The organism is Arthrobacter sp. NicSoilB11 (assembly GCF_019977375.1).
Classification (GTDB): Bacteria; Actinomycetota; Actinomycetes; order Actinomycetales; family Micrococcaceae; genus Arthrobacter.
On the sequence record NZ_AP024657.1, the window covers coordinates 3,933,585 to 4,046,938 of the forward strand.

General features: G+C 67.1%; 104 protein-coding genes and 1 riboswitch (2 of these 105 cut by a window edge). Of the genes, 53 read left to right on the plus strand and 51 right to left on the minus strand.

The genetic code is table 11. The features are described from left to right. Positions 1–1,310, minus strand: partial view of an ABC transporter substrate-binding protein gene (locus LDO14_RS18365; RefSeq protein ID WP_018772145.1) — the 5' portion only. Its footprint begins 19 nt before the window's first position; the window shows 1,310 of its 1,329 coding nt (coding positions 1–1,310); its start codon is at positions 1,308–1,310; its stop codon lies beyond the left edge, outside the window. Positions 1,311–1,436: 126 nt separating this feature from the next. On the opposite strand from LDO14_RS18365, the gene LDO14_RS18370 reads away from it, so the two are divergent. The 7 genes from LDO14_RS18370 to LDO14_RS18400 all read left to right on the plus strand — a co-directional run bounded on the left by LDO14_RS18370 (position 1,437) and on the right by LDO14_RS18400 (position 6,204). After that, positions 1,437–2,618: an ROK family transcriptional regulator gene (locus tag LDO14_RS18370; RefSeq protein WP_223992836.1), complete on the plus strand. Its 1,182-nt coding sequence runs from the start codon at positions 1,437–1,439 to the stop codon at positions 2,616–2,618. 88 nt (positions 2,619–2,706) lie between these two features. Continuing rightward, a riboswitch (guanidine-III (ykkC-III) riboswitch) is annotated at positions 2,707–2,771 on the plus strand. Positions 2,772–2,781: 10 nt separating this feature from the next. After that, entirely contained in the window at positions 2,782–3,105 is a 324-nt protein-coding gene (locus LDO14_RS18375; RefSeq protein WP_056391785.1) for an SMR family transporter, read from the plus strand. Continuing rightward, positions 3,105–3,482 carry a multidrug efflux SMR transporter gene (locus tag LDO14_RS18380; RefSeq protein ID WP_142074152.1) on the plus strand — a complete coding sequence of 126 codons (378 nt, stop codon included), beginning with the start codon at positions 3,105–3,107 and terminating at the stop codon, positions 3,480–3,482. The genes LDO14_RS18375 and LDO14_RS18380 overlap by 1 nt, the downstream gene beginning before the upstream one ends. 22 nt (positions 3,483–3,504) lie before the next feature. Next, entirely contained in the window at positions 3,505–4,131 is a 627-nt protein-coding gene (locus tag LDO14_RS18385; RefSeq protein WP_223992837.1) for a nucleoside/nucleotide kinase family protein, read from the plus strand. Positions 4,132–4,170: 39 nt separating this feature from the next. Next, on the plus strand, positions 4,171–5,184 hold the full coding sequence (locus tag LDO14_RS18390) for an aldo/keto reductase (protein ID WP_018770082.1): 1,014 nt from the start codon (positions 4,171–4,173) through the stop codon (positions 5,182–5,184). A gap of 45 nt (positions 5,185–5,229) precedes the next feature. Next, positions 5,230–5,532 (plus strand): antibiotic biosynthesis monooxygenase, encoded by a 303-nt coding sequence (locus LDO14_RS18395; RefSeq protein ID WP_018770081.1) that lies wholly within the window; start codon positions 5,230–5,232, stop codon positions 5,530–5,532. Positions 5,533–5,553: 21 nt separating this feature from the next. Next, a complete protein-coding gene (locus tag LDO14_RS18400) occupies positions 5,554–6,204 on the plus strand; it encodes an MBL fold metallo-hydrolase (RefSeq protein ID WP_223992838.1) in 651 nt (216 codons plus the stop codon). Positions 6,205–6,276: 72 nt separating this feature from the next. Here the strand turns inward: LDO14_RS18400 and LDO14_RS18405 are convergent, their stop codons facing one another. Continuing rightward, entirely contained in the window at positions 6,277–8,169 is a 1,893-nt protein-coding gene (locus tag LDO14_RS18405; RefSeq protein ID WP_018770079.1) for a DEAD/DEAH box helicase, read from the minus strand. A gap of 316 nt (positions 8,170–8,485) precedes the next feature. On the opposite strand from LDO14_RS18405, the gene LDO14_RS18410 reads away from it, so the two are divergent. After that, positions 8,486–9,244 carry a class I SAM-dependent methyltransferase gene (locus LDO14_RS18410; protein ID WP_223992840.1) on the plus strand — a complete coding sequence of 253 codons (759 nt, stop codon included), beginning with the start codon at positions 8,486–8,488 and terminating at the stop codon, positions 9,242–9,244. On the opposite strand, the gene LDO14_RS18415 is transcribed toward LDO14_RS18410, so the two are convergent. Together LDO14_RS18415 and LDO14_RS18420 are read right to left on the minus strand one after the other, a co-directional pair. Continuing rightward, positions 9,241–10,647, minus strand: coding sequence for an MFS transporter (locus LDO14_RS18415; RefSeq protein ID WP_018770077.1), 1,407 nt, complete (start codon positions 10,645–10,647; stop codon positions 9,241–9,243). The genes LDO14_RS18410 and LDO14_RS18415 overlap by 4 nt on opposite strands. An 8-nt stretch (positions 10,648–10,655) precedes the next feature. Continuing rightward, positions 10,656–12,002 carry an MFS transporter gene (locus tag LDO14_RS18420; protein WP_208324273.1) on the minus strand — a complete coding sequence of 449 codons (1,347 nt, stop codon included), beginning with the start codon at positions 12,000–12,002 and terminating at the stop codon, positions 10,656–10,658. A 149-nt stretch (positions 12,003–12,151) separates the two neighbouring features. Between LDO14_RS18420 and LDO14_RS18425 the strand changes: the two genes are divergently transcribed. Both LDO14_RS18425 and trmB read left to right on the plus strand, forming a co-directional pair. After that, entirely contained in the window at positions 12,152–12,586 is a 435-nt protein-coding gene (locus tag LDO14_RS18425; protein ID WP_223992842.1) for a hypothetical protein, read from the plus strand. Between the two features lie 44 nt (positions 12,587–12,630). Continuing rightward, complete coding sequence (gene trmB / locus LDO14_RS18430) at positions 12,631–13,554, plus strand: tRNA (guanosine(46)-N7)-methyltransferase TrmB (protein ID WP_018770074.1); 924 nt, start codon at positions 12,631–12,633, stop codon at positions 13,552–13,554. 17 nt (positions 13,555–13,571) lie between these two features. On the opposite strand, the gene LDO14_RS18435 is transcribed toward trmB, so the two are convergent. Continuing rightward, the gene (locus LDO14_RS18435; RefSeq protein WP_018770073.1) at positions 13,572–14,018 is read right to left on the minus strand and encodes a hypothetical protein; all 447 of its coding nucleotides are present in this window, start codon (positions 14,016–14,018) and stop codon (positions 13,572–13,574) included. A gap of 5 nt (positions 14,019–14,023) precedes the next feature. Then, positions 14,024–15,598: a hypothetical protein gene (locus LDO14_RS18440; RefSeq protein WP_223992844.1), complete on the minus strand. Its 1,575-nt coding sequence runs from the start codon at positions 15,596–15,598 to the stop codon at positions 14,024–14,026. Positions 15,599–15,926: 328 nt separating this feature from the next. Here LDO14_RS18440 and LDO14_RS18445 point away from each other — a divergent pair, with 328 nt between their 5' ends. Together LDO14_RS18445 and LDO14_RS18450 are read left to right on the plus strand one after the other, a co-directional pair. Beyond that, positions 15,927–16,745 carry a DUF1206 domain-containing protein gene (locus tag LDO14_RS18445; protein WP_043425048.1) on the plus strand — a complete coding sequence of 273 codons (819 nt, stop codon included), beginning with the start codon at positions 15,927–15,929 and terminating at the stop codon, positions 16,743–16,745. A 29-nt stretch (positions 16,746–16,774) separates the two neighbouring features. Further along, positions 16,775–17,254 carry an SRPBCC family protein gene (locus LDO14_RS18450; RefSeq protein ID WP_018770070.1) on the plus strand — a complete coding sequence of 160 codons (480 nt, stop codon included), beginning with the start codon at positions 16,775–16,777 and terminating at the stop codon, positions 17,252–17,254. On the opposite strand, the gene LDO14_RS18455 is transcribed toward LDO14_RS18450, so the two are convergent. Both LDO14_RS18455 and LDO14_RS18460 read right to left on the minus strand, forming a co-directional pair. Further along, positions 17,251–17,904, minus strand: a complete 654-nt coding sequence (locus LDO14_RS18455) for a zf-HC2 domain-containing protein (protein ID WP_018770069.1) — start codon at positions 17,902–17,904, stop codon at positions 17,251–17,253. The genes LDO14_RS18450 and LDO14_RS18455 overlap by 4 nt on opposite strands. After that, positions 17,901–18,401, minus strand: coding sequence for a sigma-70 family RNA polymerase sigma factor (locus tag LDO14_RS18460; RefSeq protein WP_223992846.1), 501 nt, complete (start codon positions 18,399–18,401; stop codon positions 17,901–17,903). The genes LDO14_RS18455 and LDO14_RS18460 overlap by 4 nt, the downstream gene beginning before the upstream one ends. A 233-nt stretch (positions 18,402–18,634) precedes the next feature. Here LDO14_RS18460 and LDO14_RS18465 point away from each other — a divergent pair, with 233 nt between their 5' ends. Next, positions 18,635–19,192 carry a hypothetical protein gene (locus tag LDO14_RS18465; RefSeq protein ID WP_018770067.1) on the plus strand — a complete coding sequence of 186 codons (558 nt, stop codon included), beginning with the start codon at positions 18,635–18,637 and terminating at the stop codon, positions 19,190–19,192. Between the two features lie 23 nt (positions 19,193–19,215). Here the strand turns inward: LDO14_RS18465 and LDO14_RS18470 are convergent, their stop codons facing one another. The 4 genes from LDO14_RS18470 to LDO14_RS18485 all read right to left on the minus strand — a co-directional run bounded on the left by LDO14_RS18470 (position 19,216) and on the right by LDO14_RS18485 (position 22,086). After that, entirely contained in the window at positions 19,216–19,968 is a 753-nt protein-coding gene (locus LDO14_RS18470; protein ID WP_018770066.1) for a hypothetical protein, read from the minus strand. Further along, positions 19,961–20,539: a sigma-70 family RNA polymerase sigma factor gene (locus tag LDO14_RS18475; RefSeq protein WP_018770065.1), complete on the minus strand. Its 579-nt coding sequence runs from the start codon at positions 20,537–20,539 to the stop codon at positions 19,961–19,963. The genes LDO14_RS18470 and LDO14_RS18475 overlap by 8 nt, the downstream gene beginning before the upstream one ends. Before the next feature lie 182 nt (positions 20,540–20,721). Further along, on the minus strand, positions 20,722–21,417 hold the full coding sequence (locus tag LDO14_RS18480) for a hypothetical protein (RefSeq protein WP_018770064.1): 696 nt from the start codon (positions 21,415–21,417) through the stop codon (positions 20,722–20,724). Between the two features lie 87 nt (positions 21,418–21,504). After that, positions 21,505–22,086: a hypothetical protein gene (locus LDO14_RS18485; RefSeq protein ID WP_018770063.1), complete on the minus strand. Its 582-nt coding sequence runs from the start codon at positions 22,084–22,086 to the stop codon at positions 21,505–21,507. A gap of 213 nt (positions 22,087–22,299) precedes the next feature. On the opposite strand from LDO14_RS18485, the gene LDO14_RS18490 reads away from it, so the two are divergent. Both LDO14_RS18490 and LDO14_RS18495 read left to right on the plus strand, forming a co-directional pair. Beyond that, the gene (locus LDO14_RS18490) at positions 22,300–25,800 is read left to right on the plus strand and encodes a DEAD/DEAH box helicase (RefSeq protein WP_018770062.1); all 3,501 of its coding nucleotides are present in this window, start codon (positions 22,300–22,302) and stop codon (positions 25,798–25,800) included. A 124-nt stretch (positions 25,801–25,924) separates the two neighbouring features. Next, positions 25,925–26,971: a family 43 glycosylhydrolase gene (locus tag LDO14_RS18495; RefSeq protein WP_223992848.1), complete on the plus strand. Its 1,047-nt coding sequence runs from the start codon at positions 25,925–25,927 to the stop codon at positions 26,969–26,971. Positions 26,972–27,128: 157 nt separating this feature from the next. Here LDO14_RS18495 and LDO14_RS18500 read toward each other — a convergent pair whose 3' ends face one another. The 8 genes from LDO14_RS18500 to glnT form a co-directional block, all read right to left on the minus strand. Continuing rightward, positions 27,129–28,421, minus strand: a complete 1,293-nt coding sequence (locus LDO14_RS18500; protein WP_018770060.1) for an ammonium transporter — start codon at positions 28,419–28,421, stop codon at positions 27,129–27,131. 246 nt (positions 28,422–28,667) lie between these two features. Next, on the minus strand, positions 28,668–29,291 hold the full coding sequence (locus LDO14_RS18505) for an XRE family transcriptional regulator (protein WP_018770059.1): 624 nt from the start codon (positions 29,289–29,291) through the stop codon (positions 28,668–28,670). 38 nt (positions 29,292–29,329) lie between these two features. Further along, positions 29,330–30,616: an allantoate amidohydrolase gene (locus LDO14_RS18510; RefSeq protein WP_223992849.1), complete on the minus strand. Its 1,287-nt coding sequence runs from the start codon at positions 30,614–30,616 to the stop codon at positions 29,330–29,332. Positions 30,617–30,626: 10 nt separating this feature from the next. Beyond that, positions 30,627–31,787: an FAD-dependent oxidoreductase gene (locus LDO14_RS18515; protein WP_223992851.1), complete on the minus strand. Its 1,161-nt coding sequence runs from the start codon at positions 31,785–31,787 to the stop codon at positions 30,627–30,629. Beyond that, complete coding sequence (locus tag LDO14_RS18520; protein WP_223992853.1) at positions 31,787–33,139, minus strand: FMN-binding glutamate synthase family protein; 1,353 nt, start codon at positions 33,137–33,139, stop codon at positions 31,787–31,789. Before LDO14_RS18520 ends, LDO14_RS18515 begins: the two co-directional genes overlap by 1 nt. Positions 33,140–33,148: 9 nt before the next feature. Next, a complete protein-coding gene (locus tag LDO14_RS18525) occupies positions 33,149–33,880 on the minus strand; it encodes a protein glxC (RefSeq protein WP_223992854.1) in 732 nt (243 codons plus the stop codon). Continuing rightward, positions 33,868–34,776, minus strand: coding sequence for a glutamine amidotransferase (locus LDO14_RS18530; protein WP_223992856.1), 909 nt, complete (start codon positions 34,774–34,776; stop codon positions 33,868–33,870). The genes LDO14_RS18525 and LDO14_RS18530 overlap by 13 nt, the downstream gene beginning before the upstream one ends. A 30-nt stretch (positions 34,777–34,806) precedes the next feature. Further along, positions 34,807–36,207, minus strand: a complete 1,401-nt coding sequence (gene glnT / locus LDO14_RS18535) for a type III glutamate--ammonia ligase (protein ID WP_223992858.1) — start codon at positions 36,205–36,207, stop codon at positions 34,807–34,809. Positions 36,208–36,448: 241 nt separating this feature from the next. Here glnT and LDO14_RS18540 point away from each other — a divergent pair, with 241 nt between their 5' ends. The 3 genes from LDO14_RS18540 to LDO14_RS18550 all read left to right on the plus strand — a co-directional run bounded on the left by LDO14_RS18540 (position 36,449) and on the right by LDO14_RS18550 (position 39,456). Beyond that, positions 36,449–37,444 (plus strand): LacI family DNA-binding transcriptional regulator, encoded by a 996-nt coding sequence (locus LDO14_RS18540; RefSeq protein WP_223992860.1) that lies wholly within the window; start codon positions 36,449–36,451, stop codon positions 37,442–37,444. A gap of 96 nt (positions 37,445–37,540) precedes the next feature. Continuing rightward, on the plus strand, positions 37,541–38,710 hold the full coding sequence (locus LDO14_RS18545) for a Gfo/Idh/MocA family oxidoreductase (RefSeq protein WP_223992862.1): 1,170 nt from the start codon (positions 37,541–37,543) through the stop codon (positions 38,708–38,710). Then, positions 38,710–39,456: a ThuA domain-containing protein gene (locus LDO14_RS18550; protein ID WP_223992865.1), complete on the plus strand. Its 747-nt coding sequence runs from the start codon at positions 38,710–38,712 to the stop codon at positions 39,454–39,456. Before LDO14_RS18545 ends, LDO14_RS18550 begins: the two co-directional genes overlap by 1 nt. Positions 39,457–39,469: 13 nt before the next feature. Here LDO14_RS18550 and LDO14_RS18555 read toward each other — a convergent pair whose 3' ends face one another. The 4 genes from LDO14_RS18555 to LDO14_RS18570 are packed head-to-tail and all read right to left on the minus strand — an operon-like array spanning position 39,470 to position 45,211. Then, positions 39,470–41,383, minus strand: coding sequence for a DUF2264 domain-containing protein (locus LDO14_RS18555; protein WP_223992866.1), 1,914 nt, complete (start codon positions 41,381–41,383; stop codon positions 39,470–39,472). A 17-nt stretch (positions 41,384–41,400) separates the two neighbouring features. After that, positions 41,401–42,114 carry a ThuA domain-containing protein gene (locus LDO14_RS18560; RefSeq protein WP_223992868.1) on the minus strand — a complete coding sequence of 238 codons (714 nt, stop codon included), beginning with the start codon at positions 42,112–42,114 and terminating at the stop codon, positions 41,401–41,403. Next, complete coding sequence (locus tag LDO14_RS18565) at positions 42,111–43,259, minus strand: substrate-binding domain-containing protein (protein WP_056391843.1); 1,149 nt, start codon at positions 43,257–43,259, stop codon at positions 42,111–42,113. Before LDO14_RS18565 ends, LDO14_RS18560 begins: the two co-directional genes overlap by 4 nt. Continuing rightward, positions 43,256–45,211, minus strand: coding sequence for a heparinase II/III family protein (locus LDO14_RS18570; protein WP_223992870.1), 1,956 nt, complete (start codon positions 45,209–45,211; stop codon positions 43,256–43,258). The genes LDO14_RS18565 and LDO14_RS18570 overlap by 4 nt, the downstream gene beginning before the upstream one ends. 160 nt (positions 45,212–45,371) lie before the next feature. Here LDO14_RS18570 and LDO14_RS18575 point away from each other — a divergent pair, with 160 nt between their 5' ends. From LDO14_RS18575 to LDO14_RS18610, 8 genes are all read left to right on the plus strand, one after another. Further along, a complete protein-coding gene (locus LDO14_RS18575; protein WP_082581755.1) occupies positions 45,372–46,385 on the plus strand; it encodes a hydroxyacid dehydrogenase in 1,014 nt (337 codons plus the stop codon). Between the two features lie 54 nt (positions 46,386–46,439). Further along, entirely contained in the window at positions 46,440–47,720 is a 1,281-nt protein-coding gene (locus tag LDO14_RS18580) for a sugar ABC transporter substrate-binding protein (RefSeq protein WP_223992872.1), read from the plus strand. Positions 47,721–47,727: 7 nt separating this feature from the next. Beyond that, the gene (locus tag LDO14_RS18585) at positions 47,728–48,654 is read left to right on the plus strand and encodes a sugar ABC transporter permease (RefSeq protein WP_056391847.1); all 927 of its coding nucleotides are present in this window, start codon (positions 47,728–47,730) and stop codon (positions 48,652–48,654) included. Next, a complete protein-coding gene (locus LDO14_RS18590; RefSeq protein ID WP_082581756.1) occupies positions 48,654–49,580 on the plus strand; it encodes a carbohydrate ABC transporter permease in 927 nt (308 codons plus the stop codon). The genes LDO14_RS18585 and LDO14_RS18590 overlap by 1 nt, the downstream gene beginning before the upstream one ends. 5 nt (positions 49,581–49,585) lie before the next feature. Next, positions 49,586–50,305, plus strand: coding sequence for a hypothetical protein (locus LDO14_RS18595; RefSeq protein WP_223992873.1), 720 nt, complete (start codon positions 49,586–49,588; stop codon positions 50,303–50,305). Beyond that, the gene (locus tag LDO14_RS18600) at positions 50,302–52,053 is read left to right on the plus strand and encodes a beta-galactosidase family protein (protein ID WP_223992874.1); all 1,752 of its coding nucleotides are present in this window, start codon (positions 50,302–50,304) and stop codon (positions 52,051–52,053) included. Before LDO14_RS18595 ends, LDO14_RS18600 begins: the two co-directional genes overlap by 4 nt. Positions 52,054–52,224: 171 nt before the next feature. Next, positions 52,225–52,599: a cupin domain-containing protein gene (locus LDO14_RS18605; protein WP_018770049.1), complete on the plus strand. Its 375-nt coding sequence runs from the start codon at positions 52,225–52,227 to the stop codon at positions 52,597–52,599. Positions 52,600–52,703: 104 nt separating this feature from the next. Beyond that, on the plus strand, positions 52,704–53,690 hold the full coding sequence (locus LDO14_RS18610) for an NAD(P)-dependent oxidoreductase (protein ID WP_223992875.1): 987 nt from the start codon (positions 52,704–52,706) through the stop codon (positions 53,688–53,690). A gap of 20 nt (positions 53,691–53,710) precedes the next feature. On the opposite strand, the gene LDO14_RS18615 is transcribed toward LDO14_RS18610, so the two are convergent. Then, positions 53,711–54,175 carry a hypothetical protein gene (locus LDO14_RS18615; RefSeq protein ID WP_223992876.1) on the minus strand — a complete coding sequence of 155 codons (465 nt, stop codon included), beginning with the start codon at positions 54,173–54,175 and terminating at the stop codon, positions 53,711–53,713. Continuing rightward, positions 54,159–56,102, minus strand: a complete 1,944-nt coding sequence (locus tag LDO14_RS18620; RefSeq protein WP_223992877.1) for a primary-amine oxidase — start codon at positions 56,100–56,102, stop codon at positions 54,159–54,161. Before LDO14_RS18620 ends, LDO14_RS18615 begins: the two co-directional genes overlap by 17 nt. A gap of 124 nt (positions 56,103–56,226) precedes the next feature. Here LDO14_RS18620 and LDO14_RS18625 point away from each other — a divergent pair, with 124 nt between their 5' ends. Beyond that, positions 56,227–56,832 carry a TetR/AcrR family transcriptional regulator gene (locus LDO14_RS18625; RefSeq protein WP_056392088.1) on the plus strand — a complete coding sequence of 202 codons (606 nt, stop codon included), beginning with the start codon at positions 56,227–56,229 and terminating at the stop codon, positions 56,830–56,832. 85 nt (positions 56,833–56,917) lie between these two features. Next, entirely contained in the window at positions 56,918–57,094 is a 177-nt protein-coding gene (locus tag LDO14_RS18630; protein ID WP_018770044.1) for a CsbD family protein, read from the plus strand. Between the two features lie 54 nt (positions 57,095–57,148). Here the strand turns inward: LDO14_RS18630 and LDO14_RS18635 are convergent, their stop codons facing one another. Both LDO14_RS18635 and LDO14_RS18640 read right to left on the minus strand, forming a co-directional pair. After that, entirely contained in the window at positions 57,149–57,586 is a 438-nt protein-coding gene (locus LDO14_RS18635; RefSeq protein WP_018770043.1) for a DUF1003 domain-containing protein, read from the minus strand. 36 nt (positions 57,587–57,622) lie between these two features. Further along, a complete protein-coding gene (locus LDO14_RS18640) occupies positions 57,623–58,297 on the minus strand; it encodes a DUF1345 domain-containing protein (RefSeq protein WP_223992878.1) in 675 nt (224 codons plus the stop codon). A 185-nt stretch (positions 58,298–58,482) separates the two neighbouring features. Here LDO14_RS18640 and LDO14_RS18645 point away from each other — a divergent pair, with 185 nt between their 5' ends. Further along, entirely contained in the window at positions 58,483–59,454 is a 972-nt protein-coding gene (locus LDO14_RS18645) for a helix-turn-helix domain-containing protein (protein WP_056391868.1), read from the plus strand. 41 nt (positions 59,455–59,495) lie between these two features. Here LDO14_RS18645 and gdhA read toward each other — a convergent pair whose 3' ends face one another. Continuing rightward, the gene (gene gdhA, locus LDO14_RS18650; RefSeq protein WP_223992880.1) at positions 59,496–60,833 is read right to left on the minus strand and encodes an NADP-specific glutamate dehydrogenase; all 1,338 of its coding nucleotides are present in this window, start codon (positions 60,831–60,833) and stop codon (positions 59,496–59,498) included. A 203-nt stretch (positions 60,834–61,036) separates the two neighbouring features. Here gdhA and LDO14_RS18655 point away from each other — a divergent pair, with 203 nt between their 5' ends. After that, positions 61,037–61,666: an AmiS/UreI family transporter gene (locus tag LDO14_RS18655; RefSeq protein ID WP_018770039.1), complete on the plus strand. Its 630-nt coding sequence runs from the start codon at positions 61,037–61,039 to the stop codon at positions 61,664–61,666. Here LDO14_RS18655 and LDO14_RS18660 read toward each other — a convergent pair. The 3 genes from LDO14_RS18660 to LDO14_RS18670 all read right to left on the minus strand — a co-directional run bounded on the left by LDO14_RS18660 (position 61,659) and on the right by LDO14_RS18670 (position 64,925). Next, positions 61,659–63,134 (minus strand): APC family permease, encoded by a 1,476-nt coding sequence (locus LDO14_RS18660; protein ID WP_223992881.1) that lies wholly within the window; start codon positions 63,132–63,134, stop codon positions 61,659–61,661. The two genes, LDO14_RS18655 and LDO14_RS18660, sit on opposite strands and share 8 nt — an antisense overlap. A gap of 103 nt (positions 63,135–63,237) precedes the next feature. Next, positions 63,238–64,572 (minus strand): NAD(P)/FAD-dependent oxidoreductase, encoded by a 1,335-nt coding sequence (locus LDO14_RS18665; protein ID WP_223992882.1) that lies wholly within the window; start codon positions 64,570–64,572, stop codon positions 63,238–63,240. Between the two features lie 8 nt (positions 64,573–64,580). Then, positions 64,581–64,925, minus strand: coding sequence for a cupin domain-containing protein (locus LDO14_RS18670; RefSeq protein ID WP_223992883.1), 345 nt, complete (start codon positions 64,923–64,925; stop codon positions 64,581–64,583). Between the two features lie 168 nt (positions 64,926–65,093). Between LDO14_RS18670 and LDO14_RS18675 the strand changes: the two genes are divergently transcribed. Continuing rightward, positions 65,094–65,675: a TetR/AcrR family transcriptional regulator gene (locus LDO14_RS18675; RefSeq protein WP_051081385.1), complete on the plus strand. Its 582-nt coding sequence runs from the start codon at positions 65,094–65,096 to the stop codon at positions 65,673–65,675. 87 nt (positions 65,676–65,762) lie between these two features. Here the strand turns inward: LDO14_RS18675 and purU are convergent, their stop codons facing one another. From purU to glyA, 7 genes are read right to left on the minus strand one after another with little or no spacing between them, the layout of a single operon-like run. After that, positions 65,763–66,659: a formyltetrahydrofolate deformylase gene (gene purU / locus LDO14_RS18680; RefSeq protein WP_018770034.1), complete on the minus strand. Its 897-nt coding sequence runs from the start codon at positions 66,657–66,659 to the stop codon at positions 65,763–65,765. Positions 66,660–66,662: 3 nt separating this feature from the next. Continuing rightward, on the minus strand, positions 66,663–68,090 hold the full coding sequence (locus LDO14_RS18685) for an L-serine ammonia-lyase (RefSeq protein WP_134165037.1): 1,428 nt from the start codon (positions 68,088–68,090) through the stop codon (positions 66,663–66,665). Continuing rightward, positions 68,090–68,728, minus strand: a complete 639-nt coding sequence (gene soxG / locus LDO14_RS18690) for a sarcosine oxidase subunit gamma family protein (RefSeq protein ID WP_223992884.1) — start codon at positions 68,726–68,728, stop codon at positions 68,090–68,092. The genes LDO14_RS18685 and soxG overlap by 1 nt, the downstream gene beginning before the upstream one ends. After that, positions 68,721–71,663 (minus strand): sarcosine oxidase subunit alpha family protein, encoded by a 2,943-nt coding sequence (locus tag LDO14_RS18695; protein WP_223992885.1) that lies wholly within the window; start codon positions 71,661–71,663, stop codon positions 68,721–68,723. The genes soxG and LDO14_RS18695 overlap by 8 nt, the downstream gene beginning before the upstream one ends. Next, positions 71,660–72,031 carry a sarcosine oxidase subunit delta gene (locus tag LDO14_RS18700; protein ID WP_018770030.1) on the minus strand — a complete coding sequence of 124 codons (372 nt, stop codon included), beginning with the start codon at positions 72,029–72,031 and terminating at the stop codon, positions 71,660–71,662. Before LDO14_RS18700 ends, LDO14_RS18695 begins: the two co-directional genes overlap by 4 nt. A gap of 29 nt (positions 72,032–72,060) precedes the next feature. Beyond that, on the minus strand, positions 72,061–73,281 hold the full coding sequence (locus LDO14_RS18705) for a sarcosine oxidase subunit beta family protein (protein ID WP_018770029.1): 1,221 nt from the start codon (positions 73,279–73,281) through the stop codon (positions 72,061–72,063). Next, positions 73,278–74,618 (minus strand): serine hydroxymethyltransferase, encoded by a 1,341-nt coding sequence (gene glyA / locus LDO14_RS18710; RefSeq protein WP_018770028.1) that lies wholly within the window; start codon positions 74,616–74,618, stop codon positions 73,278–73,280. Before glyA ends, LDO14_RS18705 begins: the two co-directional genes overlap by 4 nt. 135 nt (positions 74,619–74,753) lie before the next feature. Here glyA and LDO14_RS18715 point away from each other — a divergent pair, with 135 nt between their 5' ends. Then, complete coding sequence (locus LDO14_RS18715) at positions 74,754–75,413, plus strand: GntR family transcriptional regulator (protein ID WP_082581758.1); 660 nt, start codon at positions 74,754–74,756, stop codon at positions 75,411–75,413. Between the two features lie 20 nt (positions 75,414–75,433). On the opposite strand, the gene LDO14_RS18720 is transcribed toward LDO14_RS18715, so the two are convergent. Beyond that, on the minus strand, positions 75,434–76,639 hold the full coding sequence (locus LDO14_RS18720; protein WP_223992889.1) for an ROK family protein: 1,206 nt from the start codon (positions 76,637–76,639) through the stop codon (positions 75,434–75,436). 89 nt (positions 76,640–76,728) lie between these two features. Here LDO14_RS18720 and LDO14_RS18725 point away from each other — a divergent pair, with 89 nt between their 5' ends. The 7 genes from LDO14_RS18725 to LDO14_RS18755 all read left to right on the plus strand — a co-directional run bounded on the left by LDO14_RS18725 (position 76,729) and on the right by LDO14_RS18755 (position 85,324). Next, positions 76,729–78,006 (plus strand): extracellular solute-binding protein, encoded by a 1,278-nt coding sequence (locus LDO14_RS18725; RefSeq protein ID WP_223992890.1) that lies wholly within the window; start codon positions 76,729–76,731, stop codon positions 78,004–78,006. A gap of 52 nt (positions 78,007–78,058) precedes the next feature. Further along, complete coding sequence (locus LDO14_RS18730) at positions 78,059–78,988, plus strand: sugar ABC transporter permease (protein WP_134165035.1); 930 nt, start codon at positions 78,059–78,061, stop codon at positions 78,986–78,988. Continuing rightward, the gene (locus LDO14_RS18735) at positions 78,985–79,875 is read left to right on the plus strand and encodes a carbohydrate ABC transporter permease (RefSeq protein WP_142070541.1); all 891 of its coding nucleotides are present in this window, start codon (positions 78,985–78,987) and stop codon (positions 79,873–79,875) included. Before LDO14_RS18730 ends, LDO14_RS18735 begins: the two co-directional genes overlap by 4 nt. Positions 79,876–79,921: 46 nt before the next feature. Then, positions 79,922–81,637 carry a glycoside hydrolase family 13 protein gene (locus LDO14_RS18740; RefSeq protein ID WP_223992894.1) on the plus strand — a complete coding sequence of 572 codons (1,716 nt, stop codon included), beginning with the start codon at positions 79,922–79,924 and terminating at the stop codon, positions 81,635–81,637. After that, complete coding sequence (locus LDO14_RS18745) at positions 81,625–82,440, plus strand: polyphosphate--glucose phosphotransferase (RefSeq protein WP_144600124.1); 816 nt, start codon at positions 81,625–81,627, stop codon at positions 82,438–82,440. Before LDO14_RS18740 ends, LDO14_RS18745 begins: the two co-directional genes overlap by 13 nt. Positions 82,441–82,502: 62 nt before the next feature. Next, the gene (locus LDO14_RS18750) at positions 82,503–84,416 is read left to right on the plus strand and encodes an amylosucrase (protein ID WP_223992896.1); all 1,914 of its coding nucleotides are present in this window, start codon (positions 82,503–82,505) and stop codon (positions 84,414–84,416) included. 53 nt (positions 84,417–84,469) lie between these two features. Then, positions 84,470–85,324 (plus strand): prephenate dehydratase, encoded by an 855-nt coding sequence (locus LDO14_RS18755; protein ID WP_056391895.1) that lies wholly within the window; start codon positions 84,470–84,472, stop codon positions 85,322–85,324. Here the strand turns inward: LDO14_RS18755 and LDO14_RS18760 are convergent. Further along, on the minus strand, positions 85,297–87,219 hold the full coding sequence (locus tag LDO14_RS18760) for an FAD-binding monooxygenase (protein ID WP_018770018.1): 1,923 nt from the start codon (positions 87,217–87,219) through the stop codon (positions 85,297–85,299). The two genes, LDO14_RS18755 and LDO14_RS18760, sit on opposite strands and share 28 nt — an antisense overlap. 231 nt (positions 87,220–87,450) lie before the next feature. Here LDO14_RS18760 and LDO14_RS18765 point away from each other — a divergent pair, with 231 nt between their 5' ends. From LDO14_RS18765 to LDO14_RS18795, 7 genes are all read left to right on the plus strand, one after another. Continuing rightward, positions 87,451–88,914 (plus strand): fumarylacetoacetate hydrolase family protein, encoded by a 1,464-nt coding sequence (locus LDO14_RS18765; protein ID WP_018770017.1) that lies wholly within the window; start codon positions 87,451–87,453, stop codon positions 88,912–88,914. Continuing rightward, a complete protein-coding gene (locus tag LDO14_RS18770; RefSeq protein WP_018770016.1) occupies positions 88,907–89,581 on the plus strand; it encodes a GntR family transcriptional regulator in 675 nt (224 codons plus the stop codon). Before LDO14_RS18765 ends, LDO14_RS18770 begins: the two co-directional genes overlap by 8 nt. A 64-nt stretch (positions 89,582–89,645) precedes the next feature. Then, positions 89,646–91,157 (plus strand): 5-carboxymethyl-2-hydroxymuconate semialdehyde dehydrogenase, encoded by a 1,512-nt coding sequence (hpaE, locus tag LDO14_RS18775; RefSeq protein ID WP_018770015.1) that lies wholly within the window; start codon positions 89,646–89,648, stop codon positions 91,155–91,157. A gap of 100 nt (positions 91,158–91,257) precedes the next feature. Continuing rightward, a complete protein-coding gene (gene hpaD, locus LDO14_RS18780) occupies positions 91,258–92,343 on the plus strand; it encodes a 3,4-dihydroxyphenylacetate 2,3-dioxygenase (RefSeq protein WP_018770014.1) in 1,086 nt (361 codons plus the stop codon). 2 nt (positions 92,344–92,345) lie between these two features. Beyond that, the gene (gene hpaH / locus LDO14_RS18785) at positions 92,346–93,131 is read left to right on the plus strand and encodes a 2-oxo-hept-4-ene-1,7-dioate hydratase (RefSeq protein WP_018770013.1); all 786 of its coding nucleotides are present in this window, start codon (positions 92,346–92,348) and stop codon (positions 93,129–93,131) included. Further along, positions 93,116–93,937 carry an HpcH/HpaI aldolase/citrate lyase family protein gene (locus LDO14_RS18790; protein WP_026265890.1) on the plus strand — a complete coding sequence of 274 codons (822 nt, stop codon included), beginning with the start codon at positions 93,116–93,118 and terminating at the stop codon, positions 93,935–93,937. Before hpaH ends, LDO14_RS18790 begins: the two co-directional genes overlap by 16 nt. 23 nt (positions 93,938–93,960) lie before the next feature. After that, positions 93,961–95,463 (plus strand): NAD-dependent succinate-semialdehyde dehydrogenase, encoded by a 1,503-nt coding sequence (locus LDO14_RS18795; protein WP_018770011.1) that lies wholly within the window; start codon positions 93,961–93,963, stop codon positions 95,461–95,463. Between the two features lie 61 nt (positions 95,464–95,524). Here the strand turns inward: LDO14_RS18795 and LDO14_RS18800 are convergent, their stop codons facing one another. After that, on the minus strand, positions 95,525–95,761 hold the full coding sequence (locus LDO14_RS18800) for a hypothetical protein (protein ID WP_018770010.1): 237 nt from the start codon (positions 95,759–95,761) through the stop codon (positions 95,525–95,527). Positions 95,762–96,105: 344 nt separating this feature from the next. Here LDO14_RS18800 and LDO14_RS18805 point away from each other — a divergent pair, with 344 nt between their 5' ends. Continuing rightward, the gene (locus LDO14_RS18805; RefSeq protein ID WP_018770009.1) at positions 96,106–97,515 is read left to right on the plus strand and encodes an aldehyde dehydrogenase family protein; all 1,410 of its coding nucleotides are present in this window, start codon (positions 96,106–96,108) and stop codon (positions 97,513–97,515) included. Positions 97,516–97,576: 61 nt separating this feature from the next. Here the strand turns inward: LDO14_RS18805 and LDO14_RS18810 are convergent, their stop codons facing one another. From LDO14_RS18810 to LDO14_RS18840, 7 genes are all read right to left on the minus strand, one after another. Further along, positions 97,577–97,975, minus strand: a complete 399-nt coding sequence (locus LDO14_RS18810; RefSeq protein WP_223992900.1) for a hypothetical protein — start codon at positions 97,973–97,975, stop codon at positions 97,577–97,579. Between the two features lie 187 nt (positions 97,976–98,162). Continuing rightward, positions 98,163–98,588, minus strand: a complete 426-nt coding sequence (locus tag LDO14_RS18815) for a helix-turn-helix transcriptional regulator (protein WP_018770007.1) — start codon at positions 98,586–98,588, stop codon at positions 98,163–98,165. A gap of 15 nt (positions 98,589–98,603) precedes the next feature. After that, positions 98,604–99,575, minus strand: coding sequence for a DnaJ C-terminal domain-containing protein (locus LDO14_RS18820; protein WP_026265889.1), 972 nt, complete (start codon positions 99,573–99,575; stop codon positions 98,604–98,606). 109 nt (positions 99,576–99,684) lie between these two features. After that, positions 99,685–100,383: a nucleotide exchange factor GrpE gene (locus tag LDO14_RS18825; protein WP_018770005.1), complete on the minus strand. Its 699-nt coding sequence runs from the start codon at positions 100,381–100,383 to the stop codon at positions 99,685–99,687. Between the two features lie 3 nt (positions 100,384–100,386). Further along, the gene (gene dnaK, locus LDO14_RS18830; RefSeq protein ID WP_018770004.1) at positions 100,387–102,264 is read right to left on the minus strand and encodes a molecular chaperone DnaK; all 1,878 of its coding nucleotides are present in this window, start codon (positions 102,262–102,264) and stop codon (positions 100,387–100,389) included. A gap of 233 nt (positions 102,265–102,497) precedes the next feature. Further along, a complete protein-coding gene (locus tag LDO14_RS18835) occupies positions 102,498–102,932 on the minus strand; it encodes a hypothetical protein (protein ID WP_026265888.1) in 435 nt (144 codons plus the stop codon). Between the two features lie 90 nt (positions 102,933–103,022). After that, a complete protein-coding gene (locus tag LDO14_RS18840) occupies positions 103,023–103,775 on the minus strand; it encodes a TetR/AcrR family transcriptional regulator (RefSeq protein WP_018770003.1) in 753 nt (250 codons plus the stop codon). A gap of 126 nt (positions 103,776–103,901) precedes the next feature. On the opposite strand from LDO14_RS18840, the gene LDO14_RS18845 reads away from it, so the two are divergent. After that, complete coding sequence (locus tag LDO14_RS18845; protein WP_018770002.1) at positions 103,902–104,831, plus strand: NAD-dependent epimerase/dehydratase family protein; 930 nt, start codon at positions 103,902–103,904, stop codon at positions 104,829–104,831. 30 nt (positions 104,832–104,861) lie between these two features. Here the strand turns inward: LDO14_RS18845 and LDO14_RS18850 are convergent, their stop codons facing one another. Beyond that, complete coding sequence (locus tag LDO14_RS18850; RefSeq protein WP_018770001.1) at positions 104,862–107,063, minus strand: MMPL family transporter; 2,202 nt, start codon at positions 107,061–107,063, stop codon at positions 104,862–104,864. Between the two features lie 185 nt (positions 107,064–107,248). Between LDO14_RS18850 and LDO14_RS18855 the strand changes: the two genes are divergently transcribed. After that, positions 107,249–107,761, plus strand: coding sequence for a MarR family transcriptional regulator (locus LDO14_RS18855; protein WP_051081386.1), 513 nt, complete (start codon positions 107,249–107,251; stop codon positions 107,759–107,761). Positions 107,762–107,851: 90 nt separating this feature from the next. On the opposite strand, the gene LDO14_RS18860 is transcribed toward LDO14_RS18855, so the two are convergent. Next, the gene (locus tag LDO14_RS18860; RefSeq protein WP_196804765.1) at positions 107,852–109,885 is read right to left on the minus strand and encodes a phytase; all 2,034 of its coding nucleotides are present in this window, start codon (positions 109,883–109,885) and stop codon (positions 107,852–107,854) included. Between the two features lie 228 nt (positions 109,886–110,113). Here LDO14_RS18860 and LDO14_RS18865 point away from each other — a divergent pair, with 228 nt between their 5' ends. The 4 genes from LDO14_RS18865 to pabB form a co-directional block, all read left to right on the plus strand. Beyond that, positions 110,114–110,932 (plus strand): methyltransferase domain-containing protein, encoded by an 819-nt coding sequence (locus LDO14_RS18865; RefSeq protein ID WP_018769998.1) that lies wholly within the window; start codon positions 110,114–110,116, stop codon positions 110,930–110,932. Between the two features lie 70 nt (positions 110,933–111,002). After that, positions 111,003–111,626: a LysE family transporter gene (locus LDO14_RS18870; protein ID WP_018769997.1), complete on the plus strand. Its 624-nt coding sequence runs from the start codon at positions 111,003–111,005 to the stop codon at positions 111,624–111,626. Positions 111,627–111,760: 134 nt separating this feature from the next. Further along, positions 111,761–112,294, plus strand: a complete 534-nt coding sequence (locus LDO14_RS18875) for a low molecular weight protein-tyrosine-phosphatase (RefSeq protein ID WP_134165020.1) — start codon at positions 111,761–111,763, stop codon at positions 112,292–112,294. 341 nt (positions 112,295–112,635) lie between these two features. After that, positions 112,636–113,354, plus strand: partial view of an aminodeoxychorismate synthase component I gene (gene pabB, locus LDO14_RS18880; RefSeq protein ID WP_018769995.1) — the start only. It continues 1,351 nt past the right edge of the window; 719 of the gene's 2,070 nt are visible here — the first part of the coding sequence; the start codon lies at positions 112,636–112,638; the stop codon falls past the right edge of the window.

Consider the following 113,354-nt stretch of genomic DNA (forward strand, 5'->3'; position numbering starts at 1 on the left):
GATGTCTTGGGATCCGGCGCCCAGCACGGGACGTTGAGGGTGTCCATGATCTTGGCCAGTTCCGCGCCCTGCTTGTCCAGCGTGGCCTTGACGTCCGAGTTGTTCAGGCAGATCTCCTGGAAGCAGTTCTTGAACAGCTGGGAGACCTGGGGGTCCTTGTCGCCCAGGCCCACGGGCGGCAGGGCGAGCAGGGCGTCGGAAGCCTCCTGCTGCGCCTTGACGGCCTTCGCTTCAAGGGCGATGCCGCCTGGCAGGTCGCCGCCGATGTCCGTCTTCACCACAGGGAAGAATGCGTTGGATTTCAGTGTCTCGATCTGCGCCTCGGGCTTGGACAGGGCCTTGATGAGCTCAAAGGCTTTGTCCTTCTCCGGGGAACCCTTCGGCACTGCCATGCCACCCACGATCAGGAGGTAGCCCCTGCCCTTGGGCCCGGACGGGGCCGGAACCATCTGCCAGTCGTCCGGCTTGTCCTTGACGGCCGTGATGAGGCGCGCCACGTGGTCCCAGGCCACCAGGACCTCGCCGTTGGCCAGCGGTTCCTGCATGAAGTCGTAGTTGGTGGACGCCGGATTCGTGTTGGCCCAAAGCTCGCGCATGTACGTCCAGGCGCTGACGGCGTCCTGGTTGCGGAAGGTGGTGATTTGGCCGCCCGTGAAGCTGGGCAGCAGGAAGCCCTGGTAGAAGCGGTGGTGGAGTCCCTTGGGGCCGGCGGGAAGGCCGAAGACGGGCCGGCCGTTGGCGTCCTTGGCGGCCTTGGCCCACGCAAGGTACTGGTCGTAGGTGAGCTTGTTGACGTCAGCTCCCGACGGCAGCCACTGCAGCGCCTTCTTGTTGATGGCCAGCACGTAGGTGGCCTGGATCCAGGGGATGTACCGGGGGACGTCGGTGCCCAGCTTGGCCAGCTCGGTCACGTCCTTGGAGTAGCCCGCCGAGGAGAGGTCGTTCATGAGCGAGCTGAGATCCTCAAGCTGCGAGGCGAAGGGGGCCAGGTCACCGTGCAGTCCGCCTGCGATTCCCACCTCGACTTTCCCCGCTGCCAGCTGGGATTTCAGCGTGGTGTTGAATACGCCCGTGTCAACGGGGTTGTAGGCCACGCTGATGTCCCCCGCGAATTTCTTGAGCGTGGCCTCGTACTTCTGGCGTTCCTCCACCGGGGAGAACTGCGTGGAGAGGAAGCTGACCGAACCCTTGCCTCCGCTCCCGCTGGTATTCACCCCGCAGGCTGCAAGGACCGGACCGGCCGCCAAAACCGTCAGGCCCCCCTTCAGCAATGCTCGCCGGCTGACGTCGTGGTGGGCGGAAACGGACATTAGAGCCTCCTGGGGTGAAGGGCTGCTAGGTATTTTGTCTGATGATCGATCATAATTGTGTGATACAGATCGCGTCAATGATGGACGGGCCATACCCGCGCCCGCAGTGGAAAGGAAGCCTGCCGCATGACGGAGCAGAGGTCGCTGGTGGGCGAGACCGCCCAGCCGTCGCCGGGGCCGGCCACCAGCGCCGGGCATCTTCTCCAGCTCCTGCGCTCCAACACCGCGGGGTACAGCCGGGCGGACCTGCTGGAGATCACCGGAATGGCGCGATCCACCCTCTACGAGCGGCTCGATGCACTTTTCGCGGCGGGCCTTGTCTACGAGTCCACTCCCCTGCGCGCCCAGCGGGGCCGGCCGCCCCGCTCCCTCCGGTTCGATGACCGCGACAAGCTGGTGGTGTGCCTGGAAATCGGCCATACGCACGCCGGAATCCATCTCCTGTCCCTGAGCAGGGAGGTGGTGGCTTCCGTCCGCATCCCTGTGGAGATCGGGAATGCGCAGGAGGTGGTGGTGGACCAGGTGGTGGGTGAGGCGCTGCGGCTGCTGGACGGCCGGCAACCCGTAGGGGCAGGAGTGGGACTGCCCGCCCCCGTTGACCCCCTCCACCGCCTGGGCCTGGAGCGGACCGTCCTTGCCCATTGGGACCTGCAGCTTTTGCAGGAGGCCATGGAATCCAGGCTCGACTGCCCGGTCCTGCTGGAAAACGACACCCGGTCAATGGCGGTGGGGGAGGTCCGCGGCCCGCTCGACTCCCTCGTCGCGGTGAAGGTCAGCACCGGGATCGGCTCCGGCATCATTGTCCGGGGCTCGTTGGTGCGCGGCGCCCACGGGGCCGCCGGTGACATCGGGCATGTGCGCATCCCGGAAGCCGCCGGCTGCCGGTGCCGGTGCGGCAGGGACGGCTGCCTTGCGGCGGTGGCCTCCGGGCGCGCGCTGCTTGCCGCCCCGCAATTTGCGCATTACGGGTCGCTGCGGCGGCTCGTTGACGCGGCCGACGACGATCCGGACGTCCGTGCCGCAGTCGCAGACGCCGGAAGGGTGCTCGGACGCGTCCTCGCCGCCATCGTGGGAACGCTGAACCCCGGCCGGGTGGCGGTGGGGGGGCTGGTGGGGGTCCTCCCTGGTTTCCTGCAGGCCTGCCGGCAGCAAATCCTGGCCGATGCCTTCGAACCCTCGCTGGTGGATCTGGAGATCGTCCCTGCTGACAGCCGGAAGGCCACCGCAGTGGGCCTGTGCCGGCTGGTGGAGGAGAGCCTCTACGCGCCGGAGCGGGTGGAACAGCTGCTGGCGCAACGCGCCGGCTGAGAGCGCCGGTTGATCCGGCCGGCCACCGCGGGTGGTGAGGTTGGGCACCAACGTGGCCGCCCGCCGTCGTGCGTTGCTACGCTGGGATCCAAGGCTCCACCCCGAGCCTCCGGACGACGGTTCAGTACCCGGCACGCGACAAGACTGGCCAAAGGATCTGGTCATGGCGTGGTTAATCCTTCTTCTTTCCGGCGCGCTGGAGGCCGTCTGGGCAGCCGCCCTGCACAACGCCTCCCGGGCTTCCGGCCGCCGGCGCGTGGCCCCTGCCGCCCTGTTCCTTGTGGCCGTTGCCGCCAGCACCGGCGGACTGGCCGTGGCCATGCAGTCCATTCCCACCGGCACTGCCTACGCGGTTTGGGTGGGGGTGGGCGTGGTCCTGACCTCCGCCTATGCGATGGCCAGCAAGGTTGAACGTCCGACGGCGGCGCGCCTGCTGCTGCTGTCCGGCATCGCCGCGTGCGTGGTTGGCCTGAAGGTGGTGGCGTAATGATGAAGCGCCCGCTTCCCTGGCTGGTGCTCCTGGCCTCCGCTGTCCTGGAAGCCGTGTGGGCCACGGCGCTGGGCTTGTCCGACGGTTTCAGCAGGCCGCTGCCCACGCTCGTCTTCGCCGTCACGGCCGCCCTGAGCATGCTGGGCCTGGGCATGTCCATCCGCAGCATTCCGCTCGGCACCGCCTACGCCATCTGGGTGGGCATTGGCGCCGCATTGACGGTGGGCTGGGCGATGGCCACCGGGGTGGAACCGTTCAGCGTGGTGAAACTGCTGTTCATCGCAGGCATCGTGGGCTGCGCGGCCGGCCTCAAGGCGCTGCCGGCCAGGGACCACGCCGCCGCTGACTATCCCGTGGAGTCGAGCCGCCGCTGATCCCGGCGGTTAGGCTTTTGCCATGGACTCCCCCGAGATCACTGACGCCTTGGACGCCCTGCGGCACCGGGTAGCGCCCGGAACGCGGACCATCCTGGGCATCGCCGGGGCGCCGGGCTCCGGGAAGTCCACCTTTGCCGCCTGGCTGCAGGAGCAGTTCGGCCCGGGAATGTCGGTTGTGGTTCCCATGGACGGTTTCCACCTGGGCAACGCCATCATCGAGGGGACCCCGCTGCGGCAGCGTAAAGGCGCCATTGATACGTTCGACGCCGGCGGGTACCTTTCGCTGCTGCAACGCCTGGTGCGCCGGGACGAGGCCGTCGTCTACGCACCGGAGTTCCGCCGCGCCCTGGACGAGCCGGTGGCGGCCTCCATTGCCGTGCCGGCGGACGTCCCGCTGGTCATCACGGAGGGCAACTACCTGCTGGCGGACCAGGAACCGTGGAAGGAGGTACGGGCGCAACTGGACCAGGTCTGGTTCCTCGAGACCCCGCCCGCGCTGCGGCTGCAGCGGCTGGTGGACCGGCACGTATCCTTCGGGATGGACCGGGAGGCTGCGGTGGCCTGGGCCGGCGGACCCGATGAAGCAAATGCCCGGCTGATCCAGGCCACCCGCCCGGCCGCGGACCGCATCATCCCCTGGCTTTAGACAACCAATTCCAAGAGCAGGAAACGAACAGGAGCACCCATGGCAAACGCACCCACCGACCGCCGCGGCACCGTCCAGCTTGGCGACGGCCTGGCCGTCAGCCCCCTTGGATTCGGGGGCATGGCCCTTACCCCCGTATACGGCGAGGTTGACCCCGCCGAGGCACTGCGGACACTGCATCACGCCGTTGACGCCGGCGTCAGCTTCATCGACACCGCGGACATCTACGGCGGCGGCAGCAACGAGGAACTGATTTCCCGGCTGCTCAAGGACCGGCGGGGCGAGGTCCAGCTGGCCACCAAGTTCGCGCTGGTGGGCACGCCGACTGACGGCTACACGGACATCCGTGGCGACGCCGGGTACGTGCACCAGGCGGTTGAGCGGAGCCTGCAGCGGCTGGGCACCGACGCCATCGACCTGTACTACATGCACCGCCGGGACGTCAGGGTGCCCATCGAGGAAACCGTGGGCGCCATGGCGGAACTGGTCCAGCAGGGCAAGGTCAAGCACCTGGGCCTGTCAGAAGTGACGGCGCAGGAGCTGCAGGACGCGGCAGCGGTCCACCCGATCGCCGCGGTCCAGAGCGAATGGTCCATCTGGAGCCGGGACGTGGAACGCAATGTTGTTCCCGCCGCAGCCGCCCTGGGAGTGGGATTCGTCCCCTACTCGCCGCTGGGCCGCGGATTCCTCACCGGAACCGTCGATACCGCAAGCCTGGGCGAGAAGGACTTCCGGCGGAACATCCCCCGCTTTGCGCCGGACGCCGCAAGCGCCAACCAGGCGGTGGTGGACGCCGTCCGGGCCGTGGCGGACCAGCTGGCCGCCACGCCGGCGCAGGTGGCCCTGGCCTGGCTGCTCGCCCAGGGCAAGCGGCTCGGCCTGCCGGTCGTCCCCATTCCCGGCACCCGCAAGGCCGCACGCATCGACGAAAACCTTGGCGCGCTTGCCCTGGACCTCACCCCGGCGCACCTGGAGGCCCTCGACGCAGCGTCGGACGCCGTCGTCGGCTCCCGTTCAGCGGACCCCGCCTGGGTGTCCGAAGGCCGGGAATAAAGCCGCTCTCCAAAAACCCGTCCCTCACCCAACCCAAGGAGCCCCATGCCTGCCATCGTCCACTTCGAAGTCCAGATCGACCCCGCCCACCGCGAGAACGCCGCGAAGTACCTGTCCGAAACGCTGGCCGCCACCCGGGCGTGGCCCGGCAACCAGGGCATCGAAGCGCTGGTGGATGACGCCGACCCCTGCCACATCCTGGTGGTGGAAACCTGGGCCACCACGCAGGACCATGACGACTACGCCGCCTGGCGGAGAACACCGGAAGGCAAGAGCGCGCTGCATGAGGTCCTGGCCGCGCCGCCATCCAAGCAGGTCTACTCGACCACCCTGCCGCTGGACCTGTAGCCCGTGGCTGGACCAAAGCCCATGGAATCACTTCGCTACGACCTGCCGGCCCTGACCATCCGCAGCATCTCCGTCAGTGCGATGGACAACAACGTGTACCTGCTGACCGCCAAGGAAAGCGGGGCACAGCTGCTGATTGACGCCGCTGACGATCTCCCTGCCATCCGGCAGCTGCTCGCGGACGGCGCTGCCGACACATCGGCCACTCCGCGCCTGGCGCTGGTCGCAACCACGCACCAGCACTGGGACCATGTCCGGGCGCTCAAGGGGCTGGTGGAGGCCACCGGCGCGCGGACAGCCGCCGGAGCGGACGACGCCGATGCGTTGCCGGTTCCCGTGGACGTGCGGCTTGGCCACGGGGACGTCGGCAATTTCGACGGCTTCGACGTGACCGCCGTGCACCTGCGCGGGCACACGCCCGGCTCGATCGCTTTTGTCTACCAGGATCCGGACGGCCCCGCCCACATCTTCTCCGGCGACTCGCTGTTCCCGGGCGGAGTGGGCAACACGCAGAAGGATCCCGGCCGGTTCACCCAGCTCCTGTCCGATGTCACGGAGCGGCTGTTCAACGCCTACCCGGACAGCGCCGTGGTGCACCCGGGGCACGGCAAGCCCACCACGCTGGGCGCCGAGCGGCCGCATCTGGAAGAGTGGCGCGCCCGCGGCTGGTAGGTACGTCAAATACAAAAAAGGCGGGCTCAACCGTGTGGTTGAGCCCGCCATTTTCATTGGCTAGTTCATTGGCTAGCGGCCGCGGCGTTCGTTCGACGCCGGGGCGGACGCGCGGCGCGGGCCGCTGCGGGCCGGACGGCCGGAGCCGCCGCCATTGCCTGCACTGTAGGAGCCGCCGGAGGTTCCACCGGTGTTGGAGGACCAGACAGCCTTGCTGCCGCCGGTTGCACCCGCACCTGAGCGCTGGCCGGATGCCCCCGCTGCTGCACGCTGGCCGGTTGCGGGGCGGCCGCTGCGCTGGCCGCCGCCGGCGGGGCGTCCGCCTGAAGCCGGACGGCCGGTGCCGCCGCGCGGTGCGTCGCTGCGGGTGATCCGGGAATCGCCCCGGCCCTCTGCTGCACGGCCGTCCGAACCGCGGCCGGCCGATGAGCGGCCACCTGCTGCGGGGACGTCGTTGCGGTGGGTCGAAGCGGTACCACGGCCACGGGCGTTGCGGCGGGCAGCGGCTGCTGCCACCGCGCGGTCCTCATTTTGCTCGGCATTGCGGTCGAATGCCGCGCGGGCTTCCGTGCGGCCCTCGAAGGCCACGGCCCGGCGCTCGGCGCGGGGAACATCGGTGCGGGCCGGTTCGGCCGAAACCTTGCCGCGTCCGCCCCGGCCGCCGCGCCCACCGGCAGACGGTGCAGCCTGGCGGCGTGCACGCTTGCGCTCAGCATTGGCACCGGTGGAGGTGCCGCCGCCCTGGCGGGGAGCCTTGGCGGCCATCAGAGCGGCGCGGGTGCGGGGGTCGACCTTGTCGGCGATCTCGCCCACCAGGTCGGCCACGAGCGGGGAGTTTGCCGTGACGCGCTCAAAGTTCACGTCGACGCCGGCAGCCTTCATGAGTTTCTTGACGTCGGACTGCTGCTCCGGGAGGGTCAGCGTGACCACGGTGCCGTCGGAGCCGGCACGCGCGGTGCGGCCGGAACGGTGCAGGTACGCCTTGTGCTCGGTGGGCGGGTCCACGTGGATGACCAGTTCGACGTCGTCGACGTGGACACCGCGGGCAGCGACGTCGGTGGCCACCAGGACGCGGACGTCCCCGTTGGAGAACTCGGCGAGGTTGCGGTCGCGGGCGTTCTGCGACAGGTTGCCGTGCAGGTCGACGGCGGGGATGCCGGCGTCGGTCAAGGTCTTGGCCAGCTTGCGGGCGTGGTGCTTGGTCCGCATGAACAGGACGCGGCGGCCGGCACCCGAAGCGAGCTCAACGATCAGCTGCTTCTTGACGGTCTGGTCGTTGACCACCAGCACGTGGTGCTCCATGGTGGTCACCGCGGCCTGCGGGTCGTCCACAGAGTGGGTGAGCGGGTTGGACAGGTAGCGCTGGACGATCTTGTCCACGCCGTTGTCCAGGGTGGCGGAGAAGAGCAGGCGCTGGCCCTGGCTGGGGGTCATGTCCATGAGCTTCTTGACCACGGGCAGGAAGCCGAGGTCGGCCATGTGGTCGGCCTCGTCCAGGACCGTGATCTCCACTGCCTCCAGGGTCAGGATGCGCTGGCGGATCAGGTCCTCCAGGCGGCCCGGGCAGGCGATGACGATGTCGACGCCGGCACGCAGCGCCTTTTCCTGGCGGGCCTGGGAGATGCCGCCGTAGATCACGGTGGTGTTCAGGCCGGCGGCCTTGGCCAGCGGCTCGATGGTGGCGTTGATCTGGGTTGCCAGTTCACGGGTGGGTGCCAGGACCAGGCCCATGGGGCGGCCGGGTTTGCGGAAGTGCTTGGCTTCCCGCTCAGCGAGTCTTGCTACAAGCGGGATGGCGAAAGCGATGGTCTTGCCGGATCCGGTCCGGCCGCGGCCCAGGACGTCACGACCGGACAGCGTGTCCGGAAGGGTCTTCACCTGGATGGGGAACGGTTCAACAATTCCCTGGGCGGAAAGGGTGTCTGCAAGGGCCTTGGGAGTACCGAGGGCAGCAAAAGTTGTCATGTAGTTTTTACGGTCTTTCAGGCGGTATCCATGCGGATATCGGCCCCCGATGCCGGTTGGACCAGGGGTTCGCCGAAGAAAAGTCAGGTGATCAACCGTGCCGCTGCAAATAAGGACAGCCGGCAGGGACCAAATGGAACGCGTTCATCGACGCAGGATGTGCCTCTCACATGAAGAAAGCCCACTCCCTGGAAAGGTTCTCCAGATCAGGAGCAGGCGGCATCACTGCACATCAAGTTCCTCCAGTCTAGCACCCCGCGGCCCTGTAACCGACCCCGGCGTTGCCTTCGGGGCTCCGGCGGGGCACTGTTGAGGCATGAGCGAACAGCCGGGCCGACGCCAGGAGACGCAGCACGAGGAGACCCACCGGCATCACGGGAACGACGGCGGCGGCGCGCCGGAAGGGGGCGGCGGCGGCATCGATCCCGCAGCGGCATGGGACGAGCGGTACCGCACCAAGGCGCGGCTTTGGAGCGGAAAGCCGAACCCGCAGCTGGTCCGGGAAGCCGGCGGACTGCGTCCGGGCAAGGCGCTGGAACTGGGATGCGGCGAAGGCGCCGACGCCATTTGGCTTGCCCAGCAGGGCTGGTCCGTGACCGCCGTCGACGTTTCCGCCGTCGCCCTGGAACGGGCGCATTCCCACGAACTGGCGGAGCTGGCGCGGGAAAGCGTACGCGCGTCCAATGGCGACATCGCCAGCCGGATCACCTGGCAACTGGCGGACCTGACGCAGTGGCAACCCGGCACTTCCTATGACCTGGTGACGTCCCAGTTCCTGCATTCCCAGGAACTGGACTGGCGGATCCCGCTGCGCACGGCTGCCTCCGCCGTCAAGCCCGGCGGAACCCTGCTGGTGGTGGGCCACCACCCGCACCGGCTGCCGCCCTGGGGCAACGACCACCACCAGCACCTGGACATGTTCTACACGGGTGATGACGTGGTCCGCGAACTGAAGCTCAACGGCCCCGGGTGGCAGATCGAGGTCCTCACCAGCAGGGAGCGGCCGGTGACCGGGCCGGAGGGGCAGGAGGCGACCATTGCCGACGTCGTCCTGCGCGCCACCCGCCTGCCCTAGTTCCCCGCGGGCTTCCCGGCGGTGACGCGGGGTGCCACCAGTGCCGCGGCGACGCCGATGGCCGCGGTGAAGGCGAAGACGCCCGCGAAGGACTGGGCCGCCGTCGTAAAGGCCGCGAAGACGAGCCCTGTGGTGGCGAGCGACAATGCCCCGCCGAGGGAATCGGAGATGGACATGGCGGAGCTGTTGAAGCCTTCGTTCTCCTTGGTGGACAGCGCCAGGGTCATCACGCTCAGGCGCGGGTAGAGCAGGCCCATGCCGCCGCCCGCCAGGACCCAGCCGGCGATGGCGACGGCGGCCGGCCAGTGCAGCGCGGTGGTGGCCAGGGCCAGGAGCACGGCCGCCAGGACCATGAGCGACCCCACCCGGACGGCGCGGAGATCCGGGAGCCGGGAGCCCAGCCGGCCCTGGACAGCGGCGGCACCGGCCCAGGCCAGCGCACCCCCGGTGAGGGTCAGGCCCGCCAGGGTGGGCGGGAATTCGTACCGGTCGATCAGCAGGTAGGGCAGATAGACCTCGGCGCCGAAGAACGACGCCGAGGCGAGGCCCCGCGCCAGGATCACGCTCGGCAGCCCGCGGCGGGCTGTGAGGGTACCGGCGGGCACCAGGGGCCGGACAGCCACCAAGGCAAGGACGACGGCGGCGGACGCCAGGAGTGCCGTGGCGGCGGGAAAAGCGGGGATGCTGACGTCGGCGGAAAGGTTCAGGCCCAGCACGGCGAGCGCGGCCAGCGCCGCCCACCCCAGGCGTCCGGGGGCCCAGGGCGGAGCAGTGTTATCCGGCGCTCCTGTCTTTTCGCGCTCTGCAAGCCCCCGCAGTACCGGGGCGATCATTGCCAGCGCCGGAATGACCAGGCCAACCACACCCAGAAACACCCAGTGCCAGCTGAAGACCTGGGCCACGACGCCGGCGGCGAAGGGCCCCACCAGCGAGGGAACCACCCAGGCGGCCGAGAATGCGGCGAAGATCCTGGGGTGCAGCGGCCCGGGAAAGAACCGCGCCACCAGCACGTAAAGCGCCACGGTGAGGGCGCCGCCGCCGAGCCCCTGGACCAGCCGGCCGGCAACCAGCACGGGCATGGAGCTTGAGGTGCCCGCGATCAGCAGGCCGGCCACGAACAGTGCCACGGAGGTGTAGAGCGGCATGGCCGGGCCGCGGCGGTCGGACCAGTTGCCCGCGCCCACCATGCCGATCACGCCGGTTGCCAGGGGTCCCGCAAAGGCCAGGGCGTAGAGGCTTCCGCCGTTCAGTTCCCGGCTGACCAGGGGCATGATGGTGGTCACGGCAAGGGATTCGAAGGCGGCCAGGAACACCAGGGCGCAGGTGCCGATGGTGACCCAGAAGTACGGGGGCCGGAAGATCCCGGTGGCGGGATGGGCGGCCGGGAGGGTGGAGTCGCGCACAGCGTTCCCTAGCCCACGTACCGGTCCCGGCCGGAGCGGTAGCCGAAGACCGCCGCGAGCAGGCCGACCACCATGAACAGGACTCCGGCGGGAATGAAGGACCCGGTGGCCTGGTGCAGCTGGCCCACCATGAGGGTTCCCGTGGAGCCCACCCCGTAGCCAACACCCTGCATCATGCCCGAAAGATGCGCGGCGGTATGCCCGTCGCGCGTGCGGAGCATGATCAGGGTCAGCGCGCAGGCGGTAAGGCTTCCCTGCCCCAGCCCCAGCAGCCCGGCCCACACCCAGACCAGGTCCAGCGGGCCCAGGATGCTCAGCACGAACCCGCTGCCGGTCATCAGCGCCACCACCGTGTTGATGGCGCGCTGGTCCCGGAACCTGGCGGCCAGTGCGGGGGCGAACAGGGAACCCAGCATCTGCAGCACGATGCACACGGCAACGATCAGCCCCGCGGTGGCCCCGTCAACACCCCTCTCGCGGAGGATGGGGGCCAGCCAGGCGAAGCCGCTGAAGGACATCATGGCCTGCAGCACCATGAAGATGGTCACCTGCCAGGCAACGGGTGAGCGCCACACGTTGACCCCGTCCCTGACCGCCTGGTGCCGGACGGTCCCCTGCCGAACGGCCACGGGAAGGAACAACAGAAGGACGACGGCGGCGGGCACCGCCCAGACCCACAGCGCCCTGGTCCACTCCCCCGTCGCGGTGTAGAACGGGTAGGTAAAGCCGGCACCGAGCGCGGCGGAGGCGCAAATCGCGGTGGTGTAGAGGCCGCCCATAAGTCCCAGCCGGTGCGGGAAGTCGCGCTTCACCAGGCCCGGAAGAAGCACGTTGCACAATGCGATGGCCGCGCCGCAGGCTGCCGTGCCCACCAGGAGGGCAGGCAGGTGGCCGGCGCCGCCCAGGGCAGCACCGGTGTCCACTGGCCGCAGCAGCAGCCCCGCGGTCAGCAGGGCCATGGCCCCCAGCAGCACCCGCTCCGCACCGAACCGGCGGGCCAGGACCGGCGCAAGCGGCGCGAACACACCCAGCAGGGTGACGGGAACGGTGGTCAGCACCACCACGGACCAACCCGGCAGCGCTGCCTGCGAGGTCACCTCCGGAAGGACCGCGGAAAGGCTGGAAAAGACGCTGCGCAGGTTCAGTCCGATCAGGACCAGGCACACCCCCAGATAGGCAAGGGCACGGCGGCTGCCCACCCGGGTGGGCTCCGCTGCCGGAAGCTCATCGATTTCTGCGTCCACGAGGGTGCTGGTGTCCACCACGCTGCTGCCTGTCCGGGCCCTTCCCCGGGCGTCGCCGGAGGCATCCCCCCGCCGCTGCTTCTTCGCTTCGGCATTCGTTGCGTCCGTCATGCGCCCATTCTTGCAGGGAAGCGCCGCCGGGAGTTTTCCACATACGACGCCGGGTACCTTCCCGCACCCCCTGCAGCTTCATAGGTTGTAAGCAGCCGCAGGCCGGCAAATGGCTGGACCAACAAGCCGCACCAACTTGAGGGAGCATCATGGAAACGACGCCATCACAGGACCCCCACCCTCCCCTGCCCCCGGGCATGCACGGCAATGGAGGGCCAGGCAACGGAGGAACAGGCAACGGAGGAACAGGAAATGCAGGGCCAGGCAACAAGGGAACGAACAGCCTGGTCCTGGCGATTCTTGCCCCAGCGAGCATGTTCCTCACCGGGCCGCTGTCCATGTTCGCCATGTTGATGACCTACCCGGACGAAGGGCCGTCCCCAAGGCCGTGGGTAACCCCCATGGTGCTGTTCAGCCTGCCTCTCCTCTTCGCCGTACTGGCGCTGCGGCTGGCACTGCCCGCCCTGAAGGGGTCCCCGCGGGGATCGGGCAACTGGTCTGCCGCGGCAGTTTCCCTCTGCATCTGCGGCCTGGTCTTCGCCCTGGCCTTGGGCCCGGCACTCGACGCTATTGGCCTGTTCTGACCGCCCTGATCTTCCGCTGCCCCCGCGGCGCTATTCTGGAAGGGATGAGCGAATCCCCTGAAAACCCCCAGCAGCCGCATGTCCCCAGGCCCGTTACGCCCGGGACCCAGGCCTCCTTTGGCACCTACGGCGGCCGGCCTGTCAGCTTCGTGCGCCGCGGCACCAGGCTGCAGGGCCGGCGGCAGGCTGCCTGGGCAGAGCACGCCGAGCGCTGGGCCGTCAACGTTCCACGTCACGTGGCCAACACCTCGGTCCACCCCGACTACACCTTCGACGCCGCCGCAGAGTTCGGCCGGGAGGCCCCGCTTATCGTCGAAATCGGCTCCGGCCTTGGCGACGCCATCTGCCATGCGGCCGAACAGAACCCGGACACCAACTTCCTGGCCGTCGAGGTCTACACCCCGGGCTTGGCCAACACGATCATCAAGATCAACAGCCGCGGCCTGGACAACGTCCGGGTGGTGGAGGCAAATGCCCCGGAGGTGCTGGCAACCATGCTGCCCGAAGGCTCGGTCAGCGAACTGTGGGTCTTTTTCCCCGATCCCTGGCATAAGTCGCGGCATCACAAACGCCGGCTCATCCAGCCGGAGTTCGCCAAGCTGGCGGCCCGGGCGCTGAAGCCCGGCGGCCTGTTCCGGATCGCCACCGACTGGTCCAACTATGCCGTCCACGTCCGGGACGTCATGGCAGGCTCAGCGGACTTCGAGAACCTGCACACCGGAGAGCGCCGCGGACCCGAAAGCCCGCTCACCCAGGTGTGGCAGTCCGGCGTCGAATCGGTGGTGGGCGGCGCCCCCGTCCGCGAGGGACGCGCACCGGTGAGCACGGAGCACACCGGTCCCAACGAAGGCGTGGATGAAACGGGCGGCTGGGCTCCCCGCTTCGAGGGCAGGATCCGGACCAGCTTCGAGTCGAAGGCCCACGAGGCAGGCCGCCTGATCTTCGATCTCTGCTACCGCCGCCGCTGAGGGGTGCCGGGCGGCAGTCAGGCCACGCTGATCGAGGCCACGATCTCCTTGAGCATATCCAGCCGGGGTTCGGCCTCCGGGTTCAGGTAGGGCCAGATGACCACCACGCCAATGAACCGCCCGCTTTCCCACACGCCCACGGTGGCCGCCACCTTGGCCGGCCCGCCGTCGTCGTCATATCCCACAACCACCGCATAGGCGGCCTTGCCGGGCAGGTTCAGCCCGCCCTCCGCCAGGAGGGTGCCGCCGCGTTCCTCAAGGTAGAACCCTGACATCAGGTGCGCCCAGCCGGTGGCCTGCGGTGCATCCTGCACCGAGGTATCGTCCTTGATCACCGTGACCAGGACGCCGCCCAGCAGGCCGTACTGCTCGCTGTTGGGCCCGGCCGTGGAATCATCCAGGACCTGGGTGTGCTCGGGAAAGTCTGCGGTGAAGCCCAGCGGGGATTCGATGTGCACTGACATTGCTTTCAGAGCCTCTCGAGCTTGGTGTCATTGGGGACTTTGTAGTATGTGGACACGTTGGTGGTGGACTGGTTCTCGGTCTTGACCTCCACCTCACCAACCTTGACGTCGAACCCTGCCTCGTTGGTGGCCGTCACCACGGAGTTCACCTGGATGGTGGCGGAGCCGGCCTCGTACAGCCGGGCGGCGTCGCCGGCGGCGCCTGCCTCATTCCCCAGGGCGACGTTGCGAAGGTAGCTGTCAATGACGGGCCGGTTCTCCGGTGAGTAGTCCACATCAATCTTCACCGTCCCCTGCGTTCCGGCGGTCACGGTGGAATCGAACTTGGCGGCCTCGGATTTCACGCCGGAGGTCACCCCCTGGGCCACGGTGCCGTCCATGGATACGGAGACTGACTCGATGTTGTTGCCCTTGTCCATGGTGACCTGCAGCCCGCCCTTGCCGGAGGCCTCGAAGACCCTGCCGTCCAGGTTGAGCTTGCCCTGCGCCGAGACCTCGCCGCTGGCTGTGGAGGTACCGTCCGTGAGGTTCCGCTCGTACGCAAGGTCAAGCTTTGCCCCGCCGGACGCGGTGCCGGCCTCACCCTCGGCAGCCAGCGAAAACGTGCCCTTGGCCTTGTCTGTCTGCCCTGTGGAGCCGTTGTCCTTGGCCGCATCATTGATGGTGTCCAGGATGTATCCGGGCGGGTTGCCCGCCACGTCCTTGATCTCGCCGATGCTGTCCGGCGGGAGGTCGCGGTACATCTGTTGGCGCGCCGCCATCGCTTCCTCAACGCTGGCGAACGTGTACTCGCGGGAGACCTCCCCGGTCAGTGTTGCCCCCGCCGTACCGGTGGTGTCGTTGACGCCCAGGCCCATGTTTCCGTAAACCTTCATCGTGGCGGAACCATCGGCGTTCTCCACCACTTCGGTCCCCACCTCGGCACCGCCATGGACCCAGGCCACCCGGGCCTCGATGGAGGCCTTCCCGGTCTCCGAGTAAACCGGAATGTCCGCCTTTGCCAGCTCCTGCAGGTGCTGCTTGGCCAGCTGCTGGGCGGCGGCGGGAATGCCGCCATCCATGCGCATCAGGTCCTCGGCGAAAGGGCCGTCGCTGCCTTCGCCCTCAATCAGGTATTTCCGGTCCGCGTCGGAGAGGGCGGCCCACCACTTCGCCTGCTCTTCCGGGCTGGCGTTAAGCATCCGGTCCAGCCCGGACTCGAGCTCCCGGCGGTGTTCTGCCGCCGCCCTGGCTGCCTCGGCCTTTTCCCTGAGCCATTCCCTGGCCTGCCCGGCCAGCGACGTCAGCCGGTCCCAAGCGCTGGTGCCGGACCCGCCGGCGGCCGACGCCTTTTCCTGCTCGTCGGCATGCTTCATCAGGATTTTCGAGTTCTCCCGCAGGCTGGCCACCACCTTGTCCAGGCTGGGCCGGTGGCTGGCACTCCACTCCTGGCGGAAGCGGTCCCCGTCCCGGCCCTTCCACGGCGCGGACTGGATCTGGCTGTGCAGTGACCCTGCCCGGCTGCTCAGCAGCGACGCTGCCTGGTCTGCCGCCTTGGCCAGCGCCCGCAACTGGCTGGTGTCTGCGCCGTAAAAAGTCATGGTTCCCCCGGGAAAGTGCGGTACGTGTCAATCGCTGGTCCTTATGGTTGCACAGGCTGCCGGGGCCCGGCGATGGGGATCCCTCCCCATCGCCCGCGGCTGCCGGGACAACCGGGCATCGGGTGGCCGGTCTCCTGTGGAGCCGTGCCGGGCGGACTGCTCGAGGCCAGCGGTTCCAGGCCGGCTGTTCCCGGCCCGGCTGCTCGAGGCCAGCGGTTCCAGGCCGGCTGTTCCGGGCCCGGCCGGCATGGCACGATTACCCGTGTAAGAAGGGCACGCACAGCGGCGCACAACGCGCCTGTCCAAAGGAACGACGATCAAAGAAGAACTGAAACAGGCCGTCGACACGGCAGAGGACGTCACCAATTCGCGCGTCCTCGAGATCCTGGCACGGTCCGGATTCGCAGCCAGCGGCATCCTGCACCTGCTGGTGGGTGCCATCGCCATCCGCCTGGCCATGGGCGGGACGGGCCACGCCGATTTCAGCGGCGCCGTTGCCGAACTTGCCACCATGCCCGTGGGGCCGTTCCTGCTGTGGGGAAGCTTCGCCGCCTGCGCCGCACTGTCCCTCTGGCAGACCGGCGACGCCATCTTCGACTTCAACCACCAGCCCACCAGGAAGAAGATCAAGAACAAGGCCAAGGCCGCCCTGCAGGCGATCGTTTACGCCGTCCTGGCCCTGACCCTGTGGCACTTCGCCATGGGCACGGGGACGGGCGATGACAACCGGAAGGCCGCCAGCGACTTCACCATTTCCATGATGCAGGCCCCTGGCGGGGTGGCGCTGCTCGTCCTGATCGGCGTGGCGGTGGCAGTCACGGGCGTGGCGTACGGCATCCGGGGACCAAAGAAATCGTTTGAGAAGCAGTTGCGGATGCCTTCCCCCGGCCCGGCCAGGACAGCGGTGACGGCCCTGGGGGTGGCGGGCTACCTGGCCAAGGGAACCGTGCTGCTGCTGGCCGGACTGCTTATCGCCATCGCCACGCTCAAGGAGCACCCTGAGGATTCCACCGGCCTGGACGGCGGGCTGCGGGCCCTCCGCGACCAGCCGCTGGGCCCCTACCTGCTGGCCGCGGTGGGAGCCGGACTGGTCTGCTACGGCGCATACATGATCATGCGCGCGCGGCTGGCCAAAATGACCAAGTAAGCCGTCAATCAGCATGGTTAGGTAGAGGCATGCCCCAGGTACGTGCCGAACGCTTGATCCGCATCGATCCGGAGACTGCCTTCGCCCTCTCCCAAACCACCGGGGACTTCCGGCTCAAGTGGGACCCTTTCATCTCCGCCCAGGGCTTCCTTGACGGCGCCCGGGCGCCAGGAAAAGGCGTCCGCACCCGCACCAGGTCCCGGCTTGGCCTGGCGATGGTGAGCCAGTATGTCTCCTATGCGCCGCCCCGCAACGTGGGCATGACCATGGTCTCCGGCCCCTGGTTCTTCACCAACTTCGGCGGCGGCTGGCGTTTCACGGCGGACGGCGGCGGCACCCGGGCGGTCTGGAAATACACCTTTTCGTGCCGGCCGGCTGCGCTCCGGCCCCTCATGGAACGGATCGGCAGCCGGCTGCTGGGCTACGAGATCGAACGGCGGATCGAGGCCTTCGCCCGCGCCTGCGAGGACGAGTCACTGGTCGCGGAGTTCAGGGGACTCACACCCTAGGGAACGGTAATGACCGCCACCGCGTGCTGGGCGCCGTCGCGCAGTTCCACGCTTGAGATGCTGCCCAGCTGGATGGGGGTTGCCCCGGTGACCTTGACCTTCCCGCTCGGGGTGGCCGTCCAGGCGCAGGCACGGTCCTCCCCGCCGGCGCGGTCGCGCACCCACAGTGAAAGGGTCCCTTCCGCCGGGAGGCTGCTGCCGCTCACCGCAAGCTCGGTTCCCCACGTCTTCCGGGCCATGTCGATGTTGACCTGCAGCCCTCCCCCGGATGCCACCGAGTAGGTGGCGTCCGGATGCGGCGGCCTGGCGAGCAGGGGACCCACCGCCAGTCCCACAGCCAGGCACGCGGCGGCAAGGGCACCTGCCAGCGCCGCCCACCGCCGTCGTAATGTCCGACGCCGGCTGGCCAGTTCGTCGAGCAGGCGGGCAGGGGTGGCGCCGGCACCCCCGCTGCCGCCGGGGACGGCGGTCAGCGCCACGGCGTCGGGGACCGGAACGGAGTCAAGGAGCATGGGCACCTTCTCCAGCACCGCCAGTTCCCTGCGGCAGGCGCCGCAGTCCTGGAGGTGCGCCTCGAAGAGTGCGAGGTCGTCGGGATCCAAGCCGCCCAGCACGTAGGCACCCAGCAGGTGGTGGAGGTCGGTGTTCACCGCTCCACCCCCATCTCGTCCAGGATGGTGCGCAGTGCCCGAAGCGCGTAGAAGGCGCGGGATTTGACCGTTCCGCTGGGGATGTTGAGCTGGACGGCAGCCTCGTTGACCGTGAACCTGCGGTAGTGCAGGGCCACCAGGACGTCCCGGTGTTCCTTGCTCAGCCGCAGCAGCGCTTCCTCCATCAGGACCCGGTTGAGCATCTCGTCAACGCGGCCCATCACTGCGGCGGGGTCGGTAAGGCTGCTCTCCAGCGCCTCGTTCGGCCGGCGCTGGCTCCGGCGGTAATTGTCGATCATGATGTTCCTGGCCGTGCGGTACAGATAACTGCGGAAGCTGCCGTTGATGTCCGGCGCATGCTGCCAGACGCGCAGCACGGTTTCCTGCACCACGTCCTCCGCGAGCTGCGGATCCCGGATGGCGCTGAGCACGAACCGGCGCAGGGCGCTGCCGTGATCACGGTAGATGGCTTCCACCACCTTGTCGTCAAGCGGCATCCCGCTTCCCCCGTCCCTGCCCGTTCACATCACTGCACAGCGTGGAACGCCACGGCATCCTGCGCTCCCGGCTGTTACCACGTTGGGCAGCAGGAAAAGGTTCAACCGGGCGGCTCCGGAGCGCGCCTGTGAACCATTCTTTACCTGGAAGCGTCGTAGGGGTTAGCGCCCGGCAATTCAGCTCCGGGCGCCTGCACCAGCATCAGCAGGAAACACCAGCCAAGGAGCACATCATGAAGCACCATGTCGGGCCAGGCCTTGCCATCCTGGCCCTGGCGGCAGCCCTCACCGGCTGCGGCAGCAGCACCGGGACCACTCCGTCGGCCACCAGCCCGGCCACGGGTGCCTCCAGCACCGCGTCCGCCACGGCTTCTTCGTCCGGCACCGCCTCAGCCTCCGCGTCATCGACCCAGGCGGGCGCCGCCGTCGACCTCAAAACGGCATCCTCATCCGCAGGCAGCATTGTGGTAGATGCGAAGGGAATGAGCCTCTACTTCTTCACCAAGGACACCAAGGACTCCGGCACCAGCGCCTGCACCGGCTCCTGCCTGGTCCAGTGGCCGCCGCTGACCACCACCTCGGGCTCCCCCGCGGGCGAAGGCGTGACCGGCAAGCTGGGCACCATCAGCACCCCTGACGGGAAGAAGCAGGTGACACTGAACGGCATGCCACTCTACTACTTCGCAAAGGACACCAAGCCGGGCGACATCCTGGGCCAGGGTGTGGGCGGCGTCTGGTACCTGTCGGACCCGTCGGGCGCGATGATCAAGGCAGCCGGCCAGGGCTACTAGGCCTGCAGGCCCACCGGTCCGGCCTACTTCAGGGGAACGTCCGGGACCTTGCCCGGGAGGGGGACTTCCGTGGGCACGGGAACGGGCAGCTTGGAGCTTGGTTCCAGGCCCTTCCTGACATCCTCCGTAACGGTGGCGGGCAGTGACGGCTCCGTAGCCGCGGGCTGCTGCGTGGCAGCCCCATGGCTCGGCGTGTTTCCGTGTGCCGGAACACCCGACGGCGCCGCACCGGCAGGTGCCGAAGCCGGGGACGGCGCCGCCGGGACGGCGTCCGGGCCGCTGGTTGCCTGCGGGGCGGGCGTCGCAGGCTGTGGCGCGGGCACCTGCGGCATGTCGTGGCCGGTGGGTGCCGCACTGGACCCTGTCACGAATGACGTGACGGCGTGGTTCAGCTGGGTGAAGGATTCCCGGAACCCCTGGTCCGAAGCAGCGGCAACGGCACCACCTGCCGCGAGCGAAGCGGCCACAGACAAGGTGGTGAGCGTGACCCGGCGCTTGGCCTTGCGGCGCGCGGCGAGTTCATCGGCCGGGCGGCCGGCCGGACGCGTGGACGGTGCCGCAGGTTCGGCGGCGGAGAGCACCGTGGTGGGGGCGGGGCCGGCAGCGGAAGTTCCCGCCATCAGGGCCGCGATTTCGGCGGAGGGCTCAGGGGCGCCTGCCGCGAGGGCGCGCAGGTTGACCAGGGCATCACGGAGCTGGCCGTCGTCGTCCACGCCGGCCTCCAGCAGGAGCTGGTCAACGGTCCCGTCGTTGCGGGATCCTGCGGTGTCACTCATGGTTCGCCTGGTTTCTCTTGAGCGTTTGGGCCTTGAGGTTCTGCAGGGCGCGGCGCTGGAGCTGTTTGATGGCTCCGGCGCTCTTGCCCATGATGTCGGCAACCTGGTCGATGGACAGGTCCGCCACGACGCGCAGGGCCAGCACTTCCTGGTGTTCCGCGCTGAGGCCTTCCAGCATCGCCGCGGCCCCGGCGGTCAGTTCCACGGCGTGGTCCTCCGCGGACGGCGAAGTGCGGCCGTCCTGCTGGGGATCGTACGGTGTCAGCTGCGGCCTGCGCTCCAGCCGGCGGTAGTGGTCCACCATGCGGGCATGCGCGATGGAAAAGAGCAGGGACTTGGCGCCCGCCAGACCGCCGGTGAGGCTGCCGATTTTGGGATAAAAGGCCAGGAAGACGTCCTGGGTGACGGCTTCGGGATCATCCAGGCCGCGGGCCTTGAGGTAGCCGTGCACCGGCCCCGCGAAGGTTCGATAGGCAGCCGCGAACAACACGGCCGGATCGGTTCCGGCCGCGTTGTCGAATATGTCGATCTCTTCCTGGACCAAAGTGTCTAGCACCAGCGGCTCCTCCATCCCGGGATCCGGCCCGCGCCCTGTCCCGGTTTCCGGTACGGACTGCCAGTCTCCGTGGCCTTCCAGCTGCCTCTTTGCAGGCCTGGCGGGGGTGCACTTCCAAAGGCGTGCGCGCCCGGCCGGCTGCCTGGACTGCGGCCGCAGCCGGAGCGGCGGCCGCAGTCCAGACTAGCCAAGGTGCCTTAGCGGGTGGAAACCGACGGAGCGTGCACGGTGTCGCCGCCCACGGAGGGAACGGCAGGAACGGCAGGAACAGCGGTTGCGCCGTCGGCACCCGGGACGGCAGGAACTGCCGGAACGGCGGGAGCGGACGGAAGCTCAGGCTTCTCAGCCTCGACGGCAGCGGAGCCCTTGGCCTCGGCCGCAGCCTTGGCAGCGGCATCGGCCTTGGCCACGACGTCGGTGCAGTAGCCCTCGATGTTCGCCTCACCCTGGGCTGCGATGGACAGCGAGGAGAACGCCTTGGAGGAAGCGTCCACGCCACCGTGGGTGTAGGCGGTGCACAGGCCCAGGGCCGCAGGACCGGCGGCGTCAACGGCGGTGTTGGCTGCCGCGGAAGCAGTCGCACCGGCGGTGACCTTGTCGTCGGAGGCCGCAGCCGAACCGGAAGCCGTGGCGGAAGCATCGGCGTCGGCGGTCTTCAGGGCACCGGTCACAGCTTCGGTCGCCGTGGGCGCCGGGGTGGCCTGGGCGTCAGCCGCTGCTTCGGCTGCAAGCTTGGGGGCCGGTGCGCCGAAGAGCTCGTGGGCGGTCTGCTGGGCCTGGGTGGGAAGGACGCCCGAGACGGCGGCCGCGCCGGTTCCTCCCACTGCCAGGGTTCCTGCAGCCAGGACTCCGGCGGCGACTTTGCTGGTGGCGAGAACGGTGAACACAGACATCTAACTTCTCCAAACCTAGACAACACATCGGATCGGGTCCGCCGGGCGGACCCATCACGGACTACATCGCCTCCGGTTGCGGAAAGGTTACGGGCGCCTCGAATTTTCTTTCTCCCTGGGAACCAGGGTTGCCGCGAGGCGCTGGATATACGGGCCCACTTCCTCATCGTCCAGCACCAGAAGGTCCGCCTGGCCGCGCAGCCAGCGGGCATTGAGGGCAGTGATGTTTTCGCGTTCCAGCAGCTCTTCAAACTCGCCGTCGAGCTCCTCCATCCGGAAGACGCCGTCGGGCACGGCACCGATGCCATCAATGCCGTCCAGGTAGGCGGCAGCTGTTTCGGCGGTCAGTGCGTCGTAGGCGTCCACGGCGCGGTTGAACAGGTCCAGGTGCGCGCCTGCGCCCATTCCGGCCATCCCCTCCCGGACCAGCGTGTCCATGGTGGACCGTGCGGCCGCCATGACGGCGTATTGCGCGAACCCGCCCTCCAGGGCCTGGCAAAGGTAGAAGTCCACAAAATAGCTGCGGACGGCCACGGGGGACATGTCCTCCGCGGCCAGCAGGGCGTTGTGCATTGCATCGATGATGGCCACGTTGGCCTCCACCACCTCCTCGTCCCTGCCTTCGATGCTGCTGCTGGTCAGGACGACGGGCTGCTGGCTGGTGGTCATGGCACTCCTTGCTGGGGTGGTGGTACGCCGGACGCCTTCACGCTACGGCGGCCAGGCCACGGCAGGATCGGCGGACAAATGAACGTCAAGCGAAGTTTTCGGGGCCGGCCGGGAAGGCGCCCGGCATGGGCGTGCCGCCGGGCGAACTAAGATGGATCAGATAACCACCCACCGGACCCGGCCCCGCCGTGACCTGCCGAAAGTAGCGCGTACATGCCATCCCAACCGGACGAAAGTGCGGAACTGGCAATACAGACACCCGCCATCAACGACCGCTCGCTGGCGGCCGGGCTGGCCTATGCCATGGCGAGCAGGGTCTCGGGAATATCGTTCGACGGCGGCACCGGCCTCATGCTGGGAAAGGTCCGGGGCGGTGCGGAGGTCCCTTATTCCACCACGGCCAAGCTGGTCCGGAAGGCGGGCGGCTGGAGCTGCACCGTGGGAGTGTGCAGCTGCCCGGTCCGCAAGGACTGCAAGCACGTGGCGGCCTTGCTGTTCGCGGCTGAGGACAACCCGTCCATCCGGGTGCAGCTGCTGGCGCCGTCCACCTCCACGCAGGTATCCCGCGCACCCTCGGCGGTCCTGTCCGACTGGGAACAGGCCCTCAGCCCGCTGATTTCCCAGCCCGGTTCAGCCCCTTCCACCAGCGGCGTTCCCCTGGCCCTGCAGTTCGAGATCGAGGAACCGCCGCCGCATTTCTCCTACACGGGGCGCCGGGACCCGGTGCGCGGGGTGCGGCAGCTCAAGGCGCGGCCCGTCATCATGGGGGCCAAGGGCAAGTGGATCCGCGGCGACGTTTCCTGGAACACCCTGAACTACCTGAACTTCCGGCGCGAATCCAACCAGGCGCACGTGGAATGGCTGCAGGAGTTCCTCGCCGGCCACTCCTCTACCGCCAGCCGGATGCACAACTCCGCGGGACTGTGGCTGAGCCTGAACTCCTACTCGGGGAAGAACCTGTGGAGCCTGCTGTCCGAGGCCGGGAAGATCGGGCTCGCCCTCGTCCACTCGCGCGGCACCGGGCCGGTCCGGCTGGCCGAGGCCCCTGCCGCCGTCGGGCTTTCCCTGAGCCGGTACGGCACTCCGGTGGCGGACGCCGCTGAGGCCGGCACCACCGCCGGGACCTCCGACGGCGGGCTGGAGCTGTCACCCACCATCACCGTGGAGGGCGCTGAGGTTGATCCGGCGTCGGTGGGCACCATCGGACGGCCGGCGCACGGGCTGTTCTTCACATCCGGCGAGGCCGCGCTGCCCGGCGTCCCCGACCCCGACGGAACCATCACCCTGGCGCCGCTGGAGAACGGGCTCAGCGAGGAACTGCTGGCGTTCGTCACGACCGCAAGCACCCTGCACATACCTGCCAGGGACGAGTCACGCTTCCTCACGGGCTTTTATCCAAAGCTCAAGCAGGCGGCCCGGGTGACGGCCCGCGACGAGTCGGTGGAACTGCCCGAACTGGCCGTCCCCACCCTGTCGCTGCTGGCCAATTACGGGGCGGACCACCGGGTGCGGCTGCACTGGGAGTGGCACTACAAGACCGGCAAGCTGGTCACCGCGCAACCTCTGTGGCGGCACCCCGGCGATGCGGGCTACCGCGATGACACGGCGGAGTCCCGCATCCTTGAGGGCATTGGCCGTCCGTGGGACGTGGTGCCCGCGCTGGGCGAGTCCGCCACGGGCGGCTGGGGCACTCCCCGGCTGGCCGCGTCGGCCGAACTGACGGGCCTGGACACGCTGGCCTTCACCGAGGAAGTGCTGCCGCGGCTGCGGGAGGCGCCGGACGTTGACGTGGAGACGGTGGGCGACATCGCCGACTACCGCGAGGCTGAAGAAGCCCCGGTGGTGTCCATCTCCACCAAGGCAACTGAGCAGCGCGACTGGTTCGACCTGGGCATCCAGATTTCCCTGGAAGGCCAGCCTGTTTCCTTCGCCGCCGTGTTCTCCGCCCTGGCCGCGGGACAGACCAAGATGCTGCTGCCCAGCGGCGCCTACTTCTCCCTTGACCTCCCGGAACTGCACCAGCTGCGGGCCCTGATCGAGGAAGCCAGGGCGCTGCAGGACAACAAGGATGCGCCGCTGCAGATCAGCCGGTTCCAGGCGGGGCTCTGGGATGAACTGGCACAGTTGGGAATCGTGGACGAACAGGCCGCGGCCTGGCGGTCCGCCGTGGGCGGTCTCTTGGAGGGCGGCACGGACGGGCTGCCGCTGCCCCCCACCTTGAACGCGGAGCTGCGGCCGTACCAGCTGGAGGGCTACAACTGGCTCAGCTTCCTGTACAAGCACGGGTTGGGCGGCATCCTGGCTGACGACATGGGCCTGGGCAAGACCGTGCAGGCCCTGGCCTTGATGTGCGCCGCCAAGGAGCTGGCCGCCGCGGCTGCTTCGTCCCTTGGGAATACCGACGGCGGGAACACCGACGACGGGAATACCAACGCCGGTGCTGCCGCTGCCGCTGAAAGCCGGCCCGCCGCCGTCGCGCCTTTCCTGGTGGTGGCGCCCACCAGCGTGGTGGGCAACTGGGCCCTCGAAGCGGCCCGGTTTGCGCCGGGGCTGACCGTTCGGACGGTCGGCGAGACCTTTGCCAAGAGCGGCCAGGAGGTGGCGGAGGCCCTTGACGGTGCCGACATCGTCATCACCTCCTATGCCTTGTTCCGCATCGATTACGAGGCCTACGCCTCCCGCACCTGGAACGGGCTGGTGCTGGATGAGGCGCAGTTCGTCAAGAACCACCAGTCCAAGGCGTACCAGTGTGCACGGAAGCTGCCGGCCGCGTTCAAGCTCGCCATCACGGGCACTCCGCTGGAGAACAACCTCATGGAGTTCTGGGCGCTGACCTCCATCGTGGCCCCCGGCCTGTTCTCCAGCCCCAAGCGCTTCGCGGAGTACTACCAGAAGCCGGTGGAAAAGAACGGCGACAAGGGGCAGCTGGAAAAACTCCGCCGCCGGGTCCGCCCGCTGATGATGCGCCGAACCAAGGACCAGGTGATCAAGGACCTGCCGCCCAAGCAGGAACAGATCCTTGAAGTGGTGCTGAACCCGCGGCACCAGAAGGTGTACCAGACGCACCTGCAGCGCGAGCGGCAGAAGATCCTGGGACTGATCGAGGACGTCAACAAGAACCGGTTCACCATCTTCCAGTCGCTGACCCTGCTGCGGCAGTTGAGCCTGGACGTGTCGCTGGTGGACCCGGCGTTGTCAGCGGTGCGGTCCAGCAAGCTGGATGTGTTGTTCGAACAGCTCGAGGACCTCGTGGCCGAGGGGCACCGCGCGCTGATCTTCAGCCAGTTCACCGGGTTCCTGGGCAAGGTCCGGGAGCGCCTGGACGAGGAGGACATCGAGTACTGCTACCTCGACGGCAGCACGCGGAACCGCGCCGACGTGGTCAGTGAGTTCAAGAACGGCAGCGCGCCGGTGTTCCTGATTTCGCTGAAGGCCGGCGGTTTTGGGCTCAACCTCACGGAGGCCGACTACGTGTTCCTGCTCGATCCGTGGTGGAACCCGGCGTCCGAGGCGCAGGCCGTGGACCGGACGCACCGGATTGGGCAGGCCCGGAACGTCATGGTGTACCGGCTGGTGGCCAAGGACACCATCGAGGAGAAGGTCATGGCGCTGAAGACCCGGAAGTCGCAGCTGTTTGCCGACGTCATGGAGGGCGATGCCCTGGCCGGCGGGGCCATCACGGCCGAGGACCTGGCGGGCCTGTTCAAGGAGTAGGGCCCGTCGTTATCGACGCGCATCCTGGTTTTCGACGCGCATCTTCACTGTCGCGGCCCACATCTTGGTAGCGCCAGGGAATCCGCGCAGCGCAAGTGCGTTTGCGCGTCGAAAATCGCAGCCTATGCTGGTGCCCAACGCAAACTACAACGTTGGAGAAATTGTGTCCCAGCACATGACTGCACCGCCTGCCCTCCCCCACCTGCGTCCTGACGCCTTTGCCACCCCGTACCGCGACCCGGTGTGGGACGGCCCCACAGATCCCGTCCTGGTGGCGGACCACCTGCGGGACGAATGGGTCCTCTTCTACACGCAGCGCCGCGCCACCGCTCCGGGGCTGACGGGGGTTGAATGGGTGCACGGCACCGGGATTGGCGTCGCACGGTCGTCCGACGGCGGCGCCACCTGGCGCTACGAAGGCACCGCCGGGGGACTTATCCCGCCCGGAACGGACCTTCCGGCAACCCTCTGGGCGCCCGACGTCGTACGCATCGGCGACCGGTGGATCATGTACCTCTCGGTCCTCGGCGGCAGGCGCACCGACTGGACCGGGACGGCCGGAATCGTCCAGCTCGCCAGCCGCGACTTGGAGCACTGGGAGTACCTGGGCGCCGTGGACCTGGCCTCACCGCGGGTCATCGACGCCGCCGTGGCACGGTGCGGGGACGGCCGGTACCGGCTCTGGTACAAGGACGAAACCCGAGGCTCAAATACTTACAGCGCCGTGACGGAGACCCCGGCGGATCCAGCATCCTGGGTCCGCGAGGGCGTCGCGATCCCTGGCCGGCCGCACGAAGGGCCCAAGGTCTTCCGGCTGGGCGGCTGGTACTGGATGGTCGTGGACGAATGGCGAGGCCAGGGCGTCTACCGCTCCCGCGACGCTACCGGAAACTGGACCCGGCAGGAGCACCTGGACGGGCTGATCCTCACGGCGCCGGAATCGGTGGACGGGCGGGCCGTCGTCGGACGCCACGCGGACGTGGTCTCGCTTGAGGGTGGGGACTCTGGCGACGGCGGCGCGGAGCGGGCACTGCTGGTCTACTTCACGCACCCGCACTGGAACGGCGAGGACATCGGCACCATGGCGCCGGACCCGCGCACCCGGCTGAGCCACGTACGGGCCGCGGTGCTTGAGGTGCGCGACGGCATCCTGGTCTGCACGGAACACTGAACCCAAAACACAGAAGGGCCAAACCCCGGAACTATAAGCCGGCGGCTGCCGGCACCGGTCCAAGGTTTGGCCCTGACTCGTGCGCTGGGGCGCGTGGGACACTCCGCGTGAACACTGCACCGGGCGCCGCCCCCAGCAGGCGGGCGCCCGGCAGCTTTTACGAGACGCGCTGCGGCGAGCCCAGTTCCACCGGGTCCTCGTCCGTCAGGTACGCCAGCTCGGAGTGGGCTGCGAGGTCGATGCCGCGCAGTTCGTCCTCGGGCTTGATGCGCAGGCCGATGGTCTTGTCCAGGATCTTCGCCAGGACCCAGGTGATGCCGAAGGAGTAGACCAGGACCGTGACGGTGGCAAGGGCCTGGACGCCCAGCAGTTCAACCCCGCCGCCGTAGAACAGGCCGCTGACGGCGTTGGGTGCTGCGTCGGTGGCGAAGAGGCCGATGAGCAGGGTGCCCAGGATGCCGCCCACCAGGTGGACGCCGACGACGTCGAGGGAATCGTCGAAGCCGAGCCGGAACTTCAGCTCGATGGCCAGGGAGCAGACAGCCCCGGCGATGGCGCCGATGGCCACGGCGCCCAACGGGCTGACGGCACCACAGGCGGGGGTGATGGCCACGAGAGCGGAGATCAGGCCGGAGGCGGCGCCCATGCTGGTGGCGGCACCGTGGCGGACGCGCTCCACCAGGGCCCAGGCGAGCAGGCCGGCGGATGCGGCCACAGCGGTGTTGAGGAAGACCACCGACGCCGACTGGCCGGCGGAGAGGGCGGAACCGGCGTTGAAGCCGAACCAGCCCACCCACAGCAGGCCTGCGCCCACCAGGACCAGCGGCCGGCTGTGCGGCTTGGCGTGTTCCACCTTGGGCCAGCCGGAGCTCTTGCCGAGGACCAGGGCCAGGGCCAGGGCGGCCGCACCGGCGTTCATGTGGACCGCGGTGCCGCCTGCGAAGTCGATGGCCTTGATGCCGTTGGCGATCCAGCCGCCAGCCGTGCTGCCGTCCGCCGAGTCGAATGCGAACACCCAGTGCGCGATGGGGAAGTAGACCACGGTGGCCCAGATGCCTGCGAACAGCATCCAGGCGCCGAACTTCATGCGCCCGGCCGCCGCGCCGGCAACCAGTGCCGTGGTGACGCAGGCGAAGAACAGCTGGAAGGCGGCGAACAGGATGACCGGGATGGACGCTGCGTCATCCTTTGCCAGCATCTGCCCCATGCCGGGGAACTCGGTGACGTCACCGATCAGCCCCAGCCCCCCAACCGAGTTGCCGAACGCCATCGAGTACCCGAACAATGCCCAGAGCACGGCCACCAGGCTGGCGCCGCCGAAGCACATCATCATCATGTTGAGGATGCGCCGCGACCCCACCATGCCCCCGTAAAACAGGGCCAGGGCGGGGATCATCATGCAAACCAGCGCCGAGCTGGCCAAAATCCAAGCGACATTTCCCGAATCCATGGGAAACCCCTTTCAAGATGCGAAGAGAGAACGGTAAGTTGCCGTCAGAGCCGCTCCGTGGAGGGACGCGGATGGAGAGACCACGTTCAGCGGAGGGGCGGCTGTTGCCGTCTGGTTCCAACTGTATGGCGGCTGTTTCTGGGTGGGTTTCCGGCGTGTTAAATGATCGTTTCGGTCATCCGCCACCGAGTTTCAGGCGTCCCGCCGCACGCAGGAGTTGCTGCAGAAACAGCCGGCAACAGGAAGCTATTTGGCGGAAATCGCCAGGAACTGGATGGGCAGGTCCAGCAGCTCCAGCGGTCCGTGGGGGCCTTCGCCGTCCAGCAGCAGCGAGTCGCCCGCTTCCATGGCGTATTCGTAGGAGCCGTGGCCGTACACCATCCTGCCGGAGAGCATGTAGATGAACTCGGTGCCCGGGTGCTGGAAGAGGGGAAACACGTCGGAGGCGTCGGTAAGCGTGACCAGCGTGGGTTCGATGGCGTCGGTGCGCCCTTTCAGCGTGCCCAGGACACGGTATTCGTGGCCATGCTGGGTTCCGCTGCGGACGGTGAGGCTTCCCTGGCCGCTCTTGGTGAAGGTGGCGTCCCGGTCCGTGTCCGCGCCGCGGAACAGCGCGGTCACGGGAACCTTCAGCCCGTCCGCCAGCCGCTGCAAAGTGGTGAGCGAGCAGGATGTGGTGGCTGTTTCCACCCGCGAGATCATGGCTTTGGACAGGCCGGTGCGGGCGGCAAGCTCAGCGGACGACAGGCCTGCGGCCGTGCGGTAGTGCCGCACCTGCGCCGCGATGACCTGTTCCAGGCGCCCGGCTACCTCTGCAGATCCGTCGCCGGCGTGCTGGTCTTCTGCGCGGTCCCGGGCCTGTTCGGTCATGTCAGCCATCTTAGGCGGGTGGACGGACGACGGCGGCGCTAGCCGATCGCCCGTGCCTCACCCAGCAGGCCGGAGAGTGAGTCCGCCAGGGCGAGCGCGCCGGCTTCGGCGTCCCAGTCCTCCACCAGTTCGTCCGGTGAATGCGAGACGCCCGTGGGATTCCGGACGAACAGCATGGCGGTGGGCAGGTGCGCGGCCAGCACGCCGGCGTCGTGGCCGGCGCCGGTGTCCAGCACCGGCGCGGAAGGCAGCAGTTCCCGCAGCCGGTCCCGCAGCCCGCCGTCGAAATGCACTGTGGGGCTCAGGGACTCCGTGCCCAGGCTCGCCGTGCAGTTTTCCTCGGCGGCAAGGACCTGGGCGTTGAGCCCGATGGCCTCCACCAGGGCCGCGGTGACCGAGTCCTCCGGGTGCCGGACGTCGATCCACAGGTCAACGCGGGAGGCGATGACGTTGGTGCCGCCGGGAACAGGCTGCAGCCGGCCCACGGTGGCACGGGCGTCACGGTATTTGCGGGCAGTGTCCCGGATGGAAACCATCACCTTGGCCGCGGCGATCATCGGGTCCCGGCGGTCCTTCATCAGCGTGGTGCCGGCGTGGTTCCCCTCCCCCGTGATGCTCAGCTTCCAGCGGCCGTGGCCCAGGATCGACGAGCCGATGGCCACCGGCTGGTTGAGGTCGATCAGCCCCCGCCCCTGCTCGACGTGCAGCTCCACGAACATCCCCAGCTGCTGCAGGGTCTTGTAGTCGGCTCCGATCAGCCGCGGGTCCTGGCCGTTTGCCGCGGCGACATCCGCATACGTGTTGCCGTCCGGGTCTTTGAGGTTGCGCGCCTTGTTGGCGTCCAGTTCCCCGGTGAGGAGCCGTGAGCCCAGGCAGGCCACGCCGAACCGTGACCCCTCCTCTTCCGGGAAGACGGCGATCGCCAGCGGCCGCCGGGGCCGCAAGTTCCGGGCCTTGAGGAGGTCGACGGCGACCAGCGCCGAGGCGACCCCCAGCGGGCCGTCGTACGCCCCGCCGCCGGGGACGGAATCGAGGTGGCTTCCGGTGGCGACGGCGTCTTTCCGCACTCCCGTTGCTGTGTCCCACCAGGCCCAGATAATCCCGTTGGCATCCGTGTGCACGTCCAGCCCGCGCCGGGCCGCCTGCTCAATGAACCAACTGCGGAGGTCCGTCTCGGCGGTGGAGAATACCGGGCGGGAGTAGCCGCCGCGGGAGGCATCCCTGCCGACGGTGGAGATGTCCTGCAGGAGGCCGGTAACAGTGGATGCGCTGGCTGCGGCGGAGGGCAGGGCCTCCGACGCCGGTGCTGTCTGGGAAATGCTCACGGTGTCCGTTCTAGGTGGTGAATGCTGTGGAAGAGGCGCTCCGGAACCGGTCCGGAACATTCCCGCTGCCGGTGGCCAGGTCCGCTGCCCACCGGCCGATCAGGGGTGCGAACTTTGCCCCGTGCCCGGAGCACGGCGAGACGACGGTGAGGTTGTCCACGCGGTCGATGAGGAAGTCCTCGTTTGGAGTGTTGGTGAACAGGCAGGTGGTTTCGGCGTACGGTTCCGGGTCCAGGCCGGGCAGGCAGCGGCGCACGTAGTCCACCACCTGTGCGCGGTTGGCCGGGTCCACCCGGCCCGTCTGGCCTGCCGCGGAAGGAATGAGCCTGCCGCCGTTGTATTCGGCGACTTTCTGGCCCGCGAACCCGGCGTCCCGGCCCCCGGGCAGACCGTAGGCCTGGATGTCCGCCGCCTTGTGGATGAACGTCGGCCAGGGGCCCGCACCCGGGGCTGCGCCGCCGTCGTGGTCCCTGTACCGGAAGTGGAACGCCTGCTCCTGCCGGACGGTGATCGCCGGGAGCGCGGCCAGGAAGCCCGCCGGAAGTGACAGGGAGCCCAGCAGCTCCGGCAGCCAGCCGCCCGCGCTGACCACCACGTGGCCCGCGTCGAACGTTTCCCCGGTGGAGGAGAAGAGGCGGTAGCCGGTGCCGTCCCGCTCAATGCTCTCCAGGTGCCAGCCCGTCAGTAGCCGCGCCCCCTTCCTGACGGCGAGGGACACCATGGCGTTGACCGCGGTTTCGGCGTCGATCACGCCGGCAGCGGGGTGCCAGAGGACCTCCGTGTCGAAGGCGATCTGCGGCCACCGCTTCCGGGCGTCCGCGGCGGAGAGGAGTTCGTGGTCAATTCCGACGTCGGCGAGCACCTTGGCGAGCAGGTCCGGTTGCCGCCTGGACCCGTGGTCCACCGCCCCGAAAGGTGTGATCAGCTCCGTGCCGGCATCCAGGGCGAGCCTGTCCCACAGGACTTTCGAGTCCAGCACCGCCTGCGTGTAGAACGGGTCCGGGTAGGCGTAGCGGAAGATCCGGGCGGATCCGTGGGAACTGCCGTCGTGCGCGGCGGGGATGTCGCGTTCCAGCAGGGTGACCTGGTGGCCGCGGGATGCCAGTTGCCAGGCGGTGGCGGCGCCGGCCAGGCCGGCACCCACAACCACATAGTCGGAAGCCTCGGTCATCAGAAGCCCCCTTGGCCTGCCCCCGGGATCCAGCTGGTCCCGGCCAGCGGCACCCGGGCCATGGCGGCCGCCTCGATGGTCAGTGCCACCAGGTCCTCCGGTTCCAGGTTGTGCAGGTGCGACTTTCCGCAGGCCCGGGCGATGGTCTGGGCCTCCATGGTCAGGACGCGCAGGTAGTTGGCCAGGCGCTTGCCGGCAACCACCGGGTCGAGCCGGGAGGACAATTCGGGGTCCTGGGTGGTGATGCCGGCGGGGTCGCGGCCGTCCTGGAAGTCGTCGTAGAAGCCGGCGGCGGAACCCAGCGCGGAGTATTCGGCAGCGTAGCGGGGATCGTTGTCGCCCAGCGCGATCAGCGCCGCGGTGCCGATGGCCACGGCGTCGGCACCCAGGGCCATGGCCTTGGCGACGTCGGCCCCCGTCCGGATTCCGCCGGAGACGATGAGCTGGACCTTGCGGTGGACGCCGAGTTCCTGGAGGGCCTGGACTGCCTGCGGGATGGCGGCCAGGGTGGGGATGCCCACGTTCTCGATGAACACCTGCTGCGTGGCGGCGGTCCCGCCCTGCATCCCGTCCACCACCACCACATCCGCGCCGGACTTCACTGCCAGGGCGGTGTCGTAGTACGGCCGGGAGGCGCCGATCTTGACGTAGATGGGGGTTTTCCAGTCGGTGATTTCACGCAGCTCGCCGATCTTGATTTCCAGGTCGTCCGGGCCGGTCCAGTCCGGGTGGCGGCTGGCGGAGCGCTGGTCGATGCCCACCGGCAGGGTGCGCATCCCGGCGACGCGTTCGGTGATTTTCTGGCCCAGGAGCATGCCCCCGCCGCCGGGCTTGGCGCCTTGGCCCAGCACGATCTCGATGGCGTCCGCCTTGCGGAGGTCGTCAGGGTTCATGCCGTACCGGGACGGCAGGTACTGGTACACCAGGTGCCTGGACTGGCCGCGCTCCTCGGGCGTCATGCCGCCGTCGCCCGTGGTTGTGGAGGTTCCCACCTCGGATGCGCCGCGCCCCAGCGCTTCCTTGGCGTTGGCGGAGAGGGCGCCAAAGCTCATGCCGGCGATGGTCACCGGGGTCTGCAGGTGCAGCGGGCGGCTGGCGTACCGGTCGCCGAGGACGACGTCGGTATCGCACTTTTCGCGGTAGCCCTCCAGCGGGTAGCGGGACATGGAGGCGCCGAGGAAGAGCAGGTCGTCGAAGTGCGGGACCTTGCGCTTGGCGCCCCAGCCGCGGATGTCGTACACGCCGGTGGCGGCCGCGCGCTGGATGTCGGCGATGGTGGCGCGGTCGAAGGTGGCGGACTCGCGCAGGCCAAGCTCAGCGATGTCAGGGGCGGGCATGGAGGTAATGGTCACGGGAGCCTCCTAGTAGGCAGTCGAATTGTCGACGTGGAAGTGGTAGAGGTTCCGGGCTGAGCCGTAGCGCTTGAAGTCGGCCGGGTTGTCGGTACGGCCGGCTGCGGCCAGCAGTTCCGCGAGCTCGGCCAGATGCTCATCTCGCAGCGGCTTTTCGACGCAGTCCGCGCCGAGGGAGGCCACCGTGCCTTTGACGTAGATCCGTGCCTCGTAGATGGAGTCGCCCAGGGCGTCACCGGCGTCGCCGCAGACCACCAGCCGGCCGGCCTGGGCCATGAAGGCGGACATGTGGCCGATGTTGCCGCCCACCACGATGTCCACGCCTTTCATGGAGATCCCGCAGCGGGCTCCGGCGTTGCCGTCGATGACCACCAGGCCGCCGTGCCCGGTGGCCGCGGCGGACTGGGACGCATCCCCCGTCACATGGACCTTCCCGGACATGATGTTTTCCGCCAGCCCGACGCCGGCATTGCCGTTGATGGCCACGCTCCCCTTTTGGTGCATCCCGGCTGCGTAGTAGCCGGCATGGCCGTCGATGGCCACCGCGATGTCCGCGTCGATGCCAACGGCCAGGCTGTGCTTCCCGCCGGGGTTGGTGACGGTCCAGGACTGGCCGTCTTCGGCGTCGTGGATGGCCTGGTTCAGTTCCCGGACAGAGCTGATGGCCAGGTCAACCACTGCCTGCCCGGCATCGGGGGCGGCCGTCGGGGCGAAAGTTTCGGGGGCCGTCAGAGTGACCATGTGTAGACCTTTCCGGGTTCCGGTTCAAAGATGCGGGCGTTGTCGATGCCGGGCAGCCCGGCCAGGGCACGGTATTCGGAGGCCATGGCCACGTAGTCGTCCGTTTCGGCGATGATGGCCGGCTTGCAGGCGATGGGGTCGCGGACCACGGCCATGCTGTCCGCCGTGGTGACCACCAGCGTGTAGAAGCCGTCCAGGACCTTACCCAGGTTCACCAGGGCTTCCTCGAGGGTGTCGCCCTGCTGCAGGCGGGAGGCTACGTATCGGGCGCCCACCTCGGTGTCATTCTCGGAATCGAACACCACGCCTTCGCGCTTGAGTTCCCGGCGGACGGTGGCGTGGTTGGAGAAGGAGCCGTTGTGCACCAGGCAGAGGTCGTCGGCCACGGAAAAGGGGTGCGAGCCCCCGGCGGTGACGGCTGACTCGGTGGCCATCCGGGTGTGGGACAGGCCCTGGCTGCCGGCCATCGCCTCAAGTCCGTGCTCGGCGGCGATCTCCATGGGATGGCCCACGCTCTTCATCACGGCCACGTGTTCGCCACGGCCAATGATGGTGGCGGCGGGCAGGGTTTCGCCGACGGCCTTCACCAGGAGGTCCGTCCCGACGCCGGCACTCACCAGGGTGGTGTCACCCACCACGCGGACGGCTGCTGCCGCGTCCAGCGGGAGGAGGCCGGCCACGCCGGCGGTGATGGCCGCCGGCGTCATTCCCTGGTCCTTGCCCAGGAGGCTGAGGGTGGAGGTTCCGGGGGAAACCAGGCCCGGGGTGTTGTAGACGGCCAGGCCGGCCGAGTCCGGTCCGCGGTCCACGATCTGGCAGAGCATGGAGGACAGCAGGGCGCCCATTTGGGGGTGCAGCGAGGGATTGCGCAGCTGCAGCGCGGCGATTCCGCACATGGAAAGTCCTTTTCTTGGATGTGTGGGTTGCTAAATCGAGGTCAGGTACATGCGGATTTCCCAGTCGCTGACCTGGTTGTGCCAGCTGAGGAATTCCTCTTCCTTGGCGTCCGCGTAGTAGCCGCCGACGGCAGGATCCCCGCTGAGGCTGGCCAGGATCACGGGGTCCTTCCGCAGTGCTTCCACGGCGTGGAGCAGCGTGGCCGGAAGGAGATGCGCGTCGGGTTTGGACTCTCCCGGCCCGGACGGCCGACCCGGATCCAGGGACTTCTCCACGCCGTCCAGCCCGGCGGCAAGGGCGGTGGCGATGGCCAGGTACGGGTTGGCGGAGCCGTCGCCGGAGCGGAGTTCGATCCGTTTGTTGTCCGGCACCCGGATCATGTGGGTGCGGTCGTTCCCGCCGAAGGATGCCTTCCGCGGCGACCAGGTGGCACCCGAGGAGCTGGTGGTGGCGCCGGTCCGCTTGTAGGAGTTCACGGTGGGGGCGAGGAAGGCCTGCAGCGCAGGAGCATGTTCCAGGATCCCGGCGATGAACGAACAAGCCAGGCCGGAAAGCCCGAGGCCGCGGCCGCCGTCGTCCGTTCCCTCACTGGGGAACAGCGGATCGGAACCTGCCCACAGCGAAAAGTGGAAGTGCAGGCCGGTGCCGGTGCGGTCGGTGAACGGCTTGGGCATGAAGGTGGCGGTCATGCCGCGCTGCCCGGCCAGGATATTCAGGATGTAGCGGAGGGACACCACGCGGTCCGCCGTGGTCAGCGCGTCCGTGAAGTTGAAGTTCTGCTCGAACTGGCCGGCGGCGTCCTCGTGATCGTTCGCATAGTTGCCCCAGCCCAGGGAGTTCATCGCCTCCGAAATGGAGGTGAGGTGGTCGTACATCCGGGTGACGCCGCGGGCGTCGTAGCAGGGGCGGAGCGAATCGTCCCTGTCGTCGGCGGTACTCAGCGTCCCGTCGTCGTTTTTCTTCACCAGGAAGTACTCCACCTCGGCGCCCACCTTGGCCTGCATGCCTTTCTCCGCCAGGCCGGCCAACGTGTTCTTCAGGATGACGCGCGGGGCGTAGGGCCAGGGCTTCCCGCCCACATGCGGGTCGCAGTGGATGATGGCCAGGCCTTCCTTGATGAAGGGGACCGGGGTGAAGGACGCCAGATCGGGAACAGCGATCAGGTCCGGGTCCTGCGGCTTCTGCCCCATCAGGCCCGCGGCATAGCCCGCGAACCCCATGGCGCCGTCCTCGAGTTCAGCCGCGGCCTCCACCGGGACCAGCTTGGCGCAGGGCTTCCCGGTCATGTCCACGAACGTGGCCAGCAGGAAGCGGACGTTGTGGGCACGCGCAATATCGGCCAGGGAGATGGTTGGTTCTTCGGCCGGCGCGGGCGCCTTCAGCCCGCCTTCTGGCATTGGGGTCACAGCAGGGGTTGCGACACTCGTCATCGAAACATTCCTGTCAGGGTTGGCGTTAGCTATCAGTAAACCTTGTTGCACCAGATTAGCCAAGGAGTGATTTCGTGCGTCGGACAGGAAGGTTAAATGCATGTTTCAGCCGACGGGAAGGGATGGGCATGATGGGGCCGCAGCAGCCGGCCCGCCGCACCCGCAACGGCGGCTAAGCTGAAAATCGCAACCACCGGGTGGAGGGCGGCTTCGGCCAGTGGCCGCGGAAGGACGAATCGGAATGGCTCGAGCAACTGTGCAGGACGTCGCCAAAACGGCGGGAGTGTCCGTCGGCACGGTATCGCGCGTGCTGAATGGAAGCCCGGCCGTGAGCGCGTCAAGCAGGGAAAAGGTGGCCGGTGCCATCCGGCAGCTCAACTACCGCCCGCTCGCCTCCGCACGCGACCTGCGCCGCGACCGCACCATGCGCATCCTGGCGCTCTCGAAAAACCTCGAGTCCCCCGTCATCAGCGAAGCGTTCCGTGGCTTCGGTGACGCCGCGGCCTTGTCCGGCTATGTCAGCCTGATCGCCCCGACGTCCGGCGACCTCGAGCGGGAACAGCAGCTCGTGGATATGCTGCGCAACGGGTCCGTGGACGGATTGATCCTGTTTTCCCCCACCATGCCGGACGGCGACGTTGAAGCGCTGGCTGAGCAGCTGAGCGTTGTCCAGGTCTGCGAGATCGTCGATTCCGAGGCAGCGTTCGGTGTATCCATTGACGACCGGCAGGCCGCTTACGACATTACGCGGCACCTCATCGGGACAGGCGCCCGGCGGCTTGCCATCATCGGCAACCGGGCTGCCCGCTCCGGCAGGCTGCGCGAACAGGGGTTCCGGGAGGCCCTGTCCGAGGCGGGCCTGGCCGCGGAACAGGGCCTGTTCGCCAACGGTGACTTCGATTTCCACGCCGGCCGCCGCCTCACCAGGGAACTGCTGGCCATGGACCGCCTGCCCGATGCCGTGTTCTGCGGCAGCGATACGGTGGCGGCAGGCTGCGTCCGGGAAATCATCGACGCCGGCCTGCGGGTGCCGGACGATGTGGCGGTTGCCGGCTTCGATGATTCCATCCAGGCGGAGATGTGCATCCCGGAGCTCACCACCATCCGGCAACCGGCCTACGACCTGGGCCGCGTGGCCTTCGAAGCACTCCTCGAACGGATGACCGGCCCGGCCCACCGCCGCGGCCGGACATTCCTCCCGCACGAGCTCGTCATCCGGGATTCCACAAAGAACTGACAGGGGTTGACTCCCCGGGGCAGTTCCTGAAAGGATTTTGGAATCGATTCCAATAGCTCTCCGGACCACCATTCCGACCATTTTGGAATCGATTCCATGACCCTCACCCCAGCGCCGCCCGGAAAAGGAAAGAACCTCGTGAACAACCAGCAAACCCCCGTCCAGCAGCCGTCTACGCCAGGAGAAAATCCGGAGCTACGGGTGGGTGTGGTGGGCATTGGCTGGGCCGGCCAGCAGCACCTCAAGGCCTATTCCGAGCTGGATGGTGTCCGCATCGTGTCGCTGGCCGGGATGGAGCAGGAGCTCCGTGACTCCCTGCAGGCCGAGTACGCCATTCCCAACGGTTTCGCCGGATGGGAAGAGATGCTGGACCACGGCGGCCTGGACGCCATCAGTGTGGCAGTGCCCACCTTCCTCCACGCACCCATCGCCATCGCCGCCCTGGAGCGGGGAATCCACGTGCTGAGCGAAAAGCCCATCGCGCGCAACGCCGTCGAGGGCCAGGCCATGGTGGACGCCGCCCGCAAGGCAGGCCGTGTCCTGGACGTCGCCTTCAACCACCGCCGGCGCGGCGACATCCAGGCGTTGAAGGAAGTGATCGACGACGGCGGGCTGGGCCGGCCCTACTACGCCAAGGCTTCCTGGCTGCGCCGCTCCGGCATCCCGACGCTGGGAAGCTGGTTCACCAACCCCGAGCTTGCCGGCGGCGGACCGCTGGCGGACATCGGCGTGCACGCGCTGGATTACGCCCTCCACCTCCTGGGCGAACCGAAGGTGCTGGCTGTCTCCGCCGCCACCCACTCGGAGCTTGGCCCGCAGGGCAGGGGTGGCGGCAGCCGGTATACGGCCCTGGCCACCAGCCACGCGTTCGAGGTGGAAGACTTCGCGTCAGCGTTCCTCCGGCTTGAGGGCGGCGGCACACTGCTGATCGAGGCGGGCTGGGCCACCTACCGGGAACAGGACGACCTGCTCGATTTCACGGTTTACGGCACCGACGGCGGCGCGGAGCTCAAGGTGCACGGCGCACCCTTCCCGCCGGTCGGCCAGCTCCGGGTGTTTACCGACAAGGACGGCGAATCCGCAGACTACGTGCCAGCTGTGCTCCCGGGCCGCGCGCATGACGCAGTGGTGGAAGACTTCGTTACGGCAGTGCGCGGCGGCGACGCCGTTTGGGCCGGGCATGACGGCTCCCTCGCGCTCTACCGTGCACAGATCATCGACGCGTGCTACCAGTCCGCACTTGAGCAGAGGGAGGTTCGTCTCTAATGAACGGCAAACTGAGGATCCGGGTGTGGAACGAGGGCGTCCACGAGGCCATCAACGAGCCGTCGCACATCGGGGAGATCTATCCTGACGGCATCCACGGTGCCATTGCGGCAGGACTTCGTTCCTACTTCCCGGACGCTGACATCACGACGGCGGTCCTGGCCACCGACGACCAGCACGGCCTTGACGAGGAGGTGCTTGCGGAGACGGACGTCCTGCTCTGGTGGGGCCATATGGCCCACGCCGAGGTGGGCGACGCCGTCGTCGAACGCGTCCACAGGCACGTGCTTGGCGGCATGGGACTGATTGTGCTCCATTCGGGGCACTTCGCGAAGATCTTCACCAAACTCCTGGGCACCAGCTGCTCCCTCGCCTGGCGCAACGACGGCGGGCGCGAACTGGTCTGGACCGTCAAGCCGTCCCATCCCATCGCCGAAGGCGTGGACAGTCCCATCGTCATCCCCGAACAGGAGATGTACGGCGAGCTGTTCGATATCCCGGAGCCGGACGACCTCATCTTCATCAGCTCCTTCGCGGGCGGCGAGGTGTTCCGTTCCGGCGTCACCTTCACCCGGGGCAAGGGCCGCATCTTCTACTTCAGCCCCGGCGACCAGGAGTACCCGGTGTACCACCACCCGCAGATCCAGCGGGTCCTGGCCAACGGCGTGAAGTGGGCCGCCCAGCCGGAGCTGGCCCGTTCAGCCCCGGCGGTGACCAACCCTGCCCGGGAGTGGTTCCAGGAGTAGTAGGCGCAAACGGCTACAGCCCGAGCCGGGCCCAGACGTCGATGGGATCCACTGTGCTGCCGTCGACGAAGGCAAAACGGCCGTCCGGCAGGACGTGCGAGCCGTCCAGTTCCACATGCAGGCCTTGCCCGCCCAGTCCGACGACGGCGGCATAGTCGCCGTCTGCAACCCCACCCGACGTGCCGATCCAGGGGATGGTCAGGTGTGATCCCATAGGGTACGGCGCCTGCCGTCCCCAGGTTCCGCCGTCGTCGAGCTCCCCTCCCCAGGGGACGGGCCTGACCTCGGAGGCAAGCGCGGAGCCTGCCTCGATGGGCCACCCGCCGATCCTCATCCTGGCGGCAAGGCTGGACCCGCCACGGACGCGGACCAGCCGCAGCTCTACGGCACCGCGCGTCAGGGACACCACTGTGGCCTCGGGGCCTGGAGTTGCGGTCCCGGCGGCGCCGCTGCCGTGGTCGGGACCGCAGTCGGGATCAATGGCGATCCAGCTGGTGGCGGTCCGGGAGGCTCCCACCTGAATACCGTCCAGCGTGAAGTGCCCCAAGAATTCGAATCCCGTGCGGTGCGTCAGCCGGCCGCCGGCATCTTCGAAGACCACCGCGTTATCGAGCGACTCCGGCTCCAAGTCCGGAAAGGTGGCCGTGGAATAGCCCAAGCGGGCATACAGCGGCGAATCGGCCACCTGGACGCCGGGGTTGGCGTGGTCGGTCCCATGGTTGAGGACCCGGACGATGCCGTCTGCCACAGTCCCGTCCACCTGCCAGCCCGGCGCAACAATGAAGCGCTGCGTGTCTCCAACCTCCACCGGCAACGGCTCCTCCACCGCGGTCCAAACGGGATGGTCTGCCGGCAGGGCCAGGCCCATCATCCCCTTGGCCGCCCAGTAGGGCGAGCCGGCCCCGGAGTAGGCCTGCTTCATGCCGGGAAACTCGCCGTGGAACCCGATAGTCAGCAAACCGTCGCGGTTCACTGCCCCGCGTTCCAGGAAATAGCCCAGGATCCCGGACGCGGCCCGCCGCGAGAGGCCAGGGCTGAGCCGGGTATGGCCCAAGAGCTGCCCTGACCAGAAGGGCGCAGCCGCCGCAAACCGGTAGATCAGGCTCCGGCCCTGGACCAGCGGGGCGCCGTCAGCCCCCACCAGATGCACGGCGTCATCAAGGAAATCGGCAAGCCGTTCCCCGTCAACAGCAGTTCTGGCCTGGACACGCGGGTCCTCCGGTACCATCAGCTGCAGCAGCTGCGGATAGACCTGGAATGCCCAGCCCACATAGTGGTCGTAAGCCCGCTCCGGGCCGTCGGCGAACCAGCCATGGCCCCGGTACAGCGAGTCGTGGATGGCCAGGCCGGCGTCGATGTCGGCGTTGGAGAACTGGCCTCCCACGCTGGCCAGGAACATCTCCACGACGATCTGGAACCACACCCAGTTGATGGGCGGGTACTGGCCGCCGATCACGGTCTCGAACCAGGCAATGAGCTGCTCCTGGACCCGCTGCGGCAGCTTGTCCCACAGCAGCTCCCGGGTAAGCGACAGGCCCACCGCGAGCGAGGCGGCTTCCACCTTCGCCTGGCCCAGCTCCCCCGGCGTGGGCCAGCGGTCAGGGTTGGCCGGGTCGGTTCCGGCGTCAAGCCCCTGCGCGTACCAATCCACAAGCCATCCGGTGTCCTCCGGGCTGCCGGCGATCCGGAAAGACGCCAGCAGGAATGTCCTGGCGAAGGCCTCCAGGGAGTCGCTGCGAGGGCCATAGTTGCTGGTGGCGCCGGGCAGGTACAAGTTGGCGTGATCACCGGTGGCGTAACGGTGAGCGGACCGCAGCAGGTGGTCGGCGCAGGCGCACCAGTGCTCACGGGTCAAGCCGGTGAACGGGGAGAGTTCGCGGTCCAGTGGCGGAAGGACCAGGGCAGCAGGGAGTGCAGAGGTGGTCATGGATTCCTTGGGTTGTCTCAGTTGCCACCGAGCCAGGCGATGGCCCGCAGCAGGATGGCACGGTGTTCAGGGGACGAATACGAGGCGGCGTCGTGGCCCAGGGCGTCATAGAAGGTCCGGCCCCGCCTGCCGCCCGTGCCGGTCCCCCGGTGCAGGGACCACATCAGCGGATGGTCACGTCCGTCGTGCCTGTGGGTGGCGTGAACGGTGATGTCCGGGCAGGTGCTGAGATAGCTGTAGCGCTCATCCGGCAGCACGAAATCCGGGATGCCGGCAACCACCGGCCCGGAGTCATGAAGGAGACGGACGGCAGCCGGCCCATAATCCGGGTGCATGGTCGTGCCCCTGACCCAGCGGCCGCCCAGCCCGTCCTCCCAGGCAGGCAGGTCAACAAAGCTGGTGGAGCTTGAATGGGTCACCAGCATTGGCCGGGCCGAGCCCAGCCACCGCACTAGCCCTGCCGAGGCATCCGGCGTTCCCGGCGACGGGCGGCCGTCACGGGGCAGGCCGACGTTCACGGCCAGTACCGAAGGAAGGCCAGCGGCGTCCGCATGTGCAAGGTCGGCCAGCGCTTCGTCAACATCGCCGGAAATGACGACGTCGAAGCCCGTGTCCTGCAACAGGCCTGCCAACGCATGCGAGGTGTCAGCGAACGGGTGCCACGGATCCGCATACCGTCCCTCGCCGGTGAGGAGCAGTGCGGTGGGCGCACCGCCCAGCGGGGCGGTCACCGGGAATCCTCGAGTACGCCCATGGCAGGCAGCCGCGGAGCGCCTATTGAGGAGTCCCGCAGGATCAGTTCGGGGTTGAGTTCCACACGGTGCACCGGGCGCATGCGCCCCTCGGCAAGCCGAGCTGCCATGAGCTGCACAGCCACCTTGCCCACGTAGTGCTTGGGCGGACGGACGGCAGAGATGGCCGGCTCTGCCAGGTAGGCTACCTCGTCGTCGTAGCCCACTACCGCGATGTCGCCCGGAACTGCCAGCCCCCGGTCCACGCAATGTTGCACGAACGCCACCGCCTGGGTGTCTGAATGCACCAGCATGGCCGTGGTGCCGGTTTTGCGGCAGAGCTCCAGGACATGATCGAAGTGGGCGCTGCGCCCGCCGTCCCCCTGCTTGACCGAATCCTCGTGGACGGTTTCCTGGAGTGGGATTTTCAGCGCCGCCAGGGCCTGCTGCCAACCGCGGACCACGTGCGGGCTGGTGGGGCTGGACGAGTCGGTCAGGCAGCCGATCCGCCGGTGCCCTTCCTGCCACAAGTGGCGCACGGCCATGCCAGCACCGAACGCGTGGTCCGTTGCCGCCCATTCCAGGCGGTGGGCGGGGACTTCTGCGGGTGCGCGCCGTTCGGCCAGCACCACGGGAATGGGAAGCGCGTTCAGCCACCGCAGCAGTTCCTGGCCGCGTTCCCCTCCCATGTCAGGTGCCACGATCAGCCCGTCAATGTTCTGGGTGTCCAGCAGGGCCTGTACCTGGCGGCGGTTGTCCGCGGCGTCATATGTGGAACCCCGGACCATGATCCGCAGGTTCTGCTCTTCCGCTTCGGCACGGGCGCCGCTGATGACCTGCGGCCAGTAGTAATCCAGGGACGGCACCACCATGCCGATTGAGTAGCTGTGGGTTACTGCGCGCCCGGCGGCGGTCCGGTCCAGCGGGCTGGGAAGCGTGGCCCCGCCGTGCACGCGGGACACCAGGCCCTCATCTGCCAGGAGATTAACGTCGCGGCGGATGGTGAGTTCACTGACGCCCAGCTTGCCGGCGATGTCCCGGACGGTGATGGCGCCGTGGGCGCGCAGCTCCTCCATGAGCCGCTCCCTGCGCTGAAGCGAGAAGAGGGATTTTCCTGCGGGCTCGGCGGGTTGGTCAGGACTCATGATGCTGCCTCCACGGTGAGGGTGAATGCGCCGTCGGCACCGGTTGTTGCGGGCATGCGGAAGCGAAGCCGGGTCAGGGACTGTCCCCAGATGTCCGCCAGCAGCGGATCATCCAGGTGCCATTCATCCACCAGCACGACGGCGGTGGCCGGCTCCCAGCGCAGCACGGCTCCGCGGCCCGATGGTTTTCCCGGGATTGCGGCGGTGGGGATTCCGGCGGGATGCACAGTGGCCGCCCCGTCCGGTCCACGGCGCAGGGTACCGGCCGTGAGGTAGGTGATGTCGACGTCGGGCGTCCCCGGTGCCGCGGACTCCGGAAGCTCCCAGCGGTCCCCGATGGTGACGCGGCCGGTGTTTCTGTCGAGATCGAAAGTGCGAACCCACTGCCCGGGATCGAGGCCATAGGCTGCGCCGAGGGCAAGTTCCAGGCGGGGCTGGTGGACCGTGGGCTGCCGAAGGACCTGGGCGGTGAATTCGCTGCCCGTGCCCTGCTCAAGCCCCCATGGCGCCGGGACGCTATGCCATGCGCTCTGCATGGCGCGGATGCCGTAGCGCTCCGGGCCGAAGGTTTTCGCCGTGTAGGTGGGCTGGCCGGCGTCCACCAGGAGGGGAACACCATCCACCGCCACCACCACAGAACCCACATCCTGGTGGTTATGGTGCTCGCCGTTGTGGCCGCCCTTCGCTGCCAGGAGCAGCCCCTCCGTAGACCCGGCCTTCTGGCGGGCCACCATGATCTCGACGGACGGGAGATAGCTGAAGGAAACCAGTGGCGGGGTCCCTGCGGGCCTCGGTGAGGTGGCGAGGAGCGAGTGCAGGACGCGGCCCAGCCCGGCAGCGGCATCCGGCTCCCGGGCGAGCATCGACGCGGCATGGTTCGCTGCATCCTGGTCCCCCAGCCGGTCCGCCCAGCCGTGCAGCATGTCCCAGGGGAGGGCGTCCGCCGCCCGCGCCGGCCCGTCTGCCACGTTCAGGAACCAGGAACCTCCGATGTGCATGCGGTGCGGGAAGGCCACCAGTTCACGGACGACTGGCAGTCCGGCGTCGACGGCTCCTCCGGTGGCCTCCTCCAGCAGCTTGAGCCCCTCCAGCGCCCGCCCCGCGCCGTTCCACCAGTAGGCGAATCCTTCATCGATGGCGCCGTCAACCGGGATTGAGGCCAGGAAGCGGTCCAGGCCCTCGATGCACCGTTCCATGATCCGTGCCTGGAGGTGGGGATCCTCCACCAGGAACAGTGCGGCGGCGCCCAGGTTCGAGTGGATCCACGGGTTCCAGTTGTGGACGTCCCCGTCCAGGCCCAGCCAGTGCCAGTCCAGCCGTTCAAGGAACGGCTGGAAGACGCGTGCAGCCGCCTCATCGCGCAGGCGCCGCCGCAGGCCAGGGGCTCGCGCGTCGAGTTCACTGCCCAGCACGTGGTCCAGCCAGCCCAGCTGGGCAGCCACCTCGCCGGCGCCCAGGTCCAGGAAGGGCCGGGCCAGGTCCGGGACAACTTCTCCAGAGCGGCTGTAGACATCATCGTGGGCCGCCCAGCTCCAGGAACTCTGTTCGCACAGGAGATAGGCGCCGTCGATAGATTCGTCGAGCCAGAGGTCGGTGGCCTCACGGTCCGCTGACGTCAGGGCCATGACCACCGCGCGGGTGAGCCTTTGCTGCCGTGCACGCACCAGGCTTTCGTACGCGGCACGGTTCCCGTCGCGGAAGAAGCGCGCGTAATGGGACACCAGGGGCTGCGGCCACGGAGTTCCCCGTTCCGTGCCGGCCTGCTCCCTGATCATGCGTAGGGCGTCAGCCGGAACTGCACTCCATGCGGACGCCTCAGCGGGCGGGACGGACAGTCGCTTAGTTGCGCCCTGAAGTGACGTGACCAACTCCGCAGCGGTGGCGGCCTGGCACCATGCGGAGATGAGCGGTGCCGGACGCGCCGCGTCGGAATGGCCTGTGGTGGTTGTCATGCAGAAACCGGTTCTCTTGTTCGAATACGATCGTTTTAGGACGACCATGACCATGTTGAATGTTCTGTCTTGTTCATGAGTATCTACTGATTGTTAGATGTGATGCAAGACATGGAACGCGGATTCCCGCATTTCACTTCACGGAGGAAAGGAGGCCCGAGTGGCGCGGAAACCCAAGGCCCTGCTGGTCATGAACCAGAAAACATTTGCCGACCAGTTCGATTCCACACGGCTTGACCGTTTGGCGCGCCTGGTAGATCTCGGCCCGGAACCCTGGACCGCGTCCCTTGACCGGCCTGCGCTTGCCGGGCGCCTGGCCGATGTTGAAATCCTGCTGACGAGCTGGGGCGTGCCGCGGCTCGACGGTGCCGCCCTCGCACGCATGCCAAAGCTTCGTGCAATATTCCATTGCGCAGGCACCGTGCGCAGCTTTGTCACTCCGGAACTGTGGGAGCGGGGCATCCTGGTGACCAACGGGGCAGACGCCAATGCCATCCCGGTAGCGGAGTTCACCTTTGCGTCCATCGTGCTGGCTGGAAAGAAGGCACACGTGCTGGCCAATGATGCCCGGGTCTTCCGGGACGACTGGAACTACACCACGAAACGGGGTGAGCTGGGCAACATTGGACGGGTCATTGGCGTCATCGGGTTCTCCCGCATTGGACGCCGGGTAGTGCACCTGGTCCAGCAACTGCAGGATGTCCGTTGCCTAGTCAGCGATCCCTACGCGGATCCCGCCGCCGTGGCCGCGGAGGGAGGGCAGCTGGTGTCCCTCCCGGAGTTGATGGCCGCATCGGACGTGGTGACGGTGCATGCACCTGCCCTACCCGAGACCAAACACATGATCGGCGCGGCCGAACTACGGGCCATGAAGGACAACGCAACGCTGATCAACACGGCCAGGGGCTCACTCGTGGACACGAAGGCCCTCGAAGCCGAGTGCGCTACCGGGCGCATCCAGGCCCTGCTGGACGTGACTGAGCCCGAACCGCTGCCGGCGGATTCGGTGCTGTACGACCTCCCGAATGTACAGATCACCCCCCACATTGCAGGGTCGCTGGGCACCGAAACCCGCCGCATGTCCGACGCCGCCCTGAACGACCTCGAACGGTACCTCACCGGACAACAGCTGGCCGCGCAAGTGGTGTCCGCGGACCTTTCACTCAGCGCCTGACAACGTAACCGCCGCAGCCCGCGGCCCATTTGAAAACCTAGTAAGGAGACCGCAATGAAGCGCACAACCCTCGCCGCCATCGCCCTGGCAGTGACTGCCGGCCTTGGACTCACCGGCTGCGCCGGGGCAGCCGGCCCGGCCGAACCCCAAAGCCAGGACGGAAAGACCCGCCTTACCGTGTCCGTGTGGAACTACGAAGGCACCCCCGAATTCAAGGCACTGTTCGACAGCTACGAGGCCGCCAACCCCAAGGTGGACATTGAACCCGTGGACATCCTGGCGGACGACTACCCCCAGAAGGTCACCACCATGCTGGCCGGCGGCGACACCACGGACGTCCTGACCATGAAGAACGTCATTGATTACGCGCGCTACGCCAACAACGGCCAGCTGCAGGAAATAAACACTGTGGTGGACAAGGTGGGCAAGGACAACCTGGCCGGCATTGATGCGTTCGATATCAACGGCAAGTACTTCGCCGCGCCGTACCGGCAGGACTTCTGGCTGCTGTACTACAACAAGGACCTGCTCAAGGCCGCCGGCGTGGAGAACCCGGCGGACCTGACCTGGGACGAGTACACCGCGCTTGCCAAGAAACTCACCACCGAAGCGGGCGGCAAGAAGGTGTACGGCACCTACCACCACATTTGGCGTTCCGTGGTGCAGGCCATCGCCGCCGCACAGAACAACGCCGACCAGAACAGCGGCGACTACAGCTTCTTCAAGGACCAGTACAACACCGCACTGGACCTCCAGAAGAGCGGCGCCACACTGGATTTCGGGACGGCCAAGAGCCAGAAGACCAGCTACCGCACCATGTTTGAAAGTGGGCAGGCTGCCATGATGCCCATGGGCACCTGGTACATCGCAGGAATTTTGCAGGCTAAGAAGGACGGAAAGACGAACGTAAACTGGGGCCTGGCTCCCATGCCCCAGAAGAGCGAGGGCGGGAAGGTTACCACGTTCGGCTCCCCCACGGCTTTCGCCGTAAACAAGAACGCTGCGCACTCGGACGAGGCAAGGAAGTTCATTGAATGGGCAGCCGGTGAGGAGGGCGCCAAGGCGATCTCCAGGATCGGCGTTGTTCCGGCCCTGCAGAACGATGCCGTCAAGGACGCCTACTTCAAGCTCGAGGGGATGCCCACGGACGACCTGTCCAAGAAGGCCTTCACCCCGGACCAGATTGCCCTGGAAATGCCGGTCAGCGACAAGTCCGCTGCGACAGACAAGGTCCTGAACCAGGAGCACGACCTCATCATGGTGGGTGAACGCCCGGTGGACGACGCTATTGCCGAGATGGGCAAGCGCGTCAAGAGCGAAGTCCTCGGTCAGTAACAGCAGCATGACTACTGAAACCATTCCTTCGAAGGTTGCCCCGGCCGCCGGCCGGGGCAACCGGAAGCAGGCCAGGCGCAACACCCTGATCGGCTGGACGTTCATCCTGCCAAACTTCCTGGGGTTCCTGGCCTTCACGCTCATTCCGGTGCTGGCAGCATTCGCCCTCTCCTTCATGGAGTGGACCTCCTTCACCGCCCCCAAATGGGTGGGGTTGGCCAACTTCCAGCGGATGTTCGCCAGCGATTCCTTCTGGGTGGCACTGCGGAACACCGTGGTCTACGCCATCGGGCACGTTCCGCTCACCATGGCCCTGGCCCTTCTGCTGGCCATGCTGCTGAACCGCAAACTCAAGGGCATTGGCTTCTTCCGGGTGGCCATCTTCTTCCCCTACATCACCTCCCTGGTGGCGGTGGCAGTGGTCTGGAACATGCTGTTCAGCCCGGACAACGGCCCCATCAACCAGTTCCTGCACGCCATTGGCATCGCCAATGCGCCGGGCTGGACCTCCAGCTCCGACTGGGCACTGCCCGCAGTCATCATCACCAGCGTCTGGCGGGATATGGGCTATTACATGGTCCTGTACCTGGCCGGGCTGCAGGCCATCCCTACCGAACTGTATGAAGCGGCAGAGGTGGACGGCGCCAGTGCGTGGCAGCGCTTCTGGAACGTCACCATCCCGTCCCTGCGGCCCACCACCTTCTTCGTGGTGGTCATGCTGACAGTCTCCAGCTTCAAGGTCTTCGACCTGATCGTGGTCATGACCAACGGCGGACCGGGACGCTCCACCACCGTGCTGTCCCAGCTCATCTACCAGGAAGGCATCGGTGAAGGAAAGTTCGGCTACTCGTCCGCCATCTCCCTGGTGCTGTTCCTCATCGTCCTGACGGTCACCGTCCTGCAGTTCAAGATCCAACAGCGGAGGGAACGCTGATGACCAACATGGCCGAAGACCTCAAGACCGAAGCTCCCCTCGCCGGCCTGGCACCTGCCACGGAAGACCGCCGTCGGATTGACCGCAGACGCTCGACCCGGGAGCGGGAAAAGCGCACCAGTGACCTGGTCATCTATTCCGTCCTCGCCGTCCTGGTGGTGGCACTCATGGTGCCGTTTATCTGGATGGTCTCCTCGTCGCTGAAGGAGAACAACCAGGTCCTCACGGTTCCCATCCAGTGGATTCCCAGCGAATTCGTGTGGAGCAACTACACGGACATCTGGACCCGCATTCCCATGATGGGCTACTTGCAGAATTCGCTGTACCTGGCCGTGATCATCACGTGCCTGCAGGTGCTGACGGGTTCCCTGGCCGCCTACGGGTTCTCGAAGGTCCGCTTCCCAGGCAGGGATGTCCTGTTCCTGGCCTACATCGGCACCATCGCTGTGCCGTGGCAGGCCTACATGGTGCCGCAGTACATCATGATGCAGAACCTGGGGCTCACCAACAGCTTTAACGCCCTGATCCTGCTGCAGGCGTTCGGCGCGTTCGGCGTGTTCCTGATGCGCCAGTACTACATGACCATCCCGGATGAACTGTGCGAGGCCGCCCGGATTGACGGCCTGAGCGAGTACGGCATCTGGGCGCGGGTGATCCTGCCGCTGTCCAAGCCGGCGCTCGCCAGCCTGGCACTGCTGACGTTCGTGAACACCTGGAATGACTACATGGGGCCGTTCATCTACCTCACGTCCAACCGGCTCTGGACGGTCCAGCTGGGACTGCGTTCATTCGTAGGACAGTTCGACGCGGAGTACGCAATGATCATGACCGGCTCGGTCATCTCGGTGATCCCCATCCTGGCGATCTTCCTGGTTGGCCAGCGGTACTTCATCCAAGGCATCGCAACGAGCGGCATGAAGGGTTGAGTGCAGTGCGGGAGCAAGCAGCACCGCGGCGCGGACTGGCCGGGCGGATTCCGAGTCCCGGGCTTGACACCTTTGGGAGCATCTTCGGGTTCGTTTATACGTTCCTGGCCGGGAACGTGCTGATGGCTGCGGCCAATTCCCCGCTGGTGCTGTGCCTGGCCCTGGTAGCGGACCCTGTTGCCGCATGGCCGTTCTTCCTGGCACTTTCGGCCACCGTCCCGCCGTCTCTCTCCGGCCTGTTCGCCGCCTTCAAGGCATTGAACGACGACGGTATTGCGGTCAAGCCGGTCGCCTCCTTCCTGCGGGGCTACCGGCACGGCTTCCGGCGCTCGGCCCTGCTGGGCCTGGCCGCCGTGGCGGCACTGCTGTTCCTTGGCGTGGACCTGGCCATCGTTCAGTCCATGCCGGCCGCGGCGCTGCTGGTGCCGGTGATCGCGGTGGCCGCAGCCCTAACGGTGGCCGTTGCCGTGATGGCGGTTGCCGGCGTCGCACTCTTCCCGGCCGCCGGCCTCAAGGGCCTGGTCAAGGCCGCTTTATACGTGTCCGTGCAGCGCTGGTACCTGAGCCTGGCCATGCTGGTGCTTCTGGGAATCATCGCTGCCGCCGCCCTGCTCCAGCCGGTCCTCGGCGTGGCGCTGGCCCCGGCGCCGCTGCTGTTCGTGGTGTGGAGCAACTCCGATTATGCCTTCTCCGCTGCACTCCGCACTCCCCAGGATACCCATTGACCTCTTTTGCCATCGGCGAGCGCGACTTCCTCCTGGACGGCGAGCCGTTTCGAATCCTTTCCGGCGCCATCCACTACTTCCGGGTGCACCCGGATTCATGGGCAGACCGGATCCGCAAGGCACGGCTGATGGGGCTCAACACCATCGAAACGTATGTGGCCTGGAATGAACACGCCCCCAGCCCAGGCGTTTTCCGGACTGATGGCAGCCTGGACCTTGGCCGCTTCCTGGACCTCGTGGCGGCCGAGGGCATGCGTGCCATCGTCCGGCCCGGCCCGTATATCTGTGCAGAATGGGACAACGGCGGGCTGCCGGCGTGGCTGTTCACGGATCCCACCATCGGCGTGCGCAGCAGTGAGCCCGGCTACCTGGCCGCCGTGGATGCCTTCATGGACCAGCTGCTGCCCATCGTGGTGGAACGGCAGGTCACCACGGGCGGTCCCGTCATCCTGCTCCAGATAGAAAACGAGTACGGAGCCTACGGCGCGGACAAGGAATACCTCCAGCACCTCGTGGACGTTGCCAAGCGGGCGGGCGTGGAGGTGCCGTTGTTCACCTGTGACCAGCCTTTCGGCACCATGATCGAGGACGGTTCGCTCCCCGGGCTGCACAAGACCGGCACCTTTGGCTCGAGGGCGGATGAACGGCTGGCCTTCCTGCGGGAGCGGCAGCCCACGGGGCCGTTGATGTGCGCCGAGTTCTGGAACGGCTGGTTCGACAACTGGGGAACCCACCACCACACTACCGATGCTGCCGCCGCTGCAGCGGAACTGGACGCCCTGCTGTCCGCCGGGGCATCGGTAAACATCTACATGTTCCACGGCGGCACCAATTTCGGTTTCACCAACGGCGCCAATGACAAGGGCATCTACGAGCCCACCATTACGTCCTACGACTACGACGCCCCCCTGGCCGAAGACGGCTTCCCTACGGAAAAGTACTTCGCGTTCCGCAGTGTCATCGCCAAGCACTTCCCGGTTCCGGCCGAAGTACCAGGCCGCCGGCCTGTTGCCGCCCAGGCCGGGGTGGAATTGACGGAAAGCGTACCGCTGCTGGATGTCCCATGGCTGGGCAGTCCGGCCCAGGTGGTGGCCGGAGCGGTTCCAGCCGCCGAAGCCACCGGCCAATACCGCGGATTCTTCCTTTACGAAAAGGTCCTTGCCCGCAGCGGTGTACTCTCCTTCACCGACGTACGTGACCGGGCGCAGTTCTTCCTGGACGGCTTTCCGCTGGGAACGCTGAGCCGCGAACTCGGCGAGCGCTCCATCGTCATCCCCCGGGAAGGGCTGTTGCAGGTGCTTGTAGAGGACCAGGGCAGGGTCAACTACGGGCCCAGGATCGGCGAAGCGAAGGGCCTGATCGCACCGGCGCTACTGGATGGCGCAGAGGTTCTGGACTGGGCCCTCCGGCCGGTGGACCTTGCCCCGCTGGGTGACTTCCGGCAGGAAGCCCGGGAACTCCAAGGTTTCGGCGGCGTTGCGGGCCCTTCCGTGTCCTTCGGGTCGTTTGCTGCCGACGGTCCCGGCGACCGATACCTCCGGCTCGACGGCTGGACCAAGGGCAACGCCTTTATCAACGGGGTCAACCTGGGACGCTACTGGAGCCGCGGCCCGCAGCGCACCCTCTACATACCCGGGCCGCTCGTCCGGCAGGGGCTCAATGAGCTGGCCATCCTGGAACTGCACGGCAGCTCCACACGGCTGGTGGGGTTCGCCGGCGCCCCGGACCTGGGCCCTGGCGAAAAGTAGGTTGATCTGCGAGAAGCGTCATTGACATCGGGTCCGTCCGGGAGCACATTGGGAGCGTCGCACACGGGGCCGGCAGGTTCTGGACGGGCACATCCCGCCCTGCCGGTCCCCTTTCCCGGCGCACACAGCCCCGGACGAACTCAATAACCACTCCTTATGAAGGAGCCAGAAATGCCCGCAGTAACGGTCACGGACCTTGCAACCAAATCTTTCGACGAGCCCGATGAGAAGCGCCGCCCACCCAAGACCCAGGTGGATGTGGTCAGCATTGGCGGCGCCACCCTTGGCCGGTTCACCTTCGAGCCCGGCTGGCGCTGGTCTGAAACCGTGAAGACGGTGGTCAAGACGGACAGCTGCCAGAACAACCATCTGGGCTTCTGCACCGGCGGCACCTTGACGGTGCAGCTCAACGATGGAACGCAGAAGACCATCCACGCCGGTGACGCCTATTCCATCCCGGCCGGGCACGACGCCTGGGTGGAGGGCGGCGAGACGTTCGTTGGGTATGAAGTCATCAGCGCGGCCGAGTACGCCAAGCCCGCCTGATTCTGCGGAAGCACGGCGAACCGGCAGGAAAGGGAGGTCCCCCAGACCTCCCTTTCCTGCCGCCGGGGCCCTACCGTTGAGGGGAACACGACGATCGGAGAGCAATGAAAGTCACCGTCATCGGCGGCAGCGGCCACATCGGTTCGTTCCTGGTCCCCCGGCTGGTCCGCGCAGGCCACGAAGTCACCAACATCAGCCGCGGCACCAGCGCCCCCTACACGGACACGCCCGAATGGCAACAGGTCCACCAGGTCATCGCGGACCGGCAGGAGGAAGACCGGGACGGAACGTTCGCCGAGCGGGTGTCCGCGCTCAAGCCGGATGCCGTGGTGGATCTGGTCTGCTTCACCCTCGAATCTGCGGCGGCGCTGGTGCACCGGTTGCGCGGCGAGGTGGGGCACCTGCTGCACTGCGGCTCCATCTGGCGCTACGGGCAAAGCCTGAAGCTGCCCATCCGGGAAGGTTTGGATTCCGCCGCAGCACCCTTTGGCGACTACGGCATCCAGAAGAACCGGATCGCGTTGATGCTCAAGGAAGAGACCGCCAGCGGAGGCCTGGCAACCACGTCGCTGCACCCCGGCCACATCGTCGGTCCGGGATGGCACCCCGTTGGCCCGCTCGGAAACCTGGATCCGTCCGTCTGGCAGACGCTCTCCGCCGGCCAACCCCTCCGGATCCCCGGCAGCGGCGCGGAACTGATGCACCACGTGCATGCCGACGACGTCGCCCAGGCTTTCGAAAAGGCCATCGCGCAGCGGGAGGCGGCCGCCGGCGAGGACTTCAACATCGTGGCCCCCACAGCCCTGACCGTGCGTGGCTACGCGGACATCGCGGCTGCCTGGTTCGGGCACGCCGCCGTGCTGGAGACGGTGACGTGGGACCGCTTCCGCGAAAACACCTCCCGGGACTACGCCGAGTCCAGCTGGGGCCACCTCTACCGCAGCCACTGCTTCAGCATTGAAAAGGCCGCGTCCGTGCTGGGTTATGCGCCCCGGTATGAGCCGGAGCAGGCCGTCTTCGAATCCATCCAATGGCTGGTGGAGCATGAGCGGCTGCACGTCGCCCGGCCCCTGGGCGTCCCCGCGGGCTGACTCCGGCCGGGCGGCACCCGCTAAACGGGCACCCGCCGGAGCCGTGCCACCAGCGCGGCGGCCAGCAGGGCTGTCGCCAATTCCAGTGCGATGACCAGCAGCAGTTCCGCCGCGCCGTCCGCAGGGGCAACGGACGACGGCGGAGCGCCGGCATGGGCGTGCCCCGCACCGCCCGCGGCCAGCAGCAGAAAAGCGTGCACGGCGGCCATGGCCACTGCAGCGGCGGTGACCTGGTGCAGGGCGCCCACGCGGCTGTGCCGCCAGATGTGGACCGCGCACGGCATGCAGATGGCGGCGAGTGCCAGCATGAGTACACTCAGCCACACCCCATGACGGCCGGCAGCGGCCAGCCACAGGTGTGCCGCGCAGCAGACGGCGGTGACCACGGCCACCAGCCGCGGATGCAGGACCGGACCCCTGGCACCGGCCCGTCCTGCCGCCGTCGTGCTCCCTGCCGGCGCAAGGAGGTCAGTGGCAGGAGCCACCGCTGCCGCCCTCGGTGTGGCAGGCCGCAGCCTGCATGTTCGGATTGGCCGGGACATCCAGCACCGGGCTGCGGTCGAAGAAGCCCTCGGGACGGAGCTTGAAGCCCACGGTGTCCACGGGCATGATGGGCCAGTCCTCCACGCGGGGGAAGTGGGTGAGGCCAAAGGTGTGCCACACCACGATGTCCTGCCCGTCGATATCGCGGTCCTGCGCCACGTAGGCCGGCAGACCCGCTCCCCCGGCGTGCTGGTTCACGAAGTCGCCCGTGGGGTAGCGCTCGTCCTCGGCGTAGCGGGTGACCCACAGGTCCTTGGTGGCGAACGCGGCCCGGCGGGCGATGGAGGAGCCGGGATCCGCCAGCAGGGTGGGCTGATTGTGGGAATGCAGCTTGTAGCCCACGGGTTCGCCCAGCCGGTTCCGGGAGTCCGGGTTGGAGATGATCCAGGTCCGGCCGGTGCGCGCGTCGGCCTCCCGGACACCCTGTGATTCACGGGCCAGGACGGTGCGCCTGCGGGAGAAGGCATTGCCCCGCTCATTGCCGGGTCCCATGGGCTGGCGGACCACATCCTCCTCCTCCACGCGGTTGGTGAACCCGTCGATGGCCATGTCCAGCCGGGCACTGAAGAGGTGCTGATGGAAGGGCGCGCCCAGCCCGGGTGCCAGCTGCGAAATGTTATCCGAGCCGCCCTCGGGGAAGGCAGACGTGAAGACAATGCCGGTGGCCTTGGCCTCGAATTCGATGGTGCCGTCCAGGTAGAGGTACCAGTAGAAGCCGTAGTCGTAGTTGCCGATGGTGGTGAAGAAGGAAATGACCAGGCGCCGGTTGCGGCGGGTGTAGGTGACGCCGCTCCAGAGGTCCGAGTGCTTGGAGAGGATGCTCCAGTCCTCCTCGTGCATGCAGATGCCGTTGCGGATTTCCCGGGGGTTGCCAAAGGCATCGGAGATGACGGGGCTCAGGTAGGTGATCTCGCCCAGGCAGTCGCAGCCCAGTTCCAGGGAGTTGGCGTACTGGCCCACCAGGTATTCGCCGGTGTCGAAGTAGTTCTGCCAGGACCGGACCGGTGACGGGTCACCGTACGGGACCACCATCTCGGCGATGGACGCCCGGTTGATGATGGGCCGCTTCCGGCCGCCGTCCTGGAAGGCAAGGTTGTGCAGGACCACGCCTTCGCGGACATCGAACCCCACATCCACGCTCCACTTTTCCCACTCCACGTGGTTGCCGCCCGTCACCGTGAAGCTGGGCCCCTCCGGCTGGGTAATGCTGATGGGTTTCTGGGTGGTCCGCAGCGGCCCGGTCAGTTCCGGGTCCGTGTAGTTGCCGTGCTCGGCCGGGATGGGCATCACGCCGAGGTCGATCACCTGGGTGACCTCCTTGCTGACCACGTCCACATAGGCCACCAGGCCGTCCACGGGGTGCGCCCAGGCGCTGTCCTCCGGGAACTCCTGGACGAATGCCAGCCCGCGCAGGATGCGCCGGCCCTTCTCCCCGGCATATTCGAAGACACCGGCGGACAGCGGAGCCACGCGGACTTTCTCCACGGCGAGACCGCGGTCCGCCAGCGCCTTGAGCCACCGTTCATCGGTGGCCAGCAGGGACTCCACCACTTCGAATTCCTCCTCCAGGACCGGCAGTTCGCCGGTCACCGCGGTGTCGAGTTCGACGGCGGAGGCCACCTTTTGGTGCGTGGCGGAGACAATGACGTCGCGTGGGGCCGCGCCGGAGACGTCGTGGATGAACACACGGAAGCGGCGGTCCGCGGTTTCCGGAGCCGCGCCGCGGGCGGGATCGAGCAGGCCAAGGTAGGCGATCCTGTGCTGCGGGCCCAGGTGGCCTTCCGCCTGCAGGATGGCCCGAACCTGCAGGATTTCGGCGGCGGTTGCCAGGCCAAAGGCGGAGACAGTTTCGGTTGGGGCAAGCGTCATGGGGGTGAACCTTTGTCCGGGCCGTTTCCGGCCACTGGGTTTATTTTCTATAGTTGTAGAGAATAAACGTCCGTAACATGGCTCACAAGAGGCTGGACCAATATTTTTTCGGGGAGTGGCCGCAGTGCCCAAGATTGTTGACCATGACGAGCGGCGCCTGGAACTGGTGGATGCCACCTGGCGGATCATTGCCCGGCAGGGTCTCGAAGGCGCCACCATGCGGGAGATTGCCATGGAGGCAGGATTCGCCAACGGCGCACTGAAACCCTACTTCCCCACCAAGGACACACTGCTGGAGTTCGCATTCAGCCATGTGTTCAACCGCACCAACCAGCGGATTGCAGAGGTCACGCAGGGCAAGTCCGGCCTCGCCGCACTCCGGGCCTTTTGCCTTGAAGTGCTCCCCCTGGATGAGGAGCGCGTCAACGAGGCACGGATTGTTATCCCGTTCTGGCAGAGGGCGGTCAACGATGCCGAAAAAGCCGGGATCCACCAGCGCTCCATGGACGAATGGCTGGCTGCCATCCGGCGCTACCTGGCGGAGGCGAGGGACAGCGGGGACGTGACCGCCGCCGTCGACGACCACGTCCTGGCCGGCCAACTTTTGAACATGCTCCTCGGCGCGCAGATTGAGGCTGCCCTTGCGCCGGAGGGCAGGACGGACTTTGGACACGCCGCCCAGCTTGAGGGCTACCTTGCGCTGCTCGGCAAAAATCCCGCGGGCAAATGAGCGCCATACTCGAAAGTATGCTTACTATTGAGGGGTCAGGTTCTGGTTCACACCGGAGCGAGCACGAACTGTAAGGAGCATCTCCATGGGTTTGGATGACAAGATTGGCAACGCAGCAGAGAAGCTCGGCGGCAAGGGCAAGGAAGCTGCCGGAAACGCCACAGGCGATGAAAGCCTGAAGGCCGAAGGCCAGACAGACCAGGCAAAGTCGGACCTCAAGCAGGCCGGCGAGCACGTCAAGGATGCGTTCAAGAAGGATTAATCGACGCTCGCGTAATGGGTGCAGCTCCAGCAGGAGCTGCACCCATTGTCGTTTTCAGGGGAATTCGGCTCCGGCGCCTTCGGCGGGCGGCCCGTTCCTCATGTCCCGCAGTTCCTGCAGCAGCTTCAACTGTTCGGCATTGATGTTCATGAGCATTTCTATCTGCGCCGCCGCCCTCACGTCCGTCTCATAGTCATGCTGCGCCATCGCCGAGGCAATGGCATCCTGGCGCTTGGCCGCGATCAGCAGGATGGCCCCCTGCAGGCCGGCCAGCATGGACAGGAAAAGGTTCAGGAGGATGTAGGGATAGGGGTCCCACGCACTGGTTGCCAGGACGTAGGAGTTCAGGGCAGCCCACAGCATCATGAAAGCCAAAAAGATGCCCACGAAGGGCCAGCTGCCCATCCCGTTCCGGAGGGTGTCCGCGGCCCTTTCGCCAGGGGTGAGCCCTTCCTTGTGCCGCCGGTGCCAGTTGACTCTGATGTCCGCCATGGACCCAGACTATGTCCCGCCAGCCCGGCGGCGCGGCTAGTGGATAAGACCCGACACGAGGTTGATGGTGGTGGCCAGCACGATCGCACCAAGGAGGTAGGACAGCAGTGCCTGCCGCAGGACGGTGGAACGGATGGCGTTGGTTTTGAGGTCGGTATCGGACACCTGGAACGTCATCCCCACAGTGAAGGCCAGGTAGGCGAAGTCCGCGTACCGGGGAGGGGTCTCCTCGTTGAAATCAACGCCGGTCCCGTCCCGGTAGTAAATGGCCGCATACCTCAGGGTGAACAGGGTGTGGACCAGGAACCAGGACAAGGCAATGCTGCCCAGGGCCATGGCCACGGTTGCGTCCTTGGTGTAGCCCTGGGCATTGGAGGCATCCGCCAGGATCAGCCCCACGCCCGCAAAGCTGGCCACCGTGGCCGTGAGCACCAGCGCATCCGAAAAGACCCGGCCCGGGTCCTCACGCAACGCATGGGCCGCGGTGGCGGCGGGCCCCAGGCGCCCAATGACGATCCACACCCACAGCAGGTACGTCACGGACGCAGCAGCCCAGCCAAGAGCGGGTGCGTATGCCCAATTGCCCCAAAAGCCCACCAGCAGGGCGGCAGCCAGGCCCACGCCCAGCATCACCAGCATCCTGAGCCGCGAGTGGTGCGCAGGGGAATTAAAGTTCCGCTTGATGCCCCCGGGGGCAGCTGCTCCGTCCATGGCTCGATCCTGCCACGGGAGGCTGCAGCCCACCTGTGAAGCGCGCGCCGGATTTACCCAGCGCGGAGCCGCAGTTTTATTTTCGCCAACTGTTGAAAAAAGACGGAGCCGGGGTTAATCTGGACTCACTGTGTCCCACGACACAGCCGGGGGAACGTCACGCTGCATACGTAACGAGGAACACCATGCCAGCAACAGCTCCAACCCGGGCAACGTCCGGACATGCACCGCAGGACCTTGTTTCCAGGGTGGCCGGCTCGTTCGACCACTGGAAGCACCTGGTGGCCGAATCCTTCGTGCCCCTCACAGCGCGGACCGACGACGTGGACGGCTTCCGGGGACAGATGCGTTCGCGGGTGCTGGACCGGATGTCCATCGTTGAAGTCACCGCCAGCTCCCACGAGGTCCACCGCACGCCGGCGTTGATCGCCCAGGCCCACGAGCGCTACTTCAAGCTGAACCTGCAGCTGGAGGGAACGGGCCTGCTGATCCAGGACAACCGGGAAGCGGTGCTTCACCCCGGGGACCTTGCCATCTACGACACCAACCGGCCCTATACCCTCGCCTTCGAGGAAAATACCCGGATCATGGTGCTCATGTTTCCCTGCGACGCGCTGTCCCTGCCCACGGATTACGTCGGCCAGCTTGCGGCGGTACGGATGGGCAGCAGCGGCCTCAGCGGCATTGTGGGCCAGTTCATCCGGCAGCTGTCGTCGAACCTGGATGTCCTGAACGGGCCCAGTGGATCCAGGCTGGCCACGAATGCCCTGGACCTGGTGTCCACCATGCTGCATGCGGAAATGGACATCTCCCCGGACAGGATGAAGCCGCAGGCACTCCTGGCCGTGTCGATCCGGGAGTACATCGAGGCCAACCTCTCCGAGCCGCTGCTGTCACCGGCGGGAATCGCCGCGGCGCACTTCATCTCCACCCGGCACCTGCACAACGTCTTCCACGAGTCCGGCAGCACAGTTGCCGGCTTCATCCGGAGCCAGCGCCTGGACGGTGCCCGGCGGGACCTTCGGGACCCGCTGCACGCCGGAAAGTCCGTGGGCGCCGTGGCCGCCGCCTGGGGATTCCTGGACGCCGCCCACTTCAGCCGCACGTTCCGGGACGCGTTCGGGGTCTCCCCCACCCAGTGGCGCCGCGGCGGCTAAATCAAGCCCTGCTGGAAAAAGCCCTCCCGGATCAAGCCCTGCTAGATCAAGCCCTGCGCCAACATGGCGTCGGCCACCTTGATGAAGCCGCCGATGTTCGCGCCGAGCACGTAGTTGCCCGGTTCGCCGTATTCCTCGGCGGTTGCCGCGCACCGGTCGTGCCCCTGGAAATGCAGCAGAACGCCAGCCGGGACGCGTGGTCCTTCGAGCATACCGAGGCGCGGCTGACGGACATCATGGTGGGCATCCGACGTGGCTACCCCTCCCGCATTCGCCGCTTTGCCGGGACCGAAGAGCACCCCGGCGTCCTGGAACACCGCCACGGCGTCGCGCGTGGACGGCATGTTGGCACCTTCCCCGACGGCCATCAGGCCGCCGCGCACCAGCCGGGCGGCAGCACCGCCGTCGAGCTCATTCTGGGTGGCGCACGGCAGCGCCACCGAAGCGTCCACGTCCCAGACCGAGCCGCCGTCCACGTAGGCAACGCCCGCCCGCCGCTCGGCGTAGTCCTTGAGCCGCGCCCGCTGCACTTCCTTCACCTCGCGGAGCAGTCCGACGTCGATGCCCGCCTCATCCACCACATAACCGGAGGAATCGGAGCAGGCCACCACGGTGGCGCCGAGCGACTGCGCCTTGGCGATGGCGTTGATGGCCACGTTGCCGGATCCGGAGACAACCACGCGCTGGCCATCAAAGGACGTCCCGCGGGTCCGGCGCATCTGCTCTGTGAAGATCACAGTGCCAAATCCGGTGGCCTCCGGCCGCACCAGTGATCCGCCCCAGGAGATGCCCTTGCCGGTGAGAACGCCGGACTCATACCGGTTGGTGATCCGCTTGTACTGGCCGAAGAGGTAGCCAATTTCGCGGCCGCCCACACCGATGTCGCCGGCGGGGACGTCGGTGTATTCGCCGATATGGCGGTAGAGCTCGGTCATGAAGGACTGGCAGAACCTCATGACTTCGGCGTCGCTGCGGCCGCGGGGATCGAAGTCGGAACCGCCCTTGCCGCCGCCGATGGGCATTCCCGTCAGGGCGTTCTTGAAAATCTGCTCAAAGCCGAGGAACTTGACGATCCCGAGGTATACGGAGGGGTGGAAGCGCAGGCCTCCCTTGTACGGGCCCAGGGCGGAGTTGAACTCCACCCGGAAGCCGCGGTTGATCCGCACGCGGCCGGAGTCGTCCGTCCAGGGGACCCGGAAGATGATCTGGCGCTCGGGCTCGCAGAGGCGCTCCAGGATCGCGGCTTCCAGGAATTCGGGGTGGCGGTCGTGCACCGGGCCCAGGCTTTCAAAGACCTCCACCACCGCCTGGTGGAATTCTGTTTCCCCCGGGTTCCGTGCCAGGACGGTGTCCCTAATGGCTTCCAGCCGTGCGTCCATGAACTTTTTCCTTACCGTTGCGCCGGGGCAGGAGCGGCCGCCAGGCAGGCAACATCGCCCCGATAGGTTTACGCTTCAACCTATCGGATTGCGACCGGACGCCGTTAGCCGGGCGCCCCCACGTGCGATAATCTCCACATTGTGACAGCAACTTTCCGCTATATGAGATTCCATCAGCCGCGTGGCCGGGACAGGATGCCCTGATGCCGTACGTCTGCCTCCTCCTTTCGGGCGCCGCCCTGCTGGTCAACGGCCTCGCCACCCTTGGGCACCTCCCCCGCCGCGACGCCGCCGTCCTAAGCCTCGTCGTCGGGGGCACCCAACTGGCGCTCGGCGTCGTCCAGCTTTCCTCGTCCGGGGACGCTCCGGCGATGCTCATGACGGCCGCCGGCATGTTCCTGTTCGCGGTGACCTACCTGTACTCGGGACTGGACCTGCTGCTGGCACTCGGGGGCCGTGGCCTGGGCTGGTTCTGCGGGATGGTGGCATTCTGCGGGCTGGTGCTGGCGGCCGCCTGGCTGACCGTTGACCCGCTGCTCGCGGTTCTTTGGCTGTGCTGGTCCGCGCTGTGGGCACTGCTGTTCGCCCGCATGGCCCTCGACGCAGTGCGGCTCGAACCCTTCACGGGCTGGGCCCTGGTGCTCACCAGCCAGGCGTCGGCCACGGTTCCGGCGCTTCTTGGCCTGGCCAGCCTCTGGCCGCGATCGGACGCCGTAGCGTGGCTGGCCGCGTTGCTCCTGGCGGGCCTGTTCGTGGCAGCACGCACACTGGCCCGGCGCGGACAGAATGTTCCGCGCCGGGCCAGTGCCGGGAAGTCCCTGCCGGCTAAGTGAGCGCGTGGCCCAGGGTGGCAATGTGGTGGCGGCGCTGGATGGCCGATTCCACCAGGACGCCGGCCAGGAAGACCACCGGGACCGCCACCAGCAGGGCCGTCGCAGTCTCGGCGCTGCCACCGATGAGGGCGGTGAAGTTGCTGACCACCAGGGACAAAACCCAGGCCAGCAGGACCGCCGCCAGGACGGGAGCGACGCGGGTCTGCCACAGTTGGGCGCCGGCGCTTTCCCGGCGGAAGAACGCGACGACGGCCGCGGAGCACAGCATGTACAGCACCAGCAGTGCCGCCACGGCCAGGCCGCTGAACCAGGAAAACAGCGTCAGGACGGGATCCAGGGCCAGGATGGCGAAGGGCGCCACCAGCACGACGGCGGTGGCGGACTGGACCCAGGCTGCCACGGCAGGTGCCCGGTGCCGGTTGGTCCGGGCGAGGACGGCGGGCATGGAACCACGCAGCGCCAGGGAGTGGAGGTAGCGGTTGATGCCGTTATGGAAGGCGATGATACCGGCGAGCAGCGAGGTGACCAGCAGGATGCCGGCCACGATGCCCGCCCAGGGGCCGAACAGTTCCACGAGCGGGCCCAGGACGAAGGACGTGGCATCCCCTGATTCGAGCGCGGCGCCCGCGGCGTCCATCACCTGCGAGGGGCCGTAATAGCTGACCAGCATCCAGGAAATAAAGGCGAAGAACACCGAGATCACGCCGACGGACAGGTAGGTTGCCCGGGCCACGGTGCGGTGCGGATCCTTGGCCTCGGCGGAGTAGATGGCCGTGGACTCGAAGCCGAACATGGAGGCCACCGCGAACATGATGGCAACACCGGGAGCTCCTGCGCCGATGGCTTCCGGGGAGAAGGACGCGGCCACGCTGATGCCTTCCGGGCCGCCGCCATGGAACAGCACGGTGAAGCCGAACATCAGGAGGATGGCCACCTCCAGCCCCACCAGCACGGCGAGCACGCGGGCGCCGAGTTCGATGTTGAGGGAGCCCAGTACCTGGACGCCGGCCATGGTGGCCAGGGCCAGCAACCACCAGGGAATGTCCAGCCCGGCAGAGGCAAGGAGCCCGGAGAACGCCGCACCGTAGAGCCCATACATGGCAGCCTGGACGGTGCTGTAGGCCAGCAGTGCCAGCCAGGCCGCGCCGGCTCCGGTCCGCCTGCCGAATGCCGCCGTCACGTAGGCGTAGAAGGCGCCGTTGGCCTGGATTTTACGGCTCATCGCCACAAAGCCCACGGCGAAGATCACGATGACGATGCCGACGATCAGGTAGGCGCCCGGGGCGCCGGCGCCGTTGCCCAGCGCTGCGGCGAGCGGCGCTGCGCCGACGATCCCCGTCAGTGGTGCCTGGGCGGACAGGACGAAGAACAGGATGCCCAGCACGCCGATGCTGCCGGCGCGGAGGGCCGTGGAATGCTCCTTTGCCGGAGCGTCAGTGGTCCGGGCCTCGGAATTCGAAATACTCATTGGATCCTTCTTAACGGTCATGAGTTCGGGAAAATTGCTGTGGGATCCAGCTTGGCAGCGGCGCCCGCTGCTGCTTTGTCCACCAGCGATGAGTTGTTGTCCGTCAGCGCAGTGCCGGCCGGCCGCTGACAATCGATGCTGCTTCAAGCGCGGCCTCCATGCCGCTCTCGATGGCACCATCAATGAAGCCGCCCCAGCCGTTGGCGATGTCAGAGCCGGCAAAGAGTACGTTTCCGTGCCCCGCCTGCAGGGCGGCCAGGTGGTTGGCCAGGAAGCCTGTCCTGTGCATCGGCCATGTCTCCCCTGCCAGCGGATCCGCCACCCAGTCGTGGGTGGCCACATCCAGCACCTCAACGCCGGGCACCAGCCGGGACAGCTGAGCCTGCACTGCGGCGCTGTCAGCGGCGTCGATCTTCGACGCGTCCGGGCCGAAGCCGACGACGATCGTGTCGCCGTCGAGCGTGTATTCAGCCTGGAAGAAGTTCAACGGCCAGTCGGCGTTCCCCAGTGCGACAAAGGGTGCACGTTCGCCCCGGAGCCGGATCCATACCTTGACGCCTTTGGAGATCTGCCCGCGCCGGGCGCCGTCCGTTTTGGCCGGTGGCAGCGGCGGCTCGAACACGATTCCCGGGAGGACATGCATAGGCACCGTCACAATGGCCGTCTTTGCGGTCACCGTCCGGCCGCCGGTGCTGCGGACGGTCACGGAATGTCCGTCGTCGACGATCCCCGCTGCCGTGAAGCCGAAGTCCATGCCCGCCTGTGTGTCCTGGAGGATGGCGTTGGCCAGGGCCGCGGTTCCACCCTGGATCTTGTAGGTGGCGCAGGCTTCGAAGTTGACGGCCCAGTCACCGTTGGTCAGGGCCACCCAACGCAGCGCCTGGGTCAGGGCGGCGTCCTCCAGCGGACCATTGAAGTTCAATGCCCAGAACGATTCCAGGATGTCCCGCGCAGTCCCCGCGGGGAACTGCTCCCGGATCCGGTCCTGGACCGCGATGTGGTCGATCTCTTTGAAGTCATCGCTGGCCAACGGACTGAAGGGCTCGGGGAAGTAGCGGCGCGAGTCCTGGACGAACTGCGCATTGCAGGTGCCGATCAGTTCCAGAAGGTCGGCGGGGGCACCTGCCCGGCGGGCGCCGTCGGCCCACCAGAAGGCCTGCTGCGGCGCCGGGCTCGGAACCGTGCCGATGCCGTAGCGCTTCAGTTCGGCCCAAACGTAAGGCTGGGTCCAGTGCACCCACGTTCCGCCGATCTCAAGGTCCCGGCCCAGCCGGTGGTCCAGCCAGGTCCTGCCTCCTATGCGGGCCCGGGCTTCCACGATGTGCACGGACAACCCCTGCCGGTTCAGTTCCCGGGCAGCGGTCAGGCCGGCGAACCCGGCCCCCACGATAATGACGTCCAGGCCGTCGTTTTCCGCGGCGCTGCGTTCCTGATCCATGGGGCGGCCTAGGAGTAGACGAAGAATTCGACGGTGGGCGCCAGCACGGCCCAGCGTGTGCGTGCCCCTTTGTTGAAGGATGCGGCACCGCCGGCGGTGAGCTCATGCACATCCCCGCCCTCCACTTCGATGCGGAGGTGGCCCTCGATGATGTGGATGGTCTCGTCCGCCTCCATAACGAGATCGAAAGGCTCGGGCGCCTCTGTGGGGTCGACGTGCCAGTAGCCGCAGGCGAGGGCAGGCCGGCCGCCCTCGCCAAAGCGGCGGATCCACTGGACGCGGCCAAGTTCAAAGGGCTCATTCCTGGCGGGGTCAAAGGAGGACGAGGTCGTGAATGCAGTCGTTGTGGTCATAAGTGCTCCAAGGGAAGGGCCGGCTTGTTGCCGGGGCGGTCACCGGAAAACGGGACGGAAGAGGTTCGCCTGTGATGGGCATCACCCGATGGAAGCAATCTAAGCAATTGCTTAGTTTTAAGTCAATAGGGGATTTGAACCGGCCTGGTGCTGGCTAGACTCGTCGTCATGACTGCTTCAACTGCTCCCGCGGCGACTCCTGGGTACGGCAAAGGGCGTGAAGCCCTGCTGCGCGCCGCGGTGGACGTGGTGGCGCAAAAGGGCCTGCGCGGGCTTACCTACCGGGCAGTGGCGGAGGCCGCGGGCGTGAACAATTCCCTGGTGGCACACCACTTCGGGTCCCGGGATGCGCTGATTGCCGCCGCGCTGCAATGGGCTTCGGAGCAATCCATCGCCGCGTCCAGGTTGCGGGAGGCAGCGGAGCAGGAGGGAAGCTTCACCGAAGCACTGCTGGAGCTGCTGCTGGAGGATCCCGGACTGCAGGTATTCCAGTACGAGATGATCCTGGAAGCACGCCGGCGCCCCGAGTTGGCCGGCCCGGTGGCGGAACTGTACGAAAACTACGTCAACGCACTTGCCGAGGGGCTGCAGGCTTTTGGCGTCCAGGGCGACGTCCGCATCGTTGCCCGCACGCTCTTCGCGGCCCTGGACGGACTGGTGCTGCAGTACCTGGCCGGGGTTGGGCGGGACCAGATTGCCGCGGCCCTTGAGGAGGTACACCGGGTTGTGCTTTCGCGGCGGGAGGCGTGAGCGGCCGCCACCGCCCGGGCACGCCAAAGCGCGGCCGGGCGCCCTTGGGGGCAGCCGGCCGCGCCGGTGATGTTTAGTTGTACCGGCCTACCGCAGCACCACGGTCCGGTTGCCCTGCAGCAGGACCCTGCCCTCGCAGTGCCATTTCACCGCGTTGGAGAGGGCCTTGCATTCCGTGTCGCGGCCGGCGGCCACCAGGTCCTCGGGCCCGTAGGTGTGGTCCACCTCCACCACCTGCTGGGCGATGATGGGTCCCTCGTCCAGTTCGGCGTTGACGTAGTGGGCGGTGGCGCCCACGGTCTTGACGCCGCGTGCATAGGCCTGGTGGTACGGCTTGGCGCCCTTGAAGCTGGGCAGGAACGAGTGGTGGATGTTGATGGCGCGGCCGTCCAGCTTCCGGGTCAGGTCGTCACTGAGCACCTGCATGTAGCGGGCCAGCACCACCAGTTCCACCTCCAGCCCATCAACCAGTTCCATGAGCCTGGCCTCGGCGTCGGGCTTGGTGTCAGCCGTGACCGGGATGTGGTGGAACGGGATGCCGTGCCACTCCACCAGGGCCTGGTGGTCACGGTGGTTGGACACCACCGCCACCACGTCAACGGGAAGTTCGCCGATGCGGGCCCGGAACAGCAGGTCGTTGAGGCAGTGCCCAAACTTGGACACCATGATCAGCACCCTGCGCTTTGAACCGTGGCGTTCAAGCTGCCACCGCATGCCGAACTTGTCCGCCACGGGAGCAAACGATTTCCGCAGGGTATCCAGCGTGGACTCGTCCCCCTCGGACACGAAGTGGACGCGCATGAAGAAGTGGCCCTCGGAGCGCTCACCGAACTGCTTGTTGTCGATGATGTCGCAGCCGTGTTCCAGCAGGAAGCCGGAGACGGCATGCACAATGCCGGGGCCCTCGGCGCAGTCGAGGGTCAGGACGTGTTCCACGGTGGTGGGCGCCTTCGGGGCGGGCATCCGGGTCTCAGTAACAGTCATGGCTCAGCACTCGATCACATTCACGGCGAGTCCTCCTCTGGAGGTTTCCTTGTACTTGGTTTTCATGTCGGCTCCGGTGTCGCGCATGGTCTTGATGGCCTTGTCCAGCGAGACCTTGTGGCTGCCGTCCCCGTGCAGGGCCAGGCGGGCTGCGTTGATCGCCTTCACGCTGGCGATCGCGTTCCGCTCGATGCAGGGGATCTGCACCAGGCCGCCCACCGGATCGCAGGTGAGGCCCAGGTTGTGCTCGATCCCCACCTCCGCGGCGTTCTCAACCTGGGCGGGCGTTCCGCCGAGCACTTCGCAGAGCCCGGCCGCCGCCATCGAACAGGCGGAGCCCACCTCCCCCTGGCAGCCCACTTCGGCACCGGAGATGGAGGCGTTCGTCTTGAACAGGATTCCGACGGCGGCAGCCGCCAGCAGGAAGCGGACCACGCCGTCGTCGTCTGCTCCCGGAACAAATTTCACGTAGTAGTGCAGCACGGCAGGCACGATCCCGGCAGCGCCATTGGTGGGCGCGGTGACGATCCGCCCGCCGGCCGCATTCTCCTCATTGACGGCGAGCGCGAACAGGTTGACCCATTCCATCGCCAGCAGCGGGTCCGCCGGCGCCTGGACGGGCGACGGCGTTGCTGCCGCCGCCTTTGCGGACGCCTCCGCCGATGCTGCGGAGGCAGTCAGCGTGCGGAACAGCGCAGGTGCGCGCCGGGGTACCTTGAGGCCGCCCGGCAGGATGCCCTCGGCGTTGCAGCCGTTCTCCACGCATTCGCGCATCACGGCCCACAGGCCCAGCAGCTTCTCCCGCAGTTCGGCTTCGCTGTGCCAGGTGAGCTCATTGGCCAGCATGACGTCGGAGATGGACATGCCTTCGCGGCTGCAGATCTGCAGGAGCTCGTCCGCCGTGGAGAACGGGTAGGGCAGGACGGTGTCGTCCGCCACCACCTTGTCCGCGCCTTCCGCGTCGCCGTCCACCACGAACCCGCCGCCGATCGAGTAGAAGCTCCGCTCGCTCAGCACGGCTCCGGTGTGGTCGAAAGCCCGGAAGGTCATGCCGTTGGGGTGCGCGGGAAGGGACTTGCGGCGGTGGAGCACCACGTCCTCTTCCCAGTTGAAGTCCACGCGGTGCGAGCCGGCGACGTGCAGTTCAGCGTTGAGGGCCGCGGCCGCCACCTGGTCGTCCGCGGTGAACGTATCCACCGTTTCGGGTTCCAGGCCCTGCAGTCCCAGGACCACCGCCTTGTCGGAGCCGTGGCCGCGCCCCGTGGCGCCCAGGGAACCGAACAGTTCCGACTGGACGCGCACGGTGGATGCCAGCTGGCCGTCGCCCTTCAGGCCATCGGCGAAGAGCTTGGCCGCCCGCATCGGGCCCACCGTGTGTGATGACGAGGGCCCGATGCCAACAGAGAACAGGTCCAGGACGCTGAGCGCCATCAGGGGACCTCTGGCGAGGCGTACTCCCGCATGGCGTCCAGCAGCCACCGGCCCAGGAACTCGGCGAACGATGCCCGCGGGAAGATCCGGAAGGAGTCCTCACCGGTCTTCCACAGGATGGCGGGGATGTTGGCGATCTCCGTGGAGTAGGCGGTGCCCGCCTTGAACACCCGGGGGTGCAGGTCCAGCAAGCAGCCCTTTTCCAGGACCGCCCGGGCACGGGGGCCGGACAGTTCGAACGTGGTCCGGTTGGCGGACAGGTCCACCACCTGGCCCGCGCCGTCGCCCAGCGCGTCCCGGAGGGCGGGGATCAGGCCGCCGCCCAGGGACTCGTGTGCCTCGGTGGGTGCCACCACCAGGAATTCACCGGGTCCCAGCCAGAGGACCGAGGTGTCGCCGGAGCTGTCCACGGCGCCGACGCCGGCCGGCAGTCCGCCGGTGACGGCGGCCAGGCGCTGCGCGGTGTCCGATCCTGCCTGGGCCCGGAGACCCACCATGGTGAGGAAGGGCAGCTCCCTAAGTTCGACGGTGCCGGCCAGGGAGCCTGCCGCGAAGGCCTCCGCGAGCTGCCTGGCTGGGCTGACGCGGGCTGCGAGATTCTTGTCTGCGGCGGTGGGGGATGCTGCTGTTTCAGCCATCTTTACGGGTCCCTTCTGGGTCAAAAAGCACTGTTTCTGCAACAACTACGTCAACCAGCTGGTCGCCGGCGGCTGCCACCAGCGTTTCGCCGATGCGGTTGCGTCCGTTCTTGATCAGGGCCAGGCCGAACGACCGGCCCAGCGCTGCGCTGTGGTAGCTGGAGGTGACGAACCCTTCCATCGGCACGGGACCGTAGGCGGGGTTGGTCGAACGTCCCTTTTCCACGAGCTGGGTGCCTTCGGGCAGCCGCAGCGTGCCATCCACGGGGAGGACGCTGACCAGGTGCTTGCGGTCCTCACGCTGGGCGTCCGACCGGGTGTAGGAACGCTTGCCGATGAAGTCCTTCGCCTTGGAGACGATCCATTCCATGCCGGCATCCTGCGGAGTGACGGTGCCGTCGGTGTCCTGCCCGACGATCGGGTAGCCCTTCTCGGCGCGCAGCACGTGCATGGTTTCCGTGCCGTAGGGGGTGATGTTGAATTCAGCACCTGCGGCGGCCACGGCTTCCCAGGTGTTCAGTCCGTACCAGGCCGGCACGTTGATTTCGTAGGCCAGTTCACCGGAGAACGAAATCCGGCAGATCCGGGCCCGCACGCCGGAGGCAAGGATGGTTTCGCGGAAGGTCATGAACGGGAACGCCTCGGCCTCCAGGCCACCGTTGGCAGCCAGTTCCGGAGCCACCTTCGCGATGACTTCGCGGGACTTGGGTCCCACGACGGCGATGGTGCTCCACTGTTCCGTCACCGAGGTGCAGTGCACGTCCAGTTCGGGCCACTCGGTCTGCAGCCACTCCTCCAGCCAGTCCAGGACCTTCGCGGCGCCGCCGGTGGTGGTGGTCATGAAGTAGGTGTCGTCGTCCACGCGCAGGGTCACGCCGTCGTCGAAGATCATCCCGTCCGGCGTGCACATGACGCCGTAACGCGCCGAACCCGGGGCGAGCTTCTTGAACGCGTTGGTGTAGACCCGGTTCAGGAACTCCCCCGCGTCCTTGCCGCGGATCTCGATCTTGCCCAGGGTGGTGGCGTCCATGAAGCCCACGGATTCGCGGACGGCGGCGCACTCGCGGAGCACGGCAGCGTCCATGTCCTCCCCGCCCTGGGGGTAGTACCAGGGCCGCTTCCACTGTCCAACGTCCTCGAACAGTGCGCCCTTGGCGACGTGCCAGGGGTGGATGGAGGTGATGCGGGCGGGGTCGAACAGTTCACCGCGCTGGCGTCCGGCCAGTGCCGCGAAGGCCACCGGGGTGAACGGTGCACGGTAGGTGGTGGTGCCGATGTCGCCGATGCCGCGCGAGGCCTCGCCGGCCGTGCGGAGGGCCGCCGCGATCACGCCGATGGCGTTGACGCCGGAGGTCTTGCCCTGGTCGTTGGCGGTGCTGATGGAGGTGTACCGCTTGATGTGCTCCACGGAACGCATGCCGGCCCCGGTGGAGCGCAGCACATCAGCCACGGACTGGTCGCGCTGGAAGTCCACGAAGTGGTGGTGCCAGTCGTCGGGGGTGCCGTTCTCCCCCGGCACCAGCCAGAGCTGGCGCGTGGGGGCGGCGGCCTTGGGCTCAGCGAAAACGGAAGGCTCGACGGCGGATTCGAAGCCCGCGGCGATGGCGGCCCGCGCGCCGGCGGAGACGCCCTCGGCAAGGCAGTCGGCGGTGGCGAAGGAGCCGCGGCCGGAGCCGATGGTCTGCTGGTTGGGCACTTCGGTGCTGGGCACGAAGGCTGCCAGCTCGTCGTCCCAGCGCAGCTTGCCCTGCCGCTGCGAGTGCAGGTGGACCAGCGGGCTCCAGCCGCCGGACACCGCCAGCAGGTCGCAGGCGATCTGCTCGATGCCGGAGGTGAGCTCGCCGTCGTCGTTGATGCTGCGGACGGTGACGCCGTCCAGCCGGCCGGATGCGTCGGCAGAGGTGTTGGCCACCGCGCTGCCGATCAGCACCCGGATTCCGGATTCGACGGCGGCAGTTGCCACGGCGGTCAGCGCAGGGCGGGCGTCCACCACCGCGGCAACCTTGACGCCGGCGGCGGCGAGATCGGCTGCGGCGGCGTAGGCACTGTCGTTGGTGGTGCTGATGACCACGCGCTTCCCGGCGGCCACGCCGTACCGGTTGAGGTAGGTGCGGACGGCCGATGCCAGCATGATGCCGGGGCGGTCGTTGTTCTCGAACACCAGGGGACGTTCGTGGGCGCCGGGCGCCAGGACCACCTGGTTGGCACGGATGTGCCAAATCCGCTGGCGTGACACACCGGGAGCCGCGGGGCTGCCCAGGTGATCGGTGCGGTTCTGGACGGCGATGACGTAGTTGGCGTCGTAGGCGCCGAACGCGGTGGTGCGGTTCAGCACGGTGGATTCCGCGCCGGACACCAGCTCGGCTTCGACGTCGGCCACCCATTCCAGGGCGGGCTTGCCCTCGATGGTCTCTGCCACGCCCGGGGCCGTGGAGCCGGAGAGCAGGGAGCCGCCGAGCTCGGGCTGGTCGTCCAGGAGCATCACGCGGGCACCGCTGCGGACTGCCTCGCGGGCCGCGGCCAGGCCGGCAGGGCCGCCGCCGATGACCAGGATGTCGGTGTGGACGTACTTCTTGTCGTACTCGGCGCGGTCATCTTCCGGATCCAGCTTGCCCAGGCCGTTCAGCAGGGTGGCCTGCAGCCCGTCCACCAGCGAGACGGTGGTGGCAGGGAGCATGGACTCGGCGACGTGGCCGGGGAACCGGGCCTCCACGCGGACCAGGGCGTTGGCTTCCTCGACGCCGGCGGACATGATGCCGCGGGGGCGGTCCTCGTAGAGCGAGTTGCCTGCGGCGATGTGGCCGTTGGCCAGCAGCGCCGAGGCCAGGGTGTCGCCGGGGTGCCCGGTGAACTCCTCGCCGTCAACGGTGAAGCGCCAGGAAATGGTGCGGTCGATGCGGCCGCCGGTTGCCAGGCGGGCGTTCTGGGAAGTCACTTGGTCGCTCCTTCCGGGGCGGTGCTGGGGCTGAGGGGGGTGGTGCTCGCCGGGCCGGTGCTTGCGGTGCCGGTATCGGCTGCAGGCGGGACGGGCGCGGCCGGCCGCGGCACGCCCATCGGGTACACGGCCTGGATGTCGTAGCTCACGGTGTCGCGGAGCATGTTGAACCACTGGCGGCAGCCGGTGCTGTGGACCCAGCGTTCGGCGAAGATGCCCTTGGGGTTCTCGCGGTAGAAGAGGTAGCGGGACCATTCGGTGTCGCTCAGCTCGTACGGGTTCTCCGGGTACGGAACGTGGGCCTGGCCACCGTAGTGGAATTCGGTTTCGTCCCGCGGGCCGCAGTTGGGGCATGGGATCAGCAGCATGTGCGTTAGTCCTTTTCTGGTGGCGGCGGCTAGTGGGCCACGGCGGCGGCGCCGTGTTCGTCGATGAGGGCGCCGGTTTCGAAGCGCTCCAGCGAGAACGGCTTGTTCAGTGCGTGCGGGGCGCCGGTGGCGATGGTGTGCGCGAAGGTCAGGCCGGCGGCGGGCGTGCCCTTGAACCCGCCGGTACCCCAGCCGCAGTTCACGAACATGTTCTCCACCGGGGTCAGGCCCACGATCGGGGAAGCGTCCAGGGTGGTGTCCACGATCCCGCCCCAGGTCCGGAGCACGTGGGCCCGGGCGAAGATGGGGAAGAGCTCGACGGCGGCCGCCATCTGCTGCTCGATGACGTGGAAGGAGCCGCGCTGGCCGTAGCCGTTGTAGGAGTCGACGCCGGCGCCCATGACCAGTTCGCCCTTGTGGGCCTGGGAGACGTAGACGTGGACGTGGTTGGACATGACCACCGTGGGGTGGACGGGCTCGTGCAGTTCGGACACCAGCGCCTGCAGCGGGTGGGACTGGATGGGCAGCTGGAAGCCGGCCATTTCGGCCAGGACCGAGCTGTGGCCTGCGGCGCAGAGGCCCACCTTTTCGGTGTTGATGGTGCCGCGGTTGGTCTTGACGCCCACCACGCGGTCCCCCTCCTTCAGGAAGCCGGTCACCTCGCAGTTCTGGATGATGTCAACGCCCATTTCGTCGCATTTGCGGGCGAAGGCCCAGGCCACGTGGTCGTGCTTGGCGATGCCGGCGCGCGGCTGGTAGGTGGCGCCCATGACGGGGTAGCGGATGTTGTCGCGGATGTTCAGGATGGGGCAGAGTTCCTTGACCTGCTGCGGGTCCAGCCATTCGGCGTCCACGCCGTTGAGCTTGTTGGCGCCCACGCGGCGGATGCTTTCGCGGACGTCGCCCAGGGTGTGGGCCAGGTTCATCACGCCGCGCTGGCTGAACAGGAAGTCGTACTCGAGTTCCTCGGGCAGGATCTCCCAGAGCTTGAGGGCGTGCTCGTAGATGGCCGCACTCTCATCCCAGAGGTAGTTGGAGCGGATGATGGTGGTGTTGCGGGCCATGTTGCCGCCGGCCAGCCAGCCTTTTTCCAGGACGGCAATGTTGGTCATCCCGTGGTTCTTGGCCAGGAAGTAGGCGGTGGCCAGGCCGTGCCCGCCGCCGCCCACGATCACGGCGTCATAGGAGGACTTGGGTTCCGGGTTCCGCCAGAGGAAGTCCGGGTGCTCCGGAAGGTGCTGGGTGCTCACTGGGCGGCTCCAATCAGGTCTGCTTCAGCGTCGGCCAGGCCGGCGTCGGCGGTGAGGTGCGGGTAAAGGGGGAACTTTTCGGCCAGGGCCGTCACGCGTTCGCGGAGTTCGACGGCGGTGTCCCCGGGCAGGGTGCCCGTGCCGGCCGATGCAATCAGCGCGGAGGCGATGATGTCGGCCACTTCGGTGAACTCGGCGGCGCCGAATCCGCGGGCGGCCAGGGCGGGGGTGCCGATCCGGAGGCCGGAGGAAACCATCGGCGGGCGGGGATCGAACGGGACGGCGTTGCGGTTGACGGTGATGCCGATCTTGTGGAGGGCGTCTTCACCCTGCTGGCCGTCCAGTTCGGAGTGGCGCAGGTCCACCAGGACCAGGTGGACGTCGGTGCCGCCGTTGACCACGGAGATGCCTGCGGCCTGGACGTCCGGCTGGAGGAGTCGCTCTGCCAGCAGCTTTGCTCCCTGCAGGACGCGCTCCTGGCGTTCCTTGAATTCAGGAGCAGCGGCAAGCTTGAAGGCCACCGCCTTGGCGGCAACCACGTGCTCCAGCGGTCCGCCCTGCTGGCCGGGGAAAACGGCGCTGTTGATCTTCTTGGCGTATTCCTCCTTGGCGAGGATGACGCCGCCGCGGGGTCCGCCAAGGGTCTTGTGGGTGGTGGTGGTGACCACGTCGGCGTACGGGACGGGGTTGGGATGCAGGCCTGCAGCCACCAGGCCGGCGAAGTGGGCCATGTCCACCATGAGGTAGGCGCCCACGAGGTCGGCGATACGGCGGAATTCGGCGAAGTCCAGCTGGCGGGAGTAGGCGGACCAGCCGGCCACGATCAGTTTGGGCTTGTGTTCCAGGGCCAGCGCTTCCACCTCGGCCATGTCCACGCGGAGGTCTGATTCGCGGACGTGGTAGGGGACCACGTTGTAGAGCTTGCCGGAGAAGTTAATCTTCATCCCGTGGGTCAGGTGGCCGCCGTGGGCCAGGGAGAGGCCAAGGATGGTGTCACCCGGGTTCAGCAGGGCGAACATGGCGGCGGCGTTGGCTTGCGCGCCGGAGTGCGGCTGGACGTTGGCGAATTCGGCGCCGAAGAGGGCTTTGACGCGGTCGATGGCGAGCTGTTCAATGACGTCCACGTGCTCGCAGCCGCCGTAGTAGCGCTTGCCCGGGTAGCCTTCGGCGTACTTGTTGGTCAGGACCGAGCCCTGGGCTTCCATCACGGCTGACGGAGCGAAGTTCTCCGACGCGATCATTTCAAGGGTGGACTGCTGGCGGTGCAGTTCCCGCGCCACAGCGGCGGCGACGTCGGCGTCAACCGTGGCGAGCGAGGCGTTCAGTACATCCTGCATGGTTCTCCTTCTGGGGCCCTTCGGAGTTACTGATCCATAACTGATCTGTAACTGATATATTAGAACTGACGTAATAGTATGTTGTAGATCACGCGGCAGTCAATAGCTACCTTGGGAGAGCTCGGAATGAGCGTAATGACAGAGAACCAGCTGGCCGGAGAAGGCGACCTCTCGCTCGCCGAGCAGGCCTACCGGCACCTCCGGGACCGGCTCATCATGCTCGACATCCGGCCGGGTGAGGCCATCAACGACGGCAAGCTCGCCGCCGAGCTCGGGATCGGCCGCACGCCGGTCCGGGAAGCGCTCAAGCGCCTGGAAGGTGACCACCTCGTCGTGTCGTACCCCCGCCGTGGAACGTTCGCCACCGTCGTCGACATCACCGAACTCGCGGACGTCTCCGAACTCCGGGAGTCATTGGAACCCCTGGCAGCCCGCCGGGCCGCCAAGCTGGCAACCCCTGCCCTGCGCAAGGAAATACGGGAAACCGCGGCGGCAATTGCCAGGATGGGGGCGGATGACGATCCCTATGACCTCATGCGGTATGACATCAAGGTCCACCGCCTCATCTACCGGGCCGCCGCCAACACCCACCTCGAGGACGTGCTGATCCGTTACGACAACCTGGCCACCCGCATTTGGTGCATGGTGCTGGAAAAGGTGCCGTCAGTGGCGGAGCACATCGCCGAACACGTGGAACTGCTGGAGGCAGTGGCCGACGGCGACTCGGACCGGGCGGGCAAGCTGGCCCTTGAGCACGTGACCAGTTTCGAGCAGGCCATCCGCAGCGTGCTTTAGGCTGTCCGCCCGCCCGCCTTTCAGGAACGGGGCGCCCGCGGAATGAACGCTGAGGGTTCACGCCTGATCCGCATCAGCGCCGACTCAATGGCACCCCGGACTACGGATTCCGCCCCGAGAGTGCTCGCAACCAGATCCGGCAGCGGCAGGCCGGAATCCGTGGGCAGCAGGCTGCGGGCGTGCTCCAGGACCGGTTCGATGGCGCGTGAGATCGCACCGGCGATGACCACCCGCTCAATGTCAAGAAGGCTGGAGAGCACCACAGCGATTCGCGCCAGCCGCACCCCGAGCCTGGCGATGATGTCCTGTGCCAGCGGGTCTCCCGCGCGGGCCGCCTGGAAGACATCTTCGGCGTTGATGTCCTCCTCGGGTATTTGCCGCAGCACCGTCTCGCCATCGTAGGAATGGACGCGGGCACGCGCCCACTTCCGCGCAAGTGCTCCGAACCCGTCCGAGCTCCCCTCATCCGGCACGAACTTGCTGTCCAGCTCATCCAGGAACCGCATCTCCCCCGCGCCCCCCTGGCGACCCCGCAGCAGGCGCCCATCGACAATCAGGCCGGCACCAAACCGCTCACCCGACAGCAAGGTGGCCACGTTGGCTGACGGCTCCTGTGCCTGCTCCGCGATGGCGGCGAGATTGGCGTCATTTTCGACGATGACAGTGCCCCAAAGGTGCCCTGCGAAGCCGGAATTCATCAACTGCCAGAATTCTCCTCCGGCGGGAGACGCGCCGTTCGCGTCAATGGGCGCCGGGACGCCGACGGCCGTGAGCAGGACATCCTCCGGGGTGCATGAAACATCCTCAAGGGCCAGGCGGATCAGCTCCCGTGCATTCGCCACGCGGCCGGCGCGTTCCAGCGCGTGCGAATCAATGCTTTGGCGGCGCTTGCCCAGCTCGCGGCCGCGCAGGTCGGCAACGATGGTTGTGAAGTAGCCCTCCCCGGCATCCAGGCCCACAACCACACCCGCAGCTTCGCGCAGCTGGTACTGCCGCGCCGGCCTGCCCTTGAGCCTGCCGGCCTCGGTACGGGCGTCAGTCAATTCCTCCAGCCAGCCCGCATCAACCAGGCCGTCACAAACCCCGAGCACCGTGGCGCGGGTAAGCCCGGTGGCAGCCATGGCTTCTCCGGCAGTAAACACCTGTTCCTGGAGGGCGAAGCGCAACAGCGCCTCCGAGTTGATCTGCCGTAACAGTTGTGTCGAGCTCGCCGTATTTCCGTCCACCCCTTGACGATAGCCCCTGCGTCCCCCATCCTCATATAGGTCCTAAATATAAGACCCATATAAACTATCCGAGAGTCCAAGAGGAGCCGATGTTGCCACCTTTGACGTCCGCCGGGAGACACGTTTCCCGGCGCACTTTCCTTGCCGCTGCGGGAGGTGCGCTCACCGCTTTCGGGTTGGCCGGCTGCGCCCCGGCCAGTGCCAGGCCCACCATCACGTTCCACCAGTCAAAGCCGGAGGCAGTTCCATACTTCCGGGACCTGGCTGCGAAGTTCACCGACTCGCAGGACCGGGTGCGCGTCCTGCATGACATGGCCACAAATCTCTCTGCCAGCTTCGTCCGCAGCAGTCCCCCGGACCTCGGATGCCTCAACTACAACCTGGAGATGGCGCGGTTCATGGAGCGCGGGGCGCTCTCGGATCTTTCCGACCTCCCGGCAGCGGCCTCCATCCGGGACGACGTGCTGGACCTCACCAACTGGTATCCAACCTATGCCGGCCGCACCAGCGTCATCCCCTACTCGGTCATGGCGGCCTCGGTCATCTACAACCGCCGCATCTTCGAAGAGAACGGGGTGGCCGTCCCAACAACCTGGGATGAACTGATCGAGGTGTGCGAGGTGCTCAAGGCAGCAGGCATCACGCCGATCTACGGCACTTTCCGCGACCCCTGGACCGTGGCACAGGGATTGTTCGACTACACGGTGGGCGGCATGGTCAACGTGCGCGACTTTTATCAGAAAATGCATGGGATTGGCGAAAACGTCGGACCGGATTCGGAAGTTTCGTTCCAGAAAACGATGCTCGAGCCGGTGAAGCGCATGGTCCAACTGACCAAATACGTCAATCCCGATGCGGCGAGCCGAGGCTACGGAGACGGCAACACGGCAATGGCCCAGGGCCAGGCCGCCATGTACTTCCAGGGACCCTGGGCCTTTGGCGAGATCGAAAAGACCGGCAAAGACCTGGATCTGGGAACTTTCCCGCTGCCCATGACCGGTGATCCCGCAGATCTCAAAGTCCGCGTCAACATCGACCTCTCGCTCTGGGTTCCCGAGGTCGCCAACGGGCAGCAGGGTGCCCGCGATTTCCTGCAGTACCTGATGCGGCCTGAGATCCAGAACCCTTACAACGCCAAATTCCTGGGTTTCGGGACGACCAAGGACGCGCCACCGGTGACCGACCCACGAATCGTCGAGATGCAGAAGTACTACGACGAGGGCCGCTTCTACATGGGCGCCTCACAGTTCATTCCGAACTCGATTCCGGCCGCCAACTACATCCAGTCGATCATCGGCGGCGCCGATGCCGAGAGCACGCTGCGCAGGATGGACGCCGACTGGGCCCGCCTGGCTTTCCGCGCTTAGACCCACACTTTCGATCTCTCAAAGCACGAAACGAGGACCATCCATGTCATCAATGACGAGACCTTCCACCAGGGTGGAGGTGACGGCCCCGGCAGCGACTGGAACCACACGCGTGCGCAAAAGCCGCATTGATCCGCTCTACTATGTTTTCCTCCTGCCCTCGCTGGTGATCTTCACGCTGGCCGTCACGCTGCCCGCCGTTCTCGGGTTCATCTACAGCTTCACGAACTCCGTGGGCTTCGGTGACTTCGATTTCATCGGCATCCGGAACTTCATCGCGGTGTTCCGTGATGAAGGAGTCCTCGGCGCCTACGGCTTCACACTCGTTTTCTCGCTGGTCACCGTCATCGTCGTCAATGCCGTGGCCTTCCTCCTGGCCCTGGGCCTCACGTCCCGCGTCCGTTTCCGTGCCGCGCTTCGCACCGTCTTCGTCATCCCCATGGTGATCTCCGGCATCGTCATCGCGTTCGTGTTCCAGTACCTCTTCTCGAACTCGCTGCCCCTTGCCGGCAAAAGCATGGGAATCGAGCCGCTGGCCACCAGCCTTCTCGCAAACCCCCAGCTCGCGTGGCTTGCGATCGTCTTCGTCACGGCGTGGCAGTCCATCCCGAGTGCCATGCTGATCTACATCGCGGGGCTCCTCACGGTCCCCGCCGAGGTCTACGAGGCGAGCTCCATCGACGGGGCATCGCCCTGGCAGAACCTGCGGCACATCACCCTGCCGCTCATTGCGGGGTACGCCGTGATCAACACGGTCCTGGGGTTCAAGAACTACCTCAACGCCTACGACATCATCATCGGCCTCACCGACGGCGGGCCCGGCGTGGCCACACGAAGCGTCGCGATGTCGATCTTCCGCGGCTTCGAAGGCGGCGACTATGCCTACCAGATGGCCAACGCCGTGATCTTCTTCCTCATCAGCATCGTCATCGCACTCGTCCAACTTCGCTTCACACGTGGCAAGGGAGGGATCGCAGCATGAGCAGCGCACCCAGCATCATCCAGGCAGAACCCGCGGCGGCCGCCAAGGGCCGCCGGCTACCCGCCGGGCCCGAACGCATCCAGTGGCCCGCCACCATCATCCTCATTGTCTGCACGCTCAGCGTGCTCGTCCCGCTCTACGTCACGGTCAGCATGGCCTTCAAAACCACTGGCCAGGCAGTGGACGGCAACGCCTTCTCCCTGCCAAGCCCCCTGACCTTCGACAGCTTTGCCCAGGCCTGGACGCTCACAAACTTCCCCCGCGGCTTTGGAATTTCCGTGTTCGTGTCGGTGATCGCCGTTGCAGGGGAGATCATCGTTTCGGCCCTGGCCGCCTACGCCATCGTCCGCAACTGGGACCGTCGGCTCTTCCGCTGGTCCTTCTTTTACCTGCTCGCGGCAATGTTCATCCCGTTCCCCGTGGTGGCGCTGCCGCAGATCCAGCTCACGGGACTCGTCGGACTCGACAACCCGCTCGGGGTAGCCATCCTGCACATCGTTTTCGCCCTGGCCTTCAACACCATGCTCTTCACCGCCTTCCTCCGCTCGATCCCCCTGGAGTTGGAGGAAAGCATGCGGATGGACGGCGCGGGAACGTGGCAGGTGTTCTGGAAGCTCATCTTCCCCCTGCTGGGGCCCATGAGCGCAACCGTGGGCATCTTCGCCTTCATCGCGTCATGGAACGACTTCATGATGCCGTCACTCATCATTTCCGATCCTGAACTGCAGACCATCCCCGTGCTGCAAAAGATCTTCCAGACGCAGTTCAGCAACAGCTACAACGTGGCCTTCGCCTCCTACCTGATGGCAATGGCCCCCGCCATCATCGTCTACCTGTTTACCCAGCGCTGGGTCATGTCCGGCCTCACCCAGGGCGCCGTCAAGTAACTCCGGACCCACACACCTGATACAGCTGAAACTGAAGGAAGCAATCTTGCCCACCACCGCCACCCAGGCAACCCAAAGCAACCCCGCCCCCACGGCCGACCCCAACTGGTGGCGTCAGGCCTCCGTGTACCAGATCTACCCCCGCAGCTTTGCGGACTCGAACGGCGACGGCATCGGCGACATCAACGGCATCACCGCCAAGGTTCCGTACCTGAAAAACCTGGGCATCGACGCCGTCTGGCTGAGCCCCTTCTACCCCTCCGCACTCGCCGATGGGGGCTACGACGTGGACGACTACCGCAACGTGGACCCGCTGCTGGGCACGCTGGAGGACTTCGACGCGATGGCCAACGCCCTGCACGCCGCCGGCCTCAAGCTGATCGTGGACATCGTGCCCAACCACTCGTCGGACCGGCACCAGTGGTTCCGGGAAGCCCTCGCCTCGCCCAGGGGGTCCGCGGCGCGCAACCGGTACATCTTCCGCGACGGGCTGGGCGAAAAAGGCGAGCTGCCGCCGTCGGACTGGGACTCGGTGTTCGGCGGCCCCGCCTGGGAGCGCATCACCGAACCCGACGGCAGCCCCGGGCAGTGGTACATGCACATCTTTGCCAAGGAACAGCCCGACTTCAACTGGGACAACCCCGAAGTCCGCGAAGACTTCCTGAAAACCCTGCGCTTCTGGTCGGACCGGGGCGTGGACGGCTTCCGCATCGACGTCGCCCACGCCCTGACGAAGAACCTGGAAGAAACCCTGCCCACCAAGGCGGACCTCGAGGCCCAGGGCGAGGCGCTGTACCTCACGGGGCAGCACCCGTACTGGGACCGCGACGAGGTCCACGAAATCTACGCCGAGTGGCGCCGCCTGTTCAATGAATACAACCCGCCGCGCACCGCCGTCGCCGAAGCCTGGGTCCATACCGACCGTCGCGCCCGCTACGCCAGCCCGGAGGGACTGGGCCAGGCCTTCAACTTCGACCTGCTGCAGGCGGACTTCGACGCCGCCCAGTTCCGGAAGACGATCATCAAGAACCTGGCAGAGGCCGAAGCATCCGGCGCGTCGTCCACCTGGGTGTTCTCAAACCACGATGTGGTCCGGCATGCCACGCGCTACGGCCTCCCCGCGTCCGAGCCTTCGGCCGGAGGTGACATCATGGCCGGGCAGGCGGGCAAGCGGTGGCTTCTGGCCGGCGGCAGGCAGGAAGATGTCGACGCCGAACTCGGCCTGCGCCGCGCCCGAGCCGCGTCCCTGCTGATGTTCGCCCTTCCGGGTTCTGCGTACCTGTACCAAGGCGAGGAACTGGGACTGCAGGAAGTCGGCAGTGAAATCCCGGACTCCGCCCGGCAGGATCCGGCCTTCTTCCGGAACAAGGGCGTGGAGATCGGCCGCGACGGCTGCCGCGTCCCCTTGCCGTGGACCTCGGCGGGCAGCTCATTCGGTTTCGGCCCCGGCGGCTCCCACCTGCCGCAGCCGGAATGGTTCGCGGGCAGCTCAGTGGAGGCCCAGGAGGGCCAGGGGGATTCAACCCTGTCCCTCTACCGCCGGGCACTCGCCCTGCGGTCGCAGCTGCAAACAACAGAAGCGCTGGAGCTGCTGGAAACCGGCCGGGATGACGTCCTGGCCTTCCGGCGCCCCAACGGCTGGACCTCCATAACGAACTTCGGTACGGAACCCTTCGAGCTGCCCGCGGGCCAGCTGCTGGTCTCCAGCTCGCCACTCGAAGCCGGCCGGCTGCCCGGCGCTGCCACGGCGTGGCTGCGGTGAGCGCACCTGCCGCCGGCTCCGGACCGGATTTCGGAATAGGAATCGATGTTGGCGGGACCTGGATCAAGGGTGCACTCGTCAACCTGGGCAGCGGCATCCCGGCCGGCGTTGTCCGCCGCCTGCGGACCCCGTCCAGCGGCAGGGTGGATGACGTGGCAGACACCCTGGACCAGCTCATCAGTGAGCTCCAATCCGAAAGCCCCGGGCACGGGAACCTGGCTGCCGGCGTCGCCATCCCCTCGATTGTCCAGCGCGGAGTGGCGCTGTCGGCAGCAAACATGGACGGCAGCTGGGTGGGACTTGATGTCCAGTCCTACCTGGAGTCCCGGCTTGGACGATCCGTTTGCGTCGTGAATGACGCAGACGCTGCCGGTACGGCGGAAGCCTTGTACGGCGCCGGGAAAGGCCAGCGCGGCGTTGTCCTGGTCCTGACCCTGGGGACGGGCATCGGATCCGCACTGCTGGTGGACGGCAGGCTCGTTCCCAATTTCGAGCTGGGCCACCTGGAAATCGGCGGCTGCAAAGCAGAGTCCCGGGCATCGGCCGTCGTCAGGGAGAACCAAGGCCTCACCTGGGTGGAGTACGCCGACCGGCTGCAGCAGTACCTGTCGCACGTGGAGTTCCTCTTCTCGCCCGACCTCATCATCATCGGTGGGGGCATTTCAGCGTGCAGTACCGAATACCTCCCTCGCCTCTCACTGCGCACCCCGGTCATTCCGGCCAGCCTCGAGAACGCCGCGGGCGTTGTGGGCGCCGCCCTTGCCGGCAGGCGGCTCAAGGATGGACAGGCTCAGTATGTGTGACATGGAATACTTCAGTACATGTGCGGCCGGACATCTCGGCGGCGGCTGGAAGGGGCAGTGGCATGCAGGAAACCGTTAACGAGGACGAAGAGGCGCGCCAGGCCGTCATCGCTTCGCTCGCCCGGCAACGGGACCTCGGCCTCCCTGCGGATCCGGACTTTGACCGGCGGCTGGATGAGCACTTCCCCACCCTCCGCAGCCTGTTCCACTCGCTTTACGGCGCCCGGCAGGACTGGCTGGAGCAGCTGTCCGCCCTGGTGGTGCAGAGCGCGCGGTCGTGGCAGGAGCGCTCCCCGGAGCTGAAGGCGCTGGACGCCGAACGCGAGGAGGCGCCGGACTGGTTCCAGTCCAACGGCATGCTGGGCGGCGTCTGCTATGTGGACCGCTACGCCGAAAGCCTGGAGGGAGTGCGCAGCCGCATTCCCTATTTCAAGGAGCTGGGCCTCACCTACCTGCACCTGATGCCGCTGTTCCTGGCGCCCGAACCGCATTCGGACGGCGGCTACGCCGTGTCGAGCTACCGGGAGGTCAACCCCAAGCTGGGCACCATGGAACAGCTGCGCTCCCTCGCGGCCGAACTGCGCGCCAACGGGATCAGCCTGGTGGTGGACTTCATCTTCAACCACACCTCGGACGAGCACGAATGGGCCCGGAAGGCAGCCGCGGGCGATCCCGAGTACAGCGACTACTACTGGATCTTCCCGGACCGGACCATGCCGGACGCCTTTGAGGCGAATGTCCGCGAGATCTTCCCGGAGAACCATCCGGGGTCCTTCATCCAGATGGCGGACGGCCGGTGGGTGTGGGCCACGTTCCACACCTACCAGTGGGACCTGAACTACTCCAACCCCGGCGTCTTCCGGGCCATGGCCGCCGAGATGCTGTTCCTGGCCAACCAGGGGGTGGATATCCTGCGCATGGACGCTGTCGCCTTCATCTGGAAGCAGCTGGGGACGCCCTGCGAAAACCTCCCCCAGGCGCACACGCTGCTCCGGGCGTTCAACGCGGTCTGCCGCCTGGCGGCACCCTCGCTGCTGTTCAAGTCGGAGGCCATCGTGCACCCCGACGAGGTGGCACTGTACATCGACCCCGCGGAATGCCAGCTTTCCTACAACCCGCTGCAGATGGCCCTGATCTGGGAGTCCCTGGCCACCAGGGACGTGTCCCTGCTGTCACAGGCGCTGGAGCGCAGGCACAACATCCCCGACGGTACGGCATGGGTGAACTACGTCCGCAGCCATGACGACATCGGCTGGACCTTCGCCGATGAGGACGCGGCCGAGCTGGGCATCAACGGCTTTGACCACCGCCGCTTCCTGAACTCCTTCTACGTCAACCGGTTCCCGGGCAGCTTCGCCCGCGGCGTCCCCTTCCAGGACAACCCCAAGACGGGTGACTGCCGGATTTCCGGCACGACGGCGTCCCTGTGCGGGATGGAGGTTGACCCGGCGGAGGCGGTGGAACGGATCCTCCTGGCCCATTCGGTGCCCTTCAGCACCGGCGGCATCCCGCTGCTGTACCTGGGCGACGAAGTGGGGCAGGTCAACGACTACTCCTACGCGTCCGAGCCCGGCCACGAGGAGGACAGCCGCTGGGTGCACCGGCCGCACTTTCCCGCCGAACAATACGCCCGCCGTGACGATCCCTCCACCCCCGAGGGGGCCGTCTACGCCGGATTGAAGCGCATGATCGAGGTCCGGGCGGGCACTCCTGAATTTGCCGGAACCACGCTGGTGGATTTCCGTACGAACAACCGCTCGGTGCTCGGCTACCAGCGCCCGGGCGGTCCGGACGGTGGCAGCACCGTCCTGGCCCTCGCCAATTTCAGCGACTCCGCCCAGACCCTCCCGGCGGAAACCTTTGGCGGGTACTCCCCTGCCGCCGTCGACCTTCTCTCCGAAGCCACCCTGCAACTGGACGACGGCATCACCCTCCTCCCCCGGCAGTACCTCTGGCTGCGCGTCACCCCCGCGTAGCACTCGCGGGCCCGTTTTCGCAACGGGCCCGCGCGCGTGAAAGCATACGGACCATGGCCTCCAAGATTGCGTACCAGGGTGAGCCCGGCGCCAACTCCAATATCGCGTGTCAGCAGATGTTCCCGGACATGGAAAGCGTCCCGTGCGCCAGCTTCGAGGACGCCTTCGAACTGGTGGCCGGCGGCGAAGCGGACCTGGCCATGATACCCATCGAGAATTCCATCGCGGGCCGGGTGGCGGACATCCACATCCTGCTGCCGCAGTCCAACCTGCAGATCGTGGGCGAATACTTCCTGCCCATCCATTTCGACCTGCTGGGCATTCCGGGCAGCACCATTGAGGGCGCCACCGAGGTGCACAGCCACATCCACGCCCTGGGCCAGTGCCGGAAGCTGATCCGCGACCACGGCCTCAAGCCGGTCATCGCCGGTGACACCGCCGGGTCCGCCCGGGAGGTGGCCGAGTGGAATGACCCCCGCAAGCTCTCGCTGGCTCCCCCGCTGGCCGCGGAGATCTACGGCCTCCAGGTGCTGGCCTCGCGCGTGGAGGACGACCCCTCCAACACCACCCGCTTCGTGGTCCTTGCCCGGGAAACGGCACTGCCGGCCCGGCAGGATCTTCCCGGACCGGCAGTCACCAGTTTCGTGTTCCGCGTCCGCAACGTCCCCTCCGCCCTGTACAAGGCGCTGGGCGGGTTTGCCACGAACGGCGTGAACATGACGCGTCTGGAGAGCTACATGGTGGGCAACGAGTTTGCCGCCACCATGTTCATGGCCGACGTCGAAGGCCACCCCGAGGACCTGCCGCTGAAGCTGGCCCTCGAGGAACTGGACTTCTTCACCACCGAGGTGCGGATCCTCGGCGTGTACCCCGCGGCTGACTACCGGGCGGCGGCAGCCACCGCCTGACGTGGCTGTGCGGGCGCGGCCTTGAGCAGCGGCGCGAAGAACGCGCCGAGCTCGGCGGTTGCCGTCAGCGGCAGGACGTTGGCCACGTACTGGTCCGGGCGGACCACCACGACGACGCCGTTGCGGTCCAGTCCGCGCAGGTCGAAGATGTCCGCCGTGGGATCGGTTGCGTACACCTTCTCGTAGTCGGTGAGCTTGAACGGGCCCACCTGCGGCTTGAAGACGGAGGGGACGGCATTGATGTCGACGGCGGTGTGCGGCTGCTGGTAAATGACCTTCAGATCGAACCACGCGTCCGGGTCGGCGTCCGCGGGTGTTACTGCCAGGGGTGATTCCGGCGAGTGCGCGAACCACTCGGCAAGCTTGTCCGTGGTGGAGTCCGTTCCGGGCTGGGCCGCATCCGCGAAGACATAGATCCGCCAGCGGCCGTCAGCCGTGGCGTGGTGGCCCAGGTGGATGGGGTTGGTGTCGCCCACGCGGACTACCGGTGCCGACTTGAAACGCTTGCCCACGGGGAAGCCGGCGGCCAGGTCCTGGTGGTCGGTGCCGCCAACAATCAGGGACGGCGCGTACTGGGTCATGAAACCTGCCGGGAACTCGGCGGTCCGCACGTAGAAGTCCTCAAGGTCCGAGGGGTGCTCGAACTCCTCGGGCTTCTTGGCCATCATGGTGGACCACTCCTTGTCGAAGTCGATCAGGTTCCTGGCCACCACCTGCCGCTCCTCCGAGTAGGTGGTCAGCAGGCTCTCGGGGCTGCGGCCCTCCAGCACATGCCCCAGCTTCCAGGCGATGTTGAACCCGTCCTGCATGGAGACGTTCATGCCCTGGCCGGCCTTGGCACTGTGGGTGTGGCAGGCATCGCCGGTGATGAACACCCGCGGGGTGCGGGTGCCGCGGTCCGCGGGCAGGACGTCGTCGAACCTGTCCGTGAGGCGGTGGCCCACCTCGTACACGCTGTGCCATGCCACGTTGCGTACATCCAGGGTGTAGGGGTGCAGGATCTCGTTTGCCTTGTGGATGATCTGCTCGATGCTCGTGTTGCGGACGGCGTGGTGGGTGGCAGGATCCACTTCGCCCAGGTCCACGTACATGCGGAACAGGTAGCCGCCTTCCCGCGGAATCAGCAGGATGCTGCCCTTCTCGGCCTGGATGGCGCACTTGGTGCGGATGTCAGGGAAGTCGGTGACGGCCAGGACGTCCATGACGCCCCAGGCGTGGTTGGCCTGGTCCCCTGCCAGCGTACAGCCGATCGCCTGGCGAACCTTGCTGCGCGCGCCGTCGGCCCCCACCACGTACTTTGCACGGACAATCCGCTCCTGGCCCTCGTTGGGTCCGGCGGTGTGAAGCAGCGTCACAGTGACCGGGTAGTCGCCCTCGGTGGAGACGGTGAGGCCCTGGAAGTCATAGCCATAGTCGGGCTTGAGGCGGGTGGGTGAGTTCGCCGCAAACTCGGCAAAGTAGTCCAGCACGCGGGCCTGGTTGACGATCAGGTGCGGGAACTCGCTGATCCCTGTTTCGTCGTCGACGGCGCGTGCGGCGCGGATGATGTTGGCGTTGTTGGCAGGGTCCGGCTTCCAGAACGCCATCTCCGTGATCCGGTACGCCTCGGCGATGATCCGCTCTGCGAACCCGAAGGCCTGGAAGGTTTCGACGCTGCGCGCCTGGATCCCGTCAGCCTGCCCAATAGCGAGGCGGCCCGGCCGGCGGTCAATGATCCGCGTGGTGACATTGGGGAACATGGACAGCTGCGCGGCGGCGAGCATTCCGGCCGGGCCGGTGCCGACGATGAGCACGTCCACTTCCTCCGGGAGCTCCTCGGGGCGGTTCAGTCCGACGCCGGCTGCCGGCTTGATGCGCGGGTCACCGGATACGTATCCGTGGTGGTGGAACTGCACGGGCTTTCCTCACTTCGTTGTGGATGATTCACATCAGTTCGTGTTCTATATCAGAACAGTAGATTCGATAATCGAAAACTCTAAACTTGTTTTCCACTGTACGCCGGTTGTGACGCGGGCGACAAGTGGCTCCGGAAGTGCCGCAAAAACAGCCGAAACAAGGGGGTTGACGGAAGCTGCAAATCTATGGATAGTGATCGTATACGATTTCGTACCTGATGAGGAGACGTTTTGGAGCAGGTCAACGGCGACACCCTGGCAGCAGCACGCAAGGTGGTCGCGGTGCACATCAACTACCCCAGCCGGGCCGCCCAGCGTGGCCGCACCCCGGCCCAACCGTCCTACTTCCTCAAGCCTTCCAGCTCGCTGGCGCTCAGCGGAAGCCCCGTGGAGCGCCCGGCCGGCTGCGAACTGCTCGGCTACGAAGGCGAGATTGCGCTCATCATCGGCAAGGCCGCCCGCCGCGTCACGGTCGAGGAGGCCTGGAGCCACGTTGCCGCCGTCACCGCCAGCAACGACCTCGGAGTGTACGACCTGCGCTACGCGGACAAGGGCTCCAACCTCCGGTCCAAGGGCGGGGACGGGTTCACCCCTGTGGGCCCGGCACTTCTTCCGGCAGACGCCGTCGACCCTTCCAAACTTCGCATCCGCACCTGGCACAACGGTGAACTGGTCCAGGACGACACAACCGCTGACCTGCTCTTCCCCTTCGCCCGGCTGGTGGCGGACCTGTCCCAGCTCCTCACCCTCGAGGAGGGCGACATCATCCTCACCGGCACCCCTGCCGGCGCCTCCGTGGCCGCACCGGGCGACGTCCTGGAGGTTGAGGCGGGCACGATTGATGGCACCCTCACCACCGGACGCCTGGTCACCACCGTTGAGCAAGGCACGACGGCGTTCGCGGACTTTGGCGCCCAGCCCAAGGTTGACGACCTGCAGCGGGAGGAGGCCTACGGATCCCGCGAAGCCGCAGGGCTCCCTGCTCCTGCCAGCGCCCTCACCCCGGAACTGAAAGCCAAGCTCGAGTCGGTCGCCACCGCCACCCTGTCATCCCAGATGCGCAAGCGCGGCCTTAACAACGTCAGCATCGACGGCCTCCAGGCCACCCGCCCGGACCGGCGCGTGGTGGGCCTGGCCCGGACCCTGCGCTACGTGCCCAACCGGGAAGACCTCTTCAAGACCCATGGCGGCGGCTTCAACGCCCAGAAACGCGCCATCGATTCCGTCAACGAAGGCGAAATCCTGGTCATGGAAGCCCGCGGCGAAAAAGGCACCGGCACCGTGGGCGACATCCTGGCCCTGCGCGCCCAGGTCCGCGGCGCGGCAGCGATCATCACCGACGGCGGCGTCCGCGACTATACCGCGGTGGCCGGCCTGGAAATGCCCACGTACTTCGCCAACCCGCACCCCGCCGTGCTGGGCCGCCGGCACATCCCGTGGGACACGGACATCACCATCGCCTGCGGCGGAGCCACCGTCCAGCCCGGCGACATCATCGTGGCCGACTCCGACGGCATCCTGGTCATCCCGCCCGCCATCGCCGAAGAACTCGTTGAGGACTGCATCCAGCAGGAAAAGGAGGAAACCTTCATCTTCGAGATGGTCAAGCAGGGCAACAGCGTGGACGGCCTCTACCCGATGAACGCCGAATGGCAGGCCCGGTACAAGGAATGGGCAGGCAACCGCCATGACTGAAACCGCCGTGGCCGGCGTGGCAGCCACTCCCGGCAGCAAGTCCCAACAGGCGTACCAGGCCGTCAAGGCACGGATCGTGGAAGGCACCTACACTCCCGGCTACCGACTGGTCCTGGGTGCCATAGCGAAGGACCTGGGCTTCAGCGTGGTTCCGGTCCGGGAAGCGATCCGCAGGCTTGAAGCCGAGGGACTGGTGACGTTTGAACGGAACGTCGGCGCCACGGTGGCAGGCATCGACCCCACCGAATACCTCTACACCATGCAGACCCTCAGCATCGTGGAAGGTGCCGCCACGGCACTCTCCGCACCGCTGATCGACGGCCAGGCCATTGCCCGGGCCCGTGCCGTGAACCAGGAAATGCGCCAGTGCCTGGAGCACTTCGATCCGGTGCGCTTCACCCAGCTCAACCAGGACTTCCACAGCGTCCTGTTCGAACACTGCCCCAACCCGCACATCCTGGACCTGGTACACCGCGGCTGGAACCGGCTGGCCGCACTCAGGTCCTCCACCTTCCGCTTCGTCCCCGGCCGGGCCCGCGACTCGGTGGAGGAACATGAGGAACTCCTGAAGCTGATCGAGTCCGGTGCCGATGCCGACGACATCGAGAAGGCAGCCCGCCGGCACCGCACGGCGACCCTGGACGCTTACCTCGCCCAAACCAATTAGTACGAAAAGACCAGTTGTACGACGCGACCACTTGTACGAAGAGACCACAGTTAGGACTTCAACGATGACGACCTCAGTAGAAACCACCAAGCACTACGTTCCGGATGACCTGCCCAGCCACATCCAGCACTACATCAACGGCCAGTTCGTGGACTCAATCTCCGGCAAGACCTTCGATGTCCTGGACCCGGTGTCCAACCGCAACTACGCCACCGCCGCGGCCGGCCAGAAGGAAGACATCGACCTCGCCGTCGCGGCCGCCCGTGAAGCATTCGTGAACGGCCCGTGGCCCCGGATGAAGCCCCGTGAACGCGCCCGTGTCCTGAACCGGATTGCCGACGCCGTCGAGGCCCAGGAAGCCCGGCTCGCCGAACTCGAAACGTTCGACACCGGCCTGCCGATCACCCAGGCCAAGGGCCAGGCCCTCCGCGCTGCGGAGAACTTCCGGTTCTTCGCCGACCTGATCGTGGCCCAGTTCGACGACGCCATGAAGGTCCCCGGCTCCCAGATCAACTACGTCAACCGCAAGCCCATCGGCGTCGCCGGCCTGATTACGCCGTGGAACACCCCGTTCATGCTGGAGTCGTGGAAGCTCGCCCCGGCGCTGGCCACCGGCAACACCGTGGTCCTCAAGCCCGCCGAATTCACCCCGCTGTCCGCCTCCCTGTGGGCCACCATCTTCAAGGATGCAGGGCTGCCGGACGGCGTCTTCAACCTGGTCAACGGCCTGGGCGAGGAGGCCGGCGACGCCCTGGTCAAGCACCCGGACGTCCCGCTGATCTCCTTCACCGGCGAGACCACCACCGGCCAGACGATCTTCCGCAACGCCGCGGCCAACCTCAAGGGCCTGTCCATGGAGCTCGGCGGCAAATCCCCCTGCGTCGTGTTCGCCGACGCCGACGTGGACGCCGCCATCGACTCCGCCCTGTTCGGGGTCTTCTCCCTCAACGGGGAGCGCTGCACCGCCGGCTCACGCATCCTGGTGGAGCGCGCCATCTACGACGAATTCTGCGAAAAGTACGCCGCCCGGGCAAAGAACATCGTGGTGGGTGACCCCCATGACCCCAAGACCGAAGTGGGGGCCCTGGTCCACCCCGAGCACTACGACAAGGTGGCCTCCTACGTGGAGATTGGAAAGTCCGAAGGCCGGCTCCTGGCCGGCGGCGGCCGCCCCGGCCACCTGCCCGAAGGCAACTACATCGCACCCACGGTGTTCGCCGACGTCGCGCCCGATGCCCGGATCTTCCAGGAGGAAATCTTCGGACCCGTCGTGGCCATCACCCCGTTCGAGAACGACGACGAGGCCCTCGCCCTGGCGAACAACACCAAGTACGGCCTGGCCGCCTACATCTGGACCCAGAACCTGACCCGGGCCCACAACTTCTCGCAGAACGTCGAAGCCGGCATGGTGTGGCTGAACAGCCACAACGTCCGCGACCTGCGCACCCCGTTCGGCGGCGTCAAGGCCTCCGGCCTGGGCCACGAGGGCGGCTACCGCTCCATCGACTTCTACACCGACCAGCAGGCCGTGCACATCACGCTCGGCACCGTCCACACCCCCAAATTCGGCGCCTGAACCCAACCAGCTCGCATTTGTTGTCGTTTTGAGGCCTCAAAACGACAACTACTGCCAGTCAGTTGGGGAAGAAGCCCCCTTTCAAAGAAGAGAGACCATCATGACCAACTTCGTTCCCACCCCCACCGTCCCGGCACCGGACATCGTCCGCTGCGCCTACATGGAGATCGTGGTCACCGACCTCGCCAGGTCCCGCGAGTTCTACGTCGACGTCCTGGGCCTGCACGTCACCGAGGAAGACGAGAACGCGATCTACCTGCGCTCCCTGGAGGAATTCATCCACCACAACCTGGTGCTCCGCAAGGGACCCATCGCCGCCGTCGCCGCCTTCGCCTACCGGGTGAAGTCCCCTGCGGAGGTGGATGCCGCCGAGGCCTACTACAAGGAGCTCGGCTGCCGGGTGGAGCGCCGCAAGGAAGGCTTCACCAAAGGCATCGGCGACTCCGTCCGCGTGGAGGACCCGCTGGGCTTCCCGTACGAGTTCTTCTACGACGTGGAGCACGTGGAGCGGCTCACCCAGCGCTATGACCTCTACTCCGCCGGTGAACTGGTCCGCCTGGACCACTTCAACCAGGTCACCCCGGACGTCCCGCGCGGCCGCAAGTACCTGGAGGACCTGGGCTTCCGCGTCTCCGAGGACATCAAGGATGCCGACGGCGTCACCTACGCCGCCTGGATGCACCGCAAGCAGACCGTCCATGACACCGCCCTGACCGGCGGCAACGGCCCCCGCATGCACCACGTCGCGTTCGCCACGCACGAGAAGCACAACATCATCCAGATCTGCGACAAGATGGGCGCCCTGCGCATCAGCGACCGGATCGAACGCGGCCCCGGCCGCCACGGCGTGTCCAACGCGTTCTACCTCTACATCCTGGACCCGGACGGCCACCGCATTGAGATCTACACCCAGGACTACTACACCGGCGACCCGGACAACCCCACCATCACCTGGGACGTCCACGACAACCAGCGCCGCGACTGGTGGGGCAACCCCGTGGTCCCCTCCTGGTACACCGAGGCCTCCCTGGTCCTGGACCTGGACGGCAACCCGCAGCCGGTCATCGTCCGCGAGGAAAAGTCCGAGATGGCGGTCACGGTGGGCGCCGACGGCTTCTCCTACACCCGCAAGGACGGCTCGCCCGAAGGCGACCGGACGGGCTTCAAGCTGGGAGTCCAGGTCTAGCCATGCTGGAGCCCAAGACGATTGAGGCCATCGCGGACGAGCTGGTGGAAGCCGGCCGGACCCGCACCCCTGTCCCCCGCCTGACCGCCCGGTACCCGGAGATGACGGTGGAGGATTCCTACGCGGTGCAGCAGCTGTGGCGGCGCCGCAACGAGGACGCCGGCCGGACCCTGGTGGGGCGCAAGATCGGCCTCACGTCCAAGGCCATGCAGGCCGCCACCGGCATCACCGAACCGGACTACGGCGCCATCTTCGATGACATGGTGCTGGAGACCGGCTGCTCCGTTCGGTGGGACCAGTACACCCACCCGCGCGTGGAGGTGGAGCTGGCGTTCGTCCTCAGGGACGGACTTAAGGGCCCGGGCGTGACCATCTTCGATGTCCTGAAGGCCACCGACTACGTGGTTCCGGCCCTCGAAATCCTGGACTCCCGGATCGAGATGGAGGGCCGGACCATCGTGGACACCATCTCGGACAACGCCGCCATGGGCGCCATGGTGATCGGCGGCAACCCGGTCAAGCCGGACGCCGTTGACCTGCGCTGGGTCTCCGCCATCCTCTACAAGAACCAGACCGTGGAGGAAACCGGCGTGGCCGCGGGCGTGCTGGACCATCCCGCCAACGGCGTGCACTGGCTGGCCAACAAGATCGCCGCCCACGGCGACGCGCTCAAGGCAGGCGACATCATCCTGGCCGGCTCGTTCACCCGCCCACTGTGGGTGTACAAGGGCGACACCGTCCACGCCGACTACGGACCCCTGGGAGCTGTGACATGCCGTTTCGAATAGAAGACACCTTCCGCTCCGCCCTGGCTGCGCAAAAGCAAAAGGGAAAGGCAGGCCGCCCGCTCGCCGGGATGTGGGTGTGCTCCGGCAGCCCGCTGGTCGCCGAACTCTGCGCGGGGGCAGGGCTGGACTGGCTGCTGGTGGACGCGGAGCACAGCCCCAACGGCCTCGAGTCCATCCTCGCCCAGCTCCAGGCCATCCATGGCTACCCGGTCCACACCGTGGTCCGGCCGCCGGTGAATGACACGGTGGTGATCAAGCAGTACCTGGACCTGGGGGTTCAGAACCTGCTGATCCCCATGGTGAATTCGGTGGCGGAAGCGGAGGCGGCGGTTGCTGCCACCCGCTATCCGCCCCACGGCACCCGCGGCGTGGGCTCGGCCCTGGCCCGCGCCGCACGCTGGAACCGGGTCCCGGACTACCTCGCCCGGGCCAGCGAGACCATCAGCGTCACCGTCCAGATTGAATCGACGGCGGCCGTCGAGGCTGTGGAGGACATCCTCAAAGTGGACGGTGTGGACGCCATCTTCGTGGGCCCCTCCGACCTCGCCGCTTCCATGGGCCTGCTGGGACAGCAGGAACACCCCGAGGTGCGCGCCGCCGTCGAACACTGCCTGTCCGTTGCCAAGGCGGCCGGGAAACCCGGGGGCGTCAACGCCTTCGCTCCCGCCACGGCCGAGCACTACCTCGCCAACGGCGCGGACTTCATCCTGGTGGGCGCCGACGTCGCACTCCTCGCCCGCGGTTCCGAGGCCCTCGCAGCAAAGTACATTCCCCACGCCGACGGCGACACCCCCGCCAGCTACTGACCTTCCCTTCCTAAGGACTTGCCATGACACTTTCTGCGATCTCCCCTGCCTTTTCGCCGGAGCATGAAGCCTCGCTCCTGGCTTCCGTCCCTACCGGCCTGCTCATCAACGGTCAGTGGCGCGAGGCGTCCGACGGCGGCACGTTCGATGTGCACGACCCCGCCACCGGGGAGGTGCTCGCCACCCTCGCCTCCGCCACCAGCGAAGACGCCATTGCCGCACTCGATGCAGCCGACGCCGTGCAGGCGTCCTGGGCGCGCACCGCACCTAGGACCCGGGCCGAGATCCTCCGGCGGGCCTTCGACCTGGTGACCGAGCGGGCCGAGGACTTCGCCCTGCTGATGACCCTGGAAATGGGCAAACCGCTGGCCGAGGCCCGCGGTGAGGTCACCTACGGGGCGGAGTTCCTGCGCTGGTTCGCGGAGGAAACCGTCCGCGATTACGGCCGCTACCTCACCACCCCGGAGGGCAGGAACAAGATCCTGGTCCAGCACAAACCCGTGGGCCCCTGCCTGCTCATCACCCCCTGGAACTTCCCGCTCGCGATGGCCACCCGCAAGGTCGCCCCCGCCATCGCCGCCGGCTGCACCATGGTCCTCAAACCCGCCAAGCTCACCCCGCTTACGGCGCAGTACTTCGCCCAGACCATGCTCGACGCCGGCCTTCCCGCCGGGGTCGTCAACGTCGTCGCATCCTCCTCCGCGTCCGGGATCTCCGGCCCGCTCCTGAAGGACTCAAGGCTGCGGAAGGTCTCCTTCACCGGCTCCACCCCCGTCGGCAAGCGCCTCATGGCAGACGCCGCGCAGAACGTGCTGCGCACCTCGATGGAGCTCGGCGGGAACGCGCCGTTCATCGTCTTCGAAGACGCCGACCTGGACAAGGCCGTCGAAGGGGCCATGGCAGCCAAGATGCGGAACATGGGCGAAGCCTGCACCGCGGCCAACCGGTTCCTGGTCCACGAATCCGTGGCGCAGGAGTTCACCCGGAAGTTCGCCGCCGCCATGGGCGCCCTGCACACCGGGCGCGGCACCGAGGCGGCCACCCAGGTGGGACCCCTCATCGACGCGGGCGCCCGTGATGAGGTGCATGCACTGGTGAGCGCCGCCGTCGACGCCGGAGCAGTGGCCGTGACCGGCGGCGCACCGGTGGACGGAGCGGGCTACTTCTACCAGCCCACCGTCCTGGCCAACGTGCCCAACCACGCGGCGATCCTTGGCCAGGAAATCTTCGGCCCCGTAGCCCCGGTGACCACCTTCAGCACCGAGGAAGACGCCATCCGGCTCGCCAACAACACCGAATACGGTCTGGCGTCCTACCTCTTCAGCCGCGACTTCAACCGCCTCCTGCGCGTCGCGGAACAGATCGAATTCGGCATGGTCGGGTTCAACGCCGGCGTCATCTCCAACGCCGCCGCACCCTTCGGCGGCGTCAAGCAATCCGGCCTGGGCCGCGAAGGCGGCTCCGAAGGCATCGCCGAATACACCACCACCCAATACATCGGCATCGCCGACCCCTACGCCGGGTAACCGCGGGGAAGAAGCACCTGCCGCCCTGGTCGAAAGGGTGGCAGGTGCTTCTTGACGCGGGTCAGCCGACGCGGGTGTAGCTGATCTCGGTCGCCCCCGCCGGCGCCGCGGGAAGTGTCACGTACGTGCCCTGGGCCCTGTTGCCATGTCCGGGAAGGGCTCCGGGCACCGTGACGTAGCTGCCCTCAAGCTTCGGCGATACCTCCGATCCGGGTGGCAACGTAACGTAGCGGCCCCCTCGGGAGATGTCGGTAGGTGCTGTTGCGGGCGCTTCAGTGAGCTCGGACTCTACGGTCATGGTGTTCTCCTGCTTGTCGGGGGCGTCGACGACGCAAAACCCAGCACCTGTGCGCCGTGGAGAAATAAGGGCCGCGGTACCGCTGGTGGGCGTTTGACGGGGTCGTTTGCCTGGATCCGGGGAGGAGTTACCCGGCGGTTCTCGAGGGCTTCGCCGGCCTGATCCCCACCCTAAGGTTTAATCTGACAAGTTCACAATAAGGCGGGCTGATTTTTACGCCGTTCCCTCTCCGCCAACAGTCCTGCGCACAAACACAAGAGCGGGGGCGGGCACTCACCCAAACTGGGGAGTAACCCGCTACGCCGACCGGCTGGCGTCCTCGCCTACTCGATGTGGAGTATCCCTTGGAAACGTACGATGCACTTCTTGCCTCCATTGCCCCCGCTGCCGGCACTGGCCGGACCATCCTCAATCCGGCCACGGGCGAACCGGTAGGCGAAGCCCCCGTCCACAGCCTCGATTACCTGGAAAGCGCCGTGGCCGCAGCCGTGGCCGCGCAGCCAGCCTGGGCTGCCCTGGGCCACGACGCAAGGTCCGCCGCGCTGCTCAAGGCAGCCGACGCCGTCGAACGCTCCGCCGAGGAACTCGCCCAGCTGCTCTCCCGCGAGCAGGGCAAACCGCTGAACGGCCCCAACGCCCGCTTCGAAGTGGGCGCCTGCGTCGCCTGGCTCCGCGCCACGGCCGGCCTGCCGCTGGAACCGGAAACCATCGTGGACGACGGTGAGACCCGCGCTGAGCTGCATTACCGGCCCATCGGCGTGGTCGGGGCGATCGGCCCGTGGAACTGGCCCATGATGATCGCCGTCTGGCAGCTGGCGCCGGCCCTGCGCATGGGCAACACCGTCGTCGTCAAGCCCTCCGGCAACACCCCGCTCTCCGTGCTGGCGCTGGTCAAGGTCCTCAACGAAGAACTCCCCGAAGGCATCCTGTCCGTGGTGTCCTGCGGCCGCGAGGTGGGCGCCCGCCTCACCGACCACCCGGCGATCGGTAAGATCATGTTCACCGGCTCCACCGCCGGCGGCCGCGCCATCATCAAGTCCTCCGCCGACACCGTCAAGCGGCTCACCCTGGAACTTGGGGGCAACGACGCCGGCATTGTCCTGCCCGACGCCGACCCCAAGGCCATTGCCACGGACATCTTCTGGGGCGCCTTCCTCAACACCGGCCAGACCTGCGCCGCGCTCAAGCGCCTCTACGTCCACGACGACATCTACGACGCCGTTTGTGACGAGCTCGTGGCGGTCGCCAAGCAGATGCCCATGGGCAACGGCCTGGACGAGAACAACGTGCTGGGACCGCTGCAGAACAAGGCGCAGTACGACGTCGTGGCCACCCTCGTGGAGGCGGCCAAGGCTTCCGGGGCACGCGTCCTGCTGGGCGGGAACCCGGATACCAGCCAGCCCGGCTACTTCTACCCCACCACCCTGGTGGCGGACATCGACAACGACAACCCGCTGGTGGCCGAGGAACAGTTCGGCCCCGCCCTGCCGATCATCCGCTACAGCAGCATCGACGAGGCGGTGGAAAAGGCGAACGGGCTCGACGTCGGCCTGGGCGCCTCCGTCTGGTCCCCCAACCTGGAAGCAGCCCGGGAGGTCGCGGCCCGCATCCAGGCCGGAACCGTGTGGATCAACCGGCACGGCGCCGTGGACCCGCGCATCCCGTTCGGCGGCGCCAAGCAGTCCGGCTACGGCGTGGAATTCGGCGTGGAGGGCCTCAAGGCCCTGGGCGTACCGCAGGTGATCAACGGCTGATGTTGACGCGGGAGCCCGGCACGCAAGGTTGCCGGCGCCGGGCTCCCGGGGCTTCGCGGCGCTACCCCATGGCCGGGGCCGTGGACGTCCGGCCGGCGAACTGCCGGCGGGCCCACCGGGCAAGTTTCTTGCCCTTGCCCTTCCACCAGTTGTCCTCGTCCTGGTTGTGGTGGAACCGGAAAACAATGGCCACCAGGACAAACATGCCCATCACCACGTCCACCCAGGAGGACACCACCAGGGCGATGAAGACGGTCATGGCATTGGCCACGATCGACGGGATCGCCAGGGTACGGAAGACGGTGCTGGCCACGTAACGCCGGTGGGACCGCGGGACGGACAATTCACGGACCATGTCAAAGCAGACGCAGACCACAACAATGGTCTGCCCGATGGCCAGCAGGATCTGCCCCGGCAAGGAGCTGCTGAACGCGGCCACGGATTCCATCCCCGGGCTCATGGCCGGACCCGGGTTGAAGCAGCTTCGCTGAGAACCTTAAACACGAAAACCCCCAGAAATTGCGGAACCATCGCCGCTGATCCGGCGATGGTTCCATTCAAATTCCAGGGGGCTTTTCCGTCACGAGTAGCGGGTACTCATATTTGTCCGGGGCACCGGGAAACGCTACCTGCTCTCCGGCATCCCGTTATTGTCCGATCGCCCGGGGCCGCCACAACATGACCGCCTGTGACCGGGGCCGGGGGCGCTGGCCACGGGCCAGGCTCACCACATCGCCCGCGGCGCCGGCGGCGAAGATGCGCGAATCCACGGAACGCGGCCGCCGCCCGAGTTCCTCGGTGAGTTCAGCGATCCGGCTCTGGAGGGCTGCCACCTGGTTTTCGAGTTCCAGGATGCGCTTGATCCCCTCCAGCGACACACCTTCGTGCGACAGCCGCTGCACTTCCCGCAGCATGTTCACGTCACGCTGCGAATAGCGCCGGGACTTTCCGGGGGCACGGCTGGGCTTGACGATGCCAAGCCTGTCGTACTGCCGCAGGGTCTGGGGGTGCATGTCCGCCAGCTCTGCCGCCACCGAAATCACAAAGATCGGCTGGTCAGCATTGATGTCCACGGCTCACCTCCGCGCCTAGAGCCGGGCCTTGGCTGCCAGGCCCTCGCGAACGTCCGCCGACGACGTGGCCTCGGCGAACGCCTTGACCGCAGCTTCGGCATCCTTGTTGAGATTCTTGGGAACCGCGACGTCGATCGTCACCAGCAGGTCGCCGGTGGCCTTGGGCGTCTTGACGCCTTTGCCCTTGACCCGCAGGGTACGGCCGGACGGCGTGCCTGCCGGGACGCGGACCTTGACCTTGTCGCCGTCGATGGTGGGAACTTCGATGTCCGCGCCCAAAGCAGCCTCCGGGAAGGTGACGGGGACGTGGATCCGGAGGTTGTCGCCGTCGCGCGTGTAAAACGCATGTGGCTGGACCGACACGGAGACCACCAGGTCACCATTGCCGGCGGGACCGGGCTGGCCCTTGCCACGCACGCGGACCTTCTGGCCGTCCTTGATACCCGCGGGAACCCGGACATCGATGACCTCGCCGCTGGGTTCACGCAGGCCGATGGTGGTGCCGCGGATGGAGCCGGCAAAGGAGATGCTGGTCGACGCGGTCCGGTCGGCGCCCTTCTGCGGGGCGCGCTGGAATCCGGGGGCGCCGCCGAAGCCGCCGAAGAGGTCGGCGAACTCGGGCGGGATGCCGCCGGCGGAGGGATTGAAACCACCGGCGTGCCGTCCGGTATTGCCGGTGAACAGGCCGCCGAACATGTCCTCAAACCCGCCGTTGGGGGCGCCGGCGCCGCCGGGAGCAAAGCGGGCCCCGCTGCCCATGGCCCGGATGGCGTCATACTGCTGGCGCTCATCCGGATCCGAAAGCACCGAATAAGCCTCGGAGATGTCCTTGAACTTCCTCTCGGAAGCGGCGTTCCCCGCATTCGTATCAGGGTGGTGCTGCCGCGCAAGCTTCCGGTAGGCCTTCTTGATGTCGGCGTCGGAAGCGTCCTTGGCAACACCAAGGATCTTGTAAAAGTCCTTGTCCACCCAATCCTGGCTAGCCAATGGCGTTTCCTTTCAAAGTACAAAAGCGTTAGGGCGAGATTACCGCTGAACGCCGGAGCGGATGAGGGGGCCCGGGCGGGACCCCCTCATCCGCGGAGGCGATGGGCAACTAAGCCGGGACGGCCACGATCACCTGGGCTGCGCGGAGGACACGGTCGCCTGACTTGTAGCCGGAGCGGAGGACCTGGCTGACGGTGTCAACCTCGATGTCCTCGCCGGGCTGCTGGATCAGGGCTTCGTGGATCGTGGGATCGAACTCCACGCCGGTTTCGTCGATGCGGACCAGGCCGTAGGTCTTCAGCGCGTTCTCCAGTTTGGTGGCGATCGCGGCGAATGGGCCGTCGGTGAGGTCACCGTGCTGCCGTGCGGCGTCGACGTCGTCCAGGACCGGGAGCAGGGAATTCAGGACGCCGATGACGGCCATTTCCCCTGCCACGGCACGGTCGCGTTCAACGCGCTTGCGGTAGTTGACGTACTCAGCCTGAAGACGGAGCAGGTCGTTGCGCAGTTCGGCTGCCTCGGCGCCGGCGGACCCTGCGGGGGCACCCTGGGCCACGGATTCCTCGGCCGGCACGTCCACGCCGTTGAGAATCTCCTCGGCCTGGGCCAGCGCGTCGCCGTCGGAATCTGCTGCCCCGGCCCGGGAACCGGCCCCCGGAGCGGACTGGCCGCCCTCGGGGTGCCGGGCCTGCCCGGTCACCGGGTCAACCTTGCGGTTGTCCCGGATGACGGGCTCCTGGCCGTTGCCCTGCGTGTTCTGCTGGCTTGCGGATGTGTTGTGCTCTTCCTCGTTACCGTGGTGCGGCATGGGTTACTTCTTCGCTTCGTCTTCGTCGATGATTTCGGCGTCGACGATGTCCTCGTCCTTGGAACCTGCCGAAGCTCCGGCGGCACCTTCAGCACCTGCAGCACCTGCAGCGCCTGCGCCGTCCGGCGAACCGGCCTGGGCGTAGATGGCCTCGCCCAGCTTGGTCTGGGAAGCCTGCAGCTTCTCGAACGCGGACTTCACAGCGGCGTCGTCGGTGCCCTCAAGGGCCTTCTTGAGGCTGTCGACGTCGGCCTGGACCTCGGTCTTGACCTCTTCGGGCAGCTTGTCCGCGTTGTCGGCGATCAGCTTGTCCACGGAGTAGGCAAGCTGCTCGGCCGTGTTGCGGGTGTCGGTTGCCTCGCGGCGCGCCTTGTCCTCGGCTGCGTGCTCCTCGGCGTCGCGGACCATCCGGTCGATGTCTTCCTTGGAGAGGCTGGAGCCACCGGTGATGGTCATGGACTGCTCCTTGCCGGTGCCCTTGTCCTTGGCGGAGACGTGCACAATGCCGTTCGCGTCGATGTCGAAGGTGACCTCGATCTGCGGAATACCGCGCGGTGCCGGGGCGATGCCGGTGAGTTCGAACGTGCCCAGCGGCTTGTTGTCGCGGGTGAACTCGCGCTCGCCCTGGAAGACCTGGATCGCCACGGACGGCTGGTTGTCATCCGCCGTGGTGAAGGTCTCGGACCGCTTGGTGGGGATGGCGGTGTTGCGCTCGATCAGGTGCGTCATCACGCCACCCTTGGTTTCGATGCCGAGGGACAGCGGGGTGACGTCGATCAGGAGGACGTCCTTGCGCTCACCCTTCAGCACGCCGGCCTGCAGGGCTGCGCCGACTGCGACGACCTCGTCCGGGTTCACGCCCTTGTTGGGCTCCTTGCCGCCGGCCAGTTCCTTCACCAGGTCGTAGACGGCGGGCATACGGGTTGAACCGCCCACCAGCACGATGTGGTTGATGTCGGAGAGCTTGATGCCGGCTTCCTTGATGACGTCGTGGAACGGCTTCTTGGTGCGCTCCAGCAGGTCCTTGGTGAGGTCCTGGAACTTGGCGCGGGTCAGCTGCTCGTCCAGGTGGACCGGGCCGTCGGGGGTGACGGAGAGGTACTGGAGCGAGACGTTGGTGCTGGTGGAGGAGGAGAGTTCCTTCTTGGCCTGCTCAGCTGCTTCGCGGAGGCGCTGAAGGGCGATCTTGTCCTTGGAGAGGTCGATGCCCTTCACCTTGAGCTGGTTCAGCAGGTAGTCAACGACGCGCTGGTCCCAGTCGTCGCCGCCCAGGCGGTTGTCACCGGCGGTGGCGCGGACCTGGATGGTGGAGAAGTTGTCTTCGTCCTTGCCGACTTCCAGCAGGGAGACGTCGAAGGTGCCGCCACCGAGGTCGAAGACCAGGATTAGTTCGTCTTCCTTGCCCTTGTCCAGGCCGTAGGCCAGTGCCGCGGCGGTGGGCTCGTTGACGATGCGCAGGACGTTCAGGCCTGCGATTTCGCCGGCTTCCTTGGTGGCCTGGCGCTCGGCGTCGTTGAAGTAGGCCGGGACGGTGATGACGGCGTCGGTGACCTTTTCACCCAGGTAGGACTCGGCGTCGTTCTTCAGCTTCATGAGGATACGCGCGGAAATTTCCTGCGGGGTGTACTTCTTGGCGTCGATGTCCACCTTCCAGTCGGTGCCCATGTGGCGCTTGACTGAAGCGATGGTGCGCTCGATGTTGTTGACGGCCTGGCGCTTGGCGATTTCGCCAACCAGGACCTCGCCGGACTTGGAGAATGCAACGACCGACGGCGTGGTGCGGCCACCCTCGGCGTTGGCAATAACGGTGGGCTCGCCACCTTCGAGAACGGAGACGACGGAGTTGGTGGTTCCGAGGTCGATACCTACTGCACGTGACATGTGTTGCTTCCTTCTTTCCTTGGAAACTGGTTGGCGCCCTAAGCATTGAGCGTTCTGCACTCAACTTTACTCAGGGCGCCACCGATGTCAATCCAAAGTTGAGTGCAGTCCGCTCAACTTTGGATGCCGCGCCGGATAACAGCCGCGGTATTCCTTGGATTTCCGGGCTTTTGCGCGCAGAATTACGACGCCGGAAGGCGGGTTCGCTTTAGGAGAACGCGGCGCCGGGCTACTCAGCGCTCCGTGTCCCGGTCGCCGTGCAGCGGGCCGCGCTCTTCCGCCGTCGCCTGGACCTGGCGGTCGGTAAGCCCTTCACGCGCGGCCTCCTCTGTTCGGGCGCCGCCGGCTGTGCCGGCCTCCCCGTAGTCGCCTTCCTCGTATTCGCCGTCGGCAAGGTCCCGCCCGGGCCCGTTGACGGTACCGCCGGCGCCATGGTCCGCGTCCACGTATTGCCCGCCTTCGCCCGCACCTCCGGCAGGGGCCCCAACCGTTCCGGCATCGCCGTAGTTGCCTTCCGGATACTGGTCGTCCCGTTCGCCCGCCGGCCTTTCCACGGCTCCGGCATCGCCATAGTCACCATCCACGTACTGCCCGCCTTCACCCTCCAGCCCGGGTGCGCTGCTTCCCTTGCGGGGCTCCTCGGCTGCAACTTCAGGGTTCTCGGTCATGGTGCATCTCTCCTTCGAGGCTCCGCGTCCATGCGGGCGCACTGGCAGTCTATCGACGGCCCGCGCGCACCAACAGGGCTTCGCCGGCACCTATCGGGAGGCCCCTGCCGGCAGGCCGGCGATGCCTGCCAGGACGGCGAGGTGATGGTCGAAGAGGTCAGCGGGCGCATGGAAGGTATCCGGCCCGTACTGGTTGAACACCTCGAAGCTGACCGCACCAAAGAGGGAGCTCCACACCAGGACACCCCTCGCCACCAGTTCCTCCGGAAGGTCCAGGCCAAACTCGGAACGGATGGCGGCAAGGTCCCTGCCCAGGGTTGGCGGCAGTTGCGGTGCGCCTTCGGCCGGAACTGCCAGCTGCCCTGCCCGGGAAGCTGCGTCCAGGATGCCGATGAGGCTGACGATGACCCTGGTGCCCGGGCCCGTCGTGCGCTCCGCCGGGGCGCTGTAGCCGGGCACGGGGCTGCCAAAAAGGAGCGCGTAGCTGGAAGGCTCGCGCAGGGCCCATTCCCGGACCGCGCGGCCCAGCGCCCGGAAGCGGGCAGTGTGGTCATCCTCCGGCGCTTGGGCGACGGCGGCGTCCACCGCGTCCCCAAGCTCGCCGAAGGCGTCTATCAGCAACAAGGTCAGGAGCTCGTCCCGGCTCTCCACATAGCGGTAGACCGCGGAGGACACCACCCCGAGGTCCCTCGCCACCGCCCGCAGGGAGAGAGCGGCCGCACCGTGCGTTGCCAGGTGCTGCCGCCCCAGGCGGACGATATCCGCCACGGTTTGCGCCCTTGCCCGTTGCCGCGGGGTGAGGGGGCGGACAACAGTGCCGGCTGTTTTTTCGACGTCAGTCACGGGTCCAGCATGCCATAAACGAGAGCGCCGGAATCAAAAGAGAGCACCGCTCTTGACTTAGTCGGCGTATGGGGTCATGCTGTTTCCCGAGAGCGGTGCTCTCGGAAAAGGAACAAGGAGGCCACAATGGCAGATGTGTACGTAGTAACCGGAGCGGGACCGGTGGGGTGGACGGTGGCCGAACAGTTGGCAGACCTGGGACGGCAGGTGCGCGTCCTCACGCGGTCGGGCAGCGGACCACAGCACCCGCTGATCGAGCTCATGGCCGGTGATGCGAAGGATCCCGAGGTTCTGCGATCAGCCCTGGCCGGCGCCCGGGCAGTCTTCCACTGCATTCACGGCTCGGCGTACACCGCCGCGGCATGGCGGGCGGAGCTTCCCGCCGCCGAGCAGGCGGTCCTCACTGCGGCGCACCAAGCGGGTGCCGTCGTCGTATTCCCGGAAAGCCTCTACTCCTACAGCGAGCCGGACAGCGTGATGACGGAGGGCAGCCCGCGCCACGCTGCGGGCGGCAAACGCGGGGTGCGGACGGAGCTGCTCCGGGCCCGCGAGGCCGCCACAACGCCAACGGTGAGCGTGGTGGCAGGCGACTTTTTTGGTCCCCGCGTCCGGATGGCGCACGGCGGGGAGCGCATGGTGGTGCCCATCCTGGCGGGGAAGAACGTCAGCGTGGTGGGCAGCTCACGGCAGCCGCACTCGTTCACGTACGTCCCGGACCTGGCCACGGCGATGATCGCGGCGGCGGACAGGCCCTCCGCCTGGAATGCCGTATGGCACGCCCCCACGGGTCCGGCCCTTACCCAGATGGAGCTGGCCCACGCCTTCGCCGCCGCGGCAGGACGGCCGGCGCCCAAGGTGCGCGCCCTGCCCGGCTGGACCCTCCGCACCGCCGGGATGCTCTCAACCGACGCCCGCGAGCTGGCCGAGATGCTGTACCAGTTTGAGCGGCCGTTCATCATGGACTCGGCCGCGTCCCAGGCTGCCCTGGAAGTCGGTCCGACTCCGCTGGAAACGGCTGCTGCCGCCACCGTGGACTGGTGGCGGCAGCAGGGTTAGTGCTCCGAGGTTTAGCGCTTTGGCGCAGGGTCAGCGGCTGGGCACTTCTTCCAGCGGCTCGACGCCGGGCTCCCGCGGCCGGGCTGCATTCCCGCCGTCCGCGCGCCCCAGCTTGCTGGGCCACCAGATCTTCGGTCCGATGTCGTAGGCCAGGGCCGGCACCAGCAGCGAGCGCACCAGGACGGTGTCCAGCAGCACACCGAACGCCACTATGAACGCCAGCTGCACCAGGAACATGATGGGAATGACGCCAAGCGCTGCAAATGTGGCCGCGAGCACCACGCCCGCGGAGGTGATGACCCCTCCGGTCACCACCAGGCCACGGAGGATGCCGGGCCGGGTGCCGTGCTTGAGCGACTCTTCACGGACCCGGCTCATCAGGAAGATGTTGTAGTCCACGCCCAGGGCCACCAGGAACACGAAGCCAAACAGCGGAACCGTCGCATCCGCGCCCGGGAAGCCAAGGATGTTGTTGAAGACAAAGGCCGACACACCGAGCGCCGCCGCGTAGGAAAGCACCACGGAGAGCACCAGCAGGACCGGGGCCACGATCGAGCGCAGCAGCAGCATCAGGATGAAGAGGATCACCACCAGGACCACCGGAATGATGACCACCAGGTCGTGCTGGGCGGTGGTGTTGGTGTCCAGCGCCGTAGCGGTGACGCCGCCCACCAGGGCGCCGGGATCGACGGCCTTCACCCCGGCCCGCAGCGCCTTGACGGTTTCCTCCGCTTCCAGCGAGTCCGCCGCGTCGTTGAGGGTGGCGTTGATGATCACCTTTCCTTCGCGGACGTCCGGGGCGCTGGGAGCCCCGGGGGCTCCGGTGATGGGGACGCTGCCCGGGCCCAGCAGGTAGGCCTCGCCCACGCCGTCGTCCGCTTTCACGCGGTCCAGCACCTCGGCGGCCTTGGCCTGGTCAGCAATCACGACGGCGGGGCTGCCGCTGCCGGCGTCGAAATGGCGGGCCAGTGCGTCCTGGCCGTCGACGGCGTTGGAGGCGGTGAGGATGACGTCGGTCTGCGGTACGCCGTTGGCCTTCAGCTGGAACAGGCCGCCTGCCGCAACCAGCAGCAGGAGGACCGAAGCCACCCAGACGGTCCTGGGCCGCCGCGCTACCAGCGAACCGGTGGCACGCCACAGCCCCTTCTGGCCTTCCAGGCCCGTAACCAGTTCGGGTTCACGCTGGTCTGCAGGGAGGAGCTTGGGACGGAACGGCCAGAAGGCTGCCCGGCCCAGCAGGGCCATCAGCGCGGGCAGCAGGGTCAGCGCTGCGAACAGGGCACACAGGATGCCTGCGGCCGCCACCGGTCCCAGCGCCTTGTTGGAGTTCAGGTCGGAGAAGAGCAGGCACAGCAGCGCGATGATCACGGTGGCGCCGGACGCCAGGATGGGCTCGAAGGACGCCTTCCAGGCGTTCAGGACAGCCGCGGTGCGGTTGGTGGTGTGGGTGAGCGCTTCCCGGAAGCGTGCCACGAACAGCAGGGCGTAGTCCGTGGCCGCACCGATTACCAGGATGGAGAGGATGCCCTGGCTTTGGCCGTTGAGCTGGATCCAGCCGGCTTTGGCCATGCCGAACACCAGCAGGATTGCTGCGCACAGGGCAAACACGGAGGTCAGCAGCACCATGATGGGCAGCAGCAGGGACCGGTAAACGATGAGGAGGATGACGAACACCGCGGACAAGGCCACCAGCAGGAGGATGCCGTCAATGCCGCCGAAGGCTGCGGTGAGGTCGGCGGCAAGGCCGGCGGGGCCGGTCACGAAGGTCTGGGCACCTGCCGGGGCCGCTTCTGTGACAGTCCCGCGGAGTTCCTTGACCGCATCCTTGAGCTCAACCGAGGACCCCACCGGGACCACGAACTGCACCGCCTTGGCGTCCTTGGAGGGAATCGGGCCGATCACCGTGCTGCCCAGTTTGAGGTCTTCAAGGCTGGTCTTGAGCGTGGCCAGCTCCCCCAGCTGGGCGGGAGTGAAAGCCTCGCTTTTCTCGATGACGATGATCCCCGGGACCTCATCCGAGTCCCGGAACTTTGCCTGCCAGTCCTGCGCCTCGGTGGCCTCGGCGCTGGCGGGCAGGAATGACGCCTGGTCGTTGGAGGAGACCTCCTCCAACCGGCCGAAGGTGGGGCCGCCGACCCCGGCGAGACCCAGCCAGATCAGCACCAGGACGACAGGGACCAGCCAGCGCAGCCAGAAAGGGACTCGCTCCTTGGCAACTTTATTGCGGTTCATGGCGCCTTCCATCGATAAGCGGGCGGAGTAGTATTTGTTCCAGCATAGATTATCTCCACCATAGAGATAAGTGGCTGCCAAGCTTTTTTCGGCAGGTAGGGGACGAATGCCGGGCCTGCAGTAATATCCGTCAGTACGGCCGGACGGAAGTGTGGGCGTGGAACCAGGAAGGCAGGGAGGTGGGCATGGCACGCAAGACGTCAGCTGGCGCGGCACCAGGACCATCCGGCGGCCCTCCCGGTGGTCCGCCACACCCGCTGATCCGCCTCCTGCAGGAGTTCACCATGGAGGCCAACCGCTATGTGGATGTCGCCGGCGGCAGGAAGGACATGCACCGCACGGACATGAATGCCCTCGCCGTCATCATGCGGCACACGGCCGCCGGGAGCGTGGTGACGCCCGGGGTCCTGCGCAAAGAGCTGAACCTGAGCTCGCCTGCCACCACCGCCCTCATCGACCGACTGGACCACTCGGGGCATATCGTGCGCGAGCGGAACAGCACGGACCGGCGCCAGGTCCAGCTGAAGATGACCCCCAAGGCCTTCCAGGACGGGGGCGCTGTCTTCGCTCCCCTGGCCCAGCACATGGGCAGCGCCATGGCGGACTTCTCGCAAGACGAGCTGGAAACAGTCACACGCTTCATGACCGCAATGGTGGAGGCCACGGTGGCTGCCCGGAGCGAGTCCGCCGATAGCTAGGTGACATTCCCGGAAGGCTCAGGAAAGGGCCGTTTCGGATGTCCGAAGACGGCCCTTCCTGCTTCCCCCAACCAGGGCGGCGCCCGGGGACTAAGGCGCCTTGGGTCGAAGCGCCACCAGCCACCCGGCCCACTCGCGGGCCGCACTGAAGTTCCACGTCTTCGCCCCGCTTGGCCCCGCTGCCGCCTGGATGCCATCCGCAACTTCGAAGCGGCGCGCACCGGTTTCCACTGCCTGGGACATCCCGGCCGGCGAAGTCAGGGTCACGGAGCTTGAGTTGACGCTCATGCATCCCACAAGCATCGCGTTCGCGGCCGTGGTGGCCACCGCTGGAATGGTTCCCGACGATGCCGCCGCGCCCGAGCCGGACGTGGCAGCGGTGTCGGGCCCTGAGGCGCCGGAATACCTGGCGATGCCTCCCCCGCTCGTCGTCGAAGAGGTGGTCCAGGCATAATCCGCCGGCTCGGTCCCGGTGGCGACTTTGTAGTAGCCGTAGACCTTGGGGTTCGCGATATTGGTCACCGATGCCAGCACTGTCCACCCGGCGGGGACACCTGACGTTGCGATGGTACCGCCCGTGAGGGACACGCAGCTGACCAGCAGGTCGCCCTGGGCGACATTGGCCGGCTTGGGGATCCTGAGGGTGGTGGTTGCCGTGGTGTTCACGGCCTGGCTCACTGACTCGCGGACGATGGTGCCGCCGCCGCCGGTGTTGCCGGAGGTGACGCTCCAGGCCTGCGTGGCCGCCGTGGCGTCCGTATTGCCGGCGGCGTCGGTGGCCCACACGCTGAAGTTATGCGATGCAACCGCCAGTCCTGAGTACGTCTGTGGCGAGGTGCACGCTGTCCGCGCCGCCCCGTCCAGGCTGCACTGGAAGGTTGAATTGGCCTCACTCGAGGTGAATGCGAAGGAGGCACTGGTCGACGTCGTTGTCGCGGGCGGTCCGGAAGTGATGGTTGTCTCGGGCGGCGTGGTGTCCCCCGGCGGAGGCGGAGTGGAGGTGCCGGCCCCGATCTTCCGGGGGTCGTAGGCCGCATCGACGAGCAGGGCAGGTACGTAGGCGGCTGCGATGGACTGCCATGGTACGAGCTTGAAGTTCTGCTTGCCGGTGTCGTTGCTGGTGTCCTGGGTGACAAAGAAACCCTGGGGGAACGGGCCCCCAACCCCGAAGTTGGTGACGTCTATGCCGTCCATGCCCGTGACAGCATCGATTCCGTTACCGGCCGGGATGGCGAAGGCCCCCAATGGCCGGTTGTCGTCGCGGGAGTAGACGTGGAACCGGTTGGAGCCCTGGCTTGCTGCCAGCAGGTAGCCGGCGCCCCCGCTGCCGTAGTAGATGCTGATGCCCTTGATGTCCTGGACGATGTCCCCGCCGTTCTCGGTGGTGCTGACAACCTTCGTCCCCGCGGTTGAATCCCCGGGTTCAGCCCCGTACCGCCAGATTCCGCCGATATCCTCCTGCGCAATGTAGAGCCGCTTCATCTCGTCGTCGGCCACCAGGCCCTCGGTGTGGGCGGGGCCGCTTACAGTCCAGCTGCGCACGAGCTTGCCGGTGACCGATCCGGTGGAGCCGTCAAGCTCCCACTGCTCGACCTTGCCAACGTCAGTAACGTAGGCAAAGTACTTGCCGGTGTCCGGCGAGTGATAGAAGGAGAACCCGCGGGGTGTGGCGATGTTGGAGGTCGGCGCAAAGCTGCCCACCTTGGTGAGCGAACGGTCGGCCTCGTTGACCTTGTAGAAGTCAAGGCTCCGGACCCGGTTGCTGACACCCACCAGGCCCACTCGGCTGCTGCCGAGGGGAAAGTTGTAGCGGACGTCCACATTGTTCATCCGCCCATCGGGGTAATAGAACAGTTCCCGGCCCGACAGGTCATAGACCACCAGACCGTGGCCATCCGTGCTCTTGTCCGTGCCGATGATGGTGCTCTTCGACGGGTCGGTGGGATGGATCCAGATCGCTGCGTCGTCCGCAGCGTCCCCCGTTCCGTGCATTGGGGCAGTTTCCACCGTCGCATTCACCTGTGCCACGGCCGCTTTTGCCGCCGGGGCACCCAGTCCCGCGAGCAGTCCGGACAGCAGTCCGCCTACCGTCAATGCGGCAGCCAACCTCGATTTGAGCGTCACTCTTGCCTCCCCAATACTGGTTGCCGCACCTATTCGGCGGCAACGGCGGTGTCATGGAACGTCCAGCGAGGTCAGGAGCCCGGCGCCGGCTGGAGGGCCATCGTATTCCCGGCCGCAGGCAGGGGGGTACGGGGATAGCACCCATACCTTCGGGCCCGCCTTCCGGGGGCTGCATGACGCGGACCGGGCGTCCGCTCATGCAATGCAGGTTGGGGGTAGCGTTTGGTTATGAGTGCGCAGCAGCCTGAAGACGACGTTTACACGCACGGCCACCACGAATCGGTGGTCCGCGCCCATGCCGCCCGTACCGCCGAAAACTCCGCGGCGTTTGTCCTCCCGCACCTCACGCCTGGTAAGTCGCTGCTCGATGTGGGCTGCGGCCCCGGCACCATCACCTGCGACTTCGCCGCCCTGGTCAGCCCCGGCAAGGTCACGGGCCTGGACCGCTCACCTGACATCATCGCCCAGGCGCAGGCCCTCGCCACCGAGCGGGAAGTACCCAACGTTGAATTCGTTGCCGGCAACATCTACGACCTCGACTTCGCCGACGAAACGTTCGACGTCGTCCACGCCCACCAGGTGCTCCAGCACCTGACCGATCCCGTTGAGGCCCTCAGGGAGATGCGGAGGGTGGCCAAGCCCGGCGGCATCGTGGCAGTGCGCGACGCCGACTTCCACGGCATGAGCTGGTACCCCGCCATTCCGGAACTGGACGAGTGGATGGACCTGTACCAGCGGATTGCCCGCCGGAACGGTGCAGAACCCGACGCCGGGCGGCGGCTGGTCAGCTGGGCACAGGCTGCGGGATTCACCGACGTCGCCCCCACCAGCAGCAACTGGCTTTACGCCACCTCGCAGCAGCGGCGCTGGCAGGCGCGCGTCTGGGGTGAGCGGGTGCTCCACTCAGCCTTCGCCGAGCAGGCGCTGGAGTACGGGTTTGCCAACCCGGCCGACCTTGCCCGTATCTCTGCAGGCTGGCACCGCTGGGGCTCCACGGACGACGGATGGTTCCTGATCCCAAACGGTGAGGTCATCGCCCGGGCCTGATCCCTGGTTGCCCAGACAGCAGCACAGGGACTGAAAAAGGGGCAGCCAATTGCCACCGTAGGATTGTTGAGTGCAATTTTCCCTCTGGCTGGCCCTGGCAGGTGCCGGCGCCCTGATCAGCTTCACCCCGGGCGCCGGGGCCATCAACACCATGAGCAACTCGCTGAACGCGGGGTTCCGCCGGTCCATCTGGGGAATCCTGGGCCAGCAGGCTGCGCTGATGGTGCACGTCCTGATCGTGGCCCTGGGCGTCGGGGTGCTGGTGGCCAGTTCCCCCCTTGCCTTCAACGTGATCCGTTACGCGGGCGCGGCCTATCTGGTGTACCTGGGCATCCGCCAGTTCCTGAGCAAGCCCACGGTGGCCCAGGAGCAGGCAGCTGCCCTTCGTAACGAACCCGCGTGGTCCATTTTCCGGCGCGGCTTCTGGGTCAATCTGTTGAACCCGAAGGCGATCGTGTTCTTCCTCGCCTTCACTCCCCAGTTCATCCGGCCCGACCTGCCCCTGTTCACCCAGTACGCCGTGTTGACGGCAACAATCGTTGTCATCGACATCCTGGTGATGTGGTTCTTCTTTGCGGCGGCTGCCAGGTCATTCCAGCGCTTCACCAACACGGAACAGGGCCAAATGGTCCTCAGCAGGGTGTTCGGTGTCCTGTTCGTGGGTGTGGGTATCCTGCTGGCCCTGATCCACTGAACCAGGTACCCACCAAACTCGGCACCAGCGTGTGACGTACCCATTCGGGCGTTAGTCATGCATCTTTACAAACCCGTAAAACTTTGTGAACAGGCGGCTAGCCAAGAGCGTTCGGAAGCGCGCATGCTTAGGGCATGAACTCAGCGTCGAGCGCATATCGCGTCATCACCGTCTGCACGGGCAATATCTGCCGGTCCCCCATGGCCGAGCTCATGCTCAAGGCAGCGCTTGAACGCGAGGGCCTTGACGGCCTGGTGGAGGTGGACTCCGCCGGCACCACCGGTTACGAAGCGGGCCGGCCCATTGATCCCCGCGCCGCCCGCCGGCTCGCCGCAACCCAGCTGGCCTCGGACCACCACGTGGCCCGCGAGTGGGAACCCGGGTGGTTCCGCGAGCGCGACCTGATCCTGGCCCTGGACATCGACCACTACGCGTGGCTCACCGAGGCGGCGCCGGACCAGGAATCCCTGGACAAGATCCGGATGCTCCGCAGCTTCGATCCCACCATGGCGGAGCGGGACCGCCTGGATCAGGGCATCGAGGACCCCTGGTACGGCGGCCACGCGGATTTCGACGCCGTCTGGCACCAGATCCATGCAGCCCTGCCCGGCCTGGTCCAGCACATCAGGTCCGCGGTCCTTCGGAACACCCAGCTGCAGCCGCACTAGGCACCAAAAACTCTTCAAGCGACGGTGCAATCCAGCGGCACCAGGAGTATTTTCTTGCTGCCTGGACGGCCTTCCCAGCACATCCGGCAAGTACGCGCGGCTCCTCGCCACACTGGAAGAGGCAGAGTCTCCGGCTGGGCGACATGGTCCGACAAGGACCGCGCCCTGAAGCGTGCAGGCATCGTGCATGCCGGCGCCAACGCAGGCTGGCGAGGGCAGGGGCTGTCCTGCTGCTGGTGAGCGGGTTCCTGGGCGGCCACCTGAGCAGCGGCCGTCACGCATCGGCGCAGCAACTGCCCCGCGGGTGAAAGGGTGCAACGGAAAACGGTACGCTCTAGTCCATGAGCCCACCCCCCGTCATCATCGCCATCGACGGGCGCTCCGGCGCAGGCAAGACCACCCTCGCCGTCGAGCTCGCGGCCCGGCTCCGGGCGCACCACAAGGTCTCGCTGTTCCACCTTGAGGACATCTACCCGGGCTGGGACGGACTGGCGGCGGGCATTGAACGCTACGTCTCCACGGTCCTCACCCCGCTGAGCCGGGGGCAGGCGGCCTCCTGGACCAGCTGGGACTGGGCTAACCACTACGACGGCGGCGCCCGGGTGACGCTGCCTGCGGAGATCGTCATCGTTGAGGGAGTGGGGGCCGCCGCCGAGGCCGCCCGCCCCATGCTGGGCGCGGTGATCTGGGCGGAATCCCCGGACGACGTCCGGCGGACCCGGGCACTGGAGCGCGACGGCGCAACATATGAACCGTACTGGGACCTGTGGGCAGCCCAGGAGGAAGAGTGGCTGGGCCGCGACGACGTCCCCGGCCACGCGGACCTCCGCGTCCGGAACCTCGCCGACGGCTCAGCCCCCGCGGACCTCCTCCAGCTCCTCCCCTACCTGCCCGCCCTGGCTCCGGTCCTCGCCCCCGAGTTGTCAGCCCGCCGCGGCCTTCGCCTTCATGCCGAGCGCATTGAAGCCGCCCCGGACGCACCCACCCTGTTCCACTCACTGTATGGCGGCTCTGGCAACGCCGTCTGGCTGGACTCCTCCAACACAGGCAGCGGACCGGA

What these genes read in the sequence shown, in the direction of transcription:
- LDO14_RS18370 (WP_223992836.1), top strand. Translation starts at nt 1,437, where the DNA reads ATGACGGAGCAGAGGTCGCTGGTGGGCGAGACCGCCCAGCCGTCGCCG.
- LDO14_RS18375 (WP_056391785.1), top strand. Translation starts at nt 2,782, where the DNA reads ATGGCGTGGTTAATCCTTCTTCTTTCCGGCGCGCTGGAGGCCGTCTGG.
- LDO14_RS18380 (WP_142074152.1), top strand. Translation starts at nt 3,105, where the DNA reads ATGATGAAGCGCCCGCTTCCCTGGCTGGTGCTCCTGGCCTCCGCTGTC.
- LDO14_RS18385 (WP_223992837.1), top strand. Translation starts at nt 3,505, where the DNA reads ATGGACTCCCCCGAGATCACTGACGCCTTGGACGCCCTGCGGCACCGG.
- LDO14_RS18390 (WP_018770082.1), top strand. Translation starts at nt 4,171, where the DNA reads ATGGCAAACGCACCCACCGACCGCCGCGGCACCGTCCAGCTTGGCGAC.
- LDO14_RS18395 (WP_018770081.1), top strand. Translation starts at nt 5,230, where the DNA reads ATGCCTGCCATCGTCCACTTCGAAGTCCAGATCGACCCCGCCCACCGC.
- LDO14_RS18400 (WP_223992838.1), top strand. Translation starts at nt 5,554, where the DNA reads ATGGAATCACTTCGCTACGACCTGCCGGCCCTGACCATCCGCAGCATC.
- LDO14_RS18405 (WP_018770079.1), bottom strand. Translation starts at nt 8,169, where the DNA reads ATGACAACTTTTGCTGCCCTCGGTACTCCCAAGGCCCTTGCAGACACC.
- LDO14_RS18410 (WP_223992840.1), top strand. Translation starts at nt 8,486, where the DNA reads ATGAGCGAACAGCCGGGCCGACGCCAGGAGACGCAGCACGAGGAGACC.
- LDO14_RS18420 (WP_208324273.1), bottom strand. Translation starts at nt 12,002, where the DNA reads ATGACGGACGCAACGAATGCCGAAGCGAAGAAGCAGCGGCGGGGGGAT.
- LDO14_RS18425 (WP_223992842.1), top strand. Translation starts at nt 12,152, where the DNA reads ATGGAAACGACGCCATCACAGGACCCCCACCCTCCCCTGCCCCCGGGC.
- trmB (WP_018770074.1), top strand. Translation starts at nt 12,631, where the DNA reads ATGAGCGAATCCCCTGAAAACCCCCAGCAGCCGCATGTCCCCAGGCCC.
- LDO14_RS18435 (WP_018770073.1), bottom strand. Translation starts at nt 14,018, where the DNA reads ATGTCAGTGCACATCGAATCCCCGCTGGGCTTCACCGCAGACTTTCCC.
- LDO14_RS18440 (WP_223992844.1), bottom strand. Translation starts at nt 15,598, where the DNA reads ATGACTTTTTACGGCGCAGACACCAGCCAGTTGCGGGCGCTGGCCAAG.
- LDO14_RS18450 (WP_018770070.1), top strand. Translation starts at nt 16,775, where the DNA reads ATGCCCCAGGTACGTGCCGAACGCTTGATCCGCATCGATCCGGAGACT.
- LDO14_RS18460 (WP_223992846.1), bottom strand. Translation starts at nt 18,401, where the DNA reads ATGCCGCTTGACGACAAGGTGGTGGAAGCCATCTACCGTGATCACGGC.
- LDO14_RS18465 (WP_018770067.1), top strand. Translation starts at nt 18,635, where the DNA reads ATGAAGCACCATGTCGGGCCAGGCCTTGCCATCCTGGCCCTGGCGGCA.
- LDO14_RS18470 (WP_018770066.1), bottom strand. Translation starts at nt 19,968, where the DNA reads ATGAGTGACACCGCAGGATCCCGCAACGACGGGACCGTTGACCAGCTC.
- LDO14_RS18475 (WP_018770065.1), bottom strand. Translation starts at nt 20,539, where the DNA reads ATGGAGGAGCCGCTGGTGCTAGACACTTTGGTCCAGGAAGAGATCGAC.
- LDO14_RS18480 (WP_018770064.1), bottom strand. Translation starts at nt 21,417, where the DNA reads ATGTCTGTGTTCACCGTTCTCGCCACCAGCAAAGTCGCCGCCGGAGTC.
- LDO14_RS18485 (WP_018770063.1), bottom strand. Translation starts at nt 22,086, where the DNA reads ATGACCACCAGCCAGCAGCCCGTCGTCCTGACCAGCAGCAGCATCGAA.
- LDO14_RS18490 (WP_018770062.1), top strand. Translation starts at nt 22,300, where the DNA reads ATGCCATCCCAACCGGACGAAAGTGCGGAACTGGCAATACAGACACCC.
- LDO14_RS18495 (WP_223992848.1), top strand. Translation starts at nt 25,925, where the DNA reads ATGCTGGTGCCCAACGCAAACTACAACGTTGGAGAAATTGTGTCCCAG.
- LDO14_RS18500 (WP_018770060.1), bottom strand. Translation starts at nt 28,421, where the DNA reads ATGGATTCGGGAAATGTCGCTTGGATTTTGGCCAGCTCGGCGCTGGTT.
- LDO14_RS18505 (WP_018770059.1), bottom strand. Translation starts at nt 29,291, where the DNA reads ATGACCGAACAGGCCCGGGACCGCGCAGAAGACCAGCACGCCGGCGAC.
- LDO14_RS18515 (WP_223992851.1), bottom strand. Translation starts at nt 31,787, where the DNA reads ATGACCGAGGCTTCCGACTATGTGGTTGTGGGTGCCGGCCTGGCCGGC.
- LDO14_RS18525 (WP_223992854.1), bottom strand. Translation starts at nt 33,880, where the DNA reads ATGGTCACTCTGACGGCCCCCGAAACTTTCGCCCCGACGGCCGCCCCC.
- LDO14_RS18530 (WP_223992856.1), bottom strand. Translation starts at nt 34,776, where the DNA reads ATGTGCGGAATCGCCGCGCTGCAGCTGCGCAATCCCTCGCTGCACCCC.
- glnT (WP_223992858.1), bottom strand. Translation starts at nt 36,207, where the DNA reads ATGACGAGTGTCGCAACCCCTGCTGTGACCCCAATGCCAGAAGGCGGG.
- LDO14_RS18540 (WP_223992860.1), top strand. Translation starts at nt 36,449, where the DNA reads ATGGCTCGAGCAACTGTGCAGGACGTCGCCAAAACGGCGGGAGTGTCC.
- LDO14_RS18545 (WP_223992862.1), top strand. Translation starts at nt 37,541, where the DNA reads ATGACCCTCACCCCAGCGCCGCCCGGAAAAGGAAAGAACCTCGTGAAC.
- LDO14_RS18550 (WP_223992865.1), top strand. Translation starts at nt 38,710, where the DNA reads ATGAACGGCAAACTGAGGATCCGGGTGTGGAACGAGGGCGTCCACGAG.
- LDO14_RS18555 (WP_223992866.1), bottom strand. Translation starts at nt 41,383, where the DNA reads ATGACCACCTCTGCACTCCCTGCTGCCCTGGTCCTTCCGCCACTGGAC.
- LDO14_RS18565 (WP_056391843.1), bottom strand. Translation starts at nt 43,259, where the DNA reads ATGAGTCCTGACCAACCCGCCGAGCCCGCAGGAAAATCCCTCTTCTCG.
- LDO14_RS18570 (WP_223992870.1), bottom strand. Translation starts at nt 45,211, where the DNA reads ATGACAACCACCACAGGCCATTCCGACGCGGCGCGTCCGGCACCGCTC.
- LDO14_RS18580 (WP_223992872.1), top strand. Translation starts at nt 46,440, where the DNA reads ATGAAGCGCACAACCCTCGCCGCCATCGCCCTGGCAGTGACTGCCGGC.
- LDO14_RS18585 (WP_056391847.1), top strand. Translation starts at nt 47,728, where the DNA reads ATGACTACTGAAACCATTCCTTCGAAGGTTGCCCCGGCCGCCGGCCGG.
- LDO14_RS18590 (WP_082581756.1), top strand. Translation starts at nt 48,654, where the DNA reads ATGACCAACATGGCCGAAGACCTCAAGACCGAAGCTCCCCTCGCCGGC.
- LDO14_RS18605 (WP_018770049.1), top strand. Translation starts at nt 52,225, where the DNA reads ATGCCCGCAGTAACGGTCACGGACCTTGCAACCAAATCTTTCGACGAG.
- LDO14_RS18610 (WP_223992875.1), top strand. Translation starts at nt 52,704, where the DNA reads ATGAAAGTCACCGTCATCGGCGGCAGCGGCCACATCGGTTCGTTCCTG.
- LDO14_RS18620 (WP_223992877.1), bottom strand. Translation starts at nt 56,102, where the DNA reads ATGACGCTTGCCCCAACCGAAACTGTCTCCGCCTTTGGCCTGGCAACC.
- LDO14_RS18630 (WP_018770044.1), top strand. Translation starts at nt 56,918, where the DNA reads ATGGGTTTGGATGACAAGATTGGCAACGCAGCAGAGAAGCTCGGCGGC.
- LDO14_RS18635 (WP_018770043.1), bottom strand. Translation starts at nt 57,586, where the DNA reads ATGGCGGACATCAGAGTCAACTGGCACCGGCGGCACAAGGAAGGGCTC.
- LDO14_RS18640 (WP_223992878.1), bottom strand. Translation starts at nt 58,297, where the DNA reads ATGGACGGAGCAGCTGCCCCCGGGGGCATCAAGCGGAACTTTAATTCC.
- LDO14_RS18645 (WP_056391868.1), top strand. Translation starts at nt 58,483, where the DNA reads ATGCCAGCAACAGCTCCAACCCGGGCAACGTCCGGACATGCACCGCAG.
- gdhA (WP_223992880.1), bottom strand. Translation starts at nt 60,833, where the DNA reads ATGGACGCACGGCTGGAAGCCATTAGGGACACCGTCCTGGCACGGAAC.
- LDO14_RS18655 (WP_018770039.1), top strand. Translation starts at nt 61,037, where the DNA reads ATGCCGTACGTCTGCCTCCTCCTTTCGGGCGCCGCCCTGCTGGTCAAC.
- LDO14_RS18660 (WP_223992881.1), bottom strand. Translation starts at nt 63,134, where the DNA reads ATGAGTATTTCGAATTCCGAGGCCCGGACCACTGACGCTCCGGCAAAG.
- LDO14_RS18665 (WP_223992882.1), bottom strand. Translation starts at nt 64,572, where the DNA reads ATGGATCAGGAACGCAGCGCCGCGGAAAACGACGGCCTGGACGTCATT.
- LDO14_RS18670 (WP_223992883.1), bottom strand. Translation starts at nt 64,925, where the DNA reads ATGACCACAACGACTGCATTCACGACCTCGTCCTCCTTTGACCCCGCC.
- LDO14_RS18675 (WP_051081385.1), top strand. Translation starts at nt 65,094, where the DNA reads ATGACTGCTTCAACTGCTCCCGCGGCGACTCCTGGGTACGGCAAAGGG.
- purU (WP_018770034.1), bottom strand. Translation starts at nt 66,659, where the DNA reads ATGACTGTTACTGAGACCCGGATGCCCGCCCCGAAGGCGCCCACCACC.
- LDO14_RS18685 (WP_134165037.1), bottom strand. Translation starts at nt 68,090, where the DNA reads ATGGCGCTCAGCGTCCTGGACCTGTTCTCTGTTGGCATCGGGCCCTCG.
- soxG (WP_223992884.1), bottom strand. Translation starts at nt 68,728, where the DNA reads ATGGCTGAAACAGCAGCATCCCCCACCGCCGCAGACAAGAATCTCGCA.
- LDO14_RS18700 (WP_018770030.1), bottom strand. Translation starts at nt 72,031, where the DNA reads ATGCTGCTGATCCCATGCCCCAACTGCGGCCCGCGGGACGAAACCGAA.
- glyA (WP_018770028.1), bottom strand. Translation starts at nt 74,618, where the DNA reads ATGCAGGATGTACTGAACGCCTCGCTCGCCACGGTTGACGCCGACGTC.
- LDO14_RS18715 (WP_082581758.1), top strand. Translation starts at nt 74,754, where the DNA reads ATGACAGAGAACCAGCTGGCCGGAGAAGGCGACCTCTCGCTCGCCGAG.
- LDO14_RS18725 (WP_223992890.1), top strand. Translation starts at nt 76,729, where the DNA reads ATGTTGCCACCTTTGACGTCCGCCGGGAGACACGTTTCCCGGCGCACT.
- LDO14_RS18730 (WP_134165035.1), top strand. Translation starts at nt 78,059, where the DNA reads ATGACGAGACCTTCCACCAGGGTGGAGGTGACGGCCCCGGCAGCGACT.
- LDO14_RS18735 (WP_142070541.1), top strand. Translation starts at nt 78,985, where the DNA reads ATGAGCAGCGCACCCAGCATCATCCAGGCAGAACCCGCGGCGGCCGCC.
- LDO14_RS18750 (WP_223992896.1), top strand. Translation starts at nt 82,503, where the DNA reads ATGCAGGAAACCGTTAACGAGGACGAAGAGGCGCGCCAGGCCGTCATC.
- LDO14_RS18755 (WP_056391895.1), top strand. Translation starts at nt 84,470, where the DNA reads ATGGCCTCCAAGATTGCGTACCAGGGTGAGCCCGGCGCCAACTCCAAT.
- LDO14_RS18770 (WP_018770016.1), top strand. Translation starts at nt 88,907, where the DNA reads ATGACTGAAACCGCCGTGGCCGGCGTGGCAGCCACTCCCGGCAGCAAG.
- hpaE (WP_018770015.1), top strand. Translation starts at nt 89,646, where the DNA reads ATGACGACCTCAGTAGAAACCACCAAGCACTACGTTCCGGATGACCTG.
- hpaD (WP_018770014.1), top strand. Translation starts at nt 91,258, where the DNA reads ATGACCAACTTCGTTCCCACCCCCACCGTCCCGGCACCGGACATCGTC.
- hpaH (WP_018770013.1), top strand. Translation starts at nt 92,346, where the DNA reads ATGCTGGAGCCCAAGACGATTGAGGCCATCGCGGACGAGCTGGTGGAA.
- LDO14_RS18790 (WP_026265890.1), top strand. Translation starts at nt 93,116, where the DNA reads ATGCCGTTTCGAATAGAAGACACCTTCCGCTCCGCCCTGGCTGCGCAA.
- LDO14_RS18795 (WP_018770011.1), top strand. Translation starts at nt 93,961, where the DNA reads ATGACACTTTCTGCGATCTCCCCTGCCTTTTCGCCGGAGCATGAAGCC.
- LDO14_RS18800 (WP_018770010.1), bottom strand. Translation starts at nt 95,761, where the DNA reads ATGACCGTAGAGTCCGAGCTCACTGAAGCGCCCGCAACAGCACCTACC.
- LDO14_RS18810 (WP_223992900.1), bottom strand. Translation starts at nt 97,975, where the DNA reads ATGAGCCCGGGGATGGAATCCGTGGCCGCGTTCAGCAGCTCCTTGCCG.
- LDO14_RS18825 (WP_018770005.1), bottom strand. Translation starts at nt 100,383, where the DNA reads ATGCCGCACCACGGTAACGAGGAAGAGCACAACACATCCGCAAGCCAG.
- dnaK (WP_018770004.1), bottom strand. Translation starts at nt 102,264, where the DNA reads ATGTCACGTGCAGTAGGTATCGACCTCGGAACCACCAACTCCGTCGTC.
- LDO14_RS18835 (WP_026265888.1), bottom strand. Translation starts at nt 102,932, where the DNA reads ATGACCGAGAACCCTGAAGTTGCAGCCGAGGAGCCCCGCAAGGGAAGC.
- LDO14_RS18845 (WP_018770002.1), top strand. Translation starts at nt 103,902, where the DNA reads ATGGCAGATGTGTACGTAGTAACCGGAGCGGGACCGGTGGGGTGGACG.
- LDO14_RS18850 (WP_018770001.1), bottom strand. Translation starts at nt 107,063, where the DNA reads ATGAACCGCAATAAAGTTGCCAAGGAGCGAGTCCCTTTCTGGCTGCGC.
- LDO14_RS18855 (WP_051081386.1), top strand. Translation starts at nt 107,249, where the DNA reads ATGGCACGCAAGACGTCAGCTGGCGCGGCACCAGGACCATCCGGCGGC.
- LDO14_RS18865 (WP_018769998.1), top strand. Translation starts at nt 110,114, where the DNA reads ATGAGTGCGCAGCAGCCTGAAGACGACGTTTACACGCACGGCCACCAC.
- LDO14_RS18875 (WP_134165020.1), top strand. Translation starts at nt 111,761, where the DNA reads ATGAACTCAGCGTCGAGCGCATATCGCGTCATCACCGTCTGCACGGGC.